The organism is Aliihoeflea sp. (assembly GCF_052435475.1).
Taxonomy (GTDB): domain Bacteria; phylum Pseudomonadota; class Alphaproteobacteria; order Rhizobiales; family Rhizobiaceae; genus Aliihoeflea.
Window position 1 is genome coordinate 1 of sequence record NZ_JBQVMV010000013.1, and the last position, 110,238, is coordinate 110,238.

The 110,238-nt window shown below is 64.6% G+C and carries 110 protein-coding genes, 1 tRNA gene, 2 other RNA genes and 1 pseudogene (1 of these 114 only partly in view); 70 read left to right on the forward strand and 44 right to left on the reverse strand.

Annotation, left to right across the window (positions count from 1 at the left end; all coding sequences use genetic code 11):
• Positions 1–69 precede the first annotated feature (69 nt).
• Positions 70–903 carry a glycoside hydrolase family 25 protein gene (locus ACT6QU_RS14195; protein ID WP_444564740.1) on the reverse strand — a complete coding sequence of 278 codons (834 nt, stop codon included), beginning with the start codon at positions 901–903 and terminating at the stop codon, positions 70–72.
• A 178-nt stretch (positions 904–1,081) separates the two neighbouring features.
• On the opposite strand from ACT6QU_RS14195, the gene ACT6QU_RS14200 reads away from it, so the two are divergent.
• Positions 1,082–2,440 (forward strand): serine hydrolase domain-containing protein, encoded by a 1,359-nt coding sequence (locus ACT6QU_RS14200; protein ID WP_444564741.1) that lies wholly within the window; start codon positions 1,082–1,084, stop codon positions 2,438–2,440.
• A 2-nt stretch (positions 2,441–2,442) separates the two neighbouring features.
• On the opposite strand, the gene ACT6QU_RS14205 is transcribed toward ACT6QU_RS14200, so the two are convergent.
• Positions 2,443–6,150: a hydantoinase B/oxoprolinase family protein gene (locus tag ACT6QU_RS14205; protein WP_444564742.1), complete on the reverse strand. Its 3,708-nt coding sequence runs from the start codon at positions 6,148–6,150 to the stop codon at positions 2,443–2,445.
• Positions 6,151–6,338: 188 nt separating this feature from the next.
• On the opposite strand from ACT6QU_RS14205, the gene ACT6QU_RS14210 reads away from it, so the two are divergent.
• The 5 genes and pseudogenes from ACT6QU_RS14210 (at position 6,339) to rnpB (ending at position 9,394) form a co-directional block, all read left to right on the forward strand.
• Complete coding sequence (locus ACT6QU_RS14210; protein ID WP_444564743.1) at positions 6,339–6,527, forward strand: hypothetical protein; 189 nt, start codon at positions 6,339–6,341, stop codon at positions 6,525–6,527.
• Positions 6,528–6,691: 164 nt separating this feature from the next.
• A complete protein-coding gene (locus tag ACT6QU_RS14215; RefSeq protein WP_024588713.1) occupies positions 6,692–7,402 on the forward strand; it encodes a J domain-containing protein in 711 nt (236 codons plus the stop codon).
• On the forward strand, positions 7,399–8,169 hold the full coding sequence (locus ACT6QU_RS14220) for an N-acetylmuramoyl-L-alanine amidase (RefSeq protein WP_444564744.1): 771 nt from the start codon (positions 7,399–7,401) through the stop codon (positions 8,167–8,169). The genes ACT6QU_RS14215 and ACT6QU_RS14220 overlap by 4 nt, the downstream gene beginning before the upstream one ends.
• A gap of 420 nt (positions 8,170–8,589) precedes the next feature.
• A pseudogene (locus ACT6QU_RS14225) lies at positions 8,590–8,934 on the forward strand (lytic transglycosylase domain-containing protein); the annotation flags it as partial.
• A 63-nt stretch (positions 8,935–8,997) separates the two neighbouring features.
• Positions 8,998–9,394: RNase P RNA component class A (gene rnpB, locus ACT6QU_RS14230), an RNA gene on the forward strand.
• A gap of 41 nt (positions 9,395–9,435) precedes the next feature.
• Here rnpB and ACT6QU_RS14235 read toward each other — a convergent pair.
• Positions 9,436–10,551: a cystathionine gamma-lyase gene (locus ACT6QU_RS14235; RefSeq protein WP_444564745.1), complete on the reverse strand. Its 1,116-nt coding sequence runs from the start codon at positions 10,549–10,551 to the stop codon at positions 9,436–9,438.
• A gap of 390 nt (positions 10,552–10,941) precedes the next feature.
• Here ACT6QU_RS14235 and mraZ point away from each other — a divergent pair, with 390 nt between their 5' ends.
• The 22 genes from mraZ to ACT6QU_RS14345 all read left to right on the forward strand — a co-directional run bounded on the left by mraZ (position 10,942) and on the right by ACT6QU_RS14345 (position 36,904).
• Positions 10,942–11,403 (forward strand): division/cell wall cluster transcriptional repressor MraZ, encoded by a 462-nt coding sequence (mraZ, locus tag ACT6QU_RS14240; RefSeq protein ID WP_444564746.1) that lies wholly within the window; start codon positions 10,942–10,944, stop codon positions 11,401–11,403.
• A complete protein-coding gene (gene rsmH / locus ACT6QU_RS14245; protein WP_444564747.1) occupies positions 11,400–12,419 on the forward strand; it encodes a 16S rRNA (cytosine(1402)-N(4))-methyltransferase RsmH in 1,020 nt (339 codons plus the stop codon). Before mraZ ends, rsmH begins: the two co-directional genes overlap by 4 nt.
• A 1-nt stretch (position 12,420) precedes the next feature.
• Positions 12,421–12,777, forward strand: a complete 357-nt coding sequence (gene ftsL, locus ACT6QU_RS14250) for a cell division protein FtsL (RefSeq protein WP_444564748.1) — start codon at positions 12,421–12,423, stop codon at positions 12,775–12,777.
• Positions 12,774–14,498, forward strand: a complete 1,725-nt coding sequence (locus tag ACT6QU_RS14255) for a peptidoglycan D,D-transpeptidase FtsI family protein (protein ID WP_444564749.1) — start codon at positions 12,774–12,776, stop codon at positions 14,496–14,498. Before ftsL ends, ACT6QU_RS14255 begins: the two co-directional genes overlap by 4 nt.
• A 48-nt stretch (positions 14,499–14,546) precedes the next feature.
• Entirely contained in the window at positions 14,547–15,998 is a 1,452-nt protein-coding gene (locus ACT6QU_RS14260) for a UDP-N-acetylmuramoyl-L-alanyl-D-glutamate--2,6-diaminopimelate ligase (RefSeq protein ID WP_444564750.1), read from the forward strand.
• Positions 15,995–17,440, forward strand: a complete 1,446-nt coding sequence (locus ACT6QU_RS14265; protein ID WP_444564751.1) for a UDP-N-acetylmuramoylalanyl-D-glutamyl-2,6-diaminopimelate--D-alanyl-D-alanine ligase — start codon at positions 15,995–15,997, stop codon at positions 17,438–17,440. Before ACT6QU_RS14260 ends, ACT6QU_RS14265 begins: the two co-directional genes overlap by 4 nt.
• Positions 17,441–17,464: 24 nt before the next feature.
• Positions 17,465–18,547 (forward strand): phospho-N-acetylmuramoyl-pentapeptide-transferase, encoded by a 1,083-nt coding sequence (gene mraY / locus ACT6QU_RS14270; protein ID WP_024588703.1) that lies wholly within the window; start codon positions 17,465–17,467, stop codon positions 18,545–18,547.
• Between the two features lie 4 nt (positions 18,548–18,551).
• The gene (gene murD / locus ACT6QU_RS14275; RefSeq protein ID WP_444564752.1) at positions 18,552–19,955 is read left to right on the forward strand and encodes a UDP-N-acetylmuramoyl-L-alanine--D-glutamate ligase; all 1,404 of its coding nucleotides are present in this window, start codon (positions 18,552–18,554) and stop codon (positions 19,953–19,955) included.
• Positions 19,952–21,121: a putative lipid II flippase FtsW gene (gene ftsW, locus ACT6QU_RS14280; protein ID WP_024588701.1), complete on the forward strand. Its 1,170-nt coding sequence runs from the start codon at positions 19,952–19,954 to the stop codon at positions 21,119–21,121. The genes murD and ftsW overlap by 4 nt, the downstream gene beginning before the upstream one ends.
• 1 nt (position 21,122) lies before the next feature.
• Entirely contained in the window at positions 21,123–22,241 is a 1,119-nt protein-coding gene (gene murG, locus ACT6QU_RS14285; protein ID WP_444564753.1) for an undecaprenyldiphospho-muramoylpentapeptide beta-N-acetylglucosaminyltransferase, read from the forward strand.
• A complete protein-coding gene (murC, locus tag ACT6QU_RS14290; RefSeq protein WP_444564754.1) occupies positions 22,238–23,650 on the forward strand; it encodes a UDP-N-acetylmuramate--L-alanine ligase in 1,413 nt (470 codons plus the stop codon). Before murG ends, murC begins: the two co-directional genes overlap by 4 nt.
• Complete coding sequence (gene murB, locus ACT6QU_RS14295; RefSeq protein ID WP_444564755.1) at positions 23,647–24,615, forward strand: UDP-N-acetylmuramate dehydrogenase; 969 nt, start codon at positions 23,647–23,649, stop codon at positions 24,613–24,615. The genes murC and murB overlap by 4 nt, the downstream gene beginning before the upstream one ends.
• Before the next feature lie 220 nt (positions 24,616–24,835).
• Positions 24,836–25,762 carry a D-alanine--D-alanine ligase gene (locus tag ACT6QU_RS14300; RefSeq protein WP_444564782.1) on the forward strand — a complete coding sequence of 309 codons (927 nt, stop codon included), beginning with the start codon at positions 24,836–24,838 and terminating at the stop codon, positions 25,760–25,762.
• The gene (locus ACT6QU_RS14305) at positions 25,750–26,658 is read left to right on the forward strand and encodes a cell division protein FtsQ/DivIB (RefSeq protein WP_444564756.1); all 909 of its coding nucleotides are present in this window, start codon (positions 25,750–25,752) and stop codon (positions 26,656–26,658) included. Before ACT6QU_RS14300 ends, ACT6QU_RS14305 begins: the two co-directional genes overlap by 13 nt.
• Positions 26,655–27,965 (forward strand): cell division protein FtsA, encoded by a 1,311-nt coding sequence (gene ftsA, locus ACT6QU_RS14310; protein ID WP_444564757.1) that lies wholly within the window; start codon positions 26,655–26,657, stop codon positions 27,963–27,965. The genes ACT6QU_RS14305 and ftsA overlap by 4 nt, the downstream gene beginning before the upstream one ends.
• A 71-nt stretch (positions 27,966–28,036) precedes the next feature.
• Positions 28,037–29,725: a cell division protein FtsZ gene (gene ftsZ, locus ACT6QU_RS14315; protein WP_444564758.1), complete on the forward strand. Its 1,689-nt coding sequence runs from the start codon at positions 28,037–28,039 to the stop codon at positions 29,723–29,725.
• 114 nt (positions 29,726–29,839) lie between these two features.
• Positions 29,840–30,694 (forward strand): UDP-3-O-acyl-N-acetylglucosamine deacetylase, encoded by an 855-nt coding sequence (gene lpxC / locus ACT6QU_RS14320; RefSeq protein WP_444564759.1) that lies wholly within the window; start codon positions 29,840–29,842, stop codon positions 30,692–30,694.
• A gap of 127 nt (positions 30,695–30,821) precedes the next feature.
• Positions 30,822–31,700 carry an outer membrane protein assembly factor BamD gene (locus ACT6QU_RS14325; protein ID WP_024588692.1) on the forward strand — a complete coding sequence of 293 codons (879 nt, stop codon included), beginning with the start codon at positions 30,822–30,824 and terminating at the stop codon, positions 31,698–31,700.
• Positions 31,701–31,713: 13 nt separating this feature from the next.
• Complete coding sequence (gene recN / locus ACT6QU_RS14330; RefSeq protein WP_444564760.1) at positions 31,714–33,387, forward strand: DNA repair protein RecN; 1,674 nt, start codon at positions 31,714–31,716, stop codon at positions 33,385–33,387.
• A gap of 68 nt (positions 33,388–33,455) precedes the next feature.
• Entirely contained in the window at positions 33,456–35,600 is a 2,145-nt protein-coding gene (ligA, locus tag ACT6QU_RS14335; protein WP_444564761.1) for an NAD-dependent DNA ligase LigA, read from the forward strand.
• Positions 35,601–35,906: 306 nt separating this feature from the next.
• Entirely contained in the window at positions 35,907–36,614 is a 708-nt protein-coding gene (locus tag ACT6QU_RS14340; RefSeq protein WP_444564762.1) for an AzlC family ABC transporter permease, read from the forward strand.
• Positions 36,611–36,904, forward strand: coding sequence for an AzlD family protein (locus tag ACT6QU_RS14345; protein WP_444564763.1), 294 nt, complete (start codon positions 36,611–36,613; stop codon positions 36,902–36,904). Before ACT6QU_RS14340 ends, ACT6QU_RS14345 begins: the two co-directional genes overlap by 4 nt.
• On the opposite strand, the gene ACT6QU_RS14350 is transcribed toward ACT6QU_RS14345, so the two are convergent.
• Positions 36,896–38,728: an aminopeptidase P family protein gene (locus ACT6QU_RS14350; protein WP_444564764.1), complete on the reverse strand. Its 1,833-nt coding sequence runs from the start codon at positions 38,726–38,728 to the stop codon at positions 36,896–36,898. The two genes, ACT6QU_RS14345 and ACT6QU_RS14350, sit on opposite strands and share 9 nt — an antisense overlap.
• 223 nt (positions 38,729–38,951) lie before the next feature.
• Between ACT6QU_RS14350 and ACT6QU_RS14355 the strand changes: the two genes are divergently transcribed.
• Positions 38,952–39,137 (forward strand): hypothetical protein, encoded by a 186-nt coding sequence (locus ACT6QU_RS14355; protein WP_024588687.1) that lies wholly within the window; start codon positions 38,952–38,954, stop codon positions 39,135–39,137.
• Between the two features lie 72 nt (positions 39,138–39,209).
• Here ACT6QU_RS14355 and ACT6QU_RS14360 read toward each other — a convergent pair whose 3' ends face one another.
• The 3 genes from ACT6QU_RS14360 to ACT6QU_RS14370 are packed head-to-tail and all read right to left on the reverse strand — an operon-like array spanning position 39,210 to position 40,864.
• A complete protein-coding gene (locus ACT6QU_RS14360) occupies positions 39,210–40,082 on the reverse strand; it encodes a 50S ribosomal protein L11 methyltransferase (protein ID WP_444564765.1) in 873 nt (290 codons plus the stop codon).
• Between the two features lie 20 nt (positions 40,083–40,102).
• Positions 40,103–40,675 carry an SCO family protein gene (locus tag ACT6QU_RS14365; RefSeq protein ID WP_444564766.1) on the reverse strand — a complete coding sequence of 191 codons (573 nt, stop codon included), beginning with the start codon at positions 40,673–40,675 and terminating at the stop codon, positions 40,103–40,105.
• 36 nt (positions 40,676–40,711) lie between these two features.
• Positions 40,712–40,864 carry a hypothetical protein gene (locus tag ACT6QU_RS14370; RefSeq protein WP_173401421.1) on the reverse strand — a complete coding sequence of 51 codons (153 nt, stop codon included), beginning with the start codon at positions 40,862–40,864 and terminating at the stop codon, positions 40,712–40,714.
• An 81-nt stretch (positions 40,865–40,945) separates the two neighbouring features.
• Here ACT6QU_RS14370 and ACT6QU_RS14375 point away from each other — a divergent pair, with 81 nt between their 5' ends.
• Positions 40,946–41,578 (forward strand): DapH/DapD/GlmU-related protein, encoded by a 633-nt coding sequence (locus ACT6QU_RS14375; RefSeq protein WP_444564767.1) that lies wholly within the window; start codon positions 40,946–40,948, stop codon positions 41,576–41,578.
• Positions 41,579–41,739: 161 nt separating this feature from the next.
• Positions 41,740–42,078 (forward strand): hypothetical protein, encoded by a 339-nt coding sequence (locus ACT6QU_RS14380; RefSeq protein WP_444564768.1) that lies wholly within the window; start codon positions 41,740–41,742, stop codon positions 42,076–42,078.
• A 198-nt stretch (positions 42,079–42,276) separates the two neighbouring features.
• On the opposite strand, the gene ACT6QU_RS14385 is transcribed toward ACT6QU_RS14380, so the two are convergent.
• The 3 genes from ACT6QU_RS14385 to ACT6QU_RS14395 all read right to left on the reverse strand — a co-directional run bounded on the left by ACT6QU_RS14385 (position 42,277) and on the right by ACT6QU_RS14395 (position 47,201).
• A complete protein-coding gene (locus tag ACT6QU_RS14385) occupies positions 42,277–43,434 on the reverse strand; it encodes a hypothetical protein (protein ID WP_444564769.1) in 1,158 nt (385 codons plus the stop codon).
• A gap of 188 nt (positions 43,435–43,622) precedes the next feature.
• Complete coding sequence (locus ACT6QU_RS14390; RefSeq protein ID WP_444564770.1) at positions 43,623–46,151, reverse strand: ATP-dependent helicase; 2,529 nt, start codon at positions 46,149–46,151, stop codon at positions 43,623–43,625.
• Positions 46,152–46,208: 57 nt separating this feature from the next.
• Entirely contained in the window at positions 46,209–47,201 is a 993-nt protein-coding gene (locus ACT6QU_RS14395; RefSeq protein WP_444564771.1) for a sensor histidine kinase, read from the reverse strand.
• A gap of 163 nt (positions 47,202–47,364) precedes the next feature.
• Between ACT6QU_RS14395 and ACT6QU_RS14400 the strand changes: the two genes are divergently transcribed.
• Entirely contained in the window at positions 47,365–49,500 is a 2,136-nt protein-coding gene (locus ACT6QU_RS14400; RefSeq protein WP_444564772.1) for a PBP1A family penicillin-binding protein, read from the forward strand.
• A gap of 1 nt (position 49,501) precedes the next feature.
• Here ACT6QU_RS14400 and ACT6QU_RS14405 read toward each other — a convergent pair whose 3' ends face one another.
• From ACT6QU_RS14405 to ACT6QU_RS14415, 3 genes are all read right to left on the reverse strand, one after another.
• Positions 49,502–49,963 (reverse strand): response regulator, encoded by a 462-nt coding sequence (locus ACT6QU_RS14405; protein WP_444564773.1) that lies wholly within the window; start codon positions 49,961–49,963, stop codon positions 49,502–49,504.
• 9 nt (positions 49,964–49,972) lie between these two features.
• Positions 49,973–51,109 carry a histidine kinase dimerization/phosphoacceptor domain -containing protein gene (locus ACT6QU_RS14410; protein WP_444564774.1) on the reverse strand — a complete coding sequence of 379 codons (1,137 nt, stop codon included), beginning with the start codon at positions 51,107–51,109 and terminating at the stop codon, positions 49,973–49,975.
• A gap of 99 nt (positions 51,110–51,208) precedes the next feature.
• Positions 51,209–51,691, reverse strand: coding sequence for a thioesterase family protein (locus ACT6QU_RS14415; RefSeq protein WP_444564775.1), 483 nt, complete (start codon positions 51,689–51,691; stop codon positions 51,209–51,211).
• A gap of 129 nt (positions 51,692–51,820) precedes the next feature.
• Here ACT6QU_RS14415 and ACT6QU_RS14420 point away from each other — a divergent pair, with 129 nt between their 5' ends.
• Together ACT6QU_RS14420 and ACT6QU_RS14425 are read left to right on the forward strand one after the other, a co-directional pair.
• Entirely contained in the window at positions 51,821–53,239 is a 1,419-nt protein-coding gene (locus ACT6QU_RS14420) for an FAD-binding oxidoreductase (RefSeq protein WP_444564776.1), read from the forward strand.
• 106 nt (positions 53,240–53,345) lie between these two features.
• A complete protein-coding gene (locus ACT6QU_RS14425) occupies positions 53,346–57,152 on the forward strand; it encodes an AsmA family protein (RefSeq protein ID WP_444564783.1) in 3,807 nt (1,268 codons plus the stop codon).
• On the opposite strand, the gene ACT6QU_RS14430 is transcribed toward ACT6QU_RS14425, so the two are convergent.
• From ACT6QU_RS14430 to ACT6QU_RS14460, 7 genes are all read right to left on the reverse strand, one after another.
• Entirely contained in the window at positions 57,146–57,376 is a 231-nt protein-coding gene (locus ACT6QU_RS14430; RefSeq protein ID WP_444564777.1) for a ribbon-helix-helix domain-containing protein, read from the reverse strand. The genes ACT6QU_RS14425 and ACT6QU_RS14430 overlap by 7 nt on opposite strands.
• Positions 57,373–57,561 carry a DUF4169 family protein gene (locus ACT6QU_RS14435; protein ID WP_444564778.1) on the reverse strand — a complete coding sequence of 63 codons (189 nt, stop codon included), beginning with the start codon at positions 57,559–57,561 and terminating at the stop codon, positions 57,373–57,375. The genes ACT6QU_RS14430 and ACT6QU_RS14435 overlap by 4 nt, the downstream gene beginning before the upstream one ends.
• A gap of 2 nt (positions 57,562–57,563) precedes the next feature.
• Positions 57,564–58,112, reverse strand: coding sequence for an SspB family protein (locus ACT6QU_RS14440; RefSeq protein ID WP_444564779.1), 549 nt, complete (start codon positions 58,110–58,112; stop codon positions 57,564–57,566).
• Between the two features lie 69 nt (positions 58,113–58,181).
• On the reverse strand, positions 58,182–58,739 hold the full coding sequence (locus ACT6QU_RS14445; RefSeq protein WP_444836684.1) for an AAA family ATPase: 558 nt from the start codon (positions 58,737–58,739) through the stop codon (positions 58,182–58,184).
• A 73-nt stretch (positions 58,740–58,812) separates the two neighbouring features.
• Positions 58,813–59,183: a transfer-messenger RNA gene (gene ssrA, locus ACT6QU_RS14450) on the reverse strand.
• 2 nt (positions 59,184–59,185) lie between these two features.
• Complete coding sequence (locus ACT6QU_RS14455) at positions 59,186–59,569, reverse strand: fluoride efflux transporter FluC (RefSeq protein WP_444565253.1); 384 nt, start codon at positions 59,567–59,569, stop codon at positions 59,186–59,188.
• On the reverse strand, positions 59,566–59,937 hold the full coding sequence (locus ACT6QU_RS14460) for a fluoride efflux transporter FluC (RefSeq protein ID WP_444565252.1): 372 nt from the start codon (positions 59,935–59,937) through the stop codon (positions 59,566–59,568). The genes ACT6QU_RS14455 and ACT6QU_RS14460 overlap by 4 nt, the downstream gene beginning before the upstream one ends.
• Before the next feature lie 98 nt (positions 59,938–60,035).
• Here ACT6QU_RS14460 and ACT6QU_RS14465 point away from each other — a divergent pair, with 98 nt between their 5' ends.
• From ACT6QU_RS14465 to ACT6QU_RS14490, 6 genes are all read left to right on the forward strand, one after another.
• Positions 60,036–60,347, forward strand: coding sequence for a DUF2853 family protein (locus ACT6QU_RS14465; RefSeq protein ID WP_444565251.1), 312 nt, complete (start codon positions 60,036–60,038; stop codon positions 60,345–60,347).
• A 70-nt stretch (positions 60,348–60,417) separates the two neighbouring features.
• Positions 60,418–61,212 carry a thymidylate synthase gene (locus ACT6QU_RS14470; protein WP_444565250.1) on the forward strand — a complete coding sequence of 265 codons (795 nt, stop codon included), beginning with the start codon at positions 60,418–60,420 and terminating at the stop codon, positions 61,210–61,212.
• On the forward strand, positions 61,212–61,742 hold the full coding sequence (locus ACT6QU_RS14475; RefSeq protein ID WP_444565249.1) for a dihydrofolate reductase: 531 nt from the start codon (positions 61,212–61,214) through the stop codon (positions 61,740–61,742). Before ACT6QU_RS14470 ends, ACT6QU_RS14475 begins: the two co-directional genes overlap by 1 nt.
• A gap of 122 nt (positions 61,743–61,864) precedes the next feature.
• Positions 61,865–62,995: an FtsH protease activity modulator HflK gene (gene hflK, locus ACT6QU_RS14480; protein ID WP_024588664.1), complete on the forward strand. Its 1,131-nt coding sequence runs from the start codon at positions 61,865–61,867 to the stop codon at positions 62,993–62,995.
• Positions 62,995–63,957, forward strand: a complete 963-nt coding sequence (gene hflC / locus ACT6QU_RS14485) for a protease modulator HflC (RefSeq protein WP_444565248.1) — start codon at positions 62,995–62,997, stop codon at positions 63,955–63,957. Before hflK ends, hflC begins: the two co-directional genes overlap by 1 nt.
• A gap of 242 nt (positions 63,958–64,199) precedes the next feature.
• A complete protein-coding gene (locus ACT6QU_RS14490; protein WP_444565247.1) occupies positions 64,200–65,750 on the forward strand; it encodes a DegQ family serine endoprotease in 1,551 nt (516 codons plus the stop codon).
• Positions 65,751–65,805: 55 nt separating this feature from the next.
• Here ACT6QU_RS14490 and serB read toward each other — a convergent pair whose 3' ends face one another.
• Complete coding sequence (serB, locus tag ACT6QU_RS14495; protein ID WP_444565246.1) at positions 65,806–66,696, reverse strand: phosphoserine phosphatase SerB; 891 nt, start codon at positions 66,694–66,696, stop codon at positions 65,806–65,808.
• Here serB and miaA point away from each other — a divergent pair.
• Together miaA and ACT6QU_RS14505 are read left to right on the forward strand one after the other, a co-directional pair.
• On the forward strand, positions 66,667–67,611 hold the full coding sequence (gene miaA / locus ACT6QU_RS14500; protein ID WP_444565245.1) for a tRNA (adenosine(37)-N6)-dimethylallyltransferase MiaA: 945 nt from the start codon (positions 66,667–66,669) through the stop codon (positions 67,609–67,611). The genes serB and miaA overlap by 30 nt on opposite strands.
• An 82-nt stretch (positions 67,612–67,693) precedes the next feature.
• A complete protein-coding gene (locus ACT6QU_RS14505; protein WP_444565244.1) occupies positions 67,694–68,473 on the forward strand; it encodes a GGDEF domain-containing protein in 780 nt (259 codons plus the stop codon).
• Positions 68,474–68,497: 24 nt separating this feature from the next.
• Here ACT6QU_RS14505 and ACT6QU_RS14510 read toward each other — a convergent pair whose 3' ends face one another.
• The gene (locus tag ACT6QU_RS14510) at positions 68,498–70,312 is read right to left on the reverse strand and encodes an ATP-binding protein (RefSeq protein WP_444565243.1); all 1,815 of its coding nucleotides are present in this window, start codon (positions 70,310–70,312) and stop codon (positions 68,498–68,500) included.
• A gap of 325 nt (positions 70,313–70,637) precedes the next feature.
• Between ACT6QU_RS14510 and ACT6QU_RS14515 the strand changes: the two genes are divergently transcribed.
• From ACT6QU_RS14515 to ACT6QU_RS14540, 6 genes are all read left to right on the forward strand, one after another.
• Complete coding sequence (locus ACT6QU_RS14515; RefSeq protein ID WP_444565242.1) at positions 70,638–72,425, forward strand: acetolactate synthase 3 large subunit; 1,788 nt, start codon at positions 70,638–70,640, stop codon at positions 72,423–72,425.
• A gap of 54 nt (positions 72,426–72,479) precedes the next feature.
• Positions 72,480–73,052: an acetolactate synthase small subunit gene (gene ilvN, locus ACT6QU_RS14520; protein ID WP_024588656.1), complete on the forward strand. Its 573-nt coding sequence runs from the start codon at positions 72,480–72,482 to the stop codon at positions 73,050–73,052.
• A gap of 62 nt (positions 73,053–73,114) precedes the next feature.
• Entirely contained in the window at positions 73,115–73,711 is a 597-nt protein-coding gene (locus tag ACT6QU_RS14525; RefSeq protein ID WP_444565241.1) for a LysE family translocator, read from the forward strand.
• Positions 73,712–73,784: 73 nt separating this feature from the next.
• Positions 73,785–74,030: a type II toxin-antitoxin system VapB family antitoxin gene (locus tag ACT6QU_RS14530; protein ID WP_444565240.1), complete on the forward strand. Its 246-nt coding sequence runs from the start codon at positions 73,785–73,787 to the stop codon at positions 74,028–74,030.
• Complete coding sequence (locus ACT6QU_RS14535) at positions 74,031–74,423, forward strand: type II toxin-antitoxin system VapC family toxin (RefSeq protein WP_444565239.1); 393 nt, start codon at positions 74,031–74,033, stop codon at positions 74,421–74,423.
• 42 nt (positions 74,424–74,465) lie between these two features.
• A complete protein-coding gene (locus ACT6QU_RS14540) occupies positions 74,466–75,596 on the forward strand; it encodes an ATP-dependent DNA helicase (RefSeq protein ID WP_444565238.1) in 1,131 nt (376 codons plus the stop codon).
• Here the strand turns inward: ACT6QU_RS14540 and ACT6QU_RS14545 are convergent.
• On the reverse strand, positions 75,593–76,456 hold the full coding sequence (locus tag ACT6QU_RS14545) for a hypothetical protein (protein WP_444565237.1): 864 nt from the start codon (positions 76,454–76,456) through the stop codon (positions 75,593–75,595). The genes ACT6QU_RS14540 and ACT6QU_RS14545 overlap by 4 nt on opposite strands.
• Before the next feature lie 45 nt (positions 76,457–76,501).
• Positions 76,502–76,906, reverse strand: coding sequence for an STAS/SEC14 domain-containing protein (locus tag ACT6QU_RS14550; protein WP_444565236.1), 405 nt, complete (start codon positions 76,904–76,906; stop codon positions 76,502–76,504).
• 111 nt (positions 76,907–77,017) lie between these two features.
• Between ACT6QU_RS14550 and ACT6QU_RS14555 the strand changes: the two genes are divergently transcribed.
• The 5 genes from ACT6QU_RS14555 (at position 77,018) to ACT6QU_RS14575 (ending at position 81,985) form a co-directional block, all read left to right on the forward strand.
• Positions 77,018–77,758: a pyridoxine 5'-phosphate synthase gene (locus ACT6QU_RS14555; protein WP_444565235.1), complete on the forward strand. Its 741-nt coding sequence runs from the start codon at positions 77,018–77,020 to the stop codon at positions 77,756–77,758.
• Between the two features lie 108 nt (positions 77,759–77,866).
• Positions 77,867–79,768: a potassium transporter Kup gene (locus ACT6QU_RS14560; RefSeq protein ID WP_444565234.1), complete on the forward strand. Its 1,902-nt coding sequence runs from the start codon at positions 77,867–77,869 to the stop codon at positions 79,766–79,768.
• 163 nt (positions 79,769–79,931) lie between these two features.
• Positions 79,932–80,567 carry a TetR/AcrR family transcriptional regulator C-terminal domain-containing protein gene (locus ACT6QU_RS14565; RefSeq protein ID WP_444836688.1) on the forward strand — a complete coding sequence of 212 codons (636 nt, stop codon included), beginning with the start codon at positions 79,932–79,934 and terminating at the stop codon, positions 80,565–80,567.
• A 2-nt stretch (positions 80,568–80,569) separates the two neighbouring features.
• Entirely contained in the window at positions 80,570–81,589 is a 1,020-nt protein-coding gene (ilvC, locus tag ACT6QU_RS14570; protein WP_024588646.1) for a ketol-acid reductoisomerase, read from the forward strand.
• 102 nt (positions 81,590–81,691) lie between these two features.
• Positions 81,692–81,985 carry a PilZ domain-containing protein gene (locus ACT6QU_RS14575; protein WP_024588645.1) on the forward strand — a complete coding sequence of 98 codons (294 nt, stop codon included), beginning with the start codon at positions 81,692–81,694 and terminating at the stop codon, positions 81,983–81,985.
• On the opposite strand, the gene ACT6QU_RS14580 is transcribed toward ACT6QU_RS14575, so the two are convergent.
• Entirely contained in the window at positions 81,982–82,266 is a 285-nt protein-coding gene (locus ACT6QU_RS14580) for a PilZ domain-containing protein (protein WP_024588644.1), read from the reverse strand. The two genes, ACT6QU_RS14575 and ACT6QU_RS14580, sit on opposite strands and share 4 nt — an antisense overlap.
• A 74-nt stretch (positions 82,267–82,340) precedes the next feature.
• A complete protein-coding gene (locus ACT6QU_RS14585) occupies positions 82,341–82,769 on the reverse strand; it encodes a BA14K family protein (protein ID WP_444565232.1) in 429 nt (142 codons plus the stop codon).
• Positions 82,770–82,858: 89 nt separating this feature from the next.
• Between ACT6QU_RS14585 and ACT6QU_RS14590 the strand changes: the two genes are divergently transcribed.
• Positions 82,859–83,971: an endonuclease/exonuclease/phosphatase family protein gene (locus ACT6QU_RS14590; RefSeq protein ID WP_444565231.1), complete on the forward strand. Its 1,113-nt coding sequence runs from the start codon at positions 82,859–82,861 to the stop codon at positions 83,969–83,971.
• A 3-nt stretch (positions 83,972–83,974) separates the two neighbouring features.
• Here the strand turns inward: ACT6QU_RS14590 and ACT6QU_RS14595 are convergent, their stop codons facing one another.
• Genes ACT6QU_RS14595 through ACT6QU_RS14605 form a run of 3 tightly spaced genes read right to left on the reverse strand, consistent with a single transcriptional unit; the run spans position 83,975 to position 87,208 of the window.
• Complete coding sequence (locus ACT6QU_RS14595; protein WP_444565230.1) at positions 83,975–85,183, reverse strand: ABC transporter permease; 1,209 nt, start codon at positions 85,181–85,183, stop codon at positions 83,975–83,977.
• Positions 85,173–85,895 (reverse strand): ABC transporter ATP-binding protein, encoded by a 723-nt coding sequence (locus tag ACT6QU_RS14600; protein ID WP_444565229.1) that lies wholly within the window; start codon positions 85,893–85,895, stop codon positions 85,173–85,175. Before ACT6QU_RS14600 ends, ACT6QU_RS14595 begins: the two co-directional genes overlap by 11 nt.
• On the reverse strand, positions 85,895–87,208 hold the full coding sequence (locus ACT6QU_RS14605; RefSeq protein WP_444565228.1) for an efflux RND transporter periplasmic adaptor subunit: 1,314 nt from the start codon (positions 87,206–87,208) through the stop codon (positions 85,895–85,897). Before ACT6QU_RS14605 ends, ACT6QU_RS14600 begins: the two co-directional genes overlap by 1 nt.
• Positions 87,209–87,289: 81 nt before the next feature.
• On the opposite strand from ACT6QU_RS14605, the gene ACT6QU_RS14610 reads away from it, so the two are divergent.
• Together ACT6QU_RS14610 and ACT6QU_RS14615 are read left to right on the forward strand one after the other, a co-directional pair.
• Entirely contained in the window at positions 87,290–88,228 is a 939-nt protein-coding gene (locus tag ACT6QU_RS14610) for a PhzF family phenazine biosynthesis protein (RefSeq protein WP_444836685.1), read from the forward strand.
• 109 nt (positions 88,229–88,337) lie between these two features.
• Positions 88,338–88,413: transfer RNA gene (locus ACT6QU_RS14615), tRNA-Lys, on the forward strand.
• 515 nt (positions 88,414–88,928) lie between these two features.
• Here ACT6QU_RS14615 and ACT6QU_RS14620 read toward each other — a convergent pair.
• From ACT6QU_RS14620 to ACT6QU_RS14660, 9 genes are all read right to left on the reverse strand, one after another.
• Positions 88,929–90,200: a Y-family DNA polymerase gene (locus ACT6QU_RS14620; RefSeq protein ID WP_444565226.1), complete on the reverse strand. Its 1,272-nt coding sequence runs from the start codon at positions 90,198–90,200 to the stop codon at positions 88,929–88,931.
• Position 90,201: 1 nt separating this feature from the next.
• The gene (locus ACT6QU_RS14625; RefSeq protein WP_444565225.1) at positions 90,202–90,669 is read right to left on the reverse strand and encodes a LexA family protein; all 468 of its coding nucleotides are present in this window, start codon (positions 90,667–90,669) and stop codon (positions 90,202–90,204) included.
• A 33-nt stretch (positions 90,670–90,702) separates the two neighbouring features.
• Complete coding sequence (locus ACT6QU_RS14630; protein ID WP_444565224.1) at positions 90,703–90,948, reverse strand: hypothetical protein; 246 nt, start codon at positions 90,946–90,948, stop codon at positions 90,703–90,705.
• Positions 90,945–91,133, reverse strand: coding sequence for a hypothetical protein (locus ACT6QU_RS14635; protein WP_444565223.1), 189 nt, complete (start codon positions 91,131–91,133; stop codon positions 90,945–90,947). The genes ACT6QU_RS14630 and ACT6QU_RS14635 overlap by 4 nt, the downstream gene beginning before the upstream one ends.
• A 192-nt stretch (positions 91,134–91,325) precedes the next feature.
• Positions 91,326–92,057, reverse strand: coding sequence for a hypothetical protein (locus tag ACT6QU_RS14640; RefSeq protein ID WP_444565222.1), 732 nt, complete (start codon positions 92,055–92,057; stop codon positions 91,326–91,328).
• Positions 92,050–92,400, reverse strand: a complete 351-nt coding sequence (locus tag ACT6QU_RS14645; protein WP_444565221.1) for a hypothetical protein — start codon at positions 92,398–92,400, stop codon at positions 92,050–92,052. The genes ACT6QU_RS14640 and ACT6QU_RS14645 overlap by 8 nt, the downstream gene beginning before the upstream one ends.
• Positions 92,393–93,223, reverse strand: a complete 831-nt coding sequence (locus tag ACT6QU_RS14650) for a metallophosphoesterase (protein WP_444565220.1) — start codon at positions 93,221–93,223, stop codon at positions 92,393–92,395. The genes ACT6QU_RS14645 and ACT6QU_RS14650 overlap by 8 nt, the downstream gene beginning before the upstream one ends.
• Positions 93,224–93,361: 138 nt before the next feature.
• The gene (locus tag ACT6QU_RS14655) at positions 93,362–94,261 is read right to left on the reverse strand and encodes a hypothetical protein (protein WP_444565219.1); all 900 of its coding nucleotides are present in this window, start codon (positions 94,259–94,261) and stop codon (positions 93,362–93,364) included.
• A complete protein-coding gene (locus ACT6QU_RS14660; protein WP_444565218.1) occupies positions 94,261–95,799 on the reverse strand; it encodes a hypothetical protein in 1,539 nt (512 codons plus the stop codon). Before ACT6QU_RS14660 ends, ACT6QU_RS14655 begins: the two co-directional genes overlap by 1 nt.
• Before the next feature lie 994 nt (positions 95,800–96,793).
• Between ACT6QU_RS14660 and ACT6QU_RS14665 the strand changes: the two genes are divergently transcribed.
• Complete coding sequence (locus ACT6QU_RS14665) at positions 96,794–97,303, forward strand: hypothetical protein (protein WP_444565217.1); 510 nt, start codon at positions 96,794–96,796, stop codon at positions 97,301–97,303.
• Positions 97,304–97,404: 101 nt separating this feature from the next.
• Positions 97,405–97,713 (forward strand): hypothetical protein, encoded by a 309-nt coding sequence (locus tag ACT6QU_RS14670; protein WP_444565216.1) that lies wholly within the window; start codon positions 97,405–97,407, stop codon positions 97,711–97,713.
• Between the two features lie 355 nt (positions 97,714–98,068).
• Here ACT6QU_RS14670 and ACT6QU_RS14675 read toward each other — a convergent pair whose 3' ends face one another.
• Positions 98,069–98,341 carry a hypothetical protein gene (locus ACT6QU_RS14675; RefSeq protein ID WP_444565215.1) on the reverse strand — a complete coding sequence of 91 codons (273 nt, stop codon included), beginning with the start codon at positions 98,339–98,341 and terminating at the stop codon, positions 98,069–98,071.
• Between the two features lie 394 nt (positions 98,342–98,735).
• On the opposite strand from ACT6QU_RS14675, the gene ACT6QU_RS14680 reads away from it, so the two are divergent.
• The 7 genes from ACT6QU_RS14680 (at position 98,736) to ACT6QU_RS14710 (ending at position 101,528) form a co-directional block, all read left to right on the forward strand.
• The gene (locus tag ACT6QU_RS14680) at positions 98,736–98,912 is read left to right on the forward strand and encodes a hypothetical protein (protein WP_444565214.1); all 177 of its coding nucleotides are present in this window, start codon (positions 98,736–98,738) and stop codon (positions 98,910–98,912) included.
• Positions 98,909–99,553 (forward strand): hypothetical protein, encoded by a 645-nt coding sequence (locus ACT6QU_RS14685; protein WP_444565213.1) that lies wholly within the window; start codon positions 98,909–98,911, stop codon positions 99,551–99,553. The genes ACT6QU_RS14680 and ACT6QU_RS14685 overlap by 4 nt, the downstream gene beginning before the upstream one ends.
• A 5-nt stretch (positions 99,554–99,558) precedes the next feature.
• Positions 99,559–99,792 (forward strand): hypothetical protein, encoded by a 234-nt coding sequence (locus tag ACT6QU_RS14690; protein ID WP_444565212.1) that lies wholly within the window; start codon positions 99,559–99,561, stop codon positions 99,790–99,792.
• On the forward strand, positions 99,789–100,109 hold the full coding sequence (locus ACT6QU_RS14695; RefSeq protein WP_444565211.1) for a hypothetical protein: 321 nt from the start codon (positions 99,789–99,791) through the stop codon (positions 100,107–100,109). The genes ACT6QU_RS14690 and ACT6QU_RS14695 overlap by 4 nt, the downstream gene beginning before the upstream one ends.
• A gap of 79 nt (positions 100,110–100,188) precedes the next feature.
• A complete protein-coding gene (locus ACT6QU_RS14700; RefSeq protein ID WP_444565210.1) occupies positions 100,189–100,968 on the forward strand; it encodes a hypothetical protein in 780 nt (259 codons plus the stop codon).
• A gap of 75 nt (positions 100,969–101,043) precedes the next feature.
• Positions 101,044–101,373, forward strand: coding sequence for a hypothetical protein (locus ACT6QU_RS14705; protein ID WP_444565209.1), 330 nt, complete (start codon positions 101,044–101,046; stop codon positions 101,371–101,373).
• Positions 101,370–101,528, forward strand: a complete 159-nt coding sequence (locus tag ACT6QU_RS14710; protein ID WP_444565208.1) for a hypothetical protein — start codon at positions 101,370–101,372, stop codon at positions 101,526–101,528. Before ACT6QU_RS14705 ends, ACT6QU_RS14710 begins: the two co-directional genes overlap by 4 nt.
• Before the next feature lie 216 nt (positions 101,529–101,744).
• Here ACT6QU_RS14710 and ACT6QU_RS14715 read toward each other — a convergent pair whose 3' ends face one another.
• Positions 101,745–101,987 (reverse strand): hypothetical protein, encoded by a 243-nt coding sequence (locus ACT6QU_RS14715; protein ID WP_444565207.1) that lies wholly within the window; start codon positions 101,985–101,987, stop codon positions 101,745–101,747.
• A 95-nt stretch (positions 101,988–102,082) separates the two neighbouring features.
• On the opposite strand from ACT6QU_RS14715, the gene ACT6QU_RS14720 reads away from it, so the two are divergent.
• The 3 genes from ACT6QU_RS14720 to ACT6QU_RS14730 all read left to right on the forward strand — a co-directional run bounded on the left by ACT6QU_RS14720 (position 102,083) and on the right by ACT6QU_RS14730 (position 104,818).
• Positions 102,083–102,931 (forward strand): hypothetical protein, encoded by an 849-nt coding sequence (locus ACT6QU_RS14720; protein WP_444565206.1) that lies wholly within the window; start codon positions 102,083–102,085, stop codon positions 102,929–102,931.
• A 64-nt stretch (positions 102,932–102,995) separates the two neighbouring features.
• Positions 102,996–104,195 carry a hypothetical protein gene (locus ACT6QU_RS14725; RefSeq protein WP_444836980.1) on the forward strand — a complete coding sequence of 400 codons (1,200 nt, stop codon included), beginning with the start codon at positions 102,996–102,998 and terminating at the stop codon, positions 104,193–104,195.
• Complete coding sequence (locus ACT6QU_RS14730; protein ID WP_444565204.1) at positions 104,192–104,818, forward strand: hypothetical protein; 627 nt, start codon at positions 104,192–104,194, stop codon at positions 104,816–104,818. Before ACT6QU_RS14725 ends, ACT6QU_RS14730 begins: the two co-directional genes overlap by 4 nt.
• 10 nt (positions 104,819–104,828) lie before the next feature.
• Here ACT6QU_RS14730 and ACT6QU_RS14735 read toward each other — a convergent pair whose 3' ends face one another.
• A complete protein-coding gene (locus ACT6QU_RS14735; RefSeq protein WP_444565203.1) occupies positions 104,829–105,890 on the reverse strand; it encodes a hypothetical protein in 1,062 nt (353 codons plus the stop codon).
• Between the two features lie 8 nt (positions 105,891–105,898).
• Complete coding sequence (locus ACT6QU_RS14740) at positions 105,899–106,525, reverse strand: thermonuclease family protein (protein WP_444565202.1); 627 nt, start codon at positions 106,523–106,525, stop codon at positions 105,899–105,901.
• A gap of 161 nt (positions 106,526–106,686) precedes the next feature.
• Between ACT6QU_RS14740 and ACT6QU_RS14745 the strand changes: the two genes are divergently transcribed.
• Complete coding sequence (locus ACT6QU_RS14745; protein ID WP_444565201.1) at positions 106,687–107,034, forward strand: hypothetical protein; 348 nt, start codon at positions 106,687–106,689, stop codon at positions 107,032–107,034.
• A 574-nt stretch (positions 107,035–107,608) separates the two neighbouring features.
• On the opposite strand, the gene ACT6QU_RS14750 is transcribed toward ACT6QU_RS14745, so the two are convergent.
• Positions 107,609–108,610, reverse strand: a complete 1,002-nt coding sequence (locus tag ACT6QU_RS14750; protein ID WP_444836686.1) for a hypothetical protein — start codon at positions 108,608–108,610, stop codon at positions 107,609–107,611.
• A 117-nt stretch (positions 108,611–108,727) separates the two neighbouring features.
• Here ACT6QU_RS14750 and ACT6QU_RS14755 point away from each other — a divergent pair, with 117 nt between their 5' ends.
• Positions 108,728–109,780 carry a PIN domain-containing protein gene (locus tag ACT6QU_RS14755; RefSeq protein WP_444565199.1) on the forward strand — a complete coding sequence of 351 codons (1,053 nt, stop codon included), beginning with the start codon at positions 108,728–108,730 and terminating at the stop codon, positions 109,778–109,780.
• 150 nt (positions 109,781–109,930) lie between these two features.
• Here ACT6QU_RS14755 and ACT6QU_RS14760 read toward each other — a convergent pair whose 3' ends face one another.
• Positions 109,931–110,238, reverse strand: the 3' portion of a protein-coding gene (locus tag ACT6QU_RS14760; RefSeq protein WP_444565198.1) for a COG2958 family protein. It continues 655 nt past the right edge of the window; the window shows 308 of its 963 coding nt (coding positions 656–963); its start codon lies beyond the right edge, outside the window; its stop codon occupies positions 109,931–109,933.

Below are 110,238 nucleotides of genomic sequence, written 5' to 3' on the forward strand. Positions count from 1 at the left end.
CCCGGGGGGCTTCGCCCCGCCCGCCCGGGGGGGGCACCCGCGCCGCCCTGACCCCGCCGACCGAGCTCCTCAACTCGTCGACGAGTTCCTCGCCACCCAGTCGCGCCACTGGCGCACGGAGCCGTTGAAGACGTTGATGTCCGCGTCGCCCTTTTTGCCGGGCACGATTCCGGTGCCCGTATACTGCCAGAACAGGAAGTTCTCGCCCTCATAGCGGTCGTGCGGATGTGCGGCGACCGAGCGCAGCCACCAATGGTAGCCCTTGAAGGTGGAAAGCCGGTTGTCCTCGTAAAAATCGACCGAGGTATAGATGATCGGCCGCTGGCCGTAATGCCGCTCGATCGCGTCGAGGAAGACCTTCATCTCGCGATGGACGACCTGCCAGTTCGGCCGAAGCTTGCACGATGGCGAGAGGTGGTTCCACTCCATGTCGAGGACGTGAGGCAGGGTGCCTGCTTCCTTCGGCACGTTGCGAATGAACCACTGCGCCTGCTCGATCGCCGGGCGGCAGAAATAGTAGAAATGGTAGGCCGAGCGTGGAACGCCGTGCGCACGCGTCGCGGCCCAGTTCTGCGCAAACATCGGATCGACCCGGTCGCCGCCCTCTGTCGCCTTGATGAAGGCGAATGAAATTCCTGACGCCTTGGCGGTCGGCCAGTCGATGTCGCTCTGGTAACGCGAAACGTCGGTGCCGTGGACCGCATAGGACCAAGGCGTCTTGCCCTTCCAGTCCGTCGGCTTGCGGTCGCCGAAGCGCGGATGGGTGACCATCACCGGCGCATCGACTGCCATCGCCGCCGGCGAGGCATTTGCGGCCGTCGGCGCGATCGCGGCGAGGTCGAGCCCGGTCGAGGAGCAGCCGGCTAGTGTTGCGGCGAGGAGGGCTGCGATGAGTGCGCGCATGAAAAATCCGGGGCTGGCCGGACGGCGCCGGCGATTCGTATCCGCGAAAGATCGGGCTCACATGGTTGAGGGCACGTTAACGGCGCCCCTTCCGCCGCGCGATGACCTTGCGGCAACACTTGCTTTCCATTCGCCGACGCGATGAATTCGCGGCGCAATGCCTGCGGGGAGGATTCGGATGCGGCTGGTGGTGAAGCTTTTGAAGGGCGCGCTCGTCCTTGTTCTCGTCGCGGTCGCCGCTTTGGCCGGGTGGCTCTTTTTCGCGCCGCCGGACCTGATCCGCGTCGGCACCGGCTATTCGGCGAAGATGGTTTGCTCGAACGTCTTCATCGCGGGCCGTGATCCAGAAGAGGTCCTGGCCGTCGACGTGCAGGCACCCGGTCACCCGCTGCTAGGCTTTATCGACATCGATGTCGACCGCGAGCGCGAGGTCGTATCCGCCGCGCTTCTCGGCGTCTTCGGACGCAACCAGGCCGTCCACCGCGAGGGGCTGGGTTGCGCCAGCGTCCCAGTCGGCGAAACCGAGCGCGTTCCAGCGCTCGGCGCGGCGGCCGAGATGGAGCCGGTCGCGCGCGACGATGCCGCACAATGGCCGCACGGCGGAGCGGTCACCGTCGCCGATCCCGCCGTCGCCGCGATCCTCGACGATTCCGATCTGGTCGGTCCCGGCATGCGAGCGGTCGTCATCGTACGCGACGGGCGCATCGTCGGCGAGCGCTATGGCGAGGGATTTTCGGCCGACACGCCGCTTCTCGGCTGGTCGATGACCAAGACCGTCACCGCCGCCATCCTCGGCACGCTCGACGATCGTCTGGCGCGTGACGCCGACGCGCTGCGCGCCGACTGGTCCGACGACCGGAGCGCGATCACGCTCGCCGACCTGATGGCGATGTCGAGCGGACTGGAGTTCAACGAGGATTACGGCGCCGTCGCCGATGTCACGCGTATGCTTTATCTCGAGCCCGACATGGCTGGCTTCGCCGCCGCGAAGCCGCTCATCCACCCGCATGGCGAGGATTTCAGTTATTCGAGCGGCACGAGCGTGCTTCTGTCGCGGCTCTGGCAGGACCGTTTCGACGATCCCCAACAGGCGCTCGGCTGGCCGCGCCGCGCGCTCTTTGCGCCGCTCGGCATGGACAGCGCCGTGCTCGAAACCGACGCGCGCGGCACCTTCGTCGGCTCGTCCTATCTCTACGCCAACGCGCGTGACTGGGCGCGCTTCGGTCAGTTCCTGCTTCAGGGCGGGGAATGGAACGGCGAACAGATCCTGCCCGCCGGCTATGTCGACTGGATGCGCGAAGCCGCGCCCGCCTCCGATGGCGTCTACGGACGCGGCCAGCTCTGGCTCGCCGGGCCCGAGCGCGGCCGCCAGGCGGACCTGCCGGCCGACACCTACTGGCTTCGCGGCCATGACGGCCAGTCGATGGCGATCATCCCGTCGAGCGGGCTGATCGTCCTGCGCCTCGGCCTCACGCCGTCCAGCCTCGACTATTCGCCGGCACCGATGATCGCGGCGCTGGTTGCAGCCGGGGAGTAGCGCTACCGCCCGAACCCGCCCGCCGTAGGCGTTGTTACGATCACGGCTTCACCGGCTTCGAGCACGGTCTGGTCGCAGGCCTTCAGCGTCTCGACCTCGCCCGACAGGCGGCGGACTTCGGTCCTGCCGACCTTCCCGTCGCCGCCGCCCGCGACGCCGCGGGGCGGGTGGGAGCGGTGGGAGGAGAGGATGGCGCATTCCATCTGTTCGAGGAAACGGATGGTGCGGCGCGTGCCGTTGCCGGCGTTCCATTTGCCGGTGCCGCCGGACCCGTCGCGGATGTGGAAATCCTCGAGCAGGACGGGGAAGCGCAGTTCCAGGACTTCGGGATCGGTGAGGCGCGAGTTGGTCATGTGGGTATGGACGCCCGACGTGCCGCCAAAGCCCCGTCCGTCATTCATGCGGCCGGCTGGCGAGCCGGAGCAGATCGTCTCGTAATATTGATACTGCGCGTTGCCGAAGGTGAGATTGTTCATCGTGCCTTGGGCATTGGCGAGCGCACCCATCGCGCCGAACATGGCATTCGTCACGTGCTGCGAAGTCTCGACATTGCCGGCGACGACGGCTGCCGGGTAGCTCGGCCGCAGCATGCAGCCATCGGGGATGATGATGTTGATCGGGCGCAGGCAGCCCGCATTCATCGGGATGTTGTTTTCGACCATCACGCGGAACGCATAGAGCACCGCCGCGCGCGCGACAGGCTCCGGCGCATTGAAGTTGTTCTTCATCACGGGGGACGTGCCGGTGAAGTCGACCGTCGCCTCGCGCTTGTCGCGGTCGACGGTGATCTTCACCTTGATCGCCTGGCCGGTGTCGGTCGGGTATTCGTATTCCGACACGTCGGGCAGCCGTTCCAGCACGCGCGCGACGCTTTCGGCCGCATTGTCCTGCACGTGGCCCATATAGGCCTCGACCACGTCGAGCCCGAAATGGGTCACCATCTTGCGCACTTCGGCGACGCCCTTTTCGTTGGCGGCGATCTGCGCCTTCAGGTCGGCGATGTTCTGGTGCGGGTTGCGGGCCGGGTAGGGGTGGTCGGTCAGAAGGTCGTGCAGTTCCGTTTCGCGGAACCGGCCACGCTCGACGATGCGGAAATTGTCGAACAGCACGCCTTCCTCGTCGACCGTGGTCGCCAGTGGCGTCATGGAACCGGGCGCGGTTCCGCCGACATCGGCATGGTGGCCGCGCGAGGCGGAATAGAAGAGGATTTCCTTGCCTGCAGCGTCGAACACCGGCGTGACCACCGTGATGTCGGGCAGGTGCGTTCCGCCATTATAGGGCGCGTTCAGCGCGAACACGTCGCCGGGATGGATGTCGCCCTCGTTGAGACGGATGATCGTCTCGACCGAACGATCCATCGAGCCCAGATGCACCGGCATGTGCGGCGCATTGGCGACGAGGGCGCCTGTGCGGTCGAAGACGGCGCAGGAGAAGTCGAGCCGTTCCTTGATGTTGACCGAATAGGCGGTGTTCTGCAGCGTCACGCCCATCTGCTCGGCGATCGACATGAAGAGGTTGTTGAAGACCTCCAGCATCACCGGGTCGGCCTCGGTGCCGAGCGCGGCCTGCCGGCGCTTCTTCTCCACCCGGCGCATCAGGACGTGATCCTTGGCGGTGATCTGGGCCTGCCAGCCCGGCTCGACGACGATGGTCTGGTGGCTCTCGATGATCAGCGCCGGCCCGGCGACACGGTTGCCCGGCGCCAGCCCCTCGCGGCGATAAACGCCTGCCTCGTGCCAGGCGCCTTCGCAGAACATGCGCCGGCGCTCGTCGGTCGAGGCGTTGGCATCATGTATCGCGACGTCGGCCTCGTCGCGGCCGGCCGGGCGGGCGTCCTGCCCCTCGACGCTGATCGCCTCCACGACCATCGGCTTGTTGTCGTAGACGAAGCCGAACTGCGCCTTGTGCGCGGCCTCGAAATCCTTGCGCGCCGTATCGAGCGAGCCGTCGAAGGGAACGGGAAGGGCGGTATCGGTGCCGTCATAGCGGATCTGAAGGATCGGTCGCCAGGACAGGTCCGCCTCGCTTATCCCCTGTTCGGAAAGTTCGGCGAACACGGCCTTGCGCAGATCGTCGATCGTCGCGTCGATCTCGTCGCGCGAGGCGTCGCTCAGCGGCTTGACCAGCGCCTGCTGGCGCGAGGCGAAGACGGAGGAGAGGCCGATGCCATAAGCCGAGAGCAGTCCGGAGAAGGGGTGGACGAGCACCGCCTCCATGCCGAGCGCGTCGGCGACGAGACAGGCGTGCTGTCCGCCGGCGCCGCCGAAGCAGTTAAGCAGATATTCGGTGACGTCGTAGCCGCGCTGGACGGAGATCTTCTTGATGGCGTTCGCCATGTTCTCGACCGCGATGGTGACGAAGCCTTCGGCCACCGCTTCGGGCGTGCGGCCGTCGCCGGCCTGGCTGGCGAGTTCGACGAAGCGGGCGGTGACGACGTCCGTGTCGAGACGCTCATCCTGGTGGGGGCCGAAGATCGCCGGGAAGTAATCGGGCACGAGCTTGCCGAGCATGACGTTCGCGTCGGTGACGGCAAGCGGGCCGCCGCGCCGATAGCAGGCGGGGCCGGGATTGGCGCCGGCCGAATCCGGTCCAACCTGGAAGCGTCCGGCCTCGAAATGCAGGATCGAGCCGCCGCCTGCGGCAACCGTGTGGATGCGCATCATCGGCGCACGCACGCGCACGCCCGCGACTTCCGTGTCGAAGGCGCGCTCATATTCGCCGTCATAATGGGCGACGTCGGTCGACGTGCCGCCCATGTCGAAACCGATGACCTTGTCGAAACCGGCGAGCTTCGCGGTCTCGACCATGCCGACGACGCCGCCGGCGGGGCCGGATAGAAGCGCGTCCTTGCCCTGGAATTTGTCGGCGGCGGTGAGGCCGCCGGAGGACATCATGAACATGAGGCGGGGCGGTTGGTCCGAGGCACCCCCCTCTGGCCTGCCGGCCATCTCTTCCTCAGGGGGGGAGATCATGCTCTCGGGCGTCGCACCCAATTCACCAGCGACCTGCGCCACGTATCGCGCCAGGATCGGCGAGAGATACGCATCGACCACCGTCGTGTCGCCGCGGCCGACGAGCTTCATCAGCGGCGAGACGCGGTTCGACACCGAAATCTGCCCGAAGCCGGCCTTCTCGCAAAGACCCGCCACCGCTTCCTCGTGTGCCGGGAACTTCCACGAATGCATGAAGACGACCGCAACGGCGTCGAACCCGTCGGCGCGGGCCTTGGCAAGTTCCGCCTCGACGGAGCCGAGGTCGGGCTGCGCCTCGACCGTTCCATCCGCGCGCACGCGTTCCTCGACCTCCACCACGCGTTCGTAAAGCTGTTCGGGAAGGATGATCTCCTTGGCGAAGATGTCGGGCCGTGCCTGGTAGGCGATGCGGAGCGCGTCGCGGAAACCCTTGGTGATGAGCAGCAGCACACGGTCGCCCTTGCGCTCCAAGAGCGCATTGGTCGCGACGGTGGTTCCCATCTTGATGTCGCCGATGCGCCCGGCGGGGATCGGCTCGCCCTTCTCCACGCCGATCAGGTCGCGGATGCCCTGGATGGCGGCGTCACGGTAGGCTTCCGGGTTTTCGGAGAGCAGCTTGCGCGGGTGCAGATTGCCGTCGGGGTCGCGGCCGATGACGTCGGTGAACGTGCCGCCACGGTCGATCCAGAAATCCCAGCGTCCCGACTTCGCACCCTGCCCAGACTTCGCACCCTGCATGACCGTCTCCCTCTTGGTTCCGGTTTTGGTGGTAGTCGGCTTTCGTGCGGCGGGCAACGTCAGGGCGCGTGCATTAACAGGCGCTGTAACACCGAGTCATTCAACGTTATGAAACGATCGCTCCTCCCAGGCATTTTTATCCCGAACGCCTGCTACGGCGGGCGCCAATGAGAGAAGGAGAAATCCAAATGAAGAAGATCATTCTTGCTTCCGTTTCCGGTCTGGCCCTGATGGGTCTTGCTGCCTGCACCGACGCCGAAGATCCGGCAGCGGTTGACACGGGCGCCCCGATGACGACCGAGGACCCGGCAGCGGCTCCGGCCGACACGACCACGCCGCCCGCTACGGATGGCATGGCTCCGGCCCCGGCTGAATAAGCAGCCTTTTCGGACTATCCTCAGGGGGTCGGCTTCGCCGGCCCCCTTTCTTTAGCTAGAATTCGCGGGTCGGCTTTCGCCGGCCCTTTTTGTGCCGTTTGGCCGCGGGGCGCTCTGCAATCTGGGGTCGCCAAGGCGCTCCATACTTCGTAAAACCGGAATCGATGTCGATCTGGTTCCGCCTCGGAGATTTTGTATCGCGCGTTTCGTCGAACGCGCTCACCTCGCTTGCCGACACCATCCGCTCGATATTCGCAACCGATCCCGAACTTCGCCGCCGCGTCGCGTTTTCCATCGCGATGATCGCGCTTTCGGCCAAGATGGCCAAGGCCGACGGCATCGTCAGTGCGCGCGAAGTCAATGCGTTCCAGGAAATCTTCGAGATTCCGGACGAGGAGGCGCGCAATGTCGCGCGGCTTTACGATCTCGCCAAGCAGGACGTCGCCGGCTTCGACGCCTATGCGCGACAGATGGCTGCGTTGTGCGGTTCGGGGCATCCCAATTGCGCCATGCTGGAAGACATTCTCGACGGGCTGTTCCACATCGCCAAGGCAGACGGCTACATCCACGAGCGGGAACTTTCGTTCCTCGGCGACGTGGCGGATATCTTCGAAATCGACAGCGCGCATTTCGAGCGCATCCTGGCGCGGCATACGTTCGGCGCCGACAGCGACCCCTACCTCGTCCTGGGACTGCCGGCGGATCTGCCCTTCGACGAGGTTCGCCGCGCCTATCGCAAGCTCGTCGCTGAAAACCATCCCGATCGCCTGATCGGCCGCGGCGTGCCGGAAGAGTTCGTGGCGATCGCCACCACGCGTCTGGCCGCCATCAATGCCGCATTCGAAATGATCGAGCGCCAGCGGATGCACGCATGACGGGCTTCGTCGTCGACTACGCCCTGGCCGAGCCCCGCGTGTCGCCGAATTTCGGGCCGCGCCGCGACGAGGTTCCGGTCGACAGCCTGATCTTGCACTATACGGGAATGCCGAGCGGCGAGGGGGCGGAAGCGTGGTTGTGCGATACGGCAAGTTCAGTTTCATCGCATTACATCGTCCATGAGGACGGGCGCGTCGTGCAGATGGTGCGCGAGACCGATCGCGCCTGGCACGCGGGCCAGTCCTTCTGGCGCGGCTGCCGCGACATGAATTCCTGCTCGATCGGGATCGAGATCGTCAATCCGGGCCATGATGGCGGGCTGCCGGCCTTTCCCGACGTGCAGATCGAAGCCGTCATCGCGCTCTGCCGTGACGTCGTCGACCGGCACGCGATCACGCCGGAACGGGTGCTGGCCCATTCCGACGTCGCGCCGGGCCGCAAGGTCGATCCGGGCGAACGTTTTCCGTGGGAGGAACTGGCTGCGGCAGGGGTCGGTCATTACGTTGCTCCCTCGAGCGTCCAGGGCGGCAGGTTCCTTGCCGCCGGCGACAGGGGCGAGCCGGTCGAGGCGCTGCAGTCCATGCTGGCGCTCTACGGCTATGATGCCGAGATCAACGCCGTCTTCGACGACCAGACGAAGCGCGTCGTCGAGGCGTTCCAGCGTCATTTCCGGCAGGTCCGCGTCGACGGCGTCGCCGACCGCTCGACGATCGAAACACTGCATCGCCTTCTCTCCGCGCTGCCGGCGGGTCTCGCGTCGCGCTGACTTCTTCATGACGCCCTGAAACGGTTTGTGATTCGCCGGGTCATCTTTGCGGCGGGTTCGGCCCGCAATTGCGCATCCATGCAGACGCCGGGGCGGCATTCGCCAGCCCCACCCGACCACCAGTCGTGCACGCGGCACGGCGCTGACATCACACAGGAACTCATGACGAAGCTGACCCTTGCGGCGGTGGCTCTTGCCGCCGGAATGACCTCCTTTGCCAATTATTCGCTTGCCGAAACCGACCTGCACGCCATGAAGGCCCATGCGGGCCTTGCCCAGACCGGCCAGACGCCTGAAAACGGCCTGCCGGGCGTCGATCCCCAGACCACCGGTTCCATCGCCGCCGATGAGGCGACCGAAGGCGGAAAAGCCAAGGCAGCCGCGATCACCGACGCCAAGTTCGCTGGCATCGTCGCAAAATACGCGTCCGAGCACGGCGTTCCGCCGGCGCTCGCCCATGCGGTGATCCGCGTCGAGAGCAACTATCGTCCGAATGTCACCGGCCGTGCGGGCGAGGTCGGGCTGATGCAGATCAAACCGGCGACGGCGCGGATGATGGGCTATTCGGGCAGTGCCAAGGGGCTCTACGATCCGGAGACGAACATTCGCTTCGGCATGAAATATCTCGCCAAGGCGCAGTCGGTCGGCGATGGCACGACGTGCGGGACGATCCTCAAATACAATGCCGGCCACGGCGCCAAGCGCATGAACCCGATCTCGGCGAATTACTGCGCCAAGGTCCAGAAGATCATGGCAGGCGCCTGATCACCTAGGGACAGGCGCCGAATTCGGTTGAATTTTCAGCGCCGCCATCCTTTATACGCCCGGTCAGTCGGCCGGGCGGCCGCTTCGCGAGGCTTGCCTTGCGGGGAGGAAAGTCCGGGCTCCACGGAAGAACGGTGCCGGCTAACAGCCGGCGGGGGCAACCCCAGGGAAAGTGCAACAGAGAGCAGACCGCCGCGCCCTTCGGGGTTCGGCAAGGGTGAAAGGGTGGGGTAAGAGCCCACCGCGCTGCCGGCAACGGGAGCGGCATGGCAAACCCCACCGGGAGCAAAACCGAATAGGGACGGCGCGAGGGGCAACCCTCAGGGCATTTCCGGCCCGGCCGTCCGGGTTGGTTGCTTGAGGCGCGTCGCAAGACGCGTCCCAGAAGAATGGCCGCCACGTTTCGGCGCCCTCGGGTGTCGAGGCCATACAAAACCCGGCTTACAGGCCGACTGACACTTTTTCTATCAATGGCTTGCGGGCGTTGCCTGCGAAACCGAATCAGCCTCGCTGCGCGTCGAGCGAGGCCTCGATCGCGCGCCAGAGTTCGCCCGCCGGCTCGCAGCCGACCGACAGCCGGATGAAGCCCGAATCGACCGCATCTCCCCAGCGCGCGCGCCGCTCGGCCGAGGAATGGACACCGCCGAACGAGGTCGCGGGCTGGAGCAGCGCGCAGCCGTCGATGAAGCCCTCTGCCTTCGCCTCGCTATCGAGCGTCAGCCCGATCAGGAAGCCGAAGCGCAGCATCTGCGCGCGGGCGAGGTTGTGCGACGGGTCGCCGGTCAGGCCCGGATAGCGCAGCGCTTTCACGTCATCGCGCCCGTGCAGCTTTTCCGCCAGGAATTCGGCCGTGTCGCACATGCGCTGGAAGCGGACGTCGAGGGTTTCGAGGCCGCGATGGACCTGCCAGGCCTCGAACGGGCCGGGAATGCCGCCGGCAAGCTTTCGCCAATCCGAGACGGCCTGCATGATTTCCGGGTTGCGGCTCGCCACATGGCCGAACAGCGCGTCCGAATGCCCGTTCGGCGCTTTGGTGTCCGAGGCGATGACGATGTCGACGCCGAGGTCGAGTGGGCGCTGGCCGAGCGGGGTCATGGTGGTGTTGTCGGCGACGACGATCGCGCCGGCCTTGTGAGCCGCGTCCGCCACGGCCTTGATGTCGCAAAGATCGAGGCCCGGATTGGCCGGCGTTTCCAGAAACACCAGCCTGAACCCGTCGAAGCCGCCATCGAGGAACGTCGCCGTTGGGCGCGTCTCGTAGGTCACGCCGAGGCGCGCCAGAAAGCGCTCGGTCAAAACGCGCGTCGTGTAGTAGCCGTCGGACGGCAGCAGGATCTTGTCGCCCGCCTTGAGCGTCGCGAAGAAGGCTGCCGCGATGGCCGCCATGCCGGAGGGAAAGCCCAGCGCAGGCGCGTCCTCCAGATGGCCAAGCAGCTCCTCGACCGCCTCCCAGGTGTCGTTCGAAAACCGCCCATATTGCGCGAACCCCGCTGGTGCGCCGGGCAGGTGGAACATAGACGCCATCGTCAGCGGCAGTGCGACCGGATCGCCCTTTTCGAGCTTGCCGCGGCGAAGATGGGAAAGGGCGGCGGCGCGGTGCGAAATGTCGTCGGTCATCATCGGTCCTTGGCTTCAGGCAGGGCCGGGACGCTAGAGCCGCTGGCGCGGATTCGCAAGGCTCGCGAAGGGTGCGCGTCATCGCGCGGTAAACGTTTCATTAGGCTTAATGGAGCATAAACGAGATTGGCCCGAATCCCCTCGAAACAGGCGGCTTCGGGCGCTCGTGAAAGACCTAATCCCGTTGACGCCCATAACAGCCCATGATATCCCTGAAAGCCAATCCAGCGGTCGTTTCAGTCCCAGTTCGAGCGTTCTCCAGGTCCGCCGCATTCGCCCGGACCTGCGCTCGTTTCCTGGCATTCGACGCGCGGACGGGGGCGACAGGGGAGACTGCGAATTGGGCCATCCAGCGCGATATGAGCGCGCCGCTTTTCGGCGAGCCGGCTGATGGACCGATTTCTTTCCAGTGCGATCAACCGAATCGATTCGAAGGGCCGGGTGTCGGTCCCGGCGCATTTCCGGGCCGTCGTGCAGAAGCGCGGCTATGGCGATCTCTATGCCCTGCGGGCGCTGGACGTGCCGGCGCTGGATGTGGGCGGGCTCGACCTTCTCGACCGCTACGAGGAGCGGATCGCGCTGGAGGACCCGTTTCTCCAGACGGCGGACGACATGTCCTTCTTCTGCCATGGCGATGGCGCGTTCCTGAAGCTCGACCAGGACGGGCGGATCACGGTCACGGATTTCCTGCGCGAACATACCGGCATCGAGGCGGAAGTGGCCTTTGTCGGCCGGGGCACATTTTTCCAGATGTGGGAGCCGTCGCGGCTGAAGGCGCATGGCGAGGCCGTGCGGGCGCGTCTGAAGCTCAGGCAGGCCGCAGCGGCCAATCGGAACGGAGAATCGGAATGATGGCGGGCCCCGGCGACGAGGGTGCCGGTGGCGGACCGGCCCGTCACATTCCGGTCCTCCTGGCCGAGGTGCTGGATGCGCTGTGCATCGAGGCCGGCCAGACGATCATCGACGGCACGTTCGGCGCCGGCGGCTACACCCGCGCCATGCTCGAAGCCGGCGCCAACGTCGTCGCCATCGACCGCGACCCGACCGCGATCGCGGCCGGCCGCGCGATGGAGGCGGAATTTTCCGGCCGCCTTCGGCTCGTCGAGGGGCCGTTCTCGCAACTCGACGAGTATGTCGATGGAAATGTCGACGGCGTCGTGCTCGACATCGGCGTCTCCTCCATGCAGATCGACGAGGCCGAGCGCGGCTTCTCCTTCCGCCATGACGGCCCGCTCGACATGCGCATGTCGGGCAAGGGCGCGAGCGCGGCGGACATCGTCAACACATACAAGCTCGGCGATCTCGCCCGCGTCTTCGGCTTCCTCGGCGAGGAACGCCAGGCCGGCCGCATCGCCCGCATGATCGAGGACAAGCGCGCGCGCCGGCCGTTCTCGCGCACCGCCGAACTCGCCGACGCGATCCAGACGCTCGTCGGACGCGGGCCGAAGGACAAGATCCATCCTGCCACGCGCGTCTTCCAGGCGCTGCGCATTCACGTCAATGACGAGCTCGGCGAGCTCGCGCGTGCGCTCTTCGCCGCCGAGCGGGCGCTGAAGCCTGGCGGGCGGCTCGTCGTCGTCACCTTCCATTCGCTGGAAGACCGCATCGTCAAGCGCTTCATCGCCGATCGCGCCGGCAAGGCGTCGGGCTCGCGGCACCTGCCGGAAGCGCATTTCATCGCGCCGACCTTCACCGACGCGGCCAAGGCCATCGCCACCGGCGAGGCGGAGGCTGAGGCCAACCCCCGCGCGCGCTCGGCCAAGCTTCGTGCCGCGACGCGCACGGAGACTGCGCCGCGAACCGCCGATTTCTCGATTTTCGGATTGCCCAAACTGCCAGCCATCGGCGACGCCGAGGAGACGCACTGACATGTTCCGCACCACCGACATCGTTCTCATCGTGGTCATGGTTTCGGCAGCCGCCTTCACCTACAAGACCAAGCACGACGCGGAAAACCAGCTCGCCGAAGTGCGACGGCTGCAAAGCCAGATCGCCTTCGAGAAGGATTCCATCGACGTGCTCAACGCCGACTGGAGTCTTCTGAATCAGCCCTCGCGGCTGCAGCGGCTGAAGGAAACCTTCTCCGAGGAGCTCCAACTCTATCCGGTCCAGCCCTACCAGTTCGCCACCATTTCGGACCTGCCCCGCCGTCCGCTCGCGATCGAGGATCTGATCGCCGGCGACGGGCTGATCGACGAAACCGCCACCGGGAGCATCATGCAATGAGGATCGTCAGCCGGCTCGCATCGCTGCTGAAGCGCTCGGCGCACAAATCCGACGAAGCGGCCATCGTCGTCGACGGCGCCCGCAAGCGTTCGGGCGGCTCCACGCGTTCGCGCATGGCCATCACCTTCGCGCTCTTCATGGGCGTCTATGCAGTCATCGGCGGGCGCATCATCTATCTGGGCATCGAGGATCTGCCGGCCGGCGGCCCGCCGCCCTCGCGCGTGACGGCCAACCGTCCCGACATCGTCGACCGCAACGGGCTCGTGCTGGCGACCGACATCAAGTCGGCCTCGCTCTTCGCCGAGCCGCGCCGCATCGTCGATCCGAACGAGGCGATCGAGAAGCTGCGCACGATCCTGCCCGATCTCGACTACAACCAGACCTATCAGCGGCTTTCGACCGATGCCGGCTTCGTGTGGCTGCGCCGGCAATTGTCGCCGCGCCAGCAGGCAGACATCATGGCGCTCGGCATTCCCGGCGTCGGCTTCCGCACCGAGAAGAAACGGTTCTACCCGGGCGGTGCGACGGCCTCGCATATCCTCGGCCTCGTCAATGTCGACAATCGCGGCACGGCGGGGATGGAGAAATATATCGACGACCAGGGCCTTGCCGACCTTCAGGCGAGCGGACTGGCGATCGCCGGCGATCTTGCGCCGGTCAAGCTTTCGATCGACCTGCGCGTCCAGCACATCGTCCATGACGAGCTCATGCAGGCGATGGAAAAGTACAAGGCGATCGCGGCCGGCGCCGTGGTACTCAACGCCAAGACCGGCGAAGTCATCGCCATGGCCTCCGTGCCGGACTATGATCCGAACAACCCGTTCAATGCGCTCGAGAAGGACCGGCTCAACCGGATGTCCGCCGGCCTGTTCGAGATGGGCTCGACCTTCAAGGGCTTCACGACGGCGATGGCGCTGGATTCGGGCCTCGTGAAGATGTCGGACCGTTTCGATGCGACGGCGCCGATCCGCATCGGCGGCCATACGATCCGCGACTTCCACGGCAAAGGCCGTGTGCTGACGGTTCCCGAAGTGTTCATCTACTCGTCCAACATCGGCACGGCGCGCATGGTCGACGTGCTCGGCATCGAGGGGCACCGCGAATATCTGACCCGGCTCGGCCTGCTCAGCCGCATGACGACGGAACTTCCCGAGGTCGCGCGCCCCACCCAGCCGGCCGTCTGGAAGAAGATCAACTCGATCACGATCTCCTTCGGGCACGGTGTCGCGACGACGCCGCTGCAGACCGCGGTGGCGACGGCGGCGGTCCTCAATGGCGGGCGTCTCATCAACCCCACCTTCCTTCCGCGCACGGAAGAGCAGGCGATGGGCTCGGCCCTGCAAGTGCTGAACCCCTCGACCAGCGATGCGATGCGCTATCTGTTCCGCTACAACACCGAGAGCGGCTCGGGCCGCCGCGCGGACGTGCCCGGCTACTTCGTCGGCGGCAAGACGGGAACGGCCGAAAAGGTCGTCAACGGGCGCTATGTAAGCGGCATCCGCTTCAACGCCTTCCTCGCGGGTTTCCCGCTCAACGACCCCGAATACATCGTCCTGACTATCCTCGACGAACCCAAGCCGGAAAAGCAGGGCGTCGGCGCGACGGCCGGCCTCAACACGGCCCCGATGGCCGGCAACATTGTGCGCCGCTCGGCCTCGCTTCTTGGCGTCAAGCCAGATTTCAGCCATGAAAGTGAGGCTCTGCTCGCCGCCTATCAGTGATTCCCGCCCGCGGCGCACGGCCGCCGGCACCCATCCGACTGGAAACGAATGAAACTCGCCGACCTCGCACCCGCCCAATCCATCGTTCCGCCGGAAGCCGGCGCGATCGAGGTGAAGGGCTTCGCGCTCGATTCGCGCAAGGTCGAGCCGGGCTATGTATTCGCCGCTTTCGACGGTGCGAAGATGAGCGGGGCGAAGTTCGTCTCCGACGCGGTCGCGCGCGGGGCGACGGCGATCCTCGCCGCGCGGGGCACCGAGGTGCCGGTCGGCGTGCCGCTGATTGAGACCACCGATCCGCGCCGCAGCCTGTCGCTCGCGCTCGCCGCCTTCTATGGCGCGCAGCCGCAAACCATGGTCGCCGTCACCGGCACGGCCGGCAAGACGTCGGTCGCCAGCTTCGCGCGCCAGATCTGGGCGCATGAGGGCCATGGCGCCGCCAGCATCGGCACGACGGGCGTCATCTCGCCGGGCTTCACCGAATACGGTTCGCTGACGACGCCCGATCCCGTCGCGCTGCACCAGCTTTTGAAGAAGCTCGCCGGCGAGGGCGTCACCCACGCGGCGATGGAGGCATCCAGCCACGGCCTCGACCAGCGCCGCCTCGACGGCGTGAAACTTTCTGCCGCCGGCTTCACCAATCTCGGCCGCGACCACATGGACTACCATGCGACGCTGAACGAATATTTCGACGCCAAGATGCGGCTTTTCGATACGCTGATGCCGAAATCCGCGCCGGCGGTGATCTTCGCCGACGATCCATGGTCGGCGCGGGCGATCGATGACTGCAAGGCCGCCGGGCTCGACGTGCTGACCGTCGGTCGCGCCGGCAATTTCCTCGAACTGAAGCGCGTCGAGCACGGCCGTCACCGCCAGCGCACCGAAATCTGCCATGACGGCACGATCTACGAGGTCGACCTTCCTCTCGCCGGCGAATTCCAGGTGTCGAACGCGCTCGTCGCGGCCGGGCTCTGCATCGCGACCGGCACACCGGTTGCGACCGCCATGGCCGCGCTGCGCAAGCTCGAAGGCGCCTCCGGCAGGCTCGAACTCGTCGGCACCACCAAGGCCGGCGCGCCGGTCTATGTCGATTACGCGCACAAGCCCGAGGCGCTCGAAAACGTGCTTTCCGCGGTCCGCCCGTTCACGACAGGCAAGGTCGTCGTGGTGTTCGGTTGCGGTGGTGACCGCGACAAGGGCAAGCGGCCGATCATGGGCGAGATCGCCTCGCGCCTCGCCGACCGGGTGATCGTCACCGACGACAATCCGCGCTCGGAGGTGCCCGCCACGATCCGCGCCGCAATCATGGAAGCTGTGCCGGGTGCCTTGGAAATCGGCGATCGGCGCACGGCGATCCGCGAGGCGGTCGCTTCGCTCGGGCAGGGCGACACGCTGATCGTCGCAGGCAAGGGACACGAGGAAGGGCAGACGGTCGGCGACGTCACACTGCCCTTTTCCGATCATGAAGAGGTGCGGGCGGCGTTGAGGGAGAGCGCAGCATGAGCCTGCTTTGGACGACACCCGATCTCGTTGCCGCGATGGCGGGACGGCCCGTCGGTACGATGCCGGACGGGATCACCGGGATTGCTATCGACAGCCGGACGCTCCAGCCCGGCGACGCCTTCTTCGCCATCAAGGGCGACCAGTTCGATGGCCATGATTTTGCGACGGCGGCGATCAAGGCCGGCGCATCCCTGCTGGTGGTTTCGGAGAGCAAGCTGGCCGCGCTCGGCCGCCTGCACGGGCCGATGATCGTCGTGCCGGACGTGCTCGAAGCCCTGTCGAAGACAGGCATCGCGGCGCGGGCGCGTTCCAAGGCGAAGATCATCGCCGTCACCGGTTCGGCCGGCAAGACAAGCACCAAGGAAGCGCTGCGCAAGGCGCTCTCGGCGGTCGGCAACGTCCATGCCTCCGACAAGTCGTTCAACAATCACTGGGGCGTGCCGCTGACGCTGGCGCGCATGCCGGCCGAGACCGACTACGCCGTGTTCGAGATCGGCATGAACCATCCGGATGAAATTCGTCCGCTGGTCAAGCTCGTGCGCCCGCACATCGCCATCGTCACCATGATCGCCGCCGCACATCTCGGCTTCTTCCGCGATCTGGAAGAGATCGCGACGGCGAAGGCCGAGATATTCGAGGGCGTCGAGCCGGGCGGCCACGCCCTCATCAACCGCGACGACGCCCGTTTCAAGCAGCTCGAGAAGGCTGCGCGCGAGGCCGGCGTGGAGAATGTCTGGGGGTTTGGCGAGCATTCGCGCGCGACCTTCAAGCTGGTCAAGACCAAGCTTCTGCCCGAAGGCTCGACCTTCACCGCCAAGATGGCCGGCGAGGAACTCGTCGCCAAGATCGGTGCGCCCGGCCGGCACATGGTGCAGAACGCCATCGCCGTTCTCGCCGCCTCCTACCTCGCCGGCGCGGACATGGCGAAGGTGTCTCATGCGCTCGCCGACCTTGCGCCGGAGGAGGGGCGCGGTGCGCGTCATCGCTTGAGCCACGGCCGGGGCGAGTTTCTTCTGATCGACGAGAGCTACAACGCCAACCCGGCCTCCGTGCGCGCGGCGATGGACGTGCTGCAGGCCGCGCCGGTCAACGGCCACGGCCGCCGCATTGCGGTCCTCGGCGACATGCTGGAACTCGGCGATCATTCGCGCGACCTGCATGCCGGCCTTGCCGAAGCCATCGATGCGCAGGCGACCAGCGTCGTGCTCCTGGCCGGGCCCGAGATGAAGGCGCTCGCCGAAGCGCTGCCGGACAGTTTGCGCGTCGAACATCGCGACAGCGTCGCCGATCTGCAGCCGGTGCTCATGGGCATGGTGCGCGCGGGCGATGTCGTCATGATCAAGTCGTCGAAGAGCATAGGCTCCTCAAGGCTCGTTACAGCCTTGCGCGATACGTTTCCCGCTGCCGACATCGTTGCTGCGGATGAAGTTCACACGGCCTGAGGCCACGCGGAGACAAGAACAACAATGCTGATGCTCCTCGTAGCGCTGGCGGACCAGGTTTCGGCCTTCAACGTCTTCCGCTACATCACCTTCCGCACCGGTGGCGCGCTGATCACCTCGGCGCTGATCGTCTTCATCTTCGGGCCGATGATCATCGATTCGCTGCGCATTCGTCAGGGCCGCGGCCAGCCGATCCGCGCCGACGGGCCGCAGACCCATTTCAAGAAGGCCGGCACGCCAACCATGGGCGGGCTGATGATGCTGACCGGCATCGTCGGCGCCTCGCTCCTGTGGGGCAACCTCACCAGCATCTATGTCTGGACCGTGCTGCTCGTCACGCTCGGCTTCGGCGCGATCGGCTTTTACGACGACTATCTCAAGGTCACCAAGCAGTCGCATATGGGCTTTTCGGGCAAGGCGCGTCTTGCCGTCGAATTCCTCATCGCCGGGGCTGCGACCTTCGTCATCATGAATGCCGGCGAGGCACCGTTCTCGTCCTCGCTGACGTTCCCGTTCGTCAAGGATTTCCTGCTCAATCTGGGCTGGTTCTTCGTGCCCTTTGCCGCCTTCGTCATCGTCGGCGCGGGCAATGCGGTGAATTTGACCGACGGGCTCGACGGTCTTGCGATCGTGCCCGTCATGGTCGCCGCCGGCGCCTTCGGCGTCATCGCGTACCTCTCGGGCAACGCGGTCTTCGCAGATTACCTGCAGATCCATTTCGTCGTCGGCACCGGCGAACTCTCCGTCATCCTCGGCGCGGTCATCGGGGCCGGGCTCGGCTTCCTCTGGTTCAACGCGCCGCCCGCCGCCATCTTCATGGGCGACACCGGCTCGCTTGCACTGGGCGGGCTCATAGGCACTGTCGCCGTTGCCACCAAGCACGAGATCGTCCTCGCCATCATCGGCGGCCTCTTCGTCATGGAGGCGCTGTCGGTCATCATCCAGGTCGGCTGGTTCAAGCTCACCGGCAAGCGCGTCTTCCTGATGGCCCCCATCCACCATCATTTCGAAAAGCTCGGCTGGACGGAGAGCCAGGTCGTGATCCGCTTCTGGATCATCGCCGTCATCCTCGCCCTCGTCGGCCTTTCCTCGCTGAAGCTGCGGTGACCCCATGATCGCGGCCGGCTCCTTCGCCAATCGCAAGGTCGCTCTCTTCGGGCTCGGCGGCTCGGGCAATGCGACCGCACGCGCGCTGGTCGAGGGCGGGGCGCACGTTACGGCTTTCGACGACAATCCGCAAAGCGTGGAGGCCGCGCAGGCGGCGGGCGTGCCCGTCGGCGATCTGCGCCAGGCAGACTGGAACGGCTTCGCCAGCTTCGTGCTCGCGCCCGGCGTGCCGCTGACGCATCCCAAGCCCCATTGGACCGTCGACCTTGCCCGCGGCAGCGGCGTCGAGATCATCGGCGACATCGAACTGTTCGCGCGCGAGCGCCGCCGCACCGCGCCCGAAGCGCCGCTCGTCGCCATCACCGGCACCAACGGAAAGTCGACGACGACGGCGCTGATCGCCCACATCCTCGCTCATTCCGGCCGCGACACGCAGATGGGCGGCAATATCGGCAAGGCGGTGATGACGCTCGATCCGATCACACCTGAGCGCCACTATGTCGTCGAGTGCTCCTCCTACCAGATCGACCTTGCGCCCTCGCTCGATCCGACCGTCGGCATCCTCCTCAATCTGACGCCCGACCATCTCGACCGCCACGGCACGATGCAGAACTACGCGGCGATCAAGGAACGGCTCGTCGCCGGCAGCAGGACGGCGATCGTGGGAGTCGACGACGTCCATTGCGAGCAGATCGCCGCGCGGCTCGAAGCGGCCGGCAATCAGGTCATCCGCATTTCCAAGCGGCTCGAACTCGACGACGGCTACTTCGCCGCCGGCACCGACCTCGTCCACGCCTCGGGCGGCAGGCGCGAGACGGTCGCCTCGCTCGACGGCATCGGCACGCTGCGCGGACAGCACAATGCGCAGAACGCGCTCGCCGCCGTTGCAACCTGCGTCGCGCTCGGCCTGTCGCGCGCCGAAATCCAGGCCGGCCTGTCGACCTTCCCGGGCCTTGCGCACCGCATGGAAATCATCGGCACGCGCAAGGGCGTCCTCTTCGTCAACGATTCCAAGGCGACCAATGCCGAGGCGGCCGCTCCGGCGCTGTCGAGCTTTCCGCGCATCTACTGGATCGCCGGCGGCCTGCCCAAGGAAGGCGGCATCGAGACGCTGCGCGCCTTCTTCCCACGGATCGCGCGCGCTTATCTGATCGGCGAGGCGGCGCCCGCCTTCGCCGCCACGCTGGGCGCTGCGGCGCCGTTCGAGATTGCCGGCACGCTCGACGCCGCTGTCGCCCATGCCGCGCGCGACGCTGCCGATGACAGCGCCGGCGAGCCGGTCGTGCTGCTCTCGCCGGCCTGCGCCAGTTTCGACCAGTTCAAGAATTTCGAGGTTCGTGGCGAGGCCTTTCGCAGCGCGGTCCAGGCGCTCGACGGGCTCGTTTCTTTCGGAGGGACTCCCCAATGATCAGTCGCGTCGACCGCAGTCCTGTCGCGCAGTGGTGGTGGACGATCGACCGCTGGTTCCTGGCGGCGTTCATGGCGCTGATGCTGCTCGGCGTCGTGCTCTCCTTCGCCGCGAGCCCGGCCGTCGCCGAGCGCATCGGCCTCGACAGTTTCCACTTCGTCACGCGCCAGATCATCTTCATGGTCCCGGCGCTGATCGTCATGCTCGCGGTCTCCTTCCTCGACGCTCGGCTCGTCAGGCGCCTCGCGCTCCTGATGCTCGTCGGATCGCTGGTCATGATGGTGGCCGTGCTGTTCGTCGGGGCAGAGATCAAGGGGTCTCGCCGCTGGCTGCATCTGGCGGGCATCTCCATCCAGCCCTCCGAATACATGAAGCCGGCCTTCGTGGTCATCTGCGCGTGGCTCTTCGCCGAGCGCGCGCGGTCGAACGCGGTTCCCGGCAATCTCTTCGCCATGATGCTGCTGGGCGTCGTGCTGGCGCTTCTGGTGGCGCAGCCCGATCTCGGTCAGTCGATCCTGGTCGTGGCGACATGGGGCGTCATGTTCTTCATGGCTGGTCTGCCCTGGCTGTGGATCGTCGTCCTCGGCGGCATCGCCGTCGCCTTCGCCTCGGGCGCCTATTTCTCGTTCGATCACGTGCAGGGGCGCATCGACCGGTTCTTCACCGGTGAGGGCGACAACTACCAGACCGATATGGGTCACGAGGCGATGGTGCGCGGTGGCTGGCTCGGCCAGGGTCCCGGCGAAGGCTCGGTCAAGCGCATCCTGCCCGACAGCCATACCGATTTCGTCTTCGCCGTCGCTGCCGAGGAGTTCGGCCTGATCCTCTGCCTGATCATCGCCGGTCTCTTCGCCTTCGTCGTCCTGCGCGGCATCTCGGCGGCGGCAAAGGAAAGCGACGATTTCTCGCGCTTCGCCATCAGCGGGCTCGTCATCCTGTTCGGCTTCCAGTCGATCATCAATATGGGCGTGAACCTGCAACTCCTGCCGGCCAAAGGCATGACGCTTCCCTTCATCTCCTATGGCGGCTCGTCGCTGATCGCGATGGCGATTTCGATGGGCATGGTGCTCGCCCTGTCGCGCAAGAAGCCGCAGCGGCGCAGCGTTCTTTCGGGTCGGGGTTTCGGGGCGCAGCCCGTCTCCCAGCCTCTGGCGCCGGCGGAATGACATGACCAAGGGACTGATGCTTCTGTCGGCGGGCGGCACGGGAGGGCATCTCTTCCCCGCCGAGGCGCTGGCGCACGAACTGATCGCGCGCGGCTGGCTGGTCCATCTCGCCACCGACGACCGGGCAGGGCGCTTCGCCGGCGACTTCCCTGCCGCCAAGGTCCATCCGGTCCATTCGGCGACGATCGGCTCGAAGAATCCGATCGCGCTCGCCCGCACCTTCTGGGCGCTGTGGTCGGGTGTGCGGCAGGCCTCGAAGATCATCGAGACCATCCGGCCGAAGGTCGTCATCGGCTTCGGCGGCTATCCGACTCTGCCGCCGCTCTATGCCGCGACGCGGCGCGGCGTGCCGACGATGCTTCACGAGCAGAACGCCGTCATGGGCCGCGCCAACAAGGCGCTCGCCACCCGCGCCAAGGCGATCGCCGGCGGCTTCCTCGAAGCGGGCAAGGACAGCCGCATCGTCGTCACCGGCAATCCGGTGCGGCCGTCGGTCATCGAGGCATCCGCGACGCCCTACACGGTGTCGCGCGACGGCGATCCGTTTCACCTCCTCGTTTTCGGCGGCAGCCAGGGCGCGCAGTTCTTCTCCAGCGCGTTGCCCGAGGCGATCCGCGCGCTGCCTGCCGAATTGCGCACGAGGCTGAAGGTGACCCAACAGGCGCGCGCCGACGACGAGGCTTCGGTCAAGGCGGCCTATGCCGACCTCGGCATCGAGGCGGAGGTCTCGCCCTTCTTCAAGGACATGGCGAAACGCATCGCGTCGGCCCAGCTCGTCATCTCGCGCTCCGGCGCGTCGACCGTTTCGGAACTCGCGGTCATCGGCCGTCCGTCGATCCTCGTTCCCTACCCCCACGCGCTCGATCACGACCAGGCCGCCAACGCCGCCGCGCTTGCCGCTGCCGGCGGCGCACTGGTCGAGCCGCAGTCGGGGCTTTCGCCCGAACGGCTCGCCGAACTTGTCGAAGGCTTCATGAACGACCCCGACCGCGCCGCCAAAATGGCGCAGTCGGCGCGTTCTGTCGGCAAACCCAATGCGGCGACATTGCTTGCCGACCTCGCGGAGGCTATTGCCGCGGGCAAGACAGTCACGCAATTCAGCGAAGGAGGCACCCCATGAAAATGCCGCAGACAATCGGCGTGGTGCATTTCATCGGCATCGGCGGCATCGGCATGAGCGGCATCGCAGAGGTGCTGCACAATCTGGGCTACAAGGTTCAGGGCTCCGACCAGTCGGAAAGCGCCAACGTCCAGCGCCTGCGCGAAAAGGGCATCGAGTGCTTCGTCGGCCACCGGGCCGAAAATCTTGGCCAGGCCGAGGTCGTGGTCGTTTCGACCGCGATCAAGAAATCCAATCCCGAACTCGCCGCTGCACGTGAGAAGCTGTTGCCGATCGTGCGCCGGGCCGAAATGCTCGCCGAACTGATGCGCTTTCGCCAGGCCGTCGCCATCGGCGGCACGCATGGCAAGACGACGACGACCTCGATGGTCGCGACGCTGCTCGACGCCGGCGGGCTCGACCCGACCGTCATCAATGGCGGCATCATCAACGCCTACGGAACCAACGCCCGTATGGGCGAGGGCGAGTGGATGGTGGTGGAGGCCGACGAGAGCGACGGCACTTTCCTGAAGCTGCCGGCCGAGATCGCGGTCGTCACCAATATCGATCCCGAACATCTCGATCATTACGGCTCGTTCGAGAAGGTGCGCGAGGCGTTCCGTCAGTTCGTCGAGAACGTGCCCTTCTACGGCTTCGGCGTGATGTGCATCGACCACCCGGAAGTGCAGCAGCTCGTCGCCCGCATCGAGGACCGCCGCGTCATCACCTATGGCGAGAACCCGCAGGCCGACGTGCGCTTTTCCAATCACCGCATGGACGGCGCGTCGTCGATCTTCGATGTGATGATCCGCAACCGCAAGCGCGACGCGACGCTGACGATCGAAGGCCTTCGCCTGCCGATGCCGGGCCGTCACAACGTTTCCAACGCCACCGCGGCCATCGCCGTCGCACACGAACTCGGTCTCGGCGCCGATGCGATCCGCAAGGGCCTGTCGGCCTTCGGCGGCGTCAAGCGCCGCTTCACGCTGACGGGCGAATGGAACGGCGCCCATATCTTCGATGATTACGGCCACCACCCGGTCGAGATCAAAGCCGTGCTGCGCGCCGCGCGCGAGGCCTGCCAGGGCCGCATCGTGGCGATCGCACAGCCGCACCGCTTCACGCGCCTGCGAGACCTCTTCGACGATTTCGCCTCTTGCTTCAACGATGCCGACACGGTCTTCATCGCTCCGGTATATGCGGCCGGCGAGGAGCCGATCGAGGGCGTCAGTGCCGAGACGCTGGTGTCGCAGATCCGCGCCGGCGGCCACCGCGATGCGCGCCTTCTGGAGGGGCCCGATGCGATCGCGCCGGCTATCCAGTCGCTCGTGCAGCCCGGCGATTTCGTCGTCTTCCTCGGCGCCGGCAACATCACGCAATGGGCCTACGCCCTGCCGAAGGATCTCGGCTCGCTCGAGGCGGCCGCATGATCGACGGCAACGCGCTTCTCGCGCGGCTCGGCGACCTTTCCGCCATACGCGGCCGGCTGACGGCGAACGCACCGATGGAGGCTATCACCTGGTTTCGCGTCGGCGGACCGGCCGAACTCCTGTTCCAGCCGGCCGACGAGGACGACCTTGCCGCCGTCCTGAAGCTCTTGCCCGCTGACGTACCGGTCCTCGTCGTCGGCATCGGCTCCAACCTTCTCGTGCGCGATGGCGGCATTCCCGGTGTCGTCATCCGCCTCTCGGCGAAAGGCTTTGGCCAGGTCGAGGTGCTCGACGAAACGCGCATCCGCGCCGGCGCGGCCGCGCCGGACAAGCGCGTCGCGGCCGCAGCGCTCGACGCGGGGATCGGCGGCTTCGCCTTCTACCATGGCATTCCGGGTGCCATCGGCGGCGCGCTGCGCATGAATGCCGGTGCCAACGGCACCGAGACGCGCGAGCGCGTCGTTGACGTCTATGCGATCGACCGGGCGGGCAACCGGCATGTCCTGTCCAATACCGACATGCGCTATGCCTATCGCCATTCGGCCGCTTCGCCCGACCTGATCTTCACCGGCGCGCTTCTCGAAGGCTTTCGCGAAGACGCTGCTTCGATCCAGAAGGCGATGGACGAGGTCCAGCATCACCGCGAGACGGTGCAGCCCGTCAAGGAAAAGACCGGCGGCTCGACCTTCAAGAATCCCGAGGGCAGCTCTGCCTGGAAGGAGATCGACAAGGCGGGCTGTCGCGGGTTGATGATCGGCGGCGCGCAGATGTCGCCGCTCCACTGCAATTTCATGATCAACACCGGCAATGCGTCGGCGCATGATCTGGAACTTCTCGGCGAGACCGTCCGCGCGCGCGTCGCGGCGAATTCGGGCATCGTGCTCGAATGGGAAATCAAGCGTCTGGGCGTCGCGAAACCCGGTCACGAGGTCGAGCCGTTCGCCGGTTCCGCGCCCGTTTCCTGAATGCACGATCACAACGGTTCATAAAAAATAATCTTCCCTGAATCCGAAGCCCTTGCCACGGAATCCGCGATCTGATTCCTTGGTCTTGCGGCGTTATCTGATTTGAGTCGGCCACGCATGAAGCGTGAGGGGACGGCAGGCGATTTGTGTCTGCCGATTGCGGATTCACGGGGGTTTGGTCAGCACAGATTCGATCCGACGGAAGAGGGGAATTCCGGGTATGGTACAAAAGCACGTTGCCGTCTTGATGGGAGGATTTTCCTCCGAGCGGCCGGTGTCTCTTGCCTCCGGGAATCCGTGTGCCGATGCGCTGGAGGCCGAGGGCTACCGCGTCACGCGCATCGACGTCGATCGCAATGTCGCTTCCGTGCTCGCCGATCTTCGGCCCGACGTCGCGTTCAATGCGCTGCATGGCCCGTTCGGCGAGGACGGCACCATTCAGGGCATCCTCGAATATCTCGAAATCCCCTACACCCATTCCGGCGTGCTGGCGTCTGCCCTTGCGATGAACAAGGAGCAGGCCAAGCGCGTTGCCAAGGCGGCGGGCATTCCGGTCGCCGAATCCCGCGTCATGAACCGCCATTCGATCGGCCGCGAACATCCGATGAAGCCGCCCTATGTGGTCAAGCCGGTCAATGAGGGGTCGAGCTTCGGTGTCGTCATCGTCCAGGAAGATCAGGCGCATCCGCCGCAGGTCATCGGCTCGTCCGAATGGCGTTACGGCGACACGGTGATGGTTGAGCGATTCGTGCATGGGCGCGAATTGACCTGCGCCGTCATGGGTGATGTCGCGCTTGGCGTGACCGAGATTATCCCGGTCGGCCATTCCTTCTACGATTACGATTCGAAATACGCTGCCGGCGGCTCAAAACACGAATGCCCGGCAAAACTTTCACCGAATATTTACCAAAAAATACAGACACTCGCGCTCAAGGCACATCAGGCAATCGGCTGCCGGGGCGTCTCCCGATCTGACTTCCGCTACGACGATCGCCATTCTGAAAATGGCGAGATCATCTGGCTGGAGGTGAACACGCAGCCAGGCATGACGCCGACGTCCCTTGTGCCCGAACTGGCCGAGCATGCCGGCCATCGCTTTGGGGAATTGTTGAGTTGGATGGTGGAGGACGCATCGTGTCTGCGCTAGGAAATCGAACCGGACGGTCGACATGGTCGGCGCGTGATGCGTTCGTTTTGCCACGCCTTCTGCGCCGCCCCGCACGCCATCTGCATCGCTGGACTTCCGGCGAGGTCGAGCCGCCGCGCTTCGCCGCATTGATGGCGAGCGCGCTCCTGATCGGCTCGTCCGTGGTCTACGGAACCGTCGTCGGTGGCCATATGCCCGGCGTCGTCCAGTCGATCACCGCACGCACCGGGTTTGCCATCGAGGACATCGAGATCGTCGGCAACCGCTTCACGTCCGAGATCGACATCTTCCAGTCGGTCGGGCTCGACGGCTTCACCTCGCTGATCGGCTTCAGCGCCGCCGAGGCGCGCGGGCGGATCGCACAGCTTCCCTGGGTCGAAAGCGTCGACGTTCAGAAGGTCTATCCCGCAACGCTCGCCGTCACGCTCGTCGAGCGCGTTCCGTTCGCCGTCTGGCAGCAGGGCAGCCGCCTCTGGGTGATCGAGGAAGACGGCCGCGTCATCACGCCTCTGGCGCGCAGCCAGCATGCCGAACTCCCGGTCATCGTCGGCCGCGGCGCCGAGGATCATGCGGCGGCGTTCTTGAAGACGATGGCCGCCTATCCCGAGCTCGCCTCGAAGACGCGCGCCTATATCCGTGTCGCCGACCGGCGCTGGGATTTGCGCCTTCGCAACGGCACGACCGTCAAGCTGCCGGCAACGGATTACGAGACTGCGCTCGCTGCCGTCATCGCGGCCGACCGCGAGCAGGAACTCTTCTCGCGCGACGTGAGCGTGGTCGACATGCGCCTTTCCGGCCGCATGGTCCTCCAGCTCACCGAAGCTGCGATGGAACAGCGCCAGGCCATGCTCAAGGAGCGGCTCGGCAAGAAATACGTCCCGGAGAAGCGCACATGAGCTGGTTGTCTTCGGGCAAGGCCACGCAGGCCAAGCGGTCCGGGATCGTCACCGTTCTCGACGTCGGTTCGAGCAAGGTGTGCTGCATCATCGCCAAGCTGCAGCCGCGCGAACAGAGCGACATGCTGCCCGGCCGCACGCATCAGGCGCGCGTTCTCGGCATCGGCCACCAGAAGTCGCTCGGCATCAAGTCCGGCGTCATCGTCGATCTCGACCGCGCCGAGCAGGCGATCCGGCTCGCCGTCGATGCCGCTGAACGCATGGCGGGCCTCACCGTCGATTCGCTGATCGTCAACACATCCGCCGGCCGTCTGAAAAGCCGCGTCTTCAGCGCCACCGTCAATCTCGGCGGTCACGAGGCCGACGAGAGCGACATCACCCGGGTTCTTTCCGCCGGCGCCAAGCAGGTGCAGCGCGCCGAGCGCGAGGTCGTCCATTCGATGCCGATCGGCTTCTCGCTCGATGCGGAGCGCGGCGTGCGCGATCCGCGCGGCATGGTCGGCGACACGCTCGGCGTCGACATGCACGTCCTGACCGCCGATGCCGCGCCGCTGCGCAATCTCGAGCTTTGCATCAACCGCTCGCATCTGTCGGTCGAGCGCTTCGTCGCCACCCCCTTCGCCTCGGGCCTCGCCTCGCTGGTCGAGGACGAGATGGAGATGGGCGCGGCCTGCATCGACATGGGGGGCGGCACGACGACGCTGGCGATCTTCTCCGACGGCAAGCTGGTCCATGTCGATGCGATGCCGATCGGCGGAACGCATGTCACCATGGACCTTGCCAAGGGCCTTTCCACGCGGCTCTCGCACTCGGAACGTCTCAAGGTCATGCACGGCTCGGCGCTCACTGTGGGCGGCGACGACCGCGATATCGTCACCATCAACCCGATGGGCGAGGACGGCGAGGTGCCGCTGCAGGTGTCCCGCTCCGTGATGAACCGAATCATTCGCGCCCGCGTCGAGGAGACGCTGGAGATCGTCCGCGACCGTCTCAACAAGTCTGGCTACGGCAACGTGGTCGGCAAGAGGGTCGTGATGACGGGCGGCGCGAGCCAGTTGACCGGCATGGCCGAGGCGGCGCGCCGGGTTCTGGGCCGCAATGTGCGGCTCGGGCGGCCGCTGGGTGTCAGCGGTCTGCCGGAAGCGGCCAAGGGGCCGGCATTTTCAACTTCTGCGGGCCTTTTGATCTACCCGCAAGTTTCGGAACTGGAAAGCCAGCTAAAACGGGGTGGCGGACTGCGCTGGCAGGCCACCGGGACGGGCGGGCGATTCCAACGAGTGAGCCAGTGGTTACGGGATAGTTTTTGAGTTTGACGGGGTTTTGACCCACGGCGGCCGCAGCGGCGACGCGGCAGGACAGGCGAAAAAGGACGACGGAAATGACAATCAATCTGCAAAAGCCGGACATCACCGAATTGAAGCCGCGAATCACCGTGTTCGGTGTCGGCGGCGGCGGTGGCAATGCGGTCAACAACATGATCACGGCCGGACTGCGCGGCGTCGAGTTCGTCGTGGCGAACACCGATGCGCAGGCGCTGACGATGACCAAGGCCGAGCGCCTCATCCAGCTCGGCGCCAACGTGACCGAGGGCCTCGGCGCCGGTTCGCAGCCTGAAGTCGGCCGCGCGGCCGCCGAGGAGTGCATCGACGAAATCCTCGACCATCTGTCGAACACCCACATGTGCTTCGTAACCGCAGGCATGGGCGGCGGCACGGGTACGGGTGCGGCACCGGTCGTCGCCCGCGCAGCGCGCGAAAAGGGCATCCTGACCGTCGGCGTCGTGACCAAGCCGTTCCATTTCGAGGGCCAGCGCCGCATGCGCACGGCCGATCTCGGTATCGAAGAGCTGCAGAAGTGCGTCGACACGCTGATCGTCATTCCGAACCAGAACCTGTTCCGGATCGCCAATGACAAGACCACCTTCGCCGACGCCTTCGCGATGGCCGACCAGGTGCTCTATTCGGGCGTTGCCTGCATCACCGACCTGATGGTCAAGGAAGGCCTCATCAATCTCGACTTCGCCGACGTCCGTTCGGTCATGCGCGAGATGGGCAAGGCGATGATGGGCACCGGCGAAGCTTCGGGCGAAGGCCGCGCGCAGGCCGCCGCTGAAGCTGCGATCGCCAACCCGCTCCTCGACGAGACGTCGATGAAGGGCGCCAAGGGCCTCCTGATCTCGATCACCGGCGGCCGTGACCTGACCCTCTTCGAAGTCGACGAAGCGGCGACCCGCATCCGCGAGGAAGTCGATTCGGACGCCAACATCATCCTCGGCGCGACCTTCGACGAGGAACTGGAAGGCGTCATCCGCGTGTCGGTCGTGGCGACCGGCATCGACAAAGCGTCCGCCGACATCTCGGCCCCGCCGATCATGAACCGTCCGATGGCAAAGCCCGTCGAGCGTGCACCGCAGCCGCAGGCAGCCCCTGCCGCCGAATTGCGCCCGGCCGCCCCGCGTGCCGTGGAACAGCAGCCCATGCAGGCCGTTGCGCCGGTCGATCCGGTCGCCGAGGCGATCCGCCAGGCCGATGCCGAAGCCGCCCAGCTCCGCCCTGCCGCGCCGCAGGAGGAGTTCCGTCCGCAAAGCCGCCTCTTCGCCGAGCCGGTTCGCCAGGTCGAGGCTCCGGTCCAGCAGATGGCCCCGGCTCCCGTCCAGCAGATCGCACCGCAGCCCGCGCAGCAGCCGGTCGCGCAGGCGCCCGTCCAGCCGCGCATGCCGCGCGTCGAGGACTTCCCGCCGATCGTGCAGGCCGAACTGACCCGCGCGCCGGAAGCTGCCCATGAGGATCGCGGTCCGATGGGTCTCCTGAAGCGCCTGACCAACGGTCTGGCGCGCCGCGAGGAAGAGCCGGCACGTCTGCAGCCGGCCCAGCCGCGCGAGCCGAAGCTGCGCCAGCCGGTTGCACCGCAGCCTGAGCAGCGCCGCGCCCCGAGCCCGGAGGCACAGCAGTATGCGCCGCGCCGCGGCCAGCTCGACGATCACGGCCGTCTTGCCGTCCAGCCGCGCCAGGCCCAGGAAGACGACCAGCTCGAAATCCCGGCCTTCCTGCGCCGTCAGGCGAACTGATCGTCCGATCCGGAAAAGCTTCGAGCGGGCCCCTTGCGGGCCCGCTTTCGCATCAGCCACCTTGTCCGCGCCGGCGATCCGGCTATGGTCCGCCGCAAAATTGCGGATGGTGACATGAACCTTCGAAGACAGACGACGCTTGCCCGCGACCTTGCGATCGAGGGCATCGGCGTTCATTCCGGCAAGCCTGCGCGGCTCGACCTGCGCCCGGCGGCAGCCGGGACGGGCATATGTTTCGTCGACTCGTCGGGGGAGGGGCGTATCCGGGTTCGGCCGGAAACGGTTGCCTCGACCGACCTTTCCACGCTGATCGGCGACCCGGCCGGCTTCCACGTCTCGACCGTCGAGCATCTGATGAGCGCGCTCGCGGGGTTGGGTATCGACAATGTCGAGATCGCGATTTCCGGCACCGAGGTTCCGATCCTCGATGGCAGCGCGGTCGAGTTCGTCATGGCGTTCAAGTCGGCCAGCACCGTCGAGCAGGACCAGCCGGTCGGAGCGATCCGCGTCGTTGCGCCGGTCCGCGTCGAGAACGGCGCAGCCTGGGCCGAGTTCGTGCCGTATGAACGGCAGCGGTTCGAGATCGAGATCGACTTTCCATCGCCGGCCATCGGCCGTCAGCAGATCGCATTCGATCTCGAACCCGAAACCTATGCCAGCGAGATCGCGCCGGCGCGCACCTTCGGCTTCATGCGCGATGTCGAACGCCTCTGGGCCGCCGGTCTCGCGCTCGGCTCCTCGCTGGAAAACTCCGTCGTGATCGGCGAGGATGACATCGTCGTCAATCCGGGCGGGCTGCGCTTTGTCGATGAGTTCGTGCGCCACAAGGCGCTCGACGCCGTCGGCGATCTCGCCATCGGCGGCGTCGCCATCATCGGCTGCTATCGCTCGTTCCGGGGCGGGCACAAGCTGAACGCTGCCGCGCTCGCTGCGCTTCTGGCGCGCCCGGACGCCTTTGAGCGGCTCTGACGCATCGTTGTGGATTGCGGCAAGCCTGCCACAAAATTGCGCGAATGCCTCCGCATAGCGTTGCTGCCAGCGGGGCGTTATGCTCTAAGACTGGCCTGTTGCCATGAAGATTTCTGCCGGAGGGGCAATGCCCATCGTTACGATTGAACGCTCGCAGCGCCCGACACGGCGCGCCACATCACTGGCTCTTCTGGCGCCGGTGATCGCGCTGCCTCTGGTGCTTTCGGCCTGTGCGTCCACCGATGACGACATGAACCTCGCCAGCTATGTCGAGAGCGTCGAGGCTCCCGATGCGCTCTACAATCAGGGCCTCGCCAATCTCGAAGCGGGCCGGCTGACCGAGGCTTCCAGGAAGTTCGAGGCGGTCGACCGCCAGCATCCCTATTCCGAATATGCCCGCCGCTCGATGGTCATGGGTGCATTCACCCAGTATCGCCAGGGCAACTACCAGGACGCCATCAACGCCGCGCAGCGCTACGTCCAGCTCTACCCGAGCGATCCGGAAGCGGCATACGCGCAGTACATTGTCGGCCTGTCCTACTGGCGCCAGATCAAGGACGTCACGCAGGACCAGAGCGATGCCCGCCGCACCGTCGAGGCGATGGAAGCGGTCGTCCAGCGCTGGCCCGAATCCGAATATGTCGAGGATGCCAACGCCAAGATCCGCTATGCCCGCGACCAGCTTGCCGGCAAGGAGATGCAGGTCGGCCGCTACTATCTCGAGCGCCGCGAATACGTCGCCGCCGTCAAGCGCTTTCGGACCGTCGTCGAGACCTACGGCAACACCCGTCACTCCGAGGAAGCGCTCGCGCGCCTGACCGAGGCTTACTACGCGATGGGCCTCGCCTCCGAGGCGCAGACGGCCGCGGCCGTTCTCGGCCACAACTATCCGGACAGCCAGTGGTATGCGGATTCCTACGCGCTCCTGCAGTCGGGCGGCCTCGAGCCGCGCGAGAATGCCGGCTCGTGGATTTCGCGCGCCAGTGCGGCCATCCTCGGAAGCTGACGGCAACGCCTGAATGCTCGCCCATCTGTCGATCCGCGATATCGTTCTGATCGAGCGGCTCGACATCGACTTCCGCACCGGCCTCTCCGTCCTGACGGGCGAGACCGGCGCGGGCAAATCCATCCTCCTCGATTCGCTTTCGCTGGCGCTCGGCGCGCGCGGCGATGCCTCGCTGGTACGCCATGGCGCAGCGCAGGGCAACGTCACGGCCGTGTTCGACGTGCCGGCCGGCCATTCGGCGCGGGATCTCCTGCGTGACAACGGCGTCGAGGACGAGGGTGACATCATCCTGCGCCGCATCCAGACCGGCGATGGGCGCAGCCGTGTCTTCATCAACGACCAGCCGGCCTCGGTCACGCTCCTGCGCGAAGTCGGTCGCGCGCTGGTCGAAATCCACGGCCAGCACGACGACCGCGCGCTGGTCGACGTTTCCGCCCACCGCGACCTGCTCGATGCCTTCGGCGGCCATGTCGGCGAGGCGCTCTCCGTCGCGCGCGCCCACAGGCACTGGCGCGAGACCGAAAACCTCCTCGCCCGTCACCGCGCCAAGGTCGAGGTCGCCGCCCGCGAGGCCGACTATCTGCGCGCCTCGGTCGACGAACTCGGCAAGCTCGACCCGCAGCCCGGCGAGGAAACGCAGCTCGCCGAGCAGCGCGCCGACATGATGCGCTCCGAAAAGATCGCGACCGAGATCAACGACGCGCTCGACGTTTTGTCGGGGCAGGGCTCCGCCGTGCCGCAACTGGCAAGCCTCCTGCGCCGCCTCCAGCGAAAGGCCGAGGAAGCGCCAACGGTCATCGATCCGATCGTTCAGCCGCTCGACGAGGCGCTGATATCGCTCGACGCCGCGCAAACCGCCGTCGACGAGGCCCTGCGCGCCATCGAGTTCGACCCGCTGGTGCTCGAACGCGCCGAGGAACGCCTCTTCGCGCTGCGCGCGCTCGCCCGCAAGCACTCCGTCAGCGTCGACGACCTCGCCGAACTGCGCGATACGATGCTCGCCGACCTCGCCGACCTCGATGCGGGCGAGGAACGCTTGCAGGCGCTGGAAAAGGAGGCGCGCGAGGCCCGCGACGCCTACGACCAGAAGGCGCTGCATCTTTCCGAATTGCGCGCCGGCACGGCCGATCATCTCGCTCGCGCGGTGATGCAGGAACTGCCGGCGCTGAAGCTCGAACGTGCCGAGTTCATCGTCGAGATCAAGGCCGATCCCGAAGATCGCCGCGAGCAGGGCATCGACCAGGTCGAATTCTGGGTCCGCACCAATCCTGGCACCCGCGCCGGTCCGATCATGAAGGTCGCGTCAGGCGGCGAACTCTCCCGCTTCCTTTTGGCGCTGAAGGTGGCGCTCGCCGATCGCGGCTCCGCCCCGACCCTCGTCTTCGATGAAATCGACACCGGCGTGGGCGGCGCGGTGGCGGATGCCATCGGCGCGCGGCTCGCGCGTCTGTCGCAGCGCGTGCAGGTGCTGTCCGTCACCCACGCGCCGCAGGTCGCCGCCCGCGCCTCAACGCACTATCTCATCTCGAAGTCCGGCAACGCCGAAGGCGTCGCGACCCGCGTCGCCGCCATGGACCACGGCGCGCGGCAGGAAGAAATCGCCCGCATGCTCGCCGGCGCGACCATCACCGACGAAGCCCGCGCGGCCGCCAAGCGCCTGCTTTCCGAAACGCCACTCGTCTCCTGACGTTTGGCGGCTTGAGCCGCCCGCCGATCCCGCTATGTTCGCGCCAAGCGACCACCGGAATCCTTGCAATGGCGAAGTCCCCGAAAACCGTCGATGATCTGACACCCGACGAGGCGTCGGACGAGCTGACGCAACTCGCCGCCGAGATTGCCCGTCACGACGCCCTCTACCACGGCAAGGACGCGCCGGAGATTTCGGACGCGGAGTATGACGCGCTGCGCCAGCGCAACGCCGCCATCGAGGCGCGATTCCCCGAACTCGTGCGCGCGGATTCGCCGTCGCTGAATGTCGGCGCGGAACCTGCCGGCGCCTTCACGCCGGTGCGCCACTCTAGGCCGATGCTGTCGCTCGACAACGTCTTCTCCGACGACGACGTCATCGATTTCGTGCAGTCCGTCCGTCGCTTCCTGTCGCTGAAACCCGACGACGAACTCGCTTTCACCGCGGAGCCGAAGATCGACGGCCTATCCATGTCGCTGCGCTATGAGCACGGCAAGCTCGTCACGGCCGCGACGCGCGGCGACGGCACGACCGGTGAAAACGTCACCGCCAACATCCAGACGATTTCGGAAATCCCGAATCGGATCAAGGATGCACCGGAGGTTCTTGAGGTGCGCGGCGAGGTCTACATGGCGCGCGAGGATTTCATGGCGCTCAACGCGCGCATGGCCGAAAGCGGCCGCGTCTTCGCCAATCCGCGCAACGCAGCTGCCGGTTCGCTCCGCCAGATCGACCCGAACGTCACCAAGACGCGGCCCTTGCGCTTCTTCGCCTATGCCTGGGGAGAGACGTCGGAAGACCTCGCCGCCACCCAGTTCGACGCCGTCGCGCGGCTCGGCACATGGGGCTTCCCGGTCAATCCGTTGATGCAGCGCTGTACGACGCTGGACGAGATGATCGCGCATTATCGCTCCATCGAGACCAATCGCGCGGACCTGCCCTACGACATCGACGGCGTCGTCTACAAGGTCGACGACCTGGCGCTACAGGAACGCCTCGGCTTCCGCTCGCGCAGCCCGCGCTGGGCGACCGCGCACAAGTTTCCGGCCGAAAAGGCGATGACGCGGCTCGAGGCCATCGACATCCAGGTCGGCCGCACCGGCGCGCTGACGCCGGTCGCGCGGCTCGAGCCGGTCACGGTCGGCGGCGTCGTCGTCACCAATGCGACGCTGCATAATGAAGATTACATCAAAGGCATCGGCAATAATGGCCAGCCGATCCGCGAAGGCCGCGACATCCGCGTCGGCGACACGGTCATCGTCCAGCGCGCCGGTGACGTCATCCCGCAGATCCTCGATATCCTGCCCGAAAAGCGCCCGGCCGGCGCGAAACCCTACGTTTTCCCGGATCGCTGCCCCGCCTGCGGCAGCCATGCCGTGCGCGAGGAAGGGGAGGCGGTGCGCCGCTGCACCGGCGGCCTCGTCTGTCCCGCTCAGGCGGTCGAGCGCATCCGCCATTTCGTCTCGCGCAACGCGCTCGACATCGAGGGGCTCGGCGAAAAGCAGATCGAGTTCTTCTACAACCACCCCGACCCCGCATTCCAGATCAGGACGCCGGCCGAAATCTTCACGCTCAAGGCCCGGCAGGCAGATTCGCTCGCCAAGCTCGAAAATGTCGATGGCTTCGGCACGGTTTCGGTCAAGAAGCTCTACGCCGCCATCGACGAGCGCCGCCGCGTCGAACATTCGCGCTTCCTCTTCGGCCTCGGCATCCGCCATATCGGCGAGACCAACGCCAAGCGCCTCGCGCGTCATTTCCTCAACTTCGACGCGCTGCGCGCGGCAGCGCAAGCGGCGAAGATGCCCGAAGGCAAGGGCGATCCCGGCAACGCCGAATGGCAGGAGATCGTTGGCGTCAACGGTATCGGTTCGGTCGTCGCGGAAGCCTTGGTCGAGTTCTTTGCGGAAAGGCACAATCGCGAGGCGGTCGACGCGCTTCGGGCCGAGGTGACGCCGCTCGATGAGGAGGCTCCGCAGGCGGTGTCCTCGCCGGTGACGGGCAAGACGGTCGTCTTCACCGGCTCACTCGAAAAGATGTCGCGCGACGAGGCCAAGGCCATGGCCGAGCGTCTGGGTGCCAAGGTGGCGGGATCGGTGTCGAAGAAGACTGACCTCGTCGTCGCCGGTCCGGGCGCGGGTTCGAAGCTGAAGCAGGCGACGGATTTGGGTATCGAGGTGATCGACGAGGATGAGTGGTTCGCGCGGGTCCGGTAGAGGCGGAGTTGCTGCGCAACCGGTCTTTTCTGAAGTGACCCCCACCCTTTATCCCTCCCCACAAGGGGGAGGGAGGCCGTCAGCGCCGCGTTGTTCCTTTCAACGAAGCTCCAAGCTGAAAAGCATTTGCGGCGTGGATGCCCCCCTCCTCCTTGTGGGGAGGGGTAAGGGGTGGGGGTCCCAACCAGGACTCGTTGCAAAGCAACGCCGCAATAAAACTCCACCACCCCATGGCCCTACGACCCAACCCCCATGGTTCAAGCCTTTTCATGTGACAGGGCAACAATGCTGACCTAAGACGACGCCATGTCCTTCTCCCAAGAATTCGCGCGCGGCATGCGCAAGAGCCCGCCTGTCGTGCTGTCGTCGGCGCCCTTCGGGCTGCTATTCGGCGCGCTGGCTGTCGACAACGGCTTTACCGTCGGCGAGGCGGTGTTGATGAGCGCAGCGGTCTATGCCGGGGCGAGCCAGATGGTGGGGCTGGACCTTTTCGGGCAGAAGGTCGCGCCGTGGCTGATCGCGCTTTCGATCTTCGCGGTCAATTTCCGCCACGTGCTCTATTCGGCCGCCGTCGGTCGGCGCGTGCCGCACTGGGCGCCAGCGCAGCGCGCCTTCGGCTTCTTCTTCCTCGTCGACCCGCAATATGCCGAGGCCGAGCGAAAGGCGGAAAATGGCGAGCACGTCACCTTCGCCTGGTTCATGGGCATGGCGACGCCGATCTATATTTTTTGGGTCGCCGAGGCGTGGATCGGCGCGAGTTTCGGCAGTCTCATTCCGAACACCTATGCGCTCGGGCTCGACTTCCTGCTGCCGATCTACTTCCTCGGCCTCGTCATGTCGTTCCGGCTGCGCCCGCTATGGCTGCCGATCGTGTTGACCAGCGCGGTCGCCTCCATCGTCGCCTATGAGACGATCGGCTCGCCTTGGCACGTCACGGTCGGCGCGATCGCCGGCATGGCGCTCGCCGCCTTCATGCCGGTCAATGGAAACGGCAATGGCGAGGATGCGGCATGACGACCACCGCCTGGATCATCCTCGCAAGCGCGGTGCTGACCTATCTGTCGCGCATCGGCGGACATCTCGTCCTGTCACGTTTCGACCGTATCCATCCGCGCGTCGAGGCCAGCCTCAATGCCGTGCCTGCGGCCGTGCTCACGACACTCGTCGCGCCCGCCGCCTATCACGGCGGACCGGCGGAGATCGCGGCCATGATCATCGCTGCCATCGTCGGCTGGCGCAGCGGGCTGATGACGATGTTCGTCGTCGGCGCCGCCGTGCTGATCGCCGGCCGCAATCTACTGTGACAGCGGCGCAGTAGCGGCTGCCAGCCAGGCTTTGACGTCGTCTTCCAACTGGTCGGAAAGCTCGCTCGCCACCCGCGCATGGTAGGCGTCGAGCCAGTCGATCTCGGCCTTTTCCATAAGCGTGACGTCGATGAGCCGCCGGTCGAACGGGGCCAGCGTCAGCGTCTCGAAGCCGTGCACGGCGATTTCGCCGCCCGCGATCTGCGCCGCATCTTCCACCACGATCAGGTTCTCCAGACGGATGCCGTATTCGCCGGGACGGTAGTAGCCCGGTTCGTTCGACAGGATCATGCCTGGCAACAGCGCCTGCGTGCCCGTCCGCGCGATGCGTTGCGGGCCTTCGTGTACGGCAAGGAAAGAGCCGACGCCGTGGCCGGTGCCGTGGGCGAAGTCGAGCCCGGCCTGCCACAGCGCGCGGCGCGCGAAGGGATCGACGTCCTGCCCGCGCGTGCCGGCCGGAAAGCGCAGCGTCGAGACCGCGATCAGCCCTTTCAGCACCAGCGTATAGTGCCAGCGCATGGCCTCGGTCGGCGTGCCGATGGCAACGGTTCGCGTGATGTCGGTCGTCCCGTCCTGATACTGTCCGCCGGAATCGACAAGGTAGAGTTCGCCGGTTGCAAGCTTGCGGTTCGTCTTCGTCGTCACGCGGTAATGGATGATGGCGCCGTTGGGGCCGGAGCCCGAGATCGTGTCGAAGGAGATGTCGCGCAGCGGCATCTGCACGTCCTCACCCGCTTTCGCGCGGGCGGATTCCAGGCGGCTTGCGACCGTGATCTCGTCCAGCGTGCCCGGCTGCTGCGCGTCGAGCCAGGCGAGGAACCGGGCCATTGCGACGCCGTCGCGCTTGTGCGCGGCGCGCGAGCCGTTCAGTTCTGCCTCGTTCTTGCAGGCGCGGGGCAAGCGGGCCGGGTCGGGCAGGTCGCTCGTCGCCCCGCCCGCATCCTCGATCGTCACGCGCAGCCATTCGGCCGCAAGCTGTGGATCGAGGCCGAACGTCGCTCCGTCTGCCGCCAGCGTGCGCAGCGCTGGCTCCAGCGCAGCCGGCGCGTGCAGTTCGGCAAGCTGCGTCAGGTAGGCCTTCGCCTCGATGCCGAGCTTGGCCGGGTCGATGAAGAGCGACGGGCGGCCTTCCGCGGGCACGACTGCGAAGGCGAGCGCCAGCGGCGTGTGCTCGACATCGGCGCCACGGATGTTGAACAGCCAGGCGATCGACGACGGGTCGGTCACCACCGTATGCGTCGCGCCGCCGTCGCGAACGGCCTTGCCGATGCGCACGATCTTGTCCTTGGCGAGTTCGCCGGCAAAGCCGACCGGCTGGATCGCGACCTCGCCGACGGGCGCACCCGGCTGGTCGGCCCAGATCGCGTCGATGGGATTGCCGTCCAGCGCAACGAGCTCGCCGCCCGCCTTCTCACAAGCTTTCCGCAGGGCTTTTGTCTCGGCGACCGTGTGAAGCCACGGGTCGAAACCGAGCCGCGTTCCTGCCTTCACATTGTTTTCGATCCATTTCGCCGGCGGCATTTCGACGAGGCTTTCGTAGCTAAAGATGCCGGCGTCGGTCTGGTCGCGCACCTGCAGCGTGTAGCGTCCATCGACGAAGATCGCTGCGCTCTCGCTCAAGACGATCGCCGCGCCGGCCGAACCCGTGAAGCCCGTCAGCCATTTCAGCCGGTCGGAGCGCGCGGCGACATACTCACCCTGATGCTCGTCTGCGCGCGGCACGAGAAAGCCGTCAACCCCGCGAGACGCCAGTTCGGCGCGCAAGAGCGGCACGCGCTCCTTGCCGTGGGCGGGATCGGCATGGCTTTCGAATGTCTGGAACATGAGCTACTCGCATCGCTGGTTTCGGCGATCCATAGCGCGCCCTACGGAGCCGCGAAACCCTGATCGAAGACATGCCGAATTGATGCAATGCAACATTATCAATTCGCATATGCAAAACGGCATGGAAGCCATGCAGCATCGGCACTGGTGAAAAAGGTCAGCACTCCTTACCTTCTTGATTGTGGAGGACACATTCTTCCAATCAGATCAAGGAGAAGACGAAATGGCAAATGCAGCAAAGCGCGGTTTCTTCCGCGGCGCAATGGACGCCCTCGTCGAAGCGCGTTCGAAGCAGGCGACCCGTTATGTGAACAGCGCGCTCCTCATGCTGGACGACGAGACGCTGCGTTCGCACGGCTACACCCGTGACGAACTGAAGAAGAGCGCAGGCGGTTCCTACCTCTACTAAGCGCGGAGATTTTCGCCCCAGGGGCGACATCGGGGGAAGGGCGGTCCGGGGGCGAGCCGCCTTTTTCTTATGTCAGCGCTTCAGATGCAGCGCCACCCAGCCTTCGCGGCGAATGGTGCGGACATGGCGGAACGACTGGCCGACATAGGCCGCGATCACCGCCTCGCGCTGGCGCTCCAGAATGCCCGACAGGATCAGCGAACCATCCGGCGAAACGTTGCGCGCCATCTCCGGCGCGAGCGTCATCAGCGGCCGCGCAAGGATGTTCGCGACGATCAGGTCGAAAGGCCTCCATTTCGCGAAGACATGGTGGTGGAAGCCCGCTGCCGTCACCGTGTCGACATAGGCATGGGCGTGGTTGAGCCTCACGTTCTGCCGTGCGACGTCGACGGCGACCGGGTCGATGTCGGTCGCCAGCACCGGAATACGGTTGAGCTTCGCCAGCGCGATCGCGAGCACCGCGCTTCCCGTTCCAAGGTCTAGCGCCGTGCGCGGGCGCTCGCGGCGGGTCACGTCCATGATCAGTTCCAGGCACCCGGCCGTGGTCCCGTGATGCCCGGTGCCGAAGGCGAGGCCCGCCTCGATCTCGATGGCAAGATCGCCAATCCGGCGCTGGTCGCGGTCATGCGCGCCGTGGACGAGAAACCGTCCGACCCGGACCGGCTTCAGACCTTCGAGCGACTTCGTCACCCAGTCGATATCGTCGAGGTTCTCGCGTTCGAGCGTCGCGCCAGGCGCGTGGGCTTTCAGGACGTCCGCGATGCGCGCTTCCAGCCCTTCCGGCTCGTCCTCGGCATAGACCGACACTTCGTCGATACCGGCACCCTCGTCGAGATCGAAGATCGAGATCGGGAAGCCGTCATCTTCGAGCATCGTTTCGAGCTGCCGATAAACGGCCTCGGCGTCCTTTTTCGCGGCGCTGAAGTAAAGACGTGTCTGGGGCACCGCGTCGTCCTCTGGTGGTGTCAGCTCGCGGCCAGGCGCTTCAGCTTGGCGACGGCGTTTTCGGGATTCTCCCCATAGGCGATGGTGCCCATGAAGTCACCTGAACTGTCGAGCAGCAGGATCGATGCCGTGTGGTCCATCGTGTAGTCGCCGCCTTCCAGCTCCACCTTGCGCATGAAGATGCCGAAGGACTTGGCCATCGCCTCGATCTTCGCCGGCTCGCCGGTGATGCCGGTGATGCGGTCGGAGACGTTGCCGACATAGGTGTCGAGGATTTCCGGCGTGTCCCGCTCGGGGTCGACGGAGACGAAATAGGCGCGAATGTCGTCGCCTTCCGTGCCGAGCTGATCGAGCCAGCCATCCATCTCGTAAAGCGTCGTCGGGCAGATTTCGGGGCAGTGGGTGAAACCGAAGAACACCGCCGAAGGCTGGCCGCGGAACGCCTGCTCGGTGATCTCCTCGCCGCGCTGGTCCACGAGCGTGAACGGCTCGCCGAAGGAGCGCGCGACCGTGCGGTCCGTGTAGAGCGTGAATACCCATGCGCCGAATGCGGCAGCCACGAAGATTACGCTTGCAACGAGAAGGGTCCGCATGTCGGCTGTCGTCCGGTCAGGTCAGGGTTTGCAGGATCAGAAGCACCAGGCGAGGCCGGTTTCGGCCATCGCCATGAAGATGCGCGCGCCGCTGTCGAGCCAGCCGGCGAAGGCGAGCCCGGTCGCTGCCGAGAGCGCGAGTGCGCCGGCGGCAAGCAGAAGCGGTGTCGTGATCCGGTTCAGGGTCATGAACCAGATATAGCGCCGCGGCGGGGGCGCCGAAAGATGTCATCTTGCCGCCGTCCGGCGGGCCACGTACACGCTTTTGCGATGACCGCCTTCCTGCCGCACGATTCCGAACCGAAGATCCACACGACGGCCGAGCTCAAGGGCTGCCGTCTCGGGCGCTTCGTTTCGGTCGGCCCGCGCGTCCTGTTGCGCGACGTTGAAGTCGGCGACTTCTCCTATTTCGAGCGCCATGGCGAGGCGATCTACACGACCATCGGCAGGTTCTGCTCGATTGCGGCGAATGTCCGCGTCAACGCGCTCGAACATCCGATGGAGCGCGTCACCACGCACAAGATCACCTACCGGCCGAACGAATATTTCCGTTTCCACGGCGTGGATGCCGGCTACCGGTCGCACCGGCAGGCCGCGCGCGTCACCATCGGCAATGATGTGTGGATTGGCCATGGCGCAGTCATCATGCCCGGCATTTCCATCGGCGACGGCGCGGTCGTCGGCGCCAATGCCGTCGTCACCCGCGACGTGCCGGCCTATGCGGTCGTCGCCGGCGCGCCGGCGCGCGTGCTGCGCCAGCGCTTTCCGGCGGATGTTGCCGCGGCGCTGGTCGAGATGGCCTGGTGGGATTGGCCGCATGAAAAACTGGCCGAAGCGTTGCCGGATATGCAGCAGCTTTTGATCGAACAGTTCGTGGCCAAGTATCGAACCGATAAAGATTGATTCAAATGCTGCCTGTTAAGATCAAGGCGAAAGGTTAACCGGCCGTTTATTGGTTGTGTTAATGAAATATTGCAATTCCAGATTGCATATCCTGCATTGCTGTGGCCTCCTCATCTCCGGAAACGAACCTAACCGGCGCGATCAAGAGAGGAGAAGACCACATGAAGACCTTCATCATCGTGACGACCGCAGCAGCAGCCCTTGCTCTTTCCGGTATGTCGGCCCAGGCCGGCGGCTGGGGCGGCGGCAAGAACTCGCACAATTATTCGAGCGGGCTCATCAACGTCTCGCCTTCGGTGCGCACCGGCAACGTCAACCTGCTCAACGGAACGTCGGTGCTCAACAACTCGCCGATCGCTTCGGGTAATGTCCTCTCGGGCATCCTGAGCGGCAACCAGACCGGCAACGGCATCGGCAATGGCAACGGCATCCTGGGCGGTACGCTCGGCATCCTCGGCGGAAATTCCAGCAAGTACTCCGTCCGCAAGGGCCGCCGCTAAGGCGAACATCGCTTGAGGAAACGGGCGGCTCCGGTCGCCCGTTTTCGCACGTCCTAGGGTGTGTTGAGATTCAGGACTGTGCGTGCCGAAAATGATGGGTTTCGAGAACCGGAGCGGAGTGTACGTTTGGGTACATGAGCATCGGAAGCGCTGAAACCCGTCATTTGCAGGCCGCTCAGGCCTGAGTATCAACACACCTTAGAGGCGGGTTCGCACCGCCACCGACGCGTCAAACCGGTCTTTGGCGAAGTCGATGTCCGGCGGGCGCATCTCGCCATAGTCGAGGCGCAGGACCAGCGTCACTTTTTCGGAAGCGTGCCAGCCCAATTCGCCATAGATGCCACGGCGATTCTCACTGTAGCCGAGAACGAGATTGTCGCGGGCCTCGACGAATATGCCAGTCGACAGAGCGAAATGTTCGGCAAGCGGCCATGCAAGTTGCGCTTCGGCGCGCCGCACCCAGGACGCCAGAAGGTCGTCCGTGTCGTCGCTGTCGAAACCCGTTCGCAACGTGCCGCGCAGTTCCAGCCCGGCGATGGGCGCGATCGCGGTCGCCTCGATCGACGGGCGCACGACGTCGATCAGGTCGAAGGAGGCGCGCAGCCATTCGCCGCCCGCGGCAAGCGCGAACGCATATCCATCCTCGCTTCGCCAGCCGATCTCGCCGCGAAGCTGCAACCGGTCGAGGTTAATCGCCTCCGCTAAACTCCCGGAGAAAGTCGTCCGCTCCGCGGTCGCCCGGACGGCCCTCTGGACCGGGCCGTCCGTATGCGTCAGCGCCTGACTGGCAAAGATGCGGTCGCGATCCGGCTCCAGTCGCAAGGCCGGCAGGACATCGTCTTCGAAGAACGTATCGCGCGCGCGTTCGCGAAATCCCTTCACTTCCGTCGTCGAGACCAGTGCCGGCGTCAGGCGAAGCCCCACCACCGCGCCGGCGCCGCGGATCGTCTTCGCCGTCTGCGTCCCGATCGCGAGGTCCTCGATGACCAGCGCGTCGCCTTCGCGGATGTGTCGCAGAAAAAGCGTGCCGCGCAGTTCGAGGTCTTCCGACGGGCGCAGCGTCGTCTGCGTCTCGATGCCGCCGGCGGCATCATTTTCGATGGTGAAGCGGTCGTGCCGGCGCAATTCGCCGCCGAGCGTGATCCGTGTTTCTCCGAGCCCATGGTCGATGTCGCCGGCGACCGACCCGCGCATCAGCGTGTACCAGTCGGAGACCGCCAACGGCTCGTCCAGCACGTTGTCGGTGTAGTGCCGCGAGACCGAAATCTCGGCGTGGACGGGCGAGGGGTCATCCGCCTCGGAAGCCATTGCGATGCTGGGCAGGAGCAGCAGCGGAGACAGGACGGCAAGACGCATGGGACCTCGGACGATCTGCCCGGGAGAACCCGAAACCCCTTCCGCCGCGGGGGTGGTGAGACGGAAGGGGTCCCGGAGTCGAACCGCCCGGAAGCGGAATGTGCAAGGCGTGATTGCCGTGCAGGTGAACGATCGCACCTGCAACTTAAAACTGTATTAAAATTATCAAATGCAACCGAGGGGCGCAATCACGCTGCCGTGACGAACCCATCCAGCACGCGCTTCTGTCCGGCCTTGTCGAAGTCGATGGTCAGCTTGTTGCCTTCGATCGCGGCGATGTTGCCATTGCCGAATTTCTGGTGGAACACCCGGTCCCCGACCGTGAACACCGAGGGCGTCTCGGCAACGGACTTGGCGACCAGTTCACCCTCGATGGTGCGACCCTTGATGGAGCCGCGCCCCGCACCGAAGCCCGAATCCGGTTCGCCATAGCCGATCCGCTCGACCTGATGGCCTGAGCGCGAGCCCCAGTTGCGATCGGTCGCCTCGGTCTTGTTCTTTTGCGCGCGCTGCCAGCCGGGCGTCGCGTAGGTGTTCGAGAACGATCCCTGATCGTCGAAGCGTGACGCGCCGTATGGGTTTTGCCGCCCGGCAAACCCGCCGCCATGGCTCACGCCGTACCCGCCATAATTGCTGTTGCCGCTTTCGGCGACCTCGACATGCGCTTCGGGCAGTTCGTCGAGGAACCGCGACGGTATCGTCGACTGCCACAGGCCGTGGATGCGCCGGTTCGAGGTGAACCACAGATGGAGGTTCTTCTTCGCCCGCGTCAGGCCGACATAGGCGAGGCGGCGTTCCTCTTCGAGACCCGACCGTCCGCCCTCGTCGAGCGCCCTCTGGTGCGGGAAAAGCCCTTCCTCCCAGCCGGGCAGGAACACCGTGTCGAATTCCAGCCCCTTGGCCGAATGCAGCGTCATGATGGAAACGGCGTCCATCTCTTCCTGCTGCTCGGCATCCATGACCAGCGCGACATGTTCGAGGAACGAGCGCAGCGACTCGTAGTCCTCCATGGAGCGGATCAGTTCCTTCAGATTGTCGAGTCGGCCCGGCGCCTCGGCCGAGCGGTCGTTCTTCCACATCTCGGTATAGCCGCTCTCCTCGAGAATGGTCTCGGCGAGTTCGGTGTGGGACATGGTTTCGAGTGCACTTTGCCAGCGCGTGAAATTGGCGGAAACCTCGCGCAGGCTGGCGCGCGGCTTCGGCTTCAACTCGTCGCTTTCGGCGAGCTTGGCGGCGGCTTCCAGCATCGGAATGCGCAGCCCGCGCGCGGTGTCGTGGATCAACCGGATGGTCGCTTCGCCGAGGCCGCGCTTGGGAACATTGACGATGCGCTCGAAGGCGAGGTCGTCGGCCGGCTGCGCGACGACGCGGAAATAGGCCATGGCATCGCGAATTTCGGCCCGTTCATAGAAGCGCGGGCCGCCGATGACGCGGTAGTTCAGGCCAAGCGTGACGAAACGGTCCTCGAACTCGCGCATCTGGAACGACGCGCGCACCAGGATCGCCATGTCGTTCAGATTGTTGCCCTTGCGCTGCAACGCCTCGATCTCGTCGCCGAGCGCGCGCGCTTCCTCTTCCGAATCCCAGGCGGCGTGGACCATCACGCGCGGGTCGTCCGGATCGGACTTTTCCGTGAAGAGCGTCTTGCCGAAGCGCCCTTCATTATGCGCGATCAGGTGCGACGCCGCGCCGAGGATGTGCGAGGTCGAGCGGTAGTTGCGTTCGAGCCGGATGACGGTCGCGCCGGGGAAATCCTTGTCGAAGCGCAGGATGTTGTCGACCTCGGCCCCGCGCCAGCCATAGATCGACTGGTCGTCGTCGCCGACGCAGCAGATATTGGGCGAAACGCGCGTTCCGTCCCGCGCCGCCGGCCTCTGCGCCAGAAGCCGCAGCCACATATATTGCGCGGTGTTGGTGTCCTGATACTCGTCGACGAGGATGTAGCGGAACTTCTCGTTGTATTCGCGCAGCACGTCCGGATAGGCGCGGAAGATGCGGATCGGGTGGCACAAAAGGTCGCCGAAGTCGCAGGCGTTGAGCGTCTGCAGGCGGTCCTGATAGGCCTTGTAGAGTTCGCGTCCCTTGCCGTTGGCAAAAGCGCGCGCGTCGCCTTCCGGGATGTCGGCCGGCCCCAGTCCCTTGTTCTTCCAGCCGTCGATCATCTGCGCGAACTGACGTGCGGGCCAGCGCTTGTCGTCGAGCCCTTCGGCCTGGATCAACTGCTTGATCAGCCGCACAACGTCGTCGGTGTCGAGAATGGTGAAGCCGCTCTTCAGCCCGGCCAGTTCGGCATGGCGGCGCAGGATCTTGACGCCGATCGAGTGGAACGTGCCGAGCCACGGCATTCCCTCTACCGCCTCGCCGACGAGCACGCCGATACGCGTTTTCATCTCGCGCGCGGCCTTGTTGGTGAAGGTCACCGCGAGGATCTGGCTTGGATAGGCGCGGCCGGTCTGCAGGATGTGCGCGATGCGCGTCGTCAGAACACGTGTCTTCCCGGTGCCTGCGCCGGCGAGGACGAGCACCGGACCTTCCGTCGTCTCGACCGCCAGGCGCTGTTCGGGGTTGAGCCCGCTCAGATAGTCGGGCGCATTGGGGCGTCGCGCGGCCATGGCGCGCGCGGCCAGCCCGCCGCCTTGCGGCTGCGGCGCGGGTGAAGGGCGTCGGGGACGGTCGTCCTCGTCGAAGAAGGGAATATCGTCGGGAAATCCGGACATGTCCTGCAATGTAGTGATTCGGGACCGAAAGACCAGAACGCGAACGGATCGCTCCGGTCAGGCGCGCGGGAAGACGAGCCGCGTCACCGAGCCTTTGTCGTTCTCATAGGCGATGTCGCCACGCAGCGTCCGCGCGAAACCGGCCATGATGCGGTGACCGAGGCGGTCGCTCGTGGCCGGATCGAAGCCTTCGGGAAGTCCCGGTCCGTCGTCGGAGACGATCAGCGCCAGCTTTTCGCCGCCCATGCCGACCAGCCGCACGTCGATGCGCCCGCTCTCGCGGCCGTCGAACGCGTGCTTCAGCGAATTGCTGACCGCCTCGATCAGCACCAGCGACAGCGTCATCACGCGCTCGACCGGCAGGACGATGTCGTCGGCGACGACATTGCAGGTCACGTGCCGTCGTCCCGAGGCGTCGATCAGGTCCTGACAGATCGCGCCCAGCGATTGCGACAGTTTCTGCGTTTTGGTGTCCGGATCGTACAGCCGGCGATGGACGCGCGACAGCGTCTCGAGCCGCAGGCGCGCATCTTCGAGCGCGCCGGCCGCCTCGGCATTGCCGCTCAGGCGCCTTTTGTGGATGCCGAGCAGGCTGGAAACGAAGGCGAGGTTGTTGGCGATGCGGTGCTGCAACTCCTGGAACAGCGTGCGCCGCTCCTCGGCCAGCATCGAAGCTTCCGCTTCCTGCCGTTTCGCGCGTTCCACCGCCTCGTTCATCAGGTGGATGATCGTGATGTCGACCGCCATCACGAGCACGAAGAAGGCGAGCGCCACGATCGCCTGATAGCCGAGGTCGAAGCTCATGAAGGGCGGGATGAACCAGTACCAGGCGGCGAGCGTCGACAGGATGGCGCACACGATGCCTTCGCGCGTCCCGCCCAGGAATGCCGTCAGCATCACGGCCGGAAAGAAAGTCAGGAACGGGAAGCCGCTCGGCAGATAGGCGTCGACCGCAAAGCGCAGGACCAGCGCGGCGGCAAAGCTGGCGCATGCGAAAATCCAGCCGAAAAAAGGTCTGCCGCGCAGCCTCGAGGCATAGTCGAAAATCATGGAACGGCCGAAAAGGGATAAAGGAAAGCTTTCAACTGAAAGTTATGTTGGAACGGCGCGCGCACGTCAATCCGATCGCTTCCGCGCGGATCGGCAAAGGCGGTGGCTTTCGCCGGTTTTCTGGCATAATCGAGGTCCGGGGACGGGCGAACCGAGAGTTGAGATGGACGACAGCGAAAGACCCGGCAATGCCGATCAGGGGCCGGGAACACAGGCGGGCCACGGCTTTCGCCGCAGCACGCGTGCCGCCTCGGCGCTCGGCGCGGCCTTGCGGACGGAACTTGGCGCATCGCTGCGCGCCGCATCGTCGCGTTGGCGCCGGTATCGGGCGCGACCGGATGTCGCGACGCCGAAACCCGCGCCCGGCGTCACGCGAACGCGCCGCAACCGCATTCTCGTTGCGCTTTCGGGCGTCGCGATCGCGGGTATCCTCGTCGTCGCCGGGGTTCTCCTGTGGGCGCTCCGGGACGTTCCGTGGGAGGAGATCGCCGACGGATCGATCGCGCCGGTCGTGGTGCTCGAAAGCGCCGATGGCACGCCGCTGGTGCAGGAGGGCCCCTACCAGGGCGCCTATACGCGCGTCGAGGCCTTCCCCCAGCATCTCGTCGACGCCGTGCTCAGCATCGAGGATCGTCGCTTCTACGATCATTGGGGCGTCGATCTGCGCGGCATCGCGCGCGCCTTCATGCGCAATCTGGATGCGGGCGAGGTGGTGCAGGGCGGCTCGACGATCACCCAGCAGCTCATCAAAATCTCCTATCTGGAGCGCGACCGCACCTATCGCCGCAAGATCCAGGAACTCGTCATCGCCTTCTGGCTGGAACGCCGGCTCGGCAAGGACGAAATCCTCACGCGCTATTTGAACAACATCTATCTGGGTGCCGGCGCGACCGGCGTTCCGGCTGCCGCGCGCATCTATTTCGACAAGGAGCCGGGGGAACTCGACCTCGGCGAATCCGCCATGATCGCGGGCCTGATCATCGCGCCGTCCGTCCTCAACCCGATCGCCAATGCCGATCGCGCCGAGGAGCGGGCGCGCGTGGTGCTCGACGCGATGGTCGCCAACGGCAAGATTTCGGCCGATGAAGCGGCAGCGGCGAAGGCCACCTATGCCGAGTTGAGGCCGACGCGGCCCGCAAGCCGCTCGGGAAGCTGGTTCGCCGACTGGGCGATGCGCGACGCGCGCGAGATCGCGGCCGACTATCGCGGCACGATCAGCGTCGCCACGACGCTCGAGCCGCAATTGCAGGCCGTCGCCGAGCGCGTCCTGCGCGAGGCGCTGGATGGCGCCGGCGCGGACGGGCCGGGGCAGGGCGCGCTCGTCGCGATGGGGCCGGACGGTGCGGTGCTGGCGATGGTCGGCGGGCGGAACTATCAGGAAAGCACCTTCAACCGCGCCGTCGATGCACGCCGCCAGCCCGGCTCGACGTTCAAGACGTTCGTGCTTCTCTCGGCCCTTCAGGCCGGCATCGATCCGCGCGCGCTCGTTCCAGACGAGCCCATCACGATCGACGGCTGGACGCCGGAAAACTTCGGCGGCCGCTATTATGGACTCGTGCCGATCTATGAGGCTTTCGTGCGTTCGCTCAATGCGGCGATGGTCGTCCTGGCGCAGGAGGTCGGCATCGGGCATGTCGCCGCGGCGGCACGCGATCTTGGCATCGATGCGGAACTGACTGAAACGCCAGCCCTCGCGCTCGGCGCCTCGGAAGTCACGCTGATCGACCTTACCGGCGCCTATGCGTCGATCCTCGCCGGCGTGGCACCGGTCGAGCCGTGGGGCATCGTCTCGTTCCGCACCGACGAAACCCGCGATGGCTTCCGCGTCGGTCCGAGCCGCCGGCCGGACATCGACATCTCACCCTTTCGCGACGACTTGATCCGGCTCCTGAGCATGGTCGTCGAACAGGGAACGGGACAGGCGGCGCGGGTCGACGGATTTTCCGCGGGCAAGACCGGAACCAGCCAGAACTATCGCGATGCGTGGTTCGTCGGGTTCACCGAAAATCTCGTCGTCGGTGTCTGGGTGGGAAATGACGATGACACGCCGATGAAGGGCGTGACGGGAGGCGCATTGCCGGCGTCCATCTTCAAGTCCTTCGTGGACGGCACGTCTATCGAAGCCCTCTCTGCCCAGGCCGCCGCAGGCGGTCCTGCCGACGAAGGCCGCGCGGGGTCGGGCGAGATGGCCGCGCAGTCCTGCGATGTCCAGGCCTGTGCGCGGGCCTATCGATCGTTCCGGGCATCGGATTGCAGCTATCAGCCCTATCGTGGCGCGCGCCGGCTCTGCGAGCGCTGACCTAGCGCGTTGATGCGGCCCAATGCGCTGCGTAATGCGGCGACAGCACAAACCCAACGGGCAGGGCCTTTGCCGGCGGCGGCTCGCGGACCCCTTCTTTCAGGTAGGTCAGCGCCGCGGTCAGCCCGCTCATCGTGTAGGGCTTGGCAATGACGCCGACCGCGCCGGCGTAGTTCTCGGGAAGGCTGCGCGGATTGGCGGTCATGAAGACCGCAAGCGAGCGCCCGCTGTCGCGAATGTATTCGGCAATGCTTATCCCTGTCGGTCCATCCGCCAGATTGAGGTCGACGAATGCGATGTCGGCCTCGTGCTCGTCGATCAGCGCCTTGGCCTCGGCGAAACTGGTCGCCCAACCGACGACGGAATTACCGCTATCTTCGATGAGGCCTTCGAGTTCGAGGGCGAGCAGCGCTTCGTCCTCGACGATGATGATCTTCAGCGGCTCCATTTGAAGCGGCTCCATGGCATTCTCCTATGGCGACGGCTGCTTCGGCGCGTCGTCCTGTGGCAGTTCGATGATAGCGCGTGTGCCCGGTTGCGTGTCCTCCCAGGATATGTCCGCCTTCAACTGGCGGCTGAGCGAGCGGATGAGCTTGGTGCCGAACGTAGCCGCCCCGTCGATTTCACCCATGCCCGAGCCGTTGTCCTCGATCTCGATGCGGAACCTTTCGCCCAACTTGACAATGCGCGTCGTCAGGATTGGCTGATTCATATCGTCGTAGGCGTGTTTCAACGCGTTCGTCACGAGTTCGTTGACGATGAGGGCCAGCGGAGCTGCGCGGCCGGCCGCGATGTCGACGCTGTCCACCTCGAAGCGTGTTTCCATGTCGCGGAAGCGCGATGCGGCGACCACGTCCCGCACGAGGTCCTGCAGAAATTCGCCGACGTCGAAACGAGCAACGTCGTCGGACTGGTAGAGCCGACGGTGAACCGTCGACAGGGCCTCGACCCGTGACAGCATGTCTTGCAGCGACTGGCGGATGTTTTCGTCGGGTATCGTGCGCGCCTGCATCACGATCAGCGACGACACCATCTGGAGATTGTTCTTCACGCGGTGATCGACCTCGTGAAGAAGCGCAGTCCTGGCTTCCAGCGCCGCTTCGAGCTCAGACGTACGCTCCGCGACGGCGCGCTCAAAGCGTTCTTTCTCGCGAAGATTGTGCGTTTCGCTTAGCTTGCGTTCGGTAATGTCGAGCTGGGATGCGAAATGGAATTGTAGTTCGCCCGCCTCGTTGCTGACCGGACTGAGATAGAGTGCGTTCCAGAAAGTCGAGCCGTCTTTGCGGTAATTGAGAATGTCGACGCTGATGTCCCGCCGTTGCTCGATTGCATCGCGAATTTGGTCGATGCTGCGAGCATCGGTATCAGGGCCCTGCAGAAACCGGCAGTTTCGACCGACGACCTCTCTGCGCTCATACCCCGTCAGCCGAAGGAACGCGTCGTTGGCGAAGACGATCGGATCGTCCGGCAGACGCGGATTGGTGATGATCATCGCCATGCGGGTGGCGCGAATGGCGGCTGCGAATGGATCTCCCTTGCCCTGCTCGGCATGGAGATCGTCCGTCATGTGCCATGCGTCGGGGCTCTCGCCTTTCGTTCTCCAGTCCATGTCCCGCCAACCTTGGATATCTGTGTCGAAGTTGGCGGTTAACGGGAATGGTGGCGCTTTGTTGCATCATCGCAACAATCAAATGAAAATATGAACCGTTCAAGTCTTCCGCTTGATTCCCACGGAACGGCCGGCGCGCTCGGGCTTCGGCAGGCTCTGATGTGCGGCGTGCATCGCCTTCATGTTGGCGAGGATGTCGTCGGGGAAGTGCGCGACCTTCGGGCCGTCCATGTCGACATGCAGCGTCAGCACCTCGCAGGTCGCGGCAAGCCAGCCGTCGACATGGCGCAATTCCTGATAGGCGTGAAAGCGCTTCTCGTCGAAATCGAGAAGCTGGAACGAGCAGTTCACTTTGTTGCCCAGATGGAGTTCGCGAACGTAGCAGACGTGGATTTCGGCCGTGTAGGTGGTCAGCCGTCGTTCCTTTGCGTAGTCCGGTCCCATGCCGAGCATCGCGAAGGCTTCGTCGGAACAGCGGTCGAACAGGACGTTGTAATACGCCATGTTCAGGTGGCCGTTATAGTCGATCCACTCCTTCTCGACCTCCATCACGCGGGAAATTACGGGCGCTGCTGTCGACATTCTGGGGGTTCCTCCTCTTGCCGTTCGGGCTGCATGAAACCGAAACCGATTTGCACGTCCGGCGGATAGCGATACAGAACAGGGAACCGGTGGTCCACAGATGCGGCGCCGGCGACTGGAGGAGCGGACATGGCACTGGCAGAACTCGTCGACATCGAACGCAACGAAACCGGCATCGCGGCGGTGCTTGACGCGCTGGCCGGCCAGTTCGGCGACCGGTTGCAGACCGGCCGGGCCATTCGCGAACAGCATGCCCACTCGACGAGCTACATTCCCGCCCAGCTTCCCGACGGCGTGGTCTTCGCCGAGAGCGAGGCGGATGTACAGGCCGTCGTGCGGCTGTGCGCGGCCCATCGCGTGCCCGTGATCGCGTTCGGCACCGGCACTTCGCTCGAAGGTCACGTCAATGCGCCCGGCGGCGGGATATCGCTCGACCTGTCGCGCATGAACCGCGTGACCACCGTCAATGCCGAGGATCTCGACTGCACGGTCGAGCCCGGCGTCACGCGCGAGGACCTCAACACGCACCTTCGCGATACCGGCCTGTTCTTCCCGATCGATCCCGGCGCCAATGCCAGCCTCGGCGGCATGGCATCGACCCGCGCCTCGGGCACCAATGCCGTGCGCTACGGCACGATGCGCGACAACGTCATTTCCCTTCGCGCCGTCATGCCGGACGGGCGCATCGTCCAGACCGGCCGGCGGGCGCGCAAATCCTCGGCCGGCTACGACCTGACGCGTCTCCTGATCGGCGCCGAAGGCACGCTCGGCATCATCACCTCGCTGACGCTGAAGCTCTACGGCATCCCGCAGGCGATTTCCGGCGGCGTTTGCCAGTTTCCCTCCGTCGATGCGGCCTGCCAGGCGGTCATCGCGACGATCCAGATGGGTATCCCGGTCGCCCGCATCGAACTCATCAGTGCGCTCGGCATGCGTTCGCTCAACCAGTATTCCAAGCTTTCCTATGCCGAGAGCCCCTGTCTCTTTCTCGAATTCCACGGTTCCGAATCGGGGGTCGCGGAGCAGGCGGAGCTCTTCGGGCAGATCGCGGACGAGTTCGGCGGCGGGCCGTTCCAGTGGACCAAGGTCGCCGAGGAGCGCACGAAACTGTGGAAGGCGCGGCACGACGCCTATTGGGCGGGCCTCGCGCTTCGACCCGGCTGCAAGGCGCTGACGACGGATGTCTGCGTGCCGATCTCGCGGCTTGCCGAATGTATCGGCGAGACCGAGGCCGATATTGCCGAGCACGGCCTCGTCGCCCCCATCGTCGGCCATGTCGGCGACGGGAATTTCCACGTTCTCGTGCTGGTCGACGGCGAGAACCGGGACGAGATCGCCGCGGCGGAAGCCTTTGTCGGCCGGCTCAACATGCGCGCCATCGCCATGGACGGGACATGCACCGGCGAACATGGCGTGGGGCAGGGCAAGGCGGGCTACCTCGTCCACGAACTGGGACCGGGCCTCGACATCATGCGCGCGATCAAGACCGCGCTCGACCCCGACAACATCATGAATCCGGGGAAAATCCTGCCGCGCGCGCAATTATGAGCGCTCAATTCGGGTTTGCCACTGTATCGACGCGGACAAGCCGTTAAAGTCGGTTCCACGAGGATATCTGAGCGGGAGCGGATCGCTGGCGCGCCTCTTTGTCATTATCGGCGGTTTGATCGTGCTGGCGCTGTCGGTCGCGCTGGTCGGGCCGTTCTTCGTAAACTGGACGTCGTATCGCGCCGATTTCGAGCGTGAGGCGAGCCGTATCCTCGGGCGTGAGGTCACGGTTAAGGGCGAGGCCAGTGCGCGTCTCCTGCCGTTTCCCTCCGTCACCTTCGCCAATGTCTCGGTCGCGGGGGGGCCGGGCGGCGAGCCCGCGATGCAGGTCGAAACCTTCTCGATGGACGCCGAACTCGCACCCTTCCTGCGCGGCGAAATCCTGATCTTCGACATGCGGCTCGTACGGCCGATCATGACCGTCGAACTCGACGAGGAGGGCGGTCTCGACTGGATCGAGCGCCCCGGCGGCGATGCCGTCCGGCAGGTCACGTTCGAGAACATTTCCGTCGAGGATGGCGAGCTGCGTCTCTTCCATCGCAAGAGCGAACGGCTGCATCGGGTGTCGAACCTCGATGCCCGGATTTCCGCCCAGACCCTTGCCGGTCCCTGGCGGCTCGACGGGACCGGTGCCGTCGACGGGGTGCCGACCTCGATCGGACTTTCGACCGGTACGTTCGAGAACGACGCGATCCGCGTTCGCCTGCGCGCATCGCCTTTTGGCTCGCCATTCCTGGTCGAAACCGACGGAAATGCCCGGATTTTGGACGGAAAAGCCGTCTATTCGGGCCAGTTTCGCGCCGAAATGGTCGAGAACCGGCCCGAAAATCAGGCCTCCGCGCCGGTTTCACCCCATCGCGTGACCGGAAATTTCGAAATCGACCACGATGCGCTCGACATTCCGGAGTTCACCTACCAGACCGGTCCGGCCGACAATCCCTACATCGCCAGCGGCCGCGGCGGGCTCGATTTCGGCGTCGACCCCCGCTTCTTCATCGCCGCGGACGGCGCGCAGATTCGGCTCGACGAAGGGAGCGAACCGGGGACGGCCAGCCTCGAAACGCGCCTTGCCGGGATCGAGCGCCTGCTCGCCGCCTTGCCGAAACCTTCGGTAGCCGGGACGATCGAGGTCAATCTGCCGGCTCTCGTTGCGGGCGATACGACGATCCGCGATCTGACGTTGAATGCCGAGCCATCGCAAACCGGTTGGAAAATCAACAATTTGCGCGCGCTTCTTCCGGGCCGTTCGACCATCGAGGCGAGTGGCGATCTGGTGGCGACGGACGGGTTGCAGTTCGACGGCGAACTGCTCGTCGCGGTTAACCAGCCCTCCGGCTTCGCGACCTGGCTCGCGCGCGACGTCGACGATGCGATCCGGCGCCTGCCGCCCGGCGGCTTCAACGCGCAGGTCGCGCTGTCGCGCGAGCGCCAGTCTTTCCGCGATCTCGAGCTTGCGCTCGGCGGCGCGGTGTTCCGCGGCGAGATCGACAGTGCGACGCCCGCCGACATGCGCCCGTCGCTGCGCGTCGCGCTCGACGGCGACCGGCTCGATCTTCCCGCCATGCGCGCCTTTGCCTCGCTCTTCGTCAGCGAAACGGGTACGGCCCGCCTTGAGGAGCGCGACGTCGACATCGACTTGAAGGCCGGGCCGGTGACGTTCGACGGGCTGGAGGCGGGGACGCTCGATACGGCGGTCCGGTTGCGGCAAGGCCAGATCGAGGTGGACCGGCTGGCGATCGGCGATCTTGCGGGCGCCAATGTCAGCGCGACCGCCTCGCTGCACGGCCTTGGCGAGACGCCGACCGGCCATGTCGACGCTTCTGTCATCGCGGTCGATCTGGCGCCGCTGGTCGACGCGCTCGCGGCGCGTTTTCCCGACAATCGGGTGCTGGCGGGGCTATCGGCCCGCGCCGGTGCCTATCCCGGTCTTCTCGAAGATGCCGAGCTCGATCTCGTCGCCAGCGCCGTCGAGGGCGAAGGCGGCGCGGTCAGCGCCAATGGCAGCGTTGGCGGCAGCGCGCTGCAGATGACGCTGACGAGCGCGCGAACCGATCGGCCGATCGCCGACCTGCCGATCAATCTCAACTTCACCTGGCGCAACGACGAACCGGCCGCGCTCTACGCGCTGGCCGGCATTCCGGGCCTGCCGCTCGGCTTCGTCGGGCCGGCGGAGGTCACCGGGCGGGTGGTCGGAGAGCTTTCGCGCGGCGCTGAAGCTTCGGTCGGACTGCGCGGCGAAGGGCTCGATGCCGCCTTCGACGGTTCCTTGCAACTCGACGCCTCGGATGTGGCGGTCCAGGGGTCGCTGGCGCTCGACGCCGACGATCTTTCGGGCTGGCTGGCGACGGCGGGGGTCTCGCTTCCCGGCATGACGGCCGGTCTCCCTTTCGACATCCGCACCGGCATCGACGTCGAGGACGGGCTCGTCGTCCTGTCCGGCATCAGCGGAACGGCGCTCGATCAGGTCTTGAGCGGCGATCTCAACATCGACATGCGCGATGGTCGCCCCCATCTGGCCGGTGCGCTCGACATGCCGCAGATCGACCTTGGCTGGCTGGCCTCGCTGGTGGTCGGCGAGGCGGCGCTTGCGGACGGGGCGGTGCCTTTCGAAGCGGCGCCGACCAGCCTCTTCACCGCCAATCTCGACCTGACGGCCGGCCGCGCCGAGATCGGACCGGAATCGCTGACGGACATGTCGGGTGAATTGCGGTTCGGCCCCGAGGGTCTGCGGCTGAACGGGCTGAGCGGCTCGATTGCCGGTGGCGGGTTGCGCGGCTTTGCCGAACTCGCCAACAATTCGGGAACGGCGCTCTTCCAGGCGCAACTGGCGTTGACCGGCGGGTCCCTGTCGGACGCGCTCAACCAGCCGGCGCTTGCCGGCAATTTCGACCTTTCGGCGGTCGCAAGTTCGAACGGGCGCACGCTCGATACGATGATGAGCGCGCTGTCGGGCACCGTCAGTCTCGACCTGCCGCAACTCGCCATTCACGGTCTCGACGGCGGAGCCTTTGCGGACCTCATTGCCGAAGCGGACCGGATCGGCCGCGACATCGATGAGGATGCGACGCAGGCTTTCGCACCTGGCATCATCGGCAAGGGCGTGTTCGAGGCGCGGACCGGCGAGATCGCCCTGTCGATGGCCGGCGGACAGTTGCGCGCCCCGCCGATCCGCCTCGAAGGCGCGGGGGCGGATGTGAGCGCGGATGTGCGCGCCGACCTGACGCGCGGCAGCGTGTCAGTCGATGCTCTCGTCTCCTACGAGGCCGGCGACGAGGAACTGGTCGGGTCAGAGCCCGCGGTGCGGATTTTCGTCGAAGGTCCCCCAAGCGCTCCGGACATCCGTTTCGACACCCAGCCGCTCGCCCAGTTCCTGACGCAGCGCGCGCTCGAGATCGAGCAGGCGCGTGTCGAGGCGATGCAGGCGAGCCTTCTCGAGGCGCAGCGCCTGCGCCGCGAGAACCGCTATTTCGCCGCCCGCGAGCAGGAGCGCCTGCAACGGATCGAAGAGCGCCGTCGCGAGGAGGCTGAGACCTTCCTGCGGGAAGAAGCGGCGCGCGTGGCGCGCGAGGCGGCCGAGGAGGACGAGCGACGGGCGGCCGAAGCCGCGCGGGCGGCAGAGGAAGCCGAGCGACTGGCGCAGGAAGAGGCGGCGCGCCGCGCTGAAGAGGCGGAGCGCGTTCGGCGCGCTGCCGAAGAGGCCGAGGAAGCCGCGCGGCGGCAGGAGCAGCAGTCGAACGAGACGGATGCGTTCCGGCTCGATGTCGAGCGCTTCCTGCAACAGGACGGGGCTTTCGACACCGCGCCGCCTGCGCCGACGCCCGCCCCGGCGCCTCCTGCGCCTGCAGGCGCGGACATCTTTCGCCCCGAGAACCTGACGATCGACGGGCTGCTCGGCCGCGACGGGCTCTACTGACCGGCGATCCCGCGCCGTTTCAGTTCATCGAGCACAAAAAGGCGAAGGGCCGATGAGAGGTTCGTTCGACGATCGCGGGTCGCGTCCACCTGCGCCACCAAAGCGGCGAGCGACATGGATTCTTCGCCCGCCAGCCGGTTCAGTTCTTCGAAGAAGGCGTCTTCCAGGGAAATGCTGGTGCGATGACCGCGGATCGACATCGAGCGCTTGACGATGCCGCTCATTCGTCCGCTTCGGATGTCAGGCGATGCGCGTCGAGATGGGCATCTCGCGCGGTTTCCTCGGCCTGCTGAACCTTGCGTTCGGCAAGGGTGCGGCCGTGTTTGAGGCGGTTCGCCTCTGCGGTGGCGGCGTCGTCGTCCCGCTTGCGGCGCTTTCGCGCCTGCCGGAGATTGACGACTTCGCCCATCGCTACTTCTTGCGGAAGGAATCGAGGGAGACGACCTGGGCGCTTCCCTTGTCGCCGGTCTTTTCACCCGCTTCGTCGTCCTTCGCGGCCAGTTCGAGCTTCTCGGCCTTCTTGACGGCGGCAGGCTTCTTCGGCGCGGCCGCGACGGGCTTGATCTCCGCGACCGGCTCCGGCTCGATCTCCGGCGCATCTTCCGCGCGCACGTCGAATTCGAGCTCGAAATTGACCGACGGATCGTAGAAGCCGCGCACGGCGGAGAACGGGATTTCCAGCTTTTCCGGAACGTCGGCGAAGGAAAGGCCGACCTCGAAACCGGTGTCGGTCACCTTCAGGTCCCAGTACTGGAACTGGACGACGATCGTCATCTGGTCGGGATAGCGCTCGCGCAGGCGGCTCGATATCCGCACGCCCGGCGCACGCGTCAGGAAGGTGATGAAGAAGTGGTGATTGCCGGGCAGGCCGGTCTTCGCCACTTCCGACAGAACCTTGCGCATGACGCCGCGAAGCGCCTCCTGCGCGAGGATGTCGTAGCGGATCAAGTCTTCGGCCATTGTTTGCCTGCGCATCCTGAATCGTTTCGTCCTTGGTGTAGTCAAGCTTCAGGCCGAGGTAAACCGGATTCAGGATTCCGGCGCGGCAGCGCCGATCACCTCGCGGACGAAGGCCACACGCTCGGTGACCGTGCCGAGCGGCAGGCGCACGATTTCGTAGCCGAATTCTCGATAGGCGGGCTCGACGGCGTCGCTCGTGGCGGCGGCTTCCTGCGGGCTCTGGTCGCGTTCGCCGTCGTTGCGGTAGATCTGCGGCCAGTGCGGCGCGACGAAGACGATCGGGTTGTAGCGCAGGCGCCGCGCGGCGGTGATGAAATGTGCGGGCACCGGCTGGTTCATCAGGCGCAGATAGCCGACGAGGTCGGGAATGCCGCGATCGAACAGGACGGGACCGGCATGGCGCCGGGCTTCCTCGTGATTGCGCATGTCGAAGGCGAGCATCAGTTCGGCGAAGAAGAGCGGGTCGTCGCCGCGCGGAGAGGCGTCGACGGCCTGCCGCGCCCTGATGATGGAGCGCCCGGCCTCGGGCATCGTGGCAAGGCCTTCGCTTGCAAGGGCGGAGATCAGCGTCGACTTGCCGGTTCCCGGTCCCCCCGTGAAGACGAAAAAGCGATCCGTTTCAGTCATCTGTCCTCGCTTCATGGCAAAGAGAATCATCTGCGGGGGCACGCAGCGACAAAGGGACAGGAGAGGGAGGAGAAGTGGAGGTTTCTGTTGCCAGGTACCTCCGAACCCCGCCTAAAGGTGCGAACCCATAGGGCTTGATTTGAAGCTATCGCACCGCATTAAGCGGCGAGACGTGCTTCCGCATAGTTGTCGTTTGCAACTACTATTGTAGCCCGATGACGGTGGTACAATGCCGGGTACAGCGTGCTGTCTTTCAACGTCCGTCGATCCCATTTCACCCCCATCAGCAGCCCGTCCGACAGAAATGTCGCGCGGGCGGGTTCCTGGTGGAGGTGGCGGTTTCGAAACCGCGTCCGGTCCATCTATTGCACAGTCGGTTTAGCACCATAGCCGCCTTGCGACGGCACTTCAGAGATAGGCGCTTGCGACCCGGTTTGCAAGACGGATCATGGTTTGCGCGGCGCGCCCATCCGCCAGCCCAGCGCGGCGCCGCCGAGCCACAGCACGAGCGAGGCGGCGACGTAGATCGCGGCCATCGCGTGCCGGCCATCCTGGATGAAAATCAGCGTTTCCAGACTGAATATAGAAAAGGTGGTGAAGCCGCCGCAAAAGCCGGCGAGCCAGAAGGCGCTCGCGGTTGGGCCGAGCGCACCGGCCGCCTCGCGCCGGGCCAAGAGCGCGATGAGGAAGGAGCCGGCGACGTTTGCAACCAGCGTTCCGGCCGGGAAGTGCGCGCCGAGCATGGCCAAGGCCGCAACCGAGACGAGGTAGCGCGCGAGGGAGCCGAGCGCGGCGCCGATGGCGACCGCAAAGAGCAGACGTGCGTTCATGCGGCGAGCCAGAAGCCGAGCACGGCGGCGGCTATGCCGATGAGGAGGGAGAGCGCGACATTGGCGGCCGCGCGGCCGGGCTTTCCAGCGTGGACCAGCGACAGGGTTTGAAGGGAAAAGGACGAGACGGTGGTGTAGCTGCCGAGGAAACCGATGATGGCGAGCTGCCAGATTCGCAGGTCGGGCGAGGGGGTAAAGTGTCCGGCCGCGACCCCGATCAGGAAGGCGCCGGTAGCGTTGACCACGAGCGTGCCCCACGGAAAATCGGGGCCGTACCGCCGCGCGACGAAGCCTGCGACGGTGACGCGCGCGACGCCTCCGGCCGCTCCGCCCGCGGCCACGAGCGCCAGACTCATCGCATCGACCATGTTTCGATCCTTGCCCCACCTCCCTTTGGGTTATCTTGACAGCCGCGCTTTGTGAAGCCAACCAAGCAGCGGGGGGCGATGGTCAGGGAGACGGGTCGATGGACGACCATCTTGCCGACGTCCGCCGCTACGATCCGACGGCCGACGCGGAGGCGATCGAGCGGATCGTCAAGCATCTGGGCGTGGCGCTCCGGAACCCGCAATCGCTGCATATCAAGGCGCTCGATGCCAAGCACGCGGCCAGGCTGCGCGAGAAATGGTGCGGCAGGAAGCTCGGCTGCACCGACCGCGAGCGCGCCGACCTCGCCATCGAAATGGCCGACCTCGCCATGGGCGCGGATGCCGAACGCAAGCGCGTGACGTTCTACTATCTGGTGGCCAAGCAGCTCGGGCGGCTCGATGCCTTGTGAAAAGCGGTGATTGGCAGGTGTCGCGACCCGCGCGTTGCGATAGGGTGGGGCGACTTCAAGGCGGTGATGCATGCGGCAATATCTCGATCTTCTCCAGCACGTCCTCGACCACGGCGTCGACCGGGGCGACCGCACCGGGACCGGCACGCGCGGCGTTTTCGGCTACCAGATGCGGTTCAATCTCGGAGAGGGCTTTCCGGTCCTCACGACCAAGAAGCTGCACCTCAAATCGATCATCCACGAACTGCTCTGGTTCGTCGCCGGCGACACGAACGTGCGCTATCTGAACGAGAACGGCGTCACGATCTGGGATGAGTGGGCGGACGAGAACGGCGAGCTCGGCCCCGTCTACGGCAAGCAGTGGCGCTCCTGGCCGAAGCCGGATGGCGGGTCGATCGACCAGATCGAGAACCTGATTTCCGAGATCAAAACCAATCCGAATTCGCGCCGGCTGATCGTCTCGGCCTGGAACCCGGCCGAGGTCGACCAGATGGCGCTGCCGCCGTGCCACTGCCTGTTCCAGTTCCACGTCGCCAATGGCCGGCTGTCGTGCCAGCTCTACCAGCGCTCGGCCGACATCTTCCTCGGCGTGCCGTTCAACATCGCTTCCTATGCGCTCTTGACGATGATGATCGCGCAGGTGACGGGGCTGAAGGCGGGCGATTTCGTGCATACACTCGGCGACGCGCATCTTTACTCGAACCATTTCGAGCAGGCGCGCGCGCAGCTTCAACGCCGGCCGCATGCCCTGCCGGTGATGAAGCTCAATCCGGCCGTGCGCAGTCTCTATGATTTCCGCTTCGAGGATTTCGCGCTCGAGGGCTATGTCGCCGAGCCTTCCATCAAGGCGCCGATCGCGGTTTGATGACGGAGCCTGCGCATATCCCGGTCAGCCTCGTCGTCGCCATTGCCGAGAACGGCGTGATCGGGCGCGACGGTGACCTGCCGTGGCGGCTGTCGACCGATCTGAAGCGCTTCAAGGCGCTGACGCTGGGCAAGCCGATCGTGATGGGTCGCAAGACCTGGGAGAGTTTTCCGAGGCGTCCGCTGCCGGGCAGAACGAACATCGTCATCACACGGCAGCAGGATTTTGCCGACGAAGGCGCGGTCGTCGCGCGGTCGCTCGACGAGGCGCTGGAAATCGCAGCCGGTGAGGCGCCCGATGAAATCTGCGTGATCGGCGGCGGACAGATATTCGGCGAGGCGATGGCGCGGGCCGACACGCTGCACGTCACGCATATTCTGGCGGCGATCGACGGCGATACGTTCTTTCCGCGCATCGACGACGCTGCGTGGACGCGGGGCACAATCGAGCGGGTGCCTGCCGGAGAGCGTGACAGCCATGCGAGCGAATACGTCATCTATTCACGAAATAGCGCGACCAACGGCCGCTGACGCACGATCGGCGGCCGGTTTGCGTTGAAACGGCCACATTGCACCCCTATAACGTTTTGTAACGTTGATTAGCGTCGGAGGTTCCGCCGCAACGTTGACAATTCCGGACCAAGAGGAAGTTCATGCCCTGGAACAATCAAAGTGGCGGCAGCGGCGGCCCATGGGGAGGCGGCGGCGGTAATGGCGGCGGCAACGGCCCCTGGGGGCAGGGGCCGCGCGGCCCGAGCGGACCGCAGGGCTCGCCGCCCGATCTCGAAGACATCATCCGCCGCGGGCAGGATCGCCTGAAGCAGGCGCTGCCGGGCGGTGGCGGCTCGAATGCGGCGCTGTTCGGCTTCGGTGCGCTGGCGCTCGCCGCGTTCTGGCTCTTCCAGTCCATCTACACGGTCCAGCCGGACGAACTCGCCGTCGAACTGCGCTTCGGCAAGCCGAAGGACGAGATTTCCGAGCCGGGGCTGCACTTCCACTGGTGGCCGGTCGAGACTGTCGAGACCGCCAACGTCGCCGAAAAGCTGATCCAGATCGGTGAGCCGCGCAGCGGCACCTCGACGGGCCTGATGCTGTCGGGCGACCAGAACATCGTCGACGTCAAGTTCTCCGTCGCCTACCAGGTCTCCGATCCGCGCGCCTACATGTTCAACGTCGCTTCGCCCGACGACATGCTGCGCCAGGTCGCCGAGAGCGCGATGCGCGAAGTCGTCGGCCGGCGTCCCGCGCAGGACATCTTCCGCGACAACCGCCAGGGCATCGCCGAGGAAGTTCGCGAGATCATGGACAATTCGGTCACGGATTACGGCGCCGGGATCGCCATCAACGCGATTTCGATCGAGGATGCAGCACCGCCGCGCGAAGTCGCCGACGCGTTTGAGGAAGTTCAGCGCGCCGAGCAGGACGAGGATCGCTTCGTCGAGGAATCCAACCAGTATTCGAACCAGCAGCTCGGTGCCGCACGAGGCGAGGCCGCGCAGGTTCGCGAAGAAGCGGCCGCCTATCGCAACCGCGTCGTGCAGGAAGCGCGAGGCGAGGCGCAGCGCTTCGTTTCGGTCTATGACGAATACGCCAAGGCGCCCGACGTGACGCGCCAGCGCCTGTTCCTCGAGACGATGGAAGGCGTTCTGCGCTCGTCCAACAAGGTGATCGTGGAGCAGGGCACCAATGGCGGGCAGGGCGTCGTTCCCTATCTGCCGCTGCCCGAGCTCGACGCGCGCCGCAACGCATCGAACACCGCCTCGACCCAGGGAGGGACCAACTGATGGCCAACCGTCTTCCCGTTATCGCCATCGTCGTCCTGGCGCTCCTGATCCTGGCCTACTCCTCCTTCTTCGTGGTCAACGAACGCCAGCAGGCGATCGTGCTGCGCTTCGGCGAGATCGTCGATGTGAAGACCGAGCCGGGCCTCTACTTCAAGCTGCCCTTCGGCTTCGCCGAGGCGGACAGCGTCCAGATGATCGAGGATCGCGTGATGCGCTTCGATCTGGACGATATCCGCGTCCAGGTCTCGGGCGGCCGCTTCTACGAGGTCGACGCCTTCATCGCTTATCGCATCGCCGATCCGCGGCGGTTCCGTCAGGCCGTGTCGGGCAGCGTTCCGCTGGCCGAACAGCGTCTCCGCACCCGTCTCGACGCCTCGCTGCGCCGGGTCTACGGTCTGCGCGGCTTCGAAGCCGCGCTTTCGGAAGAGCGGTCCTCGATGATGCGCGAAGTTCGCGACCAGCTTCGTCCCGACGCGACGTCGCTCGGCCTCGAGATCACCGACGTGCGTATCCGCCGGACCGACCTCACCGCCGAGGTCTCCCAGCAGACCTACGAGCGCATGAAGGCCGAGCGTCTTGCAGAAGCCGAGCGCCTTCGCGCTCGCGGCCGTGAAGCGGCCCAGCGCATTCGCGCCCGCGCCGACCGCGAGGTCGTCGAGATCGTCGCCGATGCACGCCGCGAATCGGAGATCCTGCGAGGCGAGGGCGAGGCCGAACGCAACGGCATCTTCGCCGACGCCTTCACGCGCGATCCGGAATTCTTCGAGTTCTATCGCTCGATGGCTGCCTATACGGCGGCGCTGAACGGCGATGCGACGACGATGGTCCTGTCACCCGATTCGCAGTTCTTCCGCTTCTTCGGCAACCCGATGGGCCGGACGCAGGCAGAGCAGCCGGCCGCCCCGGCGCAGACGCCGCCGGCTGCCGGCGCAGACCTCACCACCGGTTCGACGCAGCCCTGACGCAGCGCCGGTCCACCTGAACGAAGCCCCCGGATCGCGCGACGGCCCGGGGGCTTTTCTTTTGTCGCCATGCTTTCACAAATACCGGACAGGCGTGCGAGCGGCTTGCGTCCCGCGCACGCCGTTGCGATTGTGTCCGCGACGTCGCCCGCAGGCTTTGCAAAGTCGGTCCGGGCCGCAAACACGCCGCATTCGAGCGGATCAATGCGCCGCAGAACGCGCCCCTTGGGAGAAAGTGCCTGATGAAGACCCGAATTTCGATCCGCCGGAAACTCACCGTCGGTCTTTCGATCGCCGCGCTTGGCTTGACGGGCCTTTCGGCGCCCGCCATGCAGGCTTTCGCGCAGGCCCAGACGGACGCCCAGCCCGCTCCCGGCAGTGCGCAACCCCGCCAGCAGGGACCGGCCTCCGTCGCCGACCTGGCTGAAGGCCTGCTGGGCGCGGTTGTCAACATCGCCACGTCGCAGAATGCCGCGCGCAACAACCCGGCGCAGCGCAACGTGCCCGTGCCGCAGCTTCCCGAAGGCTCGCCCTTCCAGGAATTCTTCGACGAGTTCTTCAACCAGCAGCAGCCGGGCGGACCGTCCGCGCGGCCGATGCAGTCGCTGGGGTCCGGCTTCGTCATCGATGCCGAGGAAGGCATCGTCATCACCAACAACCACGTCATCGCCGATGCCGACGAGATCGAGGTCAACTTCTCCGATGGCGGCACGCTGCCGGCCGAACTGATCGGCGCCGATCCCGAAACCGATCTCGCCGTGCTCAAGGTCGACCCGACGCTGCGCGATTTGACCGCGGTCGAGTTCGGCGATTCGCAGGAAGCGCGGATCGGCGACTGGGTGATGGCGATCGGCAATCCGTTCGGGCTCGGTGGCTCGGTGACGCTGGGCATCGTCTCTGCGCGCGGCCGCGACATCAATGCCGGGCGCTATGACGATTTCATCCAGACCGACGCGGCGATCAATCGCGGCAATTCGGGCGGGCCGCTGTTCGACATGTACGGCAAGGTCATCGGCATCAATACGGCCATCATCTCGCCCTCCGGCGGGTCGATCGGCATCGGTTTCGCCATTCCTTCGCAGCTTGCCGTCAACGTCATCGACCAGTTGCGCGAATTCGGCGAGACGCGTCGCGGCTGGCTTGGTGTGCGCATCCAGCCGGTCACCGACGACATTGCCGAAAGCCTCGGCATGGACCGCGCGACAGGCGCGCTGGTGGCGGGCGTGATCGAGGGCGGGCCGGTCGACGATGGCTCGATCCTGCCCGGCGACGTCATCCTCTCCTTCGACGGCAAGCCGGTCCGCACCATGCGCGACCTGCCGCGCGTCGTCGCCGAAAGCCCGGTCGGCATGGAGGTCGACGTGCTGATCGTGCGCCGCGGCGAAGAGCAGACCGTGCGCGTGACGCTCGGGCGGCTGGAGGATAGCGAGCGCCAGGCGGAGGCCGGCATCGAGATGGACGAGGACGAGGCGGCGCCGGATGCGGATGTCGAAACGGCCGAAATCCTCGGCATGACGCTTGCCGCGCTGGATGAGGAAACCCGCGCATCCTTCAGCATCGGCGAGGACATTACCGGTGTCGTCGTCATGGAGGTCGCGGAAGGGTCGCAGGCCGCCGAGCGCAACATCGTTGCCGGCGAGGTGATCACGGAGATCGCCCAGGAAGCCGTCGCCACGCCCGCCGACGTTCAGGAGCGGATCGCCGCGCTTGAAGGTCAGGGGCGGCGCAACGCCCTCCTGATGCTTGCCTCGCCGACGGGCGAGCTGCGGTTCGTCACGCTTCGGATGGAATAGGGTCTGACGAATACGAAACGATCGGGGCGGCTTCGGCCGCCCCTTTTTCGTTGCGTCAGGCGGCGAAGTCCGACCCGCGATAGCCCTGGAGATAGAGGAGGGCCGTCAGGTCGCCATGGTCGATGCGGATGCCGGCTTCTGCCGCGACGGCGGGCTTGGCATGAAGCGCGACGCCCATGCCGGCGATGCGGATCATGTCGAGATCGTTGGCACCGTCGCCGACCGCGAGCACGTCCTGCGGCGTGACGCCGGCGCGGGCCGCAAGATCGAGAAGCGAGGCGGCCTTCGCTTCCTTGCCGAGGATCGGTTCGGCGACCTTGCCGGTGAGCCTGCCGTTCTCGACCAGCAGCCTGTTGGCGCGGTGTTCGGCAAAGCCGAGTTTGGCCGCTACCTTCTCGGTGAAGCTTTCGAAGCCGCCCGAGACGAGCGCGGTCGTCGCGCCATTGGCGTTCATGGTCGCGACCAGCGCCTTGCCGCCCGATGCGAGCGAGATGCGCTCGGCGATCACCTGATCGATCACGGCGACGTCGAGGTCGCGCAGCAGGGCGACCCGCTCGCGAAGGGCGGGCTCGAAGGCGATCTCGCCATTCATCGCTCGCGCCGTGATGGCGGCGACGTAGTCCTTGATGCCGACCATGTCGGCGAGCTCGTCGATACATTCCTGGTCGATCATGGTGGAATCCATGTCGGCGATCAGGATGCGCTTGCGACGGTTTTCGGGTTCGAGAACCGCGACGTCGACTGGTGCTCCTGCAACCGCTTCGCGCAGGAGCGCGAGTGCTTCCTGAGCCTCCAGCCCCGCACGAACCGCGAACTCGCACGCGATGCCGTCGTCGAGCCAATTGACGGTCGCGCTTGCACCGAGGGCCTTTGCCGCCCTATTCGCTAGATCGACGGTCACGGCCTTTTCGGCCGGATGCGAGATCAGGACGGCGATGAGCGACATGGCGGACTTTCTGAAACGGGGCAGGGCGTGCTGAAGAATGCGGTCCTGATAGCGGGGCCGACCGCGAGCGGCAAGTCGCGGCGGGCGATGGAGATCGCCGGCGAGACGGGCGGGATCATCGTCAATGCCGATTCGATGCAGGTTTATGACGTCCTGCGCGTGATCACCGCGCGGCCCACCGTAGAGGACGAGGCAAGCGTGCCGCATCGCCTTTTCGGCCATGTCAGCCCCGCAGTCGCCTATTCGGTGGCGCAGTGGCTGGCAGATGTGGACGCGTTGCTCAAATCACCGGATGTGGCTGGGCGAAGGCTCGTTTTCGTCGGCGGCACCGGGCTCTATTTCCGCGCACTGACGCAGGGGCTGTCGGACATGCCCGACATTCCCGCCGGCATTCGCGCCAGATGGCGGCAGGCGCTGATCGAGGAAGGCGCCGAGGCGCTGCACCGCCAGCTCGGCGAGCGGGATGCAGCCGCAGCCGAGCGGCTTCGCCCGAATGACGGGCAGCGCATCGTGCGAGCGCTGGAAGTCGTTGAGGCGTCCGGGCGCTCGATCCTCGACTGGCAGGGCGACCGGTCGGCGCCGCTCGTCGATGCGGCGTCCGCGTCCATGATCGTTCTTGCCCCCGAACGCGAATTCGTGCGCGCCAACATCGACCGGCGTTTCGACGCGATGGTCGATGCCGGCGCGATCGACGAGGTGCGTGCGATCCTCACCCTCGACCTCGTGCCGACCCTGCCCGCCATGAAGGCGATCGGCGTGCCGGAACTTGCCGAGCATCTGCGCGGCAAGGTGACGCTGGACGAAGCGATCACGCGCGCCAAGGCCGCGACCCGCCAATATGCCAAGCGGCAGGACACATGGTTTCGCAACCAGCTCGGACCCGAATGGCGGCGGGTGCAACCCCGTGTGGACTAGCTCGAAAATACTAAGGCGCGTTAACCTGCGATAAGGGAGCGCTGGCGGAAAGTGAGGCCTTGGCGTCAGTATCGGGAACGGTATGCGGTTTCACCAGGCCGAATCGGCTTTCTTTGTCTTCATTGCGGTCGTCCTTGCGGCCGGGGTGACGACGCTGCACGCCTATGGCGTGCTGCAGGCGCAGGCCGCGGAGTCGGTCGGCGAAGACATCGCCTATCTGGCGCGCTTGCTCTTTGCGATCGGCGTGCTGCTCGCGACCGCTATCTTCTTCGGCGCCTTCTTCATCTATCCGCTGATTCGCCATCAGGTGCAGGAGCAGGGCAAGCTGCGCGCCATGACGGAAACGCTGAGCGCGCGTTCGGTGACGCTCGAACAGGCGGCGCTGACCGACAGCCTGACGGGCATGCAGAACCGGCGGTTTTTCGATGAGGCGCTGCGCGAATATCTCGACGCCTTCGGCCGGATCGACCGGCCGATCGGGCTGATGATCATCGATCTCGACCACTTCAAGGCGATCAACGACACGCATGGTCACGACATCGGCGACAAGGTGCTGAAGGAAGTGGCGTCATCCTTGCGCGAACTGACGCGCTACCATGACGTCGTCGCGCGGCTGGGCGGCGAGGAGTTTGCGATCGTCGCGGCCAATCTCGACGATGCGGGGCTGATCGCCTTCGCCGAGCGCATCCGCAAGGCGGTGTCCGCACTCGTCGTCGTCAACGGCAACATCCGTCTCAAGGTCACCGCGAGCGTCGGGCTGGCGGTGTGGAACGGCAAGGAAAACGCGGAAGAGCTCTACCGGCGCGCCGACCAGCGGCTCTATCAGGCCAAGGGGCTGGGCCGGAACCGCGTCTGCGCATAAGGCCGCAGCTCTCCTCGCCCCTAATCAGTCTTCATAAAGCCGGCGCAGGGCCTCGTCGTCGCCGTGGCGGCGCAGGCTGGCGAGCGATGCGCGGGGCGGCGGGGAATCGAGCGCGGCGGCAAGGCGCTCGAACGGATCGTCGCCGATCATCGGACCGAAATCGTCGGCCACGAAGGTCGGACCTTCGCCGCGCAGGCCCTGGATCAACGCATGGAGGTCGATTTCGCCTGGATGGGCGGCGGCATCGGCCACTTCCTGCGGCCGGCCGGGCAATTCGCTCGGCTTCAGCGTCTCGAACTTCATGCGCATCGTGGTCGCGACGCCCTCGCCGAAGGCGATCGCCTCGCGCTGGCCCATCGAGGACAGGAAGGCGAGGGTGGAGGCCGACGAATCGGCGATCGCCGAGCGGATGATCTCCTGGTCGCGCTCGTTGGCGAGGCGCATGGCGAAGATGGTCGAGCACTGCGATAGGACCGTCGGGTCGAGCTCGCCGGGGCGCTGGGTCACGACGCCGAGATAGCAGCCATATTTGCGGCCTTCCTTGGCGATGCGCGAGAGTGCATGGCGCGTCGGGGCAAAGCCGAGACGCGGGTCGGCCGGCATGTAGCGATGCGCCTCCTCGCACAGGACGAGAAGCTTCAGCCGGCCCTTCGAGCCGGAAGCGAGGTCGAAGGCGAGGCGCGACAGGACCGAACAGACCGAATTGACGACTTCGGAGGGCAGGCCCGCGAGTTCGAAACAGGTGATCGTCTTTCCATGATGGGGCACGCGAAAGATCTTTCCGATCGCCTCGTGCAGATTGTCCTCGATGAGGCGCGAGGCGAACATGAAGCGGTAGCGAGGATCGGCCAGGGCGGATTCGATCCGTGCCCGCAAGGCGCGGCAATGCGGCCGCTCGATCTTGGATTCGAGCATTCCCATGCGCTCGTCGATCAGCTTGATCAGATCGACCATGCGGTAGGGAACAGGCGTATCGGCGGTCAGCGACATCGTATCGGCGCCGCGCCGCAGGAGCGTCGCGGACGAAGAGGGGCGATGATAGCGGCTCTTGGCGGCCGGGATGAGGTCGCGCAGGAGGTCGACTTCTTCCGCAACCGCCTCGCGGCCGCGAAAAAGCACCTCGGTCAGTTCCTCCAGCCGGAAAAGCCAGAACGGCATGTCGAGCGAATTGGTGTCGATGCGGACCGAGCGGTCGGGGAAAGCGGCGTGGAACTCGTTGTGCGGATCGAGGATCAGCACGCGCAGTTCGGGATTGGCGTCGACGGCCTTGCGCAGCAGGAGCGCCACCGCGCTCGACTTGCCGACACCGGTTGTCCCCAGGACCGCGAAATGCCGGCTGAGCGTCGTGTCCATCGAAATGCGGGCGAGGATCTGCTGGTCCTGGCTGAGGCTGCCGATCGACACCGCCTGCCGGCCGCCAAGATCGTAGACCGCCTCGAGGTCGCGCGAGCGGATGCGGTGGGCGATGGCGCCGACATGCGGATAGAGCGTGATGCCGCGGTCGAAATGCGGCTTGCCGGCGATGTCCCGAACCTCGCCGACGAGCTCGACCCGCACGATCAGCGTGTTGTCGGCATTGTCGTTCCACTCGGCATGCGGCGTCTCGATCGCATAGACGAGACCGACGGTGCGGGCGGCGCCGAGATTGATCGAGATCATGCGGCCGACGGACCACAAGCCGTCGCTGGCGGTCTGCATTCCGTCCGCTAGGGCCGCGACGGTCGCGCGCGCGCCGTCGCACTGGATGACACGGCCAAGGACGCGCGATTCCGGTTGAAGCGTGTCGCGCCGTTCCTGGCTGACGGCATCGCCCTCATGTCCCGTTCGCTCAACATACATCGCGCGCAAATCCCCGATTACCGGACCAAGCTATGCGGGCGGGGTTAAGGTCGCGTTCGGGCGGATGGTTCACGCCGGGTTAAGTCGGGACAGGGTGCGCAAGGAAATTGCGTCACCGGCGGCATTGACAGTCGATACGTGCTCTGCCTAATCTCACGCCCATGTTGAAGACGGCACTCATTCTCGTAGTAGGAAGGCGCGTGGGCAAGGCGGTGTAACCGCCGGGCGAAAGCACCCCATGCGCAACACGCAGGCTCCCCACGGGAGCCTTTTTTGTTTCCCGAACCAAGCCCCCGACCACAGACAAAGACGACGGACCAGCCCCATGAACAGCGCCACACATGACAGCGGACGACGCGAAATGACCGGAGCGGAGATGGTCGTCCAGGCCCTCCGCGACAACGGCGTCGCGCATATTTTCGGCTATCCGGGCGGCGCGGTCCTTCCGATCTATGACGAGCTCTTCCAGCAGGAAGACGTCCAGCACATTCTCGTTCGCCACGAGCAGGGCGCGGGCCACGCGGCAGAGGGCTATGCGCGCTCGACCGGCAAGGCGGGCGTCATGCTGGTCACTTCCGGCCCCGGCGCGACGAATGCGGTGACGCCGCTGCAGGACGCGCTGATGGATTCGATCCCGCTCGTTTGCATCACCGGGCAGGTGCCGACCTCGCTCATCGGGTCCGACGCTTTCCAGGAATGCGATACGGTCGGCATCACGCGGCCCTGCACCAAGCACAACTGGCTGGTGAAGGACGTCAACGAGCTCTCCGCGATCCTGCACGAGGCGTTTCATGTCGCGACCACCGGCCGTCCCGGCCCGGTCGTCGTCGACATCCCGAAGGACGTTCAGTTCGCCAAGGGCATCTACACGCCGCCGCAGACAGCGCCGCGCACCAGCTACCATCCGAAGGTCCAGGGCGACATGGAGGCGATCAAGGCGGCCGTCGAGATGATGGCGAACGCGAAGCGCCCGGTCATCTATTCGGGCGGCGGCGTCATCAATTCGGGAGCGGAGGCAAGCCACCTCCTGCGCGAGCTCGTCGATCTCACCGGCTTCCCGATCACCTCGACGCTGATGGGCCTCGGCGCCTATCCCGCCTCGGGGCCGGCGTGGCTCGGCATGCTGGGCATGCACGGCACCTACGAGGCCAACATGACGATGCATGATTGCGATGTCATGCTGTGCATCGGCGCGCGCTTCGACGACCGTATTACCGGCCGCCTCAACGCGTTTTCACCGAACTCGAAAAAGATTCACATCGATATCGACCCGTCCTCGATCAACAAGAACGTGCCGACCGACGTGCCGATCATCGGCGATGTCGGGCGCGTCATGGAGGACATGGTGCGGTTGTGGCGGGCGACCGCGCGGACCGACAAGGCGCGGCTCGCGCCGTGGTGGGAGCAGATCGAGAAATGGCGCGCCCGCGATTCGCTCGCCTATCGGCCGAACGATGAGATCATCATGCCGCAATATGCGATCCAGCGGCTCTACGAACTGACCAAGCACCGCGACACCTACATCACCACCGAAGTCGGCCAACACCAGATGTGGGCGGCCCAGCACTACGGCTTTGAGAAACCGAACCACTGGATGACCTCGGGCGGGCTGGGAACGATGGGCTACGGCCTGCCGGCGGCGCTCGGCGTGCAGATCGCCCATCCGGACGCGCTCGTCATCGACATTGCCGGCGACGCCTCGGTTCAGATGACGATCCAGGAGATGAGCTGCGCGGTGCAGTATGAAGCGCCGATCAAGATCTTCATCCTGAACAACCAGTATATGGGCATGGTGCGCCAGTGGCAGCAGCTTCTGCACGGCAATCGCCTGTCGCACTCCTACACCGAGGCGATGCCCGACTTCGTCAAGCTGGCGGAAGCCTATGGCGGGCACGGCATCCGTTGCGAAAAGCCGGGCGATCTCGACGACGCGATTCAGGAAATGATCGACGTCAGGAAGCCGGTCATCTTCGATTGCCGCGTGGCCAATCTCGCCAACTGCTTCCCGATGATCCCGTCGGGCAAGGCGCACAACGAGATGTTGCTGCCCGACGAAGCGACGGACGAGGCGGTGGCGAACGCGATCGATGCCAAGGGCAGGGCGCTGGTCTGATCATTCAGCCAGAACAGCGACTTGAAGACAGACATTCGAAAAGAGAATCACCTGATGAACGCACATCTTCAGCCCACCGGTTCGGCCTATTTCATCGCCAAGGAGACCGAGAAGCCGGAAGCCCACACGCTTTCCGTGCTGGTCGACAACGAGCCGGGCGTGCTCGCGCGCGTCATCGGGCTATTCTCCGGCCGTGGCTACAACATCGACAGCCTGACGGTCTCCGAAACCGAGCACGAGAAGCACCTGTCGCGCATCACCATAGTCACGCGCGGCACGCCGCATGTGCTGCAGCAGATCAAGCACCAGCTCGAGCGCATCGTGCCGGTTCATCGGGTCAACGATCTGACGGTCCGTGCGGCGGAACTCGGGCACGACCGGCCGCTCGAGCGCGAATTGGCGCTCGTCAAGGTGGCGGGCACCGGCGAGGACCGCGTCGAGGCGCTGCGGCTGGCCGACGCCTTCCGCGCCAGCGTCATCGACGCCAATACCGAGCACTTCATCTTCGAGATCACCGGGCGCGTGTCGAAAATCGAGCAGTTCATCGCGATCATGAAGCCGCTGGGGCTGATCGAAGTCTGCCGCACCGGCGTCGCCGCGATGAACCGCGGCCCGCAGGGCATGTAGTTTCAGCGCCGCCGAAATCCCTTGATTGACAGGTCGGCGATGCCGGCCGGAAAGACCGAGCCATGAGCGCGGAGACTTTCGTCGCACTGGTTGCGTTCGCCTTCGTTTCGTCGATCACGCCGGGACCGAACAACTTCATGCTGCTGGCCTCGGGCGTGAATTTTGGCTTCCGCCGCACGATCCCGCACATGGTCGGCATCGGCGTCGGTTTCTTCAGCCTGCTGATGGGGGTGGGGCTCGGCCTCGGCGCGCTGCTCGAAGCCTATCCGCAGCTTCACACGACGCTGAAATTCGCTGGTGGCGCCTATCTTCTCTGGCTTGCCTTCAAGATCGCACGCTCGCGGTCGATGTCATCGGGTGGAACGGGACGCGACCGGCCGATGACGTTCCTCGAGGCGGCCGCCTTCCAGTGGGTGAACCCGAAGGCGTGGATCATGGCGGTGACCGCGATGGCGATCTACACCAGCCCAAGCGCGCCCTATCTCTCCGTCCTCCTCGTCGCCACCGCCTTCGCGCTCGTGAACTTTCCGAGCGTGTCGACCTGGGCAGGATTTGGCACGGCGCTGCGCGGGTTTCTCGCCGATCCGGTGCGGCTGAAATGGTTCAACATCGCGATGGGCGTTCTGTTGGCGGCGTCGGTGGTGCCGATCTTGAAATAAATGTTCTTGTTGCGTTCCTTTTGTCTGTACGATAGAGTTTTCGTAAAGAGGCGGGCGCACAGAGAGAGCCGTAGTGACGTTGAACATCAGGGACAGAGAGACGGACGCGCTCGTTCGGAAGCTGGCGCAGACGCGACAGATTGGTTTGACGGAAGCTATTCGGGAGGCCGTTTCCGAATCGCTCGCTGCCGATGAGCGCAAGGCATCGTTGTGGCAAAGAACGGCGGCTCTTCGTGCGCGCGTCGCATCTTACCCGCGCACGGGAGCAGTAGCGGACAAAGCTTTCTACGATTCACTGTCTGGCCAAGGCGACGATTAGATGTTCGTCGACAGTTCCGCACTCGTTGCGATAATCGCTTCCGAGGATGATGGAGAGGCATTTGCCGACCGATTGAAAATGTCCCGGCGCCCGGTGACTTCGCCGATTGTCGTATTCGAGACCGCGCTTGCGCTAGCGCGGATATTCCATGCGTCTACCGATGAGATGACCTTGATCGTCATCGAGTTTCTCGAAGAGTCAGGGATCGACGTGATCGAAATTCGCGCGGATGCGCATCTGATCGCTCTCAAGGCTCATCAGCAGTTCGGCAAGGGAACGGGGCATGGCGCGCAGCTCAACATGGGCGACTGCTTTTCCTACGCCGTGGCTAAATCAGCGGGCATTCCCTTGCTCTACAAGGGAAATGACTTCGCGCAGACCGATCTGCGCTGACATGCGCTTGATCCTGCCCGTCGAATCCTGCGAAACAGCGCCATGAAATTTTCTCCCCAGCAGGATGAGGCGCTGAAGGCCGTTTCGAGGTGGCTTCAGGGCGGGCGCAGTCAGGTGTTCCGGCTTTTCGGCTATGCGGGCACGGGCAAGACGACGCTCGCGCGGCATTTCGCCGAGGATGTCGATGGCCAGGTGCAGTTCGGTGCGTTCACCGGAAAGGCGGCGCAGGTGCTGCGCTCCAAGGGCGCGCTGAACGCCCGCACGATCCACTCGCTGATCTATCGCCCGCGCGGCGAGGAAGCGGTTGCGGACGAGACGACGGGCAAGACGTCGATCAACCCGACCTTCTCGCTCAATCGCCAGAGCCCGATCGCGAAGGCCAAGCTCGTCGTCATCGACGAGTGCTCCATGGTGGACGAGGCGCTCGGGCGCGACCTGATGTCGTTCGGCACGCCGATCCTTGTCCTCGGCGACCCGGCGCAGCTGCCGCCGATCTCCGGCGGCGGATTCTTCACCGAGCACGAGCCCGACTATCTCCTGACCGAAATCCACCGGCAGGCGCGGGACAACCCGATCATCCAGCTTGCCATGGACGTGCGCGAAGGGCGCGAGTTCATGATCGGCGATTATGGACGGGCGAAGGTGATTTCGCGCGACGAGGTCGATCAGGACCTCGTGCTCGATGCCGATCAGGTGCTGGTCGGGACGAACCGCACGCGCAAGCGCTACAATCAGCGCCTGCGGCAGTTGAAGGGCTTCGAGGCGGCCTATCCGCAGGCCGGCGACAAACTTGTTTGTCTGCGCAACGATCCGGCCAAGGGGCTGCTCAATGGGTCGCTTTGGAAGGTGATGACGTCGTCGCGCGAGACGGTGAAGCCGGGCATCAACCTGCTCGTCTCGCCCGAAGAGGACGATCCGGATCGCGGCATCGCCAAGATCAAGCTTTTGAAGGCCGCGTTCGACGATCCGGACGCCGATGTTCCCTGGCAGCAGAAGAAGCGCTTCGACGATTTCGACTATGGCTATGCGCTGACCGTCCACAAGGCGCAGGGCTCGCAGTGGGACAAGGTCGTGCTGTTCGACGAGAGCTTCGCCTTCAAGGACGCGCGCCAGCGCTGGCTCTACACGGCCATCACCCGCGCCGCCGAGAGCCTGACGATCGTTCGCAGCTAGACGATCTCGAACAGGAGCGCGGTCGCGTCGTCGCTGCGCTTGAAGCGCGGGAAGGCGAGGCCGTCCGGGTCTTCGCGATGCTCGACGACGCGCAGTTCGGCGAGGAGCTTCGACAGGCCGTCGCGCGATGCGGTTTCGACGAAGGCTGCCGCATCGTAGCGGCCATAGGTATCGACGAGGGCGGCGAAACCGTCCGTGCAGAGGAGACCGCGGGCGGGCAGGGCAATGTCGAGTTCCTCGCTGACGACATGGCGGGCGGCCCTCGGCTCGGTGCCGAGCGTCCAGACATCGGAGCCTTCGCGATTGTAGGTTGCCCGGCGCGCGCGCAAGGCGCTGCGCACTTCCGGCTGGGCGAGCATGTCCGTAGCTTGCGTCAATCCGCCGAAGGCCTCGATCACGCGGCGCGCGCCTTCCGGTTCTTCCGTGCGGCCGGGAAGGGCGGTGCGGTCGAGCGCGCTGCCGTCGGCGGACAGAAGGAAGAGGCGGCAATCGCCGAGGCCGTGCGTGGCGATTGCGCCGTTGGCGACCGAAATCATCTGGAAGCCGGCGATCGGCAACTGCCAGGCAGGAATGTCATCGCCGTAGAGCATGCCGTCGAGCACGGCCTTTGCCCGGGCGTTGGTCTGGCGGACGATCTCGCCGATCGGACGCTTGCCGTCGGCGAGTTCCTCGAAGCAGTCCTTGGCAAGGGCGGCGAGCCAGGCGGCATCGGAGGGCGCGTCGGGCAGGAGGCTTTCGCCGAGGCCGGTCGCCCCGTCGATGACGAAGGCGCAGGACCGGTTGCCACCGCATGCGTCCTCATTGGGACGCTTGGGGTCGCCGCGGTCGGTGATTGTATCCAGAATGCGGAGCGTTGCCATGCGGGCGGATGTGCATGCGGAAAATGATGGGAATGTGAAACCCGATCAGACGCGCTGCGGAATCTCGCGCGCGCCAATCCAGGTCCAGGCTTCGGCTTCCTCGTCGCTGCCGAAGTGCTTGAGTTCGACCGGCAGCCGCTCGAAGAAACCGGCTGCACGATCCGTCCAGTCAGGCTCCCCGACCGCGGCGCAGCGCTGGACGTGCTCGAGCGCGTGCTGGCGCCCTTCCTTGGCGGTTGCCGCCGAAATGTCGTCCCAGGCGGAGCCCTCATAGTCGGTCAGGCGCACCAGCACGTCCAGACGGTCGTGGAGCGCGTAGGCGCCTTCGAGCAGTCCATAAAGATTTTCGACGTCCGCGCCGGTGACGAAGCCGGTGATCTCGATGGCGAAGACGTCGGAGCGATCCGTTTCGATGCGGCGAACGGCAGGGATACGGTCGAGCGGGTGCATTGCCTCTCCATGTCTGGACCAAGAATCTGTTCATGTTGAACCCGCAACGAGGCCTGTTCGTTCCGGTCGCGCAACGTTAGAAGAAACGAAAATGCGATGCGGGACAACGCCATGGCGACGAAACTTTCGGTCAATCTCAACGCGGTCGCGATGCTGCGCAACCGACGCGACCTGCCCTGGCCGAGCGTTACGGGGCTCGGGCGCATCGCGCTGGCCGCCGGCGCGCATGGGCTGACCGTCCATCCGCGCCCCGACCAGCGCCACATCCGGTTTTCGGACCTGCCCGAGATCCGCGCACTGATCGACGACGAGTTTCCGCATGCCGAGTTCAACATCGAGGGCTATCCGACGGACGACTTCCTCGACCTCGTCGAAGAGCACCAGCCCGAGCAGGTGACGCTCGTGCCCGACGATCCGGCACAAGCGACTTCGGACCATGGCTGGCCGTTCGAACGGCATGGCAATTTCCTGAAGCCGGTCGTCGCGCGGTTGAAGAAGGGCGGGATGCGCGTCTCGCTCTTTGCCGATCCCGAACCGGAAGGACTGGAAGCCGCGCGCGCGACGGGAGCCGACCGTGTCGAGTTCTACACCGGCCCCTACGGTTCCTGCCATTCCGATTCCGAAAAGGCTACCAAGGAACTGGAAAAGCTTGGCAAAGCGGCGGATGCCGCCGTCGCGCTCGGGCTCGGCATCAATGCCGGACACGATCTGACGGTCGCCAATCTCGCGCCGCTCGTGCGGCGTGTTCCCGAGCTTGCGGAAGTGTCAATCGGTCATGGGCTGACGGCCGACGCGCTTGAATATGGCATGGCCGAAACCGTGCGTCGTTTCCTGCGTTCCTGCGAAGGGTAGAGCATAACACCCCCGCGCGCTGCATGGCTGACCCTGCGAAAAGGGCAGTTGATATTGCACTGCAACAGGCGTAGAAGCCCGCCCGTCCTTCAAAGGAGGGCAAATGAAATGGAAATGCCAATCGAAGGCTCGCGCCATGATGCTCCGTCGTCGACGGGGCACGGCACCGGAGCCCTGGCACTGGCCGCAATCGGTGTCGTCTATGGCGATATCGGCACCAGCCCCATCTATGCCTTGCGTGAGGCCATTCACGCCACCGGAAATCCCGACCGTTCGACCGATGCCGAAGTCCTCGGGGTCCTGTCGATCATCGTGTGGTCGCTGACGCTCATCGTCGCGATCAAATATGCGCTGATCGTGCTGCGCGCCGACAATCGCGGCGAGGGCGGCACGCTTTCGCTGATGGCGCTCGCGCGGCAAAATGCCGGGCGCCTTTCACCAGCCGTCATGCTGCTCGGCATGGCCGGTGCCGGGCTCTTCCTCGGCGATGCGCTGATTACGCCGGCGATCTCGGTCCTTTCGGCCGTCGAGGGGCTGGAAGTCGCAACGCCCGCCTTCGCGCCCTATGTCATTCCGGTCACCGTCGTCATCCTGATTGCGCTCTTCGCGGTCCAGAAGAAGGGCACGGCTTCGGTCGCGATGGTGTTCGGGCCGATCACCGCGATCTGGTTCATCGTGCTCGGCGGCCTCGGTATCTGGCACATCATCGACGCGCCGCAAGTGCTGGCCGCACTCAATCCGGCCTATGCGGTCGGGTTCCTGTTCAGCCATTCGCATGTCGCCTTTGCCGTCATCGGCGCGGCGTTCCTCGCCGTCACTGGCGCCGAGGCGATCTATGCGGACCTCGGCCATTTCGGCCGCAAACCGATCGTGCTTGCTTGGTTCGGACTGGTTTTTCCGGCGCTGCTCCTCAACTATTTCGGCCAGGGCGCCTTCATCCTCAGCCATGAGGGTGCGACCGGGCAACCGCTGTTCCAGATGGTGCCGTCCTGGGCGGTATTCCCGCTCGTCATCCTGGCGACTGTCGCGACCGTCATTGCCAGCCAGGCCGTCATTACCGGGACATTCTCGCTCGCCAGCCAGGCGATCCAGCTTGGGCTCCTGCCGCGTTTTGCGGTGTTCCATACATCCGATACGCAATCCGGCCAGATCTTCATGCCGCAGATCAACGCGCTGCTGTTGATCGGTGTCGTGATCCTGGTGCTCGAATTCGGCTCTTCGAGCGCGCTTGCCGGCGCCTACGGCATATCCGTCACCGGCGAAATGGTGGTGACGGCGCTGCTGCTGCTCGTCGTCATGCGCAATGTCTGGAAGTGGCCGCTCGTCGGCGCGCTCGTCGTCATCATCCCGTTCCTCGTTCTCGACATGACCTTCCTCGCCGCCAATTCGCTGAAATTCTTCGACGGCGGCTGGGTGTCGGTCGCGGTGGCTGCGGCGGCGATGGTCGTCATGATGACTTGGCGCAAGGGCAGCCGGCTGCTCTTCCACAAGACGCGCAAGACCGAAGTGCCGCTGGCGCTCCTGACCGACAACCTCGCCGCCAAGCCGCCGACGCTCGTTCCGGGAACGGCGGTTTTCCTGACCAGCGATCCCGAAAGCGCCCCGACCGCGCTGATGCACAGTCTCAAGCACTACAAGGTGCTGCACGAGCACAACGTCATCCTGACCATCGTCACGGTCGAGCAGCCGCATGTAGGCGACGCGGACCGGGTCGAGATCGAGCGCATCAACGACCTGTTCTCCAAGGTGACCCTGCATTTCGGCTACATGGAACGGCCAAACGTGCCTAAGGGCATGGCGCTCTGTCGCAAGGCGGGCTGGAAATTCGATATCATGACGACGTCGTTCTTCCTGTCGCGACGCACGCTGAAGGGCTCCAGCCAGTCGGCCATGCCGCACTGGCAGGATAGGCTCTACATCACGCTCGCGCGCAACGCGTCGGACGCCACGGCCTATTTCCAGATTCCCAGTGGCCGGGTGGTGGAGATCGGGACGCAAGTCGTCATCTAGGATGCGGGTCGAGATTTCGGCACGCCCAGCCCGAAATCTCGACACACCCTGCAAATCCTTCGCCGAGGGGCTTGCGCGCCCCTCGGCGCTTCGCTAGAACTCCGAACCGTACCGTACGGTACACAAATTTCGGAGCATGGATTTGGGTGAAGCCGCGACAGCGATGGACGAGTGGACGGAGCGTCAAAAGGACGTTCTGGACGCCGTGCTCGACCTGCTCGTCACCGGCGGCGATGCCGTGACGACGGCCGCCATCGCGCGCAAGGCGAACTGCTCCAAGGAAACGCTCTACAAATGGTTCGGCGACCGTGACGGGCTTCTGGCCGCCACCGTGCGCTGGCAGGCCTCGCGCGTGCGCGCCGGAAATTTCGACGCCCAGCATCTCGACGCCTCGCAACTGCGCGAAAGCCTCGAGGCCTTCGCGGTCAACTGGCTCTCCGTCATCTCCAGCCGGACCTCGATCGCGCTCAACCGCGTCGGCATCAGCCATGCGGGCTCGGGCAAGAGCGGCCTTGGCCGCATGGTGCTGGCGAACGGACGCTTCGCCATCGGCGAAAGGCTGAAGCCGCTGCTCGAAGCGGGCAGGGCGAACGGGCTTCTCGCCTTCGACGATACCGAGACGGCGTTCCGCACCTTTTTCGGCCTTGTCGGCCGCGACGTTCAGATCCGGCTGCTGCTCGGCGACCGGCTGGAAACGACTGAAGCGGAACTCGCGCGGGATGCCGCGCGCGCGACGCAGCAGTTCTTCGCCCTTTACGGGGCACCGCAAACCCAAAAAACACTCCAGGGAAGGATATGACCATGCGCGTTTATTACGATCGCGACGCCGATCTCAATCTCATCAAGGGCAAGAAGGTCGCCATCATCGGCTACGGCTCCCAGGGCCGCGCCCATGCGCTGAACCTCAAGGATTCGGGCGTCAAGGACATCGCGGTCGGTCTCAAGGCCGGCTCGGCGACCGCCAAGAAGGTCGAAGCCGACGGGCTCAAGGTGATGACCGTCGCCGAGATCGCCAAGTGGGCCGACCTGATGATGATGGCGACGCCGGACGAGCTTCAGGCCGACATCTATCGCGACGAGATCGCGCCGAACATCCGCGACGGCGCCGCCATCGCCTTCGCCCACGGCCTCAACGTCCATTTCGGCCTGATCGAGCCGAAGTCGACCGTCGACGTCCTGATGGTCGCACCGAAGGGCCCCGGCCACACGGTTCGCGGCGAATACCAGAAGGGCGGCGGCGTGCCGTGCCTCGTCGCCGTCCACCAGGACGCCTCGGGCAATGCGCTCGACCTCGGCCTTTCCTACGCCTGCGGCGTCGGTGGCGGCCGCTCGGGCATCATCGAGACCAACTTCAAGGAAGAGTGCGAGACCGATCTCTTCGGTGAGCAGGTCGTTCTTTGCGGCGGCCTCGTCGAGCTGATCCGCGCCGGTTTCGAGACGCTGGTGGAAGCCGGCTACGCGCCGGAAATGGCCTATTTCGAGTGCCTGCACGAAGTGAAGCTCATCGTGGACCTCATCTATGAGGGCGGCATCGCCAACATGAACTACTCGATCTCGAACACGGCCGAGTGGGGCGAGTATGTTTCGGGTCCGCGCATCATCACCGCCGAAACCAAGGCCGAGATGAAGCGCGTGCTGAACGACATCCAGACGGGCAAGTTCACCTCCGAATGGATGCAGGAATACCGCTCCGGCATGGCCCGCTTCAAGGGCATCCGCCGCCGCAACGACGCGCACCAGATCGAGGAAGTCGGCACCAAGCTGCGCGCCATGATGCCGTGGATCGCGAAGAACCAGCTCGTCGACAAAGCCAAGAACTAATCACGTTCTGCTACTGAGACCGAACGGGCCGCTATCGCGCGGCCCGTTTTCATTTTGGCATCGTCCTTGCTGCGCCAGTCTCAGGTGGATGGAGGTTGTGCCATGATGACACAGATTACCCAGCGCTCGATCGCCATGGGCGGCGAAGTCTTTCCGGATCGGCGCAGCGAGCAGCGCCGGCGGGTCTTCAAGGGTGCGGTGCTGCGGTTCGACGGTGGCTATGCCAGTCGCGAATGCGTCGTTCGCAGCCTCTCCGACCACGGCGCGCGGCTGTCCTTCGGCGATGCGCTCGACATCCCGCCGCGCTTCGACATGCGCCTTTCCGACGAGGCGGCGTTCAGGCCTGTCGAAATGCGCTGGCGGCGGGGCGGCGAGGTCGGTGTGCGGCTCGTCTAGCCGTAATGCCAGTGCGGCTTGGGTTCCTCGGCAAGGAACTCGACGCCCACGCGATCCTTCGTGCGCCAGCGCACGACCGAGCGAAAGCCCTTGGCGTCGGTCGGGATATAGAGAAGGAAGTCGTCCGGAACGACGACATCGGCCGGCACGCGCAGCTCGGCACCTTTCGAATGCATGTTGCGCACGGTGCAGGAAATCTCCGACGTGTTGACGTCGCCGATGATCGACGCGCCCTTGAGGACGCGCTGGCGATGTTCGCGGCGGAGATTCTCGTCAGTCACCAAACTGCCTTACCCAGTGCCAAATGATGGCACCGACCCTTATCAGCGCCGTGGCGAAGATAGGGTTAACGATATCACAGATAGGGCGAGACGCAGGTGCGCCGGCCGCCGCGGGGCGGCAGGAACGTGTTGTCGGCGGTGCGATAGGATGCGTAGCGCGCGCTGCACCAGTCGATATGCGCAAAGGGAAGCGCCGTTGCGCCCCCAACGGGCGGTGCGGCGATGACGCGCCGACCGGCATAGCCATAGGCCGAGCCGTAGCTTTCGGCGGCCGGGTGGGGCGGGTAGAACCAGCTCGCGTCGTCGAGAGGGTACTTGAAGCCCCGATAGGGAAGGGGCGGGCTGCCGAGTTCCTCGACGATGATTGCAGATGCCGGGGGCGCGACCGCGACCGGAGCCTGGACGCCCCAGCCGGGATGGATCGGGCCCTTGTGCATGTCGGCGCCAAGGGCCGGTGCGGCGAGGCCGAGCAGGGCAGTGATGGCGAAAAGGGCTCTCGACACGGGCAATCTCCTTGCAGGTGCCAGGCACACTATCCGTCACGGCTTTAGCGAAGCTTGTGTTTGCATCCGCCCTTTGCGACGGTGCGGCCATGTCGCTGCGCATCGCCACGTTCAATGTCGAGAACCTGATGAACAGGTTCGATTTTTCCGGCTTTCGCAATCAGCTCCTGCAGGACCGGGCGCTGTCGCTCTTCCAGATCGAGAACGAGGCCGACTACCGGCACCTCGAACGCGCGCGGATGATCTCGCACACGGACGATGCGCGCCAGCTCAGCGCGCTCGCCATCGCCGCGGCGCGGGCCGACATCATCTGCCTGCAGGAGGTGGAAAACATCGAGGCGCTGCGGGCCTTCGAATATGGCTATCTGTTCAAGATGGTCGGGCATGGCTATCGCGAGAAATATCTCGCCAAGGGCAACGACATGCGCGGCATCGAGGTCGCGATCATGTTCCGCACCGAGACCGCCTATGGCGAGCCGATCGAGTTCGTCTCGATGCAGGGCCACGCCCATGTCACCTTCGAGGAGCTCGGTCTCTACAACGAAGCGCTCGCCGGGGTCGGCGAGAAGCCGCACGACCTCGTGTTCCGGCGTGACTGCGTCGAGGTCGACCTCAAGGTCGCGGGCCGGCCGGTGACGATCTATCTCGTTCATTTCAAATCGATGGGTGGTGCGCGCAACGGGCTGCCTGGGCGCGAATCGACGATGCCGGTTCGTATGGCTGAAGCCGCGGCGGTACGCGCGATCATCGAGGCGCGGTTCGGGCCGAAGGCGGCGCAGAAGCGCTGGGCGATCTGCGGCGATTTGAACGACTATCGCGAGCGGATCGTCGTCGAGGGCGGGATCGAGGGGGACTGGACGTTCACGCCGGTGACGGAAGACATCCGCACCAGCCTCGACGTTTTGACCGAGGGCGGCTTTTGCGAGAACGTCGCCGAGCGCCTGGCGCCGCTCGAACGTTGGACGCTCTATCACACGCGCGGGCCGCAGGAACGGCATCTGTGCCAGCTCGATTACGTGCTCGTCTCGGGCGGATGGGCGCAGAAAAACGCGGCGCGCCTGCCGCAGATCATCACCAGGGGCCAGCCCTGGCGCACACCCTTTCCGCCCGGCCAGTCGCCCGAGCGCTGGCCGCGCATCGGCTGGGACCGGCCGAAGGCGTCGGACCACTGCCCGGTGGTGATGGAACTGGACGTTCTATAGCGGTTACTCGTGGCGCAAGGCGACGATCGGGTCGAGCCGGGCGCCGCGCAGGGCCGGGAAGAAGCCGAACACCATGCCGATCAAGCCCGAAAAGCCGACCGCGAGCGCGATGACGGCAAGGCTCGGCACGAACGGGATCGAAAGGCTCATCGCTGCGAGGCCGGCGAGCGACAGGCCGATGACAACGCCGATGATGCCGCCCAGCACCGACAGCACCGTCGCCTCGACCAGGAACTGAAGCAGGATGTGGCGCTCATGCGCGCCGATGGCGAGGCGGATGCCGATTTCGCGCGTGCGCTCGGTCACCGACACCAGCATGATGTTCATGATGCCGATGCCGCCGACGAGCAGGCTGACGCTGGCGAGCGCGCCCAGCATACCGGTCATGACCCGCGTCGTGCTCGTCACCGCGTCGGCGATCTGGGTCATGTCGCGGACCTGGAAATTGTCTTCCTGGCCGGGCGAAATGCCTCGGTTTTCGCGCAGGATCTGCTCGATGTCGACGACGACCCCGCTCGTCGCGACCCCGTCCTGCGCGGCGACGAAGATGGTGCCGATGTCGCGGTTGCCGGCGATGCGGCGCTGGAAGGTCGGCAGCGGCATCAGCACGGTCGCATCCTGGTCCTGGCCGAAGCCGGCGGTGCCCTTGGCCTCCAGAACGCCGATGACTCGGCAGCTCATCTGACCGACGCGGATCGGCTGGTCGAGCGGATCGCCGGCGCCGAAAAGGGTCGAGCGCACCGTCTGGCCGATGACGCAGACATTGCCGCCGGAGCGCGCCTCCTGCTCGGAAAAGGCGCGGCCGAGCGTGACCTCCCAGTTGCGCGCAGCGAAATATTCGGTGTCGGTGCCGGTGACCTCGGCGGTCAAATTGTCGGCGCCGTAGACGATTCGCACCTGCCGCTGCGCCGCGCCCGAGACCGCATCGACGCCGGAGAGCGAAGACGAGATCGCCGCAAGGTCGCTGGCGTCGAGCCGGCGCGGCGTGAAATTGGTGGTGCCGCCGCGCGAGGGGCGGGCAGACGAGACCATCAGGAGGTTGCTGCCGAGATTGGAGATGTCCTGCTTGACCTTCTCCGTCGTGCCGGACCCGACCGTGATCATGGCGATGACGGCGGCGACGCCGATGACGATGCCGAGCAGCGTCAGGAACGAGCGCAGCGCGTTCCGACGCACGGAGCGCAAGGCGAGGCGGACGGTCTCAAGAAACAAGGGCCGCCTCCGTATTCACGCGATCATAGGCGATGTTGCCGTCGAGAAAGCCGACGGTCCGGTCCGCGAAGGCGGCGATGTCGGATTCATGCGTGACCATGACGATGGTCAGGCCCTGGTCGCGGTTCAGCCCGGTGAGGAGTTCCATGATCTCGTGGCTGCGGGCCGTATCCAGATTGCCGGTCGGCTCGTCGGCGACGAGCAGAGTCGGATTGGCGACGATGGCGCGGGCGATCGCGACGCGCTGCTGCTGGCCGCCGGAAAGTTCGCCCGGTGTGTGGTCCTCGCGTCCCTGAAGCCCGACCTTCGCCAATGCTTCCATCGCCATGCCGCGGCGCTCTTTCGCGGGCACGCCGCGATAGATCAGCGGCAGTTCGACATTTTCCGCAGCCGTCGTGCGGGCGAGGAGATTGTAGCCCTGGAAGACGAAGCCGATATAGAGATTGCGCAGGACCGCGCGGCGGCCGCGATCGAGCGTGCCGGCATCGACGCCGAGGAAATCGTAGCGGCCCTCGCTCGGCGTATCGAGGCAGCCGATGATGTTCATCGCCGTCGACTTGCCCGAGCCCGACGGCCCCATGATTGCGACGAACTCGCCGCGCCGGATCGACAGGTCGACGCCCGCCAGCGCGTCGACGCGCGCTTCGCCCGCGCCGTAGGTCTTCCAGACCTTGGCGAAGGCGAGAAGCGGCGGCTCGGCGTGGACGTTCATCACCGCTCCCGCGTGCCGACGACGATCTCGGCGCCTTCCTGCAAACCGTCGACGATCTCGATCCGGTCGCCGTCGCTGGAGCCGGTGGTGACGCGGGTCGCCTGCGGCTCGCCGTTTTCCATGACGTAGAGCGTGCGCTGCGAGGGATCGGCCGCCTGTCGCGCTTCGCCGCGATTGCCGCCGCCACGCCCGCCGCGGCCCATGCCCATGCGCGGCGGCGAGAACAAGGCCTGCAGGCCAAAGCCCGAGGACCGCTCTTGCGCAACCGCGGGGCTGAACCGGAATGCCGAGGCCGGCACCAGAAGCGCGTCCTCGGCCTCGCGGGTGACGATGTCGACCGTCGCGGTCATGCCGGGGCGCAGCAAAAGCTCGTCATTGGTCACCGCCAGCCGCGCCTCATAGGTCACGACGCCTTCGGTGACAACGGAGGCATAAGCGATGTCGCTGATCTCGGCGTCGAAGCGGCGGGTCGGAAAGGCATCGACCGTGAAGCGCGCCGTCTGGCCCTCGGCGACCTGGCCGATATCGGCCTCGTCGATCGCCGCCTTCAATTCCATGCGTTCCAGATTCTCGGCGATGACGAACAGGATCGGCGCCTGCGTCGAGGCCGAAACCGTCTGCCCGGGATTGAGCGAGCGCGTCAGGACGATGCCGTCGATCGGCGCGTAGATCGTGCTCTTGTCGAGATCGGCCTGCTGCAATTTCAGTTCCGCCTCGGCAATGTCCTGGTTTGCGCGGGCGATGGCGACGGCGCTGTCGGCGCGGTCGAAGGCGGCCCTGGATGTCTCCAGCGCCTGGTCGGCGACCATGCCGCGGCTTGCCAATTGCTCGGCGCGGGCGAGCGCCTGGCGGGTTTCCGTCAGCGTCACCTCGGCGTCGAGCACGCGGGCGGCGGCGGCGGCGACATTCGCCTCGGCACGTTCGATCTGCGCCTCGATCCGGCCCGTGTCGAGCACGGCAAGGACGTCGCCTGCCGAAACCCGCTGGTTCTCGTCGACGGAAACGGAGCGCACGACGCCGGACAGTTCCGTCGACACGTCGACCTGCGTCAGCGGCGCGAGCGTTCCTGTCGCCGACACCTCGACGCTCAGGGCGCCACGCTCGGCCGGCACGGTGCGGTAGCTGACCTGCGGCGCGGAGGAGGGGGCGAAGAGAGTGTAGGCGGCGCCGGCTGCGCCGAGCAGAAGTAGTCCCGCGACGAGCGGCCAGCGACGCTTTTTGCGTTTTGCCGTGCCGAGGCCGAGCGCATCGGAAATGTTCGGAGTTGCGCTGTGCGCGGAGGGCCCTTGCGGCCGGCCGGCGATCTGATCCATCTGACGAAGCCTGGCGCTCGATATGTCCCTATGCTTGACAGATCGCCCCAAAGCGCCCCGATTACAAATTAAAGTTTGGCCATGTCGGCCACCTTGAGGAGAGCCCGATCCGTGACTTCCGCCCGCCGCTACGCCGTCTACGACGTCTTCGCCGACCAGGTGCTGGCGGGCAATCCGCTCGCCATCGTCTTCGACGCCGACGGGCTCGATGACGGCGCGATGCAGAAGATCGCGAAGGAATTCAACCTCTCCGAAACCGTCTTCGTGCTGCCGCCCGAGGCGCCGGGCCACGCGGCCGCCATGCGCATCTTCACGCCCGGCCGTGAGCTTCCCTTCGCCGGCCATCCGACCGTCGGCACCGCCGTCGCGCTTTCGGATGGCGGGCAACCGACCGACCTTTCGATCCTGGTGCTCGAACAGAAGATCGGCCTCGTGCGCTGCGCGGTCTCGCGTGAGGGCGACGCCGCCTTCGCCGAGTTCGACCTGCCGCGTCTGCCCGAGCGCCTCGACTGTGAAGTCGACAAGGCCTCCTTCGCCGCCGCGCTGGGGCTTGGCGCGCATGAGATCGGCTTCGAGAACCATGTGCCGCAGCTTTGGACGGCCGGCGTGCCCTATGTCACCGTTCCGGTCGCCGGGCTCGACGCGTCCGCCCGCGCCAGATGCGACGGCGCGCTTTGGGCCGAAATCGCGCCGCAGGTGGATGGCATCATCGCCGACGCCTATGTCTATTGCCGCGAGACGGTCGGCCATGATTGCGCCTTCCACGCGCGCATGTTCGCGCCATATCTGGGCATCCCGGAAGATCCCGCGACCGGCTCGGCCGCCGCCGCTTTCGCCGGTGCGATCCACCATTTCGACCAGCCGGGCGCGGGGTCCCACCGGTACTGGATCGAACAGGGCATCGAAATGGGCCGCCCCTCGCGCATCCGGCTCGAGATCGACGTCGAAGGCGGCGCCATCACCGCAGCGCGGATCGGCGGACACGCGGTCAAGGTCGCGGAAGGCACGCTTTTCGCCTGACCATGCGGCATCGCGCGCTCGCGAAAAACTTTCGCCCAGGCGCTGGACAGCGCGAAAGTGAGTGGCTATAGACGCGGCTTCTTCGGGACGCCCTGGCGACCCGGTGGCCGGGTGATTAGCTCAGTTGGTAGAGCAGCTGACTCTTAATCAGCGGGTCGTAGGTTCGATCCCTACATCACCCACCATTTTCTCCTTTGTTTTCATGGGTTTGCTGTGACCCTTCCGTCAGCGGTCGGTAGCGAAGGTCACGTTTCGGTCGCACCCGCTATCTAGTTGTATTCTTTGTTCTTCTTTCGTTCACGTCAACGGATTTGAGGGGCGTTCGTCTGCGTGACCTTTTCGAATCACGCGGCACCCCGGCAACCGTGACACATCCGATGATGCGGGCCCTCGCTGTGCATGACGTCCCCGCATGTCATGCACGGCCGGATTCTCCCGATAACGGCATCGCGGGCGAAACCATCTCCCGTGTTCCCCCGCGACGGGAGCGACATCTTGCATGCGGCCGAGGTCACCGACGACGTCGTCCGACCCATCGCCCTCGCGATCTCGGCGCGCGGGCGTCCGGACAGCCAGGCCTCCGCCAGCGTCAGTTTTTCGTTGGTGGTCCACGTCCGTTCGTTCGTTCGCATCGCAGCGTCTCCCCGTTCCCCAGATTAAGGGTTGGTCGCCGGGACGCACGGCGCAAGGACGCCGGCAGTCAGACCCGGATTACGGGGACTTCCGCGATGCGGGTCGTATAGCGTGGGGTCCGCATTTCCGCTTTCAGATGCCAGTCCTTCCGGAACCCTTCGCTGCCGAGAACGAGCGTCTTCCTGCCGAAACGGTCATTGACGGCGTCGAGCGCTCCCATGAGCCGCACGTTCCTTTCGCGCCCGAACTCGAACAAGGTGCGCGGAGCCGCCTCGGCCGGAAGCAGGTCATCGAGCATGACCCCTGCCTTCGTGTACCCATATGGCTTGTCGTCCCGCCAGGCGGCGCGGACGCAGCGCACCGCGGCCTCTACGAGATCGAACGTGTCGGCCGACATCGGCTTCAAGGTGACCGACTTGCTGGCATGCCGCCGGGGCAGGTCCGGCCGATGCGGGTTCGTGTGGAAGAAGACGGTGATCGCCCCGGCCACGAGGCCGTGGTGCCTCAGCTTCTCCGCCGCGCGCGTCGCGTGCGCCGTGACCGCGCTCACCATCGTGTCGACATCGGCGATCGGCTTGCCCGGCGACCGCGTCACCGCCATTCCCTTCCGCTGTGGCTCCACGTCCTCGATGTCGATGCAGCGGACACCCTGAAGTTCGGCCACGGTCCGCTCGAGAACGACGGTGCCGACTTTCCTGGCCAGTGAGAGCGGCATGTCCCGCAACTCGACGACCGTCTTGACGCCCTGCGCCGCCAGCTTCGCTTCGGTCCGCGACCCGACGCCCCAGACCTCCCCGACGGCGATCCTCGGCATGCAATAGTCCCGGACCCGCTTTTCCGTGAAATCCGCGACCCCATGGAAAACCGGATTTTTCTTGGCAGCGTGGTTCGCCAGCTTGGCAAGCGTCTTCGTCGGCCCGATCCCGACGCATGTCGGGATGCCGGTCAACGTCCGGACCGCCGCGCGCATGTCGGCCGCCTGGTCGGCCATCCTGCCTCCGAAACCGGAGAGGTCGACGAACGTCTCGTCGATCGAATACACCTCCATGCGGGGCGAGAAGGCGTGCAGCGCGTCGACGACGCGGCGGCTCATATCGCCGTAGAGCGTGTAGTTCGACGACAGCACCTTGATGCCGTGTCGCCGGACCTTGTCGCGGATGAGGTGAAGGGGTTCGCCCATCTTTATCCCGAGCGCCTTCGCTTCATCGGATCTCGCGACCGCGCAGCCGTCGTTGTTCGACAGGACGATGACGGGGATCCCGACCAAGCCGGGATCGAAGACGCGCTCGCACGAGACGTAGAAATTGTTGCAGTCGATGAGCGCGATCGGGCCACTCATCTCAGTCGACTGGGTATCGCCGCGCGACGCCGGCGACCACGCCCCAGATCTCGGTGGTCTCGGTGACGGCGATCGGCTCGAAGCCCCGGCCAGCAGCCCTAGGCATCAGCCAGACGCGGCCGTCCCGACGCTCGGCGACCTTCACCGTGACGCCGCCGTCGACGACCGCAAGGACAATCCGACCTGGGCGCACCTTCCCCGCCCTGTCGACCGCGACGAGGTCCCCGTCGAGGATGCCGACATCGACGAGGCTGTCACCTGACACGCGCCACCAGTACGTCGCCGCTTCGTGCCGGACGACCCAGGCAAAGGGGTCGATGACGTCTTCCTGGTCGTCGGCGGCGGGAGATGGGAAGCCGGCCGGGACCGTGACCGCGACGAAGCGGTAGTCCTTGTACGGAAGCGGAATCGGGATGGAGACGGGCGACAGCATGGAGAGAACATAAAGGGAACATATTCCTTGGAGCAAGCCCTGTCGGCGAAGATGTGATCGGACGATGCGTCAGTCGAAGATTGCGGCGAGCAGGATGACGACGGTCAGGGCAACGAGCGCCCACATCACGAGCGCAAGCGGCATAAACCACCAAGGATCGCGGCGTCCGTCGTCCGGCTGCTGATCTTCGAGCGGCAGGTCGTAGAGTTCGTCGCCTGGATCCGTCTTCCTGTCCGGAACCCGGGAGAGGATTTCGAGCGGGCGGCCAGCGTCGCCTCGGATCGCGCGAGTTCGGAGTCTCTCGAGATCCGTCAATGAAGCGTCCTCCTGAAAGCCGACTTCATCCGGTCGAGGAAGCGGCTGTAGCGCAGGGCGACGGGAATGATCGCATCCGCCGGGAAGTTCCAGAGATGGGTCTCCCCACAATCGGGACACTCGTCTGGCTGCTCGGCCTTGCCGTTCGCTGTGCATGACCCGCAAATCCATTCTGTGTCAGTCATCAGTGTCGCTTCTTGATTGGGGGAGGGAACATCGAGAGCAGCGCGTCCCAGCATGCCTTGGCTGGTCGAGGGTCATTGCCGGGAGGCGAATACCACGCGCCTCCCTCGCCGCAGGCCGGACAGACCTCGGGCCAGTCACCGGGACCTTCCGCAAAGCAGCATGTACACATCCATCTGATTCCGCCGAGTTGCTCACGCTTCGTCATCGCGAGCCTCCCGTTGTAGCCGGCTCGCTTCTTCCATCATGTCGATTTCGGTCGCGTCCGGGTCGAGGTCGGACATCTTGCCTTCGCCCGCTATCTCCTCCTGAGCGTCTGCCAGCCGTTCGGCAGCACGGGCGGCTTCAATAGCTCGCGTCGCCTCAGCGAGCAGGTCGGCATCCTCCTTCTCGCTGATGACTGACCTTTCGCGCCAACGGGCGACACGGACGAGCCGGTCCTGTTCGGGGGGATACTGAACCTGAAGTGATCCGCTGATGGTGCCGGTATAGTCGGTGATGCGCCGAAACGGCTTCACTTCGCTGTCTTCCAATTCTACGTGTGCTTCGCACGACACGACCCATCGTCGGTGGATGGAATAAATCTGCCCGGGCGCGCCACAGACTTCGCAGGTACTATACGCCCGACCGATAGCAAGCTGACGCGCAACAGCGATGCGAGCCTCAACATCGGCAGGTACGTCCGCGTCGACCAGATAAAACACACGCAGCCTGCCAAGCCGCCTGCCTACCATTGTAAATTGGAATCCCTTGCCACCGGCCATCGCGGCTTCCACCTCAGCGAAGAAGTCTTCGAGAATCTTGAGCCAGCCCTTCCCGATCTCGTACCTCCAGCTTGGTAGCAGCGGCTTGAGCCAAGGAAACCGGGACTCAAGATGCTCCTGCATCTCGTCTTGCGCTTCGAAGAATGCATCGACGTCAGGCATCGCGGTGCTCCCCGTCTTCGAGCGCCGCAAGGAAGCGCTCCGTATCCACGATCGCTTCGCGGTACGCCTGCAGCCGTTCCCGGAGCATTGTGGCGGCACCTTTGTCGCCGGGATAGAAAACGCCCCCGATCATTTGGACCTCACGCTTGCCGTCGATCTCGATCAATACGACGGCGTGATCGCATTCCCATCCGGACCACATCACCTCCGTGTACGCGATCGCCCGAAAGTCGGTACGTGGACGGCCGTAGGCGTCCTCGATATGAAGCTCGAGACGCTCCCGCTCATGCTCCGGCACGACGCCGTCCGGATCCCACGCCGGCTTCTCGTCAGAATTAGACATCCGCGACCACCCCCCAATCGAAACCGTTTCCGTCTTCCCGACCGCGATAGCCGTGGGGGTTACACAGCAATCTGGTTCGGCCGATTTCGACGTCGATCGGGTAGTGTGTGTGGCCGAAAATCCATAAGTCCGGACCTCGGCCGGCCTCAAGGATCTCGCCAAATGCACCCGCTGAGTTCGTGAAGTAGCCGTTTCCAGGTTCATTTCTGTAGATTGGAGGCTCTGCGGACGGGTGCGGGACGTGGTGCGACACGACCACAGTGCGTCCGGCGAAATCGTGTGCCAGTTGTCGGCACAAGAAGTCGCGCGAGGTCCGATGCATTTCGAGAACGCGGGCGGCATCGAGGCCGGGAATGCGATGGTAGTCTTGCATCGACATCCGCGCGAACTTCATGTTTTCGACGGTGATCTCTTCCGGGGAGTAGCCCTCGGCCTCGGCGGCTCGGTCGAAAGCAAAGTCCGTCCACAAAGTCGCGCCGAGGAACCGGACGCCGTCGATCACGACCTGGCTGTCGTCGAGGACGTGAACGGGCTTCGCCCACGACCGGCTCTTTGCATTTATCCGCTGCATCGTGTCGCGGTCGATGGCGACGCCGCGATGCAAGAAGCTCCGATGCGGGTCGACGTAGAACTCATGGTTGCCCGGGACGAACACGATCGGCAGCTCGTACCGGCCGGCGAGATACTCGAGTTCGAACTCGACTTCGTCGGCGTGCGCAAGGTCGCCCGCGATGACGAGAACGTCCATGCCGGCGGGTGCGCTATCGGGAAGCCGGACGCTTTGCATTTCAGTATGCGTATCCGACCAGATCCATACACGCATCCATTACCTCCGTGTTTGACGCGTCAAACGAAACCCGACGCCGAGCGGACGATATAGGGATACGCGGGGAAGTTGTGAGCCCCTTGTTTTCGGTTGTGCGCCGGGGGAGTTAATGGAGTGCGATCGGGGAAGGCGAGGCTATCGATGAGGTCGGTGCGCAATCGACTCTTCGAGTTCGGCTGCACGGTAGTACGCCATCTCACCCGCGCGGATGATCTCCGGATCAGTCGGCAACGGCTTCGAGTCCCAATCGTCGGGGAGGCAATAGTTGCCTTGCATGCAGCCATAGGCGACCAGCGCATGGACCTTTCGGCATGCGTGCCTGACATCGTTCGGGTTGCCCAACCTCAGAATGTACAGAAGGTTGTGCCAATCGACATGGAGACGCGGGTGCCGTCCGACGGCAAGCAAGGCTTCTCGGAGTTCGCCGCCGAGCGCGGCGTCGAGCCGGCCGAGTTCGCTCCATTCGTCGTCGAATTTCGGAAAGATCTCTCTCTCCATCACCCGTACGCCGCCGTTCCATTTCGCGGTGTTCTCGATGTTCTCCAAACGCTTTTCGAGTTCGTTTGCTTGCCTCCTGGCGTCTGGATTCAGGAAGAACCGAAGGGAAGGGAGAACGCGGTCGGCTGGGATTTCGGCTCGGACGACCGGCCCAGAAGGTGCCTTCGGCAACACGACCTTATCGTCATTTTTTCGGACAGCGTTCCTGACGCTGGCGTTCGATTTCGACATTGGCTCGAACCGCTTCCGAAACGCGCATAGCTCCGCTTCCGGAATCAGCTTGCAAAGCTCGTCCATGCCCGCTTCGTCGACCGGATAGTTCCCGATCGGGAAGCTGTGTGGCTGACGCATCCCGCCGTATGGGTAGTGCCGCAGATAGAGAGGAACTACGGTTTCGCCCGACCATCTTGCAGCATGAGCCTTCGCAAGAGCGATGATCTCCTTGAAACGCTCGAGTTGCCCCCAAAGATGCGGCAAGTCCTCCAGCAGCAGAAGCACTGCGTCGTGTGGTTTCGAATAATCAAAATCAACGCTCATCACAGGTACCTTTCCGCCCCGCCGATAAAGCTGTCGATCGACCGCATCACCGAACGCCACTCGCCGGCCGTCGGCTTGATCTCCAACGCGAATGTGTCAATCGACCTGTCCGGCCGATGCCATTTGACTTTCAACTCGACGTTCCTGTCGCCGCTCCAGGACCGGCTCACCAGTGGCTCCAGCACAATCCTTTCGATCTCTGCCTCGGCTCCGAACGAAGAGAATGCATCTGCATCCAGGTCGATTTCGATGGTGGCACAGTCCGCGAAGGTTTTCGGCGCGGACAGCGGTGCCATGGCAGCGAGCTCGGCGACCTCAAACCCTTCGGCCGGATCGGCCGGAGCGATGGAAGGAACTTCTTTGATCGACTGCCGGTGCCCCGACCTTTCGAGACGATCCTTGTGCGCGACTTGAATGCGCTTGTGCTGCGCACGGCTCGTGAAATTGTTGATCAGATCCCGGCTGCGGGCCTCCTCTTCCAAAAAACCCCACGCAGCGGCGTCGGCTCCGTCGGCGTCGACCGCTGCGAGGAGGGAGGGGCCGCGGAACCGGCGGGTGTGGTAGCCGTCGGTTAGCGGCACGGCATCGAGCGCTTCTTTGAGCGCGAGGCTCCACGCATCGAAGAAATCGCGGTTGCTGAGAGTCGTCGGAGCGATGCTGGTGAATGTATTTGCCGCGCGGATCCAAAGGTTCGATCGAACTCTGAACCGGGCGTCGTCCGTGCCGCCGACCCGGCCGCCTACCTGTCGCACATGGAATTCGTTGCCGCGCGCGACGTAATGGCTCGGCGCAGCGACTTGAAGATGGAAGTTGACCGAAACGACCGGCCGGCCGCGACCCGGTTTGCGCACGATCTCTATCTGGGTGCGGAAGCGTCGAACCCCGGCGAAGTCGTTCTCAATATGCCTCAAGACCCGCTCCTGGAGTTTCCCAAAAGGTGCGGGGCCTTTCCTCGGGAAGCCTACGATGTCGGCGAGTTCGTCAGGCGAAAGCGACACGGTCACCGAATTAGTTTCATCCTCATCCGGTGACCACTTCACTTCCGACGCCGCCGCTGCAAGGTAGCGATACAGAGCCTGCGAGTACTTGCTCGACATCCGGCCGTCACCGATCGCTGCGAGTTCGATATAGGCGTAGCGTGGCATCCGACGCATGAGAGCATGGATGGGTTCCGGAAACTGGTAACCGATAGCTTCGTTGCCGTCGTCTTCGGCGATCTCGCGCCAGGCGACCGTCATCGGGACATCCGCGTATCGGCGCGCCGCGTCCTTGGACGAGAACGAAAGGCGGACGTCGCGCATTTTGTCGAGGGAGGCCTGGACTGCTTCCCGTCGTGCGTCGGTACCGAGGTATCGGAGAGCATGGCGCATCGAGATCGAGTACGACCGTTCCTCCATCGACTTGTCGTTTTCGTACGCATGCGAAACGAGCAGATCGTGGAGAGTATAATCGAAAGACGAAAGCGAGGGGCCGGAAACAGACACGCCCATTAGCATCTCGACTGGTCGCGGCGACTCCGGCGCGACTTTCGTCAGCATGCCCGGTTTGTCGAGAGCCTTTGCCAGCGTGCCTCTCGCTGACGGCTGAAATGGCGGACGGGGTCCCCTCGGCTGGGTCGTCTGTGTGGGCATATGATAGCTAGGGGTCGTCATCGGCAGTTTCTCCATCGTCTACAACGATGGTCATCCACCGGCGCGAATGGGACAAGCACCAAATCCCGTTGCGTTGGAGGCGACGGGATTTGGTCGTTGAATCCCCTCCGTTCAGGATGACGGGTTTTAATCCGACAGGCTGTTAGACGCCTTTCCCGATCAGGGTTCCGACTAAAACCTCGCGGCGAACATTGCGGGTTTCGATCTTTGAAACCCATGTAAATTGGCTCAATGGGTTTTAGTCGGCAAATCCTGGGAAATGTGGGTTTTAGACATCCATAAGCAAACTCTAATTCTGGGAAATGTGGGTTTTAGACCTTGTTGACAAACCCAGGTAACGCCGAGGTTTCGGGCTCGATTTCTCGACACCGAGTTCCCTGATTCTAAATGCTGGTCCGAGACGGATTCGAATTCGACGGAATCCGAGGTCCGGACAGATTCGGATTCGACCGTCCTCCGGATAACGGATTCGGCCGGAACTGATCGCGCATACAGACCCTCCGGAATTGAAGCTGGCGGACGCGGTGTAAGAGGTGGGGCCTTCGGCCGCCGGGCCGCTGCGCGGGGCTGGGGCTTTGGTCCTGCCCCTTCATCTTGGCCAGAGTGAACCCAAGGCCTGCGCCGAACAAATGGAATCCGGGGTCCATGCCGATCGAACTCGCCCCCGAGATAATGGACCTCGTACCTTCCCGACATCACCGCATACGGATTCAAAGCAGCAGCTGGCGAGGTCCGGAAGATAATCGAAGTCGAGGGTGCGCCGCAGGCGTCGTCCGGGGCGCGGCCTAATTCGTGTTTGACGCGTCAAACGCAGCTTCGGTGTTGCGCCGTGCGCGCCGGTGGATGAGCATGATCTGACGGACCTCGGAGGATTGACGACATGACCACAACGCAAATCGACCTGGAAGACCTCATCGCCGCCGTAGCGGCAAAGCGAGCTCCATCACTTCCGGCGGCAGAACTCGACGCTTTGGTGGCAAGTCATGCGGAGGCACGACTTCAACGACGCCGCGACATCGAGGACCGGCTGGCAGCGAAGCGGCCGATACCGTCCGGCCTCGCCGAAGCTCTGCTCCGAGGTCGCCAGCAGCCTGCGACTACCGTGCGTTCGATGAGCGACGTCGCGAGACGTGCGTACAATCGCGAGAAAGCAGCGTTGAGCCGTGCTCGCCGGAAATCCATGTCGGAGGCCGGGACAACCCCGGTTTCGCCGTCTACGGTCCGTGAGGGCCTCGCCGATGCGGCCATCTCACTGATCCGAGCGGGAGGTCCTGCGGCCCAAGCCGTCCTCGCCGAACTCGCCCGGGCATTCCCCCACGCGCCAGGCGTTCCATTGACCACGCGCAGCGACATCGCGGCCGGCAGGCTCAGAGAGAAACTTCCTAAGTAGCCGGCGACCGCATTCTTCCTTGCAAGTGGCCGCGCCAAACTCATTCCGTAGTGACGCTCGGGCCTATGCGAGGTCGAACGTAGTGACGGTGGGAGGTCGACATGCCACGCGAGATTTCGGGAACGGCGGAGGCGCAGCGACAGCGGATGATCCGTTATCGGAAGCGTTTGCGCGAGCGCCAGTGTCCTGAAACGGATGCTGTAGACGGCGCGGTCTCCGACGCCGTCGCGGTCCTAGTTCGGCTCTCGAGCAATGCTGACAAGCTTTCGGGTTACATCGCTCGGGCCGCCGTGAACCTGCTCGTGAGCCGTGGATACGACCGGAAGGAAGCCATCGATAGGGTACGACGTCGCATGGGCCGGCTCGAAGCCCGGGACCTGATTCCGATCGCGGCCGGGCGGCAGGGATGACGTCGGGCGTGAGTGCGGCGTCTCCCCATTACTCCGGTTTTCGTCCACGCGGATCTCGAAGTTCGAATCTCGAATCTGAGAACGCCCGTAGTGACGCCGTGATCGCTGCGCTGGCGGCACTGAAGACGGTTGCCGCCGCCGATCCCGACCATGCCCGGAATGCGAACAACCGTGGCTTCGCGAGGTCGGATGTCGCCCGTGGTCACCGCCTGGCGGGTCTGTCGTCGGCCAACGTCGCGTCGTCTCCGGATCTCGCTCACGAGGTTCTTAAGCTCGCCGTTCGCTACCGCCGGCAGGCGTCATACGGGCAACGGTGGCGAATGGGTATCGAGCGCCAAGGGGATCCTTTCGACCGCTAGCCGCGCGCGTCGACGAACTTCTGAGCGTCTTCTAGTGCAGACCTTATGTAGCCAACCGCCGAAAACGCGGCCCGATGTCGGTCTACGCTGACAAGCTGCAGCGCCTCTTCGATAGCCGCGAGTTCGGCGGGAAGGTCCTTCGCGAACCTCTCGATCATAAACTCTGCATCACCCTTCCTCTTCCGGTACGCCTTCTGACGCTGGGCGGCTGTCCTAGCCATGCCAGTTTTCGCCGGGCGTCCCCGCTTCGCCTTCTTCTGTTCTTCCATGGCTTCGTCCTCCGTCTCAAATTTCGTTACTCACAAAATATGAGCCCACCGGCGGGCCGGCGCAAGCATTATTTGTGAGTAACGAAATTAGGGGAGGACCGACCGCCGGTGTTTGGATCTTGCACCGCCCTAGGCGACCATCGTCTTCAACGATCGGAGGCTGCCGGCAATGTTCATTACGAAGACGTTCGCTCTCGCTCTCGCGTGTGTGTAAACCCCGGCACGTCTAACGAGGCTTGCACAGGCTTCCGCATCAATCAGTTCGCAACGCTTGAAGCCTGTCGTCAGGCGGCCCCGGTAGTCGAAAGTGTGATGACGTCGGTGCGCAGGCCCGACGTCCCGATCGCCGTTTTTGCGACATGTCGCGCGACCGCCGAAACGCGAGACGTTTGACATGTCAAACACGGAACCCCCCGAATCTGAACTGAAGCGCCTCGCAGCCGAAGGCCGCCAGATCGACGCAAAGATCGCCGCCGCCCTGGCTGCGTTGCCCACCGCGCCGGCGGACCCGGCCGCGCTCCTCGACTGCCGCAAGTCCGTACGGCCGGCGAAGATCGGGAGCCGGAGATGAGGGCGTCGGCGGACTTCATCAGCGTCGCGCTGCGTCTAAATTACCTCGAGCAGAAAGTCGCGGCCGGACCGGCGGGCGAGGGCGACCTCGCGACCCAGATCGCGACGATCAACGCGGACCTCGACCGGATTTACAGCAGCGTACTTTGGGGCGCTGACGATACCGGCCTGGCGTCCAACCCCCGCGACGTCCAGACCGTGTTCGACGGACCTTCGATCGAAGGGTCGCTCTATCAAGCCATCTACGGCATCGACCCGGCGTTGCAGCGGCTGCCGGTCCGGTACTCGCTCGGCTCGATCCGAGGACTCTACGGAGCCATTTTCGGCGGCGATCACCGAATTCTAGAAGCGAGCCAGGGCGGCATCTACGGTCCCTCGGTGCTCTCGGTCACGCTCGGCAACGACCCTGCATATCCACACCTCGACTTCAGCGTTCAGCTCATGACCGACGGCTGGTCGCTGGCGGAATCCGTTTGGGGTTCGACCTCGGCGATGACGACGTACCTGGCCGCCGGCCGGCCGATGCTCTCTCTCGTCGAGGAGCTGCAGACTCAGATCGACGACCTTGAGACGGAAATCGTTTTCCTTGAGTCCCAGATCGACCGGCTCGACGCGCGCATCGACGCGATGATGGCGGGGTGACCACGATGAAATCCATCCCCGCGTTCGCGTTCCTCGGAGCGGTACTCGCACTCCTATGGACCTCGGGCGTCCTGTCCGCCGCTTGTGCCGTCGTCCTCGCGCTCTACGTCCGCGAGATCACCGTTCGCCGGATCGTGTCCGGCCGCCTGGCCGAGGCCGTCGCTTATATCGAGCGCGAAGACGAAGCATGCACGTGCGTCGCAGATCGCGACCCGGCCGAGGGGAGGACGCTTCATTGACCGAGAACGCGCGCACGCCCCGGGCGATCCTGTCCCTGCACGTCGCCGGGCATCTCGTCGATCCTGACGACCTCAAGGCATCCATCGTGACCCTGCTGATGGCATACGACGAGGTCGGGATCGCGCTCGAGGATATGGACGCCCGAATCCATCGTCTTCCCCCGCCGGCGGAAAGGGTCGTAGAAACGCTGCTCGAATACGACGGCATGCTCGTCCACGACACGGTTTCCCGCGACGCCGCAACCCTGCTCGACGATTTCATGCACCGTCGCGCGATGTCCCTTGTCGTTCGCACGCCGGCGGGTGAGCATGAATGAGACGGTTTGAGCTGAGCCGTTTCTTCCTGACCCCGGCTGCGTTCCCCTCGGCCGGGGTTTCTTTATTTGGAGGCGAGTAATGGCTTTCACCGTCGACCTTAGAGCGTTTGAGCGCCAGCTGAACGACATCGAAAAGCGTGCGCTTCCGGACGCTGCGCGGGGGTATCTCAACGAGATCGCGTTCCAGTCGAGGACGGCGCTGCGTGCTCAGATGGAGAAGGACTTCGACCGGCCGAACGCATTCACCCTGAGCGCCTTCCTTGTGAAGAAAGCCGACAAAAAAGACGGCCAGCGGATGGAAGCGACAATCTTCGCGCGTCCGGAGCAGGAAGAGTATCTCCGCTTCCAGGTTTTCGGCGGGGTCCGCCGAAAGGGCGACGTCGGCGCGACCCCATGGGATGTCGTCGTCGGGGCCGACAAGGAAGACCGTCACAGTAACGTCCCTCGACGGTACCTTGCGCAGACCGCGAAGAAGGCAAAGCGGGAACGCGACCAGCGCGCGAAACTCCGCACGCGCCGGGCGGCCGCGAAGGCCTCGCCGAAAAAGGGGAAGGCAGACCTGAGCTGGGTGACACGCAGCAAGAACAAACCAGGCTTCTTCGGCACGGTCAAGGGATGGAAGGGCTATTGGGTGCGTCCGGAACGCTCGCTCGCGGCACCAATCCGGGTCCGGGGCATCAAGTCGGTCCGGACGACGGGACGGCTGCGCGCGCTTGTTTCGATGTCCGAGCAGGCGCGGTATCAAGCGGCGCGGTTCAAATACGCCGACGCCGTCATCGCGACGCACCGAAAATACGGCACCCAAGCCCGCTTCGCTGAAGAACTGCAGCGCGCCCTGGCGAAACGGACGAATACGTAACCCGCCGGCGGTTTGTGCGGTGCGCGCCGGCGACCCATCATTATCGTCTGAAGTCCATTCACAGGGGAGACGACGATGGCACCACGCAAGACCGCGAAGCCCGAGCCGGAGGCCGCCGCCGAGGCGGTCGAGCGCACATACATTGAGCGGATGTCGTCGGTTCTCACGACGACGCCGATCCGCACGCGCGAGGACCAAGCGGTCAAGGACGAGTTCCGTCGCGCGCTGGCCGACCGCGATGAAGCCGTCGCCGATTTCGTCGCGGCGCGAGTCGCCGAGGGCCACACCTTGGACGACATAAACGAGCTGTTCGCTCTGCAGTCGCAGATCGTGCCCGTCGTCGAGCGAGGCGAGAAGAAGACGCGCCTGAAGTGGGGATACATGATCGTGGAGCGCGCGGAATGAGTGCCCCGAACGAGAAGCCGGACCCGGCCGCGGCGAAAGCTATGCTCCGCGCGATCGCGAACCTCGACGTCGACGAACTCGCGTTCCTCAAGCGCCGTCTGGACGCGGCCGAACGCGACCGCGAGGAAGAGCGCCGCCGCGAGGCCGATTACTGAATTCATTGAGATTTTCGCTCTCAATAACGCTCGTAAGTGGCTTTTTCGGCTACTTACGAGCGTTATTGATTTCCGGTCTACGCCTTCGCGAGCGGCCGGATACACCTTTCGCCGGCGGTTTGTCGGTTGCCGCCGGCGGCCGCAGTCTCGTGGTTGAACAGGGGAGATCACGACATGTCAAAAGCGCCGCCGGTAGAAATCCAGCCGGAAGTCCTTCTAGAGGATTGGGTCGTAGCTCGGGTCGGTCCCGACTGTTTCGGCCACCAGTTTTTCGCTCTTGTCGGGATCCCTGTCGAAACTGACCGGATCCGGATGACGACTGACGTGAAGACCTTCGATCCCGCCGAGCGAACCGCTGTCACGATGTCCGGCCGCCTGTACCGACTGGTAGGCGACGAGCGGCTGGCAGAGCCCCATCCAGATACGTGGCGGATGATCCGGCAATATTGCTTGGGCCATGGGGTTCCGCATGAGCTTGTCGACCTCGTTCCGATCGCGGAACTCGAAGCCGCGGTTCCGGCTCCGGAAGCGCCTTCATCCGCTTGGAGGCACTGATGTCGAAAGCTCCTCGTACCCTGACAGCCTGGGCGTTCCTCCAGATCTGGCGTCCGGACGGCTCCCGCTCGCCCCAGGCACCGATCCTTGCGGGCATCGACGACCTTGGCCTGAACCGGACCTCGACGCCGTTGGTCAAGTTCGACCCCGCCTCAGGCGTCGGCATTACGGGGTCCGGACGCGAGTACCGCCTTGTCGGTCACGAAGACCCGGTCACGGCGCTGCGGGCGTTCTCCAGTCTGTGGATGCTTCAAGACGGTCAGGAAATCCGACGCGTTGCCCCAGAGGCGGTCCCGGCCGTGATAGCGACATCGGCGTCGCCAACGCCGAAATCGGCCGAAGAAACGGCCGAGGACGAATTCTTCCGAATCCGCGCTTGCGTCGCTCAGATCGAGCGCCTGGCACGGCTGAGGGGCATCGGCGACGCCAAGGTCGCCCCGATGCTGGGGGTTTCGCGCGTCGAATACGTCGATATGAAAGCAGGAGGCGCAATGCCGTCCGGGATCTCGGTTGATGGAGCCGAACGCGTCTTGGCGCATGTGAACGCGCGTGTGCAGGACAATGGATTCGATCTCGAGATCCCTGACAGCGACGAGCGGGCGTTCCGGGTTCACCGCATGCGTAACGCTGCGCGGAGCATGGAAGTCCGGATGGCAGAGACGCGCCGGCACCGCTTAGAGCGCGCTGCGTTCGCGTTGCCGTTCGTTCAGATGACGGATCCGGATTTAACGGACGAGCAGTATGCGGAGAGCCTCGGCGTGACGCCCGAGGAGCTGCGCGAGATCCTTGCGGAGATCCCTGACGACGACGATAATTATACGGTGCCGCCGCCGGGGATGAGGCACTAGAATTCCGGTGACAACGCTACCATAGGTGGATATCTTCGCGCTCGGTTAGGTCGGGGGACTTCCGTTGCGCATACGTCATGTGTTTCGTCTGGTCAGCTGGTTTGGATTGGCGGGCAGCGCCCTTGCGTTTACGGCGTCGCCTTGGCGAGACGCTGCTCTCCTTGCTTATCGACATACGGACCCGTTCGAAATTTCCGAGTACGCTTTGTCACGGATAGATCGAGGTGAATTCGAGGAGCACGCACGGGTTGCGATCGATGAAGGTGATCTGGAGGATGCCAAGATAATCGCCGATCTTGCTGCTCAAAATGGCGAGGTGTTACCTGCATCGATCACAAACGAAATCACACGGCTGGAGCAGACCGCATACATTACGAATGCGAAATCTTTTGCAGACGGTCTCGTTACGGGACGCGTCTACAATATCTATGCCATGGGTGGCTCAGTCTCCTCAGATTTTCTTGTGATTGGAGATCTCCGAGATTTAGGTATCGAGGGGTTCAATTTGGCTTCCGGCCGAGAATATAGCGCGGTGATTTTGGCTATATCTCTGTTGGGAGTAGCGACGACAGCTGCAAATTTTGTGCCCGGCGGGACAGCCGTCGATGTCGGCGTGTCTGCTTTCAAAACGGCGTCGAAGGCGTCTAAAGCGGCCGGCACTATTCCTTCTGGGCTATTAAAACATGTTGGAGACGCAGCAAAGAATTCGGTCGATACGAAAGCAGTTCGTGAACTGTTCACTGTGTCGAATGCGAGACAGATTTGGTCGAGCGTATCTTTTCCATCTTACGAGACGGTCATGACGCGGTTCCGAAAGTCCCCGGCCAATCTCCGATCTTCGGAAATCCGTCAAGGTATAGCACCCATCAAGTCCGAGATCGGAGGCTCGCTCGTCAAGAAGGTGACGGGGGTCTTCCGCCAGGGTGAAATCGCCAAGCTGCAGAGGATGACCGACGACATCTCTAGAGTGGGCTCGAACGCGAGTATGAAAGCGGCTGTCAAAAGTATCAATCTCAGCGACAATTTCGCTGACGCTGCCAAATTAGCGAAGCTTTCGGAACGCGCTAAAACGACCATGGCTGCTCGGCTTAGGATTCTTGGTAAAAGCGCTTTCAAACTGGGCAATATGCTTTTTGATGTCATTGCAGCGCTGATGGCCGCGTTGGCTTGGTTACTGTGGGCGACTTGGATGATCTCGAAGCCGATTAGATTGGCGTCGGCGCTCGTTTTCAAGAAAATGCCAAAGCTTGCGACACCAGCATGACTGTTAGGGATATCGCCACGGCAGCAGCCTTCGGCTTCGGGGCATCGGCCGGTCGTGACCTGTGGCGATGGCTGAAATACGATACGGCGCAGGCCTTTGCATTTGCCGTGCTCACCGGCGCTCTCACCCTGCCGGCCTTAGCAGGGCGAGGACTCACCGAAGGGCACGAGCGGGGACTTGCCGGGACGGTGGCGAAGACAATAGTTGGAAACGTCATGCTGTTAGGCCTGGGCGTCGTGCTCGCCTGGGCATGCCTAGTATTGCCGACTTGGAACGAAGCAAATCCGGGTGCCGGTTTTGTAGCCGCGTTTGTTTACGCTGTGATCTGGTCCGTATCCATCGCCCTCATCGGTTCGGTGTGGGGACTTTTCCGACGTCGTCGGCGAAAGCGAGCCTTTGGCGTCGCGCGACAAAACCGTTCATTTCTAGTGAATGCAGGTATCATCCCGACGAAAGCGAAAGACGCGACGCATGTCGGCCCCGACGCGGAGCGCTTGCGGCTGCTAGGGAACGACGACGGCAACGTCGTCTTCATGGTCGTCGGCCGACGGTCGAAAAGGGCCTATATTTCTATGGATCGGGAAGGCCGGTTTCTCGAATATACGGGTCCTATCTCCGTATAGCTACTTACGATTACACGCAGTTTCGGAGCGCAGCGCCGATGTGCTCTGCAGCGCGCTCTGCTTGCATTGGGTAGCGGAACATCCCCATGTACGCCCGCGGAACGTCCGCTTCGATCTCGATCGTTCCAGATGAGGGCAGGGAGGTTGTATCGAAGCCAGGCAGCTGTATCCGCAGCGTGTATCGACCATTTTCGTGCCGCACGGCTACCTCATCAACCGACGTCTCCTTCCCAAAAACGCTGATCGAGGTCAGATACTCGGTCGGATCGATGAAGCTTGAACCCTCGTACAGTTCATAGGGCGTCGAAACCATCAACTGAGGCGTTCCAGACTGACCACAAAAGACCGTGGCGGTGGTCAGTTCATCCGCCGATTTGGCGAACGCCACGATGCCGTCCCGCCAAGGCTCAATCCGCCATTCACCGATCGATGAGGGATCATATCGGACTTTCCACTCGCGAATTTCGTCCTCGGTCAGCCAATGCATGCCTGAGGGTGGGACCGAAGACGCTTTCGAGATGAAGCGTGGATCCACACCCATCTCGAAAGCGTAGTTGATCAGAAGGGACGAAATGATCTGGTTTATCGAGAGATCCAGCGCACTGTAGATCGGTTCGTCCGGACGGGACATCGATACCCCGTCGTAGAATTGGTGAATGCCCAACTCTCCCGCCTGCAACTCCCGATGCGTGCCGCCGAGAAAGGCAAATGCGCACGCTGACGCGCATCTTCCTGGCGCGCGTTCAAATTCATAGTAGCCATAATCATCGGCAACGGAGATCCCGATAGCAGTGCCGCTATCGGCTTCACGGATCATGGTACCCATCTCCAGGCCGGCCACGAGATTGCCCCCCGGAGAGTTGAAGACGAAAAAGCCACTTCCGTACGTGTCGAGATACTCCCTGAGCTTCGCGGGGGTGTCCTCGGTGATCCTGCCCTCGGCCTTTGTCCACTCGCACCCTGAGCAGTTGCCGCCTGTGCCGACGAGTTCAAAAGTCATCTCGTCGGCGTGAGCACTACTGACCAGCAGCCCATAGGCCAGCAGGCCCGTAGCGGCGATAACTTTGATCATTCCCACCCTCAGCGCGAGTAATACCCGCCCGAATATTGCTTCCAATCCTCCGCGTGTCCACGCCTGACCATCTCTGCCGCGATGTCCCGGCCGCCTATGTGGCACTGAGCGACGACGCGATCATAGCTGCGGTCCGACGACCGACCGTCACATGGCGTCCCGTGTCCGACGATCTTGCACGACACCGACCTGCCTGACACAAGTCGCGTCATTTCCTCCCGCGCTCGGCGTCCGGCTGCCGTATTCTTCTCCGGCGCGTCGATGCCGCAAATCCTGATCCGCTGCCCGCTGACGCTGAACGTGTCACCGTCGGCGATCCGCTCGACGCGGCCGGAGATAGTTCCGGGGCCGCCGCGGCGTGGTTCGGAGGCGGTAGAGGATGGTTCGCCGATGGAGATGATCGAAGGCGAGGGTGTGATGTCGAGAGACTGTGCGGTAAAGGGCTGCCTCGCCACGGCTGCCGATGATGGGGAAGGCCAGGCGATGGCTTCGCTGGCGCGGGTGACGATCTCCGGACCCTGGTTCGCGGCGAAGAAGCCGATAGCGGCAGCAACAGCGACCGTCGAGAGCCGGGGCATGCCGGATCGCTTTCTTCTGCTGCTTTTTCGGTGACGGTCGTACTTGTAGACGCCCATAGCCCCCTCCATTCCATCAGCCATCATATCGTGAAGGTGTAAACGTCGGCTTCGGGCGATCGCTAAAAACATATGATCCGCCGGCGAACTTGCGTCAGGCGCTCCCAAGACCAATTCTTGTTGAAGGCCCGAAAAACGGTGCGAAACAGGGAGACAGGGGAATGACGATCACGCCAGCCACGGTTCCGACCGAGCGTTATGAAATATTCATCGCGGGCGACCTCGCGCAGGCGAAGCAGGTATGCCGCGAGTACTGTTTCGACGAGGGCTTCTGCGTCACGATTGAGCCGACGACCTATATCTACAAGGGCGGTGAGGAGTCGGGCGTCCGGATCGGCCTCATAAACTACGCGCGGTACCCGTCACGCCCCGGCGAACTCCATGCTCATGCGAAGGCGCTGGCAGATATTCTCATGCGGCGTCTCTGTCAGCACTCGTACAGCATCGTCAGTCCGGAGACGTCCGAGTGGTACTCGAGAAGGACCCCGAATGTGAAGGAGGCTGCATGATGGACCTCGTCATGGACCTCATCTTCACCCCGCAGGGCGTCGCCGTTTACGGGGAACTGACGGCCATCGGCCTGGCGACGTTCGTGTTGTGGGACGAGCGACGGAAGCAGGGTTAGGCTGCTGCCGATCTGCAACGCCTGCCCGCCGGCTGGTCGGCTGTGTGTCTATTATCTGGACACCTGGCAGAATCGCGGGATACAACCGGAATAAGAAAGACCCCGGGTTTTGGAGACCCAGGGCCTTGTCGCCGAGCCCTTGTGGAGGGGGTTCGGCCGCTGCTCGCTCGAAGGGGTCTCGATTGGACGTCGTCCCCTTCGGCGATCTCTTGGCGGGCTAGATCGGCAGTCCGCCTGATGCACTCTGTTTACCTTGGTTAAGTTTGAGCTAACAACACTAAATATAGTGTTTACGCTCAAATAATCCGAACCGAAGGCACAGAATAATTTGCGCTGTCCCCTTCTAAGAACGCGACTCGTTCATTCCGGTCAAGGGATCGTTTACGATCGTTAGCCGACCGCTAGATATTGTGGGGAGTGGTGTGGATAGCGGGGAGGGGAAAGCAAATCTTCCATTTTCAGAGCCCTCGACCTGCGAGGATGGCGACGACGGCAACCGCAGAAGACGTAGCTTCCAAGCAAAGAGCAGCCAGTTGCCGGGTTGCGGTGCGCCGGTGCTGGAGATTCACAGCTAGGTCCAACGAGGCCTTGGTGTGGGCGCGGATCTCCTTGTTGTTTCCGCCTGGCATTTCATGGTGAAGCCAAGCGTCCAATAGGCGGCGCGCATCCGTCCTGCTGATAAGCACGCCTTTGTCGTCGGAGGCGGGATGCACCCCGGGATCGTGCACTGCTTGCGCCAGCGAAATAAGGACCTCCCGGCAGAGCAGGCCAACTACTTGCCAATCCTCCTCCGCTGATGCCGCATCATAGCGCTGTCGCGCTTTGGCCAGCGAACGATCGACCCGGTCCCAGCCAGTAGGTTCGCGTTCCGCCACTACGCCAATGGCATAGATCTTCGCTATCGAGGCGGCCATCGGTGACGCGAAGAGATTGCGCACGTATTGTCTGCGTTGTGCCCAGCTATCAAGGCCTTCCGACTTCCAATAGTGGAACCAATCCCAGAGGCTTCCGTGTGGATTTTCATAAGTGATCCCGGCGGCCGCGCAAAGCTCCATAAGCCGCGCTTGGCGCGCCATGTAGTAGTCGTCGACCTCTTGAATGTTTTTTTCGCCAGTAGCGACCGCGATCATCATTGCGCGATGGATGATGAGTTCCGGAAGAAGGGTGGCTTGTCCTTCGACGGCATCCCCGGCTTCCCGGATATCTATGTCGTCTGCAGCCTGTAGGTCGTGCTGCTTGCTCACCACAGCCTCGGCGATCCGTTTACGATCGTGCCGGGGAAGAGCATGCAGCGCTTCGGCAAATGGGTAGGGAGCTCTGACTTCGACAAACGGTTCTTGAGACCACGCTCCCTGTCGAAGTCCATACTCGATCCACGCATGTGCCAGCAGCGCTGCAAGATCTGAGCGTCTTAAATGTTCGAGAAACACCCTCGCGGTTTCGCCGTCACTTGAATACATGTCAGAAGTTGATGTGAAGGTGTTCCCGACTGCAAGCCATGAATTTTGTATTTCACAGGTAGGCATCGACGCCGTCCTGGACGATAGTCCCTGACGGTTGAGGCGGGCGACGGCGACATGGCAGGTACATCTTCAGCGAGCGGGCTTCTGACGCGGCACATTCTGATCGACACTTCGATCTATCAAGCTGCCAGAATGGATCTGCGGTCGAGAGCCTTTGAGCAACTGCGCGTATATGTGAAGGACTTCGGGTTAGTCGTTCACTATGACGACGTGATTAAGCTGGAGTGCGAGCGCCGGATCGCGCAGAGGGCTCAGGAACTCGCCAAAGCGCACAAAGCCTTCTTGAAGGAGTGCAAGAGCTGGAACTATGCCCTCGCGCCAAGCAAGGTCCAAGTGCCGGAGACGCTGGCGAGCGAACGCGTCATAGCCCACGCGCAGATCGGTTTCTTTTCCCATTTGAGACGGGCCTTCAGTGCCAGGCATCAACAGCATCGCATTTCGATGGATGCAATACTTACCCGGTATCGCGAGCGGCATCCCCCTTTTGACGTTCACGGATCGAAAGAGTTTCCCGATGCGCTGATTATAGAAGGCGCTGTTCTCTGGACCAGAGCAAACGGTGAGAAGCTGTACGTCGTCACCGCAGACAAGCGGATGCGAGCGGCTGCGGAGTATCACGAGGACTTAGTGCCTCTCTCGTCACTCGACGAGCTGTTGCAGATACTTACCACCGAACGGGATCCAGCCGTTCAACAGGAGGTCGAAACGTACCTCGATGCCGAAGATTTTTACGCTCAGCTGGAGAGAGCAATCGACGATGATCTCCAGATAAAGCTTAGCGAAGATGGGGTGAGTTATTACGGCAGCTATCAGACGGGTGGCGCGTCGTCGGTCGAGTTGATGCAGGTCGAAAGTTTCGGACCCTGCCGAATTGTCGGCTTTGATAAAGAAACGGTCACTTGCGTCGCTCCGCTCACGTTCCGCTTTGAGATCGTAGGAGAATTCGAGTGGACGATGGGCGATGACGACGAGGATCGATGGGGTTCGATGGAGCGGACCTATGACGCCACCGACTACAATCGAACTCAGATTGTTTTCAATCGCGGCGATGGATCGATCAGGTCAGCGACCTTGCTGGATGTCGTGGAGTTTGGTGACCCTTCCTAGGATGCACGTAGACTAAGCCGGACCCTGATGGCGACCGGAATATTGCTCGTAGTCTTCCTGTTGTTTTCCGATGGCGGTTAATCGTTCGCATCCGGGGCACAATAGCCGCCGGTTGCGTAGCGCATAACTGAATTCCGCCGAGAAGATCGCTCACATGTCACCCGTTTGGAAGAACTGTCGGACCCGTTTCATGAACGCTCGAAAATCCTTGTTCTCAACGGCGAGGCGGCTGCACATCGCCCATTCCAGCACAGGCCGCTCTCTAGCTGGTACGATGACCTGGCTCTCGGAAGGGTTCTCCTCGTCGAGCTTGATGAGTCCGATCCCATGCATGGCGTATAGGATGCGGAGCTCCTTTAGGGTTTCGGATCCCTCGAAATTGGCAGCCACCAGATATCCGAAGTTTGCCCAGGATGAATTCGATACTGCTTGAAAGTAGGTCTCTCTGGCGTTTGATC

Bases quoted from the DNA above. Each gene is read 5' to 3' on its own strand.
- ACT6QU_RS14265 (WP_444564751.1), top strand. From the start codon at position 15,995: ATGAGCCTGCTTTGGACGACACCCGATCTCGTTGCCGCGATGGCGGGA.
- ACT6QU_RS14405 (WP_444564773.1), bottom strand. From the start codon at position 49,963: ATGGAGCCGCTTCAAATGGAGCCGCTGAAGATCATCATCGTCGAGGAC.
- ACT6QU_RS14670 (WP_444565216.1), top strand. From the start codon at position 97,405: ATGCCACGCGAGATTTCGGGAACGGCGGAGGCGCAGCGACAGCGGATG.
- ACT6QU_RS14735 (WP_444565203.1), bottom strand. From the start codon at position 105,890: ATGATCAAAGTTATCGCCGCTACGGGCCTGCTGGCCTATGGGCTGCTG.
- ACT6QU_RS14375 (WP_444564767.1), top strand. From the start codon at position 40,946: ATGACCGCCTTCCTGCCGCACGATTCCGAACCGAAGATCCACACGACG.
- ACT6QU_RS14355 (WP_024588687.1), top strand. From the start codon at position 38,952: ATGGCAAATGCAGCAAAGCGCGGTTTCTTCCGCGGCGCAATGGACGCC.
- ACT6QU_RS14505 (WP_444565244.1), top strand. From the start codon at position 67,694: ATGCGGTTTCACCAGGCCGAATCGGCTTTCTTTGTCTTCATTGCGGTC.
- ACT6QU_RS14385 (WP_444564769.1), bottom strand. From the start codon at position 43,434: ATGCGTCTTGCCGTCCTGTCTCCGCTGCTGCTCCTGCCCAGCATCGCA.
- murC (WP_444564754.1), top strand. From the start codon at position 22,238: ATGAAAATGCCGCAGACAATCGGCGTGGTGCATTTCATCGGCATCGGC.
- ACT6QU_RS14635 (WP_444565223.1), bottom strand. From the start codon at position 91,133: ATGACTGACACAGAATGGATTTGCGGGTCATGCACAGCGAACGGCAAG.
- recN (WP_444564760.1), top strand. From the start codon at position 31,714: ATGCTCGCCCATCTGTCGATCCGCGATATCGTTCTGATCGAGCGGCTC.
- ACT6QU_RS14645 (WP_444565221.1), bottom strand. From the start codon at position 92,400: ATGTCTAATTCTGACGAGAAGCCGGCGTGGGATCCGGACGGCGTCGTG.
- serB (WP_444565246.1), bottom strand. From the start codon at position 66,696: ATGTCGCTCATCGCCGTCCTGATCTCGCATCCGGCCGAAAAGGCCGTG.
- ACT6QU_RS14610 (WP_444836685.1), top strand. From the start codon at position 87,290: ATGTCGGCCACCTTGAGGAGAGCCCGATCCGTGACTTCCGCCCGCCGC.
- ACT6QU_RS14650 (WP_444565220.1), bottom strand. From the start codon at position 93,223: ATGCGTGTATGGATCTGGTCGGATACGCATACTGAAATGCAAAGCGTC.
- ACT6QU_RS14440 (WP_444564779.1), bottom strand. From the start codon at position 58,112: ATGGCCGAAGACTTGATCCGCTACGACATCCTCGCGCAGGAGGCGCTT.
- ilvC (WP_024588646.1), top strand. From the start codon at position 80,570: ATGCGCGTTTATTACGATCGCGACGCCGATCTCAATCTCATCAAGGGC.
- ACT6QU_RS14345 (WP_444564763.1), top strand. From the start codon at position 36,611: ATGACGACCACCGCCTGGATCATCCTCGCAAGCGCGGTGCTGACCTAT.
- ACT6QU_RS14205 (WP_444564742.1), bottom strand. From the start codon at position 6,150: ATGCAGGGTGCGAAGTCTGGGCAGGGTGCGAAGTCGGGACGCTGGGAT.
- ACT6QU_RS14545 (WP_444565237.1), bottom strand. From the start codon at position 76,456: ATGGCAACGCTCCGCATTCTGGATACAATCACCGACCGCGGCGACCCC.
- ACT6QU_RS14430 (WP_444564777.1), bottom strand. From the start codon at position 57,376: ATGAGCGGCATCGTCAAGCGCTCGATGTCGATCCGCGGTCATCGCACC.
- ACT6QU_RS14340 (WP_444564762.1), top strand. From the start codon at position 35,907: ATGTCCTTCTCCCAAGAATTCGCGCGCGGCATGCGCAAGAGCCCGCCT.
- ACT6QU_RS14195 (WP_444564740.1), bottom strand. From the start codon at position 903: ATGCGCGCACTCATCGCAGCCCTCCTCGCCGCAACACTAGCCGGCTGC.
- ACT6QU_RS14510 (WP_444565243.1), bottom strand. From the start codon at position 70,312: ATGTATGTTGAGCGAACGGGACATGAGGGCGATGCCGTCAGCCAGGAA.
- ACT6QU_RS14325 (WP_024588692.1), top strand. From the start codon at position 30,822: ATGCCCATCGTTACGATTGAACGCTCGCAGCGCCCGACACGGCGCGCC.
- ACT6QU_RS14675 (WP_444565215.1), bottom strand. From the start codon at position 98,341: ATGGAAGAACAGAAGAAGGCGAAGCGGGGACGCCCGGCGAAAACTGGC.
- ACT6QU_RS14445 (WP_444836684.1), bottom strand. From the start codon at position 58,739: ATGACTGAAACGGATCGCTTTTTCGTCTTCACGGGGGGACCGGGAACC.
- ACT6QU_RS14620 (WP_444565226.1), bottom strand. From the start codon at position 90,200: ATGAGTGGCCCGATCGCGCTCATCGACTGCAACAATTTCTACGTCTCG.
- ACT6QU_RS14215 (WP_024588713.1), top strand. From the start codon at position 6,692: ATGTCGATCTGGTTCCGCCTCGGAGATTTTGTATCGCGCGTTTCGTCG.
- ACT6QU_RS14655 (WP_444565219.1), bottom strand. From the start codon at position 94,261: ATGAGCGTTGATTTTGATTATTCGAAACCACACGACGCAGTGCTTCTG.
- ACT6QU_RS14525 (WP_444565241.1), top strand. From the start codon at position 73,115: ATGAGCGCGGAGACTTTCGTCGCACTGGTTGCGTTCGCCTTCGTTTCG.
- ACT6QU_RS14370 (WP_173401421.1), bottom strand. From the start codon at position 40,864: ATGACCCTGAACCGGATCACGACACCGCTTCTGCTTGCCGCCGGCGCA.
- ACT6QU_RS14600 (WP_444565229.1), bottom strand. From the start codon at position 85,895: ATGAACGTCCACGCCGAGCCGCCGCTTCTCGCCTTCGCCAAGGTCTGG.
- ACT6QU_RS14515 (WP_444565242.1), top strand. From the start codon at position 70,638: ATGAACAGCGCCACACATGACAGCGGACGACGCGAAATGACCGGAGCG.
- ACT6QU_RS14660 (WP_444565218.1), bottom strand. From the start codon at position 95,799: ATGCTGACGAAAGTCGCGCCGGAGTCGCCGCGACCAGTCGAGATGCTA.
- murG (WP_444564753.1), top strand. From the start codon at position 21,123: ATGACCAAGGGACTGATGCTTCTGTCGGCGGGCGGCACGGGAGGGCAT.
- ACT6QU_RS14470 (WP_444565250.1), top strand. From the start codon at position 60,418: ATGCGGCAATATCTCGATCTTCTCCAGCACGTCCTCGACCACGGCGTC.
- ACT6QU_RS14395 (WP_444564771.1), bottom strand. From the start codon at position 47,201: ATGATTTTCGACTATGCCTCGAGGCTGCGCGGCAGACCTTTTTTCGGC.
- ACT6QU_RS14700 (WP_444565210.1), top strand. From the start codon at position 100,189: ATGGCTTTCACCGTCGACCTTAGAGCGTTTGAGCGCCAGCTGAACGAC.
- ACT6QU_RS14560 (WP_444565234.1), top strand. From the start codon at position 77,867: ATGGAAATGCCAATCGAAGGCTCGCGCCATGATGCTCCGTCGTCGACG.
- rsmH (WP_444564747.1), top strand. From the start codon at position 11,400: ATGATGGCGGGCCCCGGCGACGAGGGTGCCGGTGGCGGACCGGCCCGT.
- ACT6QU_RS14680 (WP_444565214.1), top strand. From the start codon at position 98,736: ATGTCAAACACGGAACCCCCCGAATCTGAACTGAAGCGCCTCGCAGCC.
- ACT6QU_RS14255 (WP_444564749.1), top strand. From the start codon at position 12,774: ATGAGGATCGTCAGCCGGCTCGCATCGCTGCTGAAGCGCTCGGCGCAC.
- ACT6QU_RS14745 (WP_444565201.1), top strand. From the start codon at position 106,687: ATGACGATCACGCCAGCCACGGTTCCGACCGAGCGTTATGAAATATTC.
- ACT6QU_RS14535 (WP_444565239.1), top strand. From the start codon at position 74,031: ATGTTCGTCGACAGTTCCGCACTCGTTGCGATAATCGCTTCCGAGGAT.
- mraY (WP_024588703.1), top strand. From the start codon at position 17,465: ATGCTGATGCTCCTCGTAGCGCTGGCGGACCAGGTTTCGGCCTTCAAC.
- ACT6QU_RS14400 (WP_444564772.1), top strand. From the start codon at position 47,365: ATGGACGACAGCGAAAGACCCGGCAATGCCGATCAGGGGCCGGGAACA.
- ACT6QU_RS14715 (WP_444565207.1), bottom strand. From the start codon at position 101,987: ATGGCCCAAGCAATATTGCCGGATCATCCGCCACGTATCTGGATGGGG.
- ACT6QU_RS14235 (WP_444564745.1), bottom strand. From the start codon at position 10,551: ATGACCGACGACATTTCGCACCGCGCCGCCGCCCTTTCCCATCTTCGC.
- murB (WP_444564755.1), top strand. From the start codon at position 23,647: ATGATCGACGGCAACGCGCTTCTCGCGCGGCTCGGCGACCTTTCCGCC.
- ACT6QU_RS14260 (WP_444564750.1), top strand. From the start codon at position 14,547: ATGAAACTCGCCGACCTCGCACCCGCCCAATCCATCGTTCCGCCGGAA.
- ACT6QU_RS14435 (WP_444564778.1), bottom strand. From the start codon at position 57,561: ATGGGCGAAGTCGTCAATCTCCGGCAGGCGCGAAAGCGCCGCAAGCGG.
- ACT6QU_RS14640 (WP_444565222.1), bottom strand. From the start codon at position 92,057: ATGCCTGACGTCGATGCATTCTTCGAAGCGCAAGACGAGATGCAGGAG.
- ACT6QU_RS14455 (WP_444565253.1), bottom strand. From the start codon at position 59,569: ATGAACGCACGTCTGCTCTTTGCGGTCGCCATCGGCGCCGCGCTCGGC.
- ACT6QU_RS14685 (WP_444565213.1), top strand. From the start codon at position 98,909: ATGAGGGCGTCGGCGGACTTCATCAGCGTCGCGCTGCGTCTAAATTAC.
- ACT6QU_RS14300 (WP_444564782.1), top strand. From the start codon at position 24,836: ATGGTACAAAAGCACGTTGCCGTCTTGATGGGAGGATTTTCCTCCGAG.
- ACT6QU_RS14755 (WP_444565199.1), top strand. From the start codon at position 108,728: ATGGCAGGTACATCTTCAGCGAGCGGGCTTCTGACGCGGCACATTCTG.
- ACT6QU_RS14550 (WP_444565236.1), bottom strand. From the start codon at position 76,906: ATGCACCCGCTCGACCGTATCCCTGCCGTTCGCCGCATCGAAACGGAT.
- ACT6QU_RS14665 (WP_444565217.1), top strand. From the start codon at position 96,794: ATGACCACAACGCAAATCGACCTGGAAGACCTCATCGCCGCCGTAGCG.
- ACT6QU_RS14415 (WP_444564775.1), bottom strand. From the start codon at position 51,691: ATGTCGACAGCAGCGCCCGTAATTTCCCGCGTGATGGAGGTCGAGAAG.
- hflC (WP_444565248.1), top strand. From the start codon at position 62,995: ATGGCCAACCGTCTTCCCGTTATCGCCATCGTCGTCCTGGCGCTCCTG.
- ACT6QU_RS14380 (WP_444564768.1), top strand. From the start codon at position 41,740: ATGAAGACCTTCATCATCGTGACGACCGCAGCAGCAGCCCTTGCTCTT.
- ACT6QU_RS14705 (WP_444565209.1), top strand. From the start codon at position 101,044: ATGGCACCACGCAAGACCGCGAAGCCCGAGCCGGAGGCCGCCGCCGAG.
- ACT6QU_RS14590 (WP_444565231.1), top strand. From the start codon at position 82,859: ATGTCGCTGCGCATCGCCACGTTCAATGTCGAGAACCTGATGAACAGG.
- ACT6QU_RS14730 (WP_444565204.1), top strand. From the start codon at position 104,192: ATGACTGTTAGGGATATCGCCACGGCAGCAGCCTTCGGCTTCGGGGCA.
- ftsW (WP_024588701.1), top strand. From the start codon at position 19,952: ATGATCAGTCGCGTCGACCGCAGTCCTGTCGCGCAGTGGTGGTGGACG.
- ACT6QU_RS14710 (WP_444565208.1), top strand. From the start codon at position 101,370: ATGAGTGCCCCGAACGAGAAGCCGGACCCGGCCGCGGCGAAAGCTATG.
- ACT6QU_RS14605 (WP_444565228.1), bottom strand. From the start codon at position 87,208: ATGGATCAGATCGCCGGCCGGCCGCAAGGGCCCTCCGCGCACAGCGCA.
- ACT6QU_RS14575 (WP_024588645.1), top strand. From the start codon at position 81,692: ATGATGACACAGATTACCCAGCGCTCGATCGCCATGGGCGGCGAAGTC.
- ACT6QU_RS14750 (WP_444836686.1), bottom strand. From the start codon at position 108,610: ATGTATTCAAGTGACGGCGAAACCGCGAGGGTGTTTCTCGAACATTTA.
- ACT6QU_RS14350 (WP_444564764.1), bottom strand. From the start codon at position 38,728: ATGTTCCAGACATTCGAAAGCCATGCCGATCCCGCCCACGGCAAGGAG.
- ACT6QU_RS14410 (WP_444564774.1), bottom strand. From the start codon at position 51,109: ATGGACTGGAGAACGAAAGGCGAGAGCCCCGACGCATGGCACATGACG.
- ACT6QU_RS14365 (WP_444564766.1), bottom strand. From the start codon at position 40,675: ATGCGGACCCTTCTCGTTGCAAGCGTAATCTTCGTGGCTGCCGCATTC.
- ligA (WP_444564761.1), top strand. From the start codon at position 33,456: ATGGCGAAGTCCCCGAAAACCGTCGATGATCTGACACCCGACGAGGCG.
- murD (WP_444564752.1), top strand. From the start codon at position 18,552: ATGATCGCGGCCGGCTCCTTCGCCAATCGCAAGGTCGCTCTCTTCGGG.
- ACT6QU_RS14690 (WP_444565212.1), top strand. From the start codon at position 99,559: ATGAAATCCATCCCCGCGTTCGCGTTCCTCGGAGCGGTACTCGCACTC.
- lpxC (WP_444564759.1), top strand. From the start codon at position 29,840: ATGAACCTTCGAAGACAGACGACGCTTGCCCGCGACCTTGCGATCGAG.
- ACT6QU_RS14475 (WP_444565249.1), top strand. From the start codon at position 61,212: ATGACGGAGCCTGCGCATATCCCGGTCAGCCTCGTCGTCGCCATTGCC.
- ACT6QU_RS14210 (WP_444564743.1), top strand. From the start codon at position 6,339: ATGAAGAAGATCATTCTTGCTTCCGTTTCCGGTCTGGCCCTGATGGGT.
- ACT6QU_RS14200 (WP_444564741.1), top strand. From the start codon at position 1,082: ATGCGGCTGGTGGTGAAGCTTTTGAAGGGCGCGCTCGTCCTTGTTCTC.
- ACT6QU_RS14420 (WP_444564776.1), top strand. From the start codon at position 51,821: ATGGCACTGGCAGAACTCGTCGACATCGAACGCAACGAAACCGGCATC.
- ACT6QU_RS14540 (WP_444565238.1), top strand. From the start codon at position 74,466: ATGAAATTTTCTCCCCAGCAGGATGAGGCGCTGAAGGCCGTTTCGAGG.
- ACT6QU_RS14490 (WP_444565247.1), top strand. From the start codon at position 64,200: ATGAAGACCCGAATTTCGATCCGCCGGAAACTCACCGTCGGTCTTTCG.
- ACT6QU_RS14390 (WP_444564770.1), bottom strand. From the start codon at position 46,151: ATGTCCGGATTTCCCGACGATATTCCCTTCTTCGACGAGGACGACCGT.
- ACT6QU_RS14720 (WP_444565206.1), top strand. From the start codon at position 102,083: ATGTCGAAAGCTCCTCGTACCCTGACAGCCTGGGCGTTCCTCCAGATC.
- ACT6QU_RS14220 (WP_444564744.1), top strand. From the start codon at position 7,399: ATGACGGGCTTCGTCGTCGACTACGCCCTGGCCGAGCCCCGCGTGTCG.
- hflK (WP_024588664.1), top strand. From the start codon at position 61,865: ATGCCCTGGAACAATCAAAGTGGCGGCAGCGGCGGCCCATGGGGAGGC.
- ACT6QU_RS14740 (WP_444565202.1), bottom strand. From the start codon at position 106,525: ATGGGCGTCTACAAGTACGACCGTCACCGAAAAAGCAGCAGAAGAAAG.
- ftsL (WP_444564748.1), top strand. From the start codon at position 12,421: ATGTTCCGCACCACCGACATCGTTCTCATCGTGGTCATGGTTTCGGCA.
- miaA (WP_444565245.1), top strand. From the start codon at position 66,667: ATGCGAGATCAGGACGGCGATGAGCGACATGGCGGACTTTCTGAAACG.
- ACT6QU_RS14460 (WP_444565252.1), bottom strand. From the start codon at position 59,937: ATGGTCGATGCGATGAGTCTGGCGCTCGTGGCCGCGGGCGGAGCGGCC.
- mraZ (WP_444564746.1), top strand. From the start codon at position 10,942: ATGGACCGATTTCTTTCCAGTGCGATCAACCGAATCGATTCGAAGGGC.
- ACT6QU_RS14555 (WP_444565235.1), top strand. From the start codon at position 77,018: ATGGCGACGAAACTTTCGGTCAATCTCAACGCGGTCGCGATGCTGCGC.
- ACT6QU_RS14565 (WP_444836688.1), top strand. From the start codon at position 79,932: ATGGACGAGTGGACGGAGCGTCAAAAGGACGTTCTGGACGCCGTGCTC.
- ilvN (WP_024588656.1), top strand. From the start codon at position 72,480: ATGAACGCACATCTTCAGCCCACCGGTTCGGCCTATTTCATCGCCAAG.
- ftsZ (WP_444564758.1), top strand. From the start codon at position 28,037: ATGACAATCAATCTGCAAAAGCCGGACATCACCGAATTGAAGCCGCGA.
- ACT6QU_RS14465 (WP_444565251.1), top strand. From the start codon at position 60,036: ATGGACGACCATCTTGCCGACGTCCGCCGCTACGATCCGACGGCCGAC.
- ftsA (WP_444564757.1), top strand. From the start codon at position 26,655: ATGAGCTGGTTGTCTTCGGGCAAGGCCACGCAGGCCAAGCGGTCCGGG.